The organism is Amycolatopsis sp. NPDC049253 (assembly GCF_040678995.1).
In the GTDB taxonomy this organism is placed as follows: Bacteria; Actinomycetota; Actinomycetes; order Mycobacteriales; family Pseudonocardiaceae; genus Amycolatopsis.
Genome location: NZ_JBFAQX010000030.1, coordinates 1 through 96,284 on the forward strand (window position 1 = coordinate 1; position 96,284 = coordinate 96,284).

Sequence of the window (96,284 nt, forward strand, 5' to 3'; positions counted from 1 at the left end):
ATCGCCGCCGGTACCGTGCGCCCGGGCGACGAGATCGTCGTGCTGCCCGCCGGGCTGCGCAGCACGGTCGAGCGCATCGACACCGCAGACGGACCTCTGGAAGAGGCGGGCGCCGGCACGTCCGTCACCCTGCTGCTGGCCGACGACCTCGACATCTCCCGCGGCGACGTGCTCGCCGCGGCCGACCGGCCGCCACAGCTCACCGACGTCCTGTCCGCCGCCCTCTGCTGGCTCTCCGCGAAACCCCTCGCACCCGCCGCGCGTGTCCTGGTCAAACACGGCACCCGCACGACCCCCGCGGTCGTCACGGCGATCACCGCGCGGTTCGACGAACAGTCCCTGCTGACCGTCGACGCCCCGGCCACCCTGGAGCTCAACGACATCGGCCACGCGTCCCTCCGCCTCGCCGAGCCGCTCGCCGTCGATCCCTACGCCGTCAGCCCGCGCACCGGCTCCTTCCTGGTCATCGACCCCCAGGACGGCGACACCCTCGCCGCGGGGGTGATCACCTGACGGCAGACGTCAGATACGCCAGCGTCATCTCCGCCGTCTCGGTCGCCCACTCGCTCCACGTCAAGTCGTCCGGCCAGAAGCGGCCCGAGGCGGCTCGGTGGACGCACGAGCCGATGATCGTTCGCGCGGCCATCCGGAGGGCGAGCGGGCGGTCCGGGCGGCGGATCTCGGCGAGGCAGGGTTCGGCGGCGTCGACGAACGTCCGCTGGATCGCGGCCATCGCCTGGAGGCCGCGGTCGCGGCCCTCGGTGCGCTGGGCGTCGAGCAGTTCGGGGAAGACGCGGCCGTGGCGGGTGAACGTCTGCGCCAGGGCCTCGGTGAACCCGGTGACGGTCGCGCGAAGCCCGGGCGCCGGCGAGCGCAGCGCGTCTCCGACGGCGGTCTCCAGGCGGCCGAGCAGCTCGTCCTTCACCGCGTAGAGCAGCTGGTCCTTGCCCGAGAACCGGCGGTAGATCGCCCCCACCGACAGCCCCGCCCGGTCGGCGACCGCGCCGACCGTGAACTCCTCGATGCCGCCGTCGGCCAGCACGTGCTCGGCCGCGGACAGCACCTTCTGCAGGGACTCCCTGCTGCGAGCTTGCTGGGGTGGGCGGAAGCCCGGCTCGACGGATCGCTGACTCACCGGCCGCACGTTACCTCGCACCTCGGGGCGCGCGGCCGGCACCCGAATGCGAATGATAACTTCCATTCGCATTCGAAACGAGGAGGAGCGGCGGAATGGTGAGCATCGAGGTGACGGCGGCCTCCGTCGACTTCCCGATCTTCGACGCCAAGACGCGCTCGCTGAAGAAGCAGGTGCCCGGCAAGGTCGGCGGCAAGATCGGCACCGGCGCGAAGGTTCCGGTCATCGAGGCGCTGCGCGACATCACGCTGTCGCTGCGCGACGGCGACCGCGTCGGCCTCGTCGGGCACAACGGCGCCGGCAAGTCGACCTTGCTGCGGCTGCTGTCGGGCATCTACGAGCCGACGCGCGGCAGCACACGTGTCGTCGGCCGGATCGCGCCGGTGTTCGACCTCGGCGTGGGCTTGGACCCCGAGGTCTCCGGCCGCGAGAACATCCTGATCCGCGGCCTGTTCCTCGGCATGAGCCGCAGGCAGATGGAGCGCCGGGTCGACGACATCGCGGAGTTCACCGAGCTCGGCGACTACCTCCACCTGCCGCTGCGCACCTACTCCGCCGGCATGCGCGTCCGGCTCGCCCTCGGCGTGGTGACCACCATCGACCCCGAGATCCTCATCCTCGACGAAGGCCTCGGCGCGATCGACGCGGCCTTCCTCGCCAAAGCCCGTGGCCGCCTGGTCGACCTCGCCCGCCGTTCCGGCGCGCTGGTGTTCGCCTCCCACGCCGACGACCTGCTGCGCGAGCTGTGCACCACGGCCCTCTGGCTGGACGAGGGCCGCATCCGCGCGCACGGCTCGCTGGACGAGGTCCTCGCCGAATACAAGCGCCGCGACGAAAACGGCGGGGCGGGCGCGTGACTCAGGCGGCCTCGAGAACGAAGAACAGGAAACACAGGAACGCGTGCTTGTCCCCGAACTCCTCGGGGAACCGCTCGCGCGCGCCCGGCGCCGGATACGGCTCGCTGATCACGGCCGTCCGGAAACCGGCCGCGGTGAAGGCGTCGGTCATCGCGTGCAGGGGCCGGTGCCAGTACGTGAGCGTGGCCTTCTGGCCGGCGAAGTCGTACTCCTCCGACCACCGGGTGATCGCGAAGTAGCTCGACTCGGGACGCAACAGCTTGAAGATGATCGGGTGGTTGACGGCCAGGATCAGGCGGCCACCGGGCTTCAGCACGCGCCGCAGCTCGGCCAGGGGTGCGGACCAGTCCTCCAGGTAGTGCAGCACCAGCGACACGATGACGTCGTCGAACTCCGCGTCGGGATACGGCAGCGGCTCGCTCAGGTCGGCGACCCGCAGGTCCGCGTCGGCGCCGAACCGGTGCCGGGCGAGCTCGACCATCTTGACGCTGGCGTCGAAGCCCCTCACCTCGGCACCGCGGTCGCGCAGTGCGGCGAGCACGGGACCGGATCCGCAGCCGGCGTCGAGGATCCGCCGGCCGGCCACGTCCCCGGCCAGGTCCAGGATCGCGGGCCGCGCGTAGTAGGCGTTGATGAGGCTGGTCTCGTTCTCGGCCGTGTACGCCTCGGCGAAACTGTCGTAGTCGTTGGTCACGTCGGCAGGCATGCGCCCCAGTCAACCCACCTCGTGGCCTTCACCCAACCGGCTCAGCGCGACGGACCGGTCATGCTCCCGCCGATGACGTCGGCCAGCCCCCGCAGCTGCGCGGTCAGCTGGCGCCGCTCCTGTGGCGAATAACGCGACAGCGCTTCGAACTGCCGGGCGCGCAGCTCGGTGCGCAGGGCCCGCAGGCGGTGCGCGCCCTCGGCGGTGAGGCGGATGAGGACCTTCCGCTCGTCGTCCGGGGAGCGGTGCCGGGTGATCAGGCCCTTGGCCTCGAGCTGCTGGAGCATGCGGGTCGCGGTCGGGACGCTGACCTCGGCGCCCGCGGCGAGCCGGCTGACCGGCAGCCCGGCGGCGTCGGTGTCCTCGGCCAGGGGATCGAGCAGGGCGAGCTGGGCCAGCGACAGGCCGCCGGCGGCGCGGTTGCCGATGGCCGTGCGGGAGCGGCGCATGGCGTAGAACAGCCGGTCGGCCGCCTGGGCCAGGGCCTCCACGTCGTCGATCACACGCTTGTCTGTCTGGGCCGAGGCGCTCGCCGGGCGCGGTCTCGACTCCGGCGGCTGGGCGATCCCCGGCTGGAGTGCCGGCGCCGCCGTCGCGATGATGGATCGCCAGGGCATCGCCACGGGCGTTCTGTCGGTCACGGCGCCCGGCACGCACTTCGGTGACGACGCCGAGGCGCGCACCCTTGCGCGCGCGGTGAACGAGTACTGCGCCGAGCTCGTCAAGGACCGCCCGGACCGCTTCGGGCACTTTGCCGGCATTCCGCTGCCCGACGTCGACGGAGCCGTCGCGGAAGCCGTCCACGCCTTGGACTCGCTGCACGCGGACGGGGTGGTCCTGATGTCCAATGTGGATGGCCGCTACCTCGGCGACCCCGATTTCGCGACGCTCTGGGCGGAACTGGACCGGCGGCGAGCCGTTGTGTTCGTCCACCCGGCGCAGCCGCCGATGCCGCTGCTGGCCGGCACTCCGGCGCCGTTGGCGGACTACGTCTTCGACACCACGCGAGCCGCGCTCAACCTGGTGCTCACGGGCATGCTCGGGCGCTACCCGGACGTCCGCGTGATCCTTTCGCACGGCGGCGGCTTCCTGCCCTACGCCGCCTACTGGTTCTCCGGGCTGACGTCGACCGTCGTGGACACCACACGCGACGCCGACGACATGATCCGCGAGCTCAAACGCTTCTACTTCGACACGGCTCTCTCGGCCAGTCCCAGCGCTTTGCCGGCGCTGCTGGAGTTCGCCGAACCGGAGCACGTCCTCTACGGCAGCGACTGGCCTTTCGCTCCGGAACAGGCCGGCGCGTACTACAACGACTACCTGTAGCAGTACCCGCGCTTCGCCGAAGGCGAGGCCGCCGCGATCGACCGCGGCAACGCGGAGGTGCTCTTCCCGCGCCTGGCCGGCTGATCCGGCGAGACGACGACGGCGGGTCCGCCGTTCACGCGAACCGCCAGGTCACCCCGCGGCGGTGAGGGTGGTCACCTCGAGCCACTTCCGGCGGTCGAGCAGCAGGTCGATGTCGGCCCAGACGGTCCGCTCGACCTCGGCCCGGCTCGCCGGGGGAGTGCGCTCGATTTCCTGGTACAGCAAGGTGATGTGCTGGTCGACCGCGGACAGGTCCGGGCACAGGTACGACGTGCCGTTGTGCCCGGTGACGGTGGTGAGGTCCTCAGGCTCTGAGCGCCGCGGGAACCGCTCGTTCGATTTCATGAAAACAAGCGTCGCAGCGGTGCCGCTTTCGCACATTGCCGCCAGCGGCCGTTGCGGGCCCGGTGCTGCCGGGAATACGTCGATACCGGCCAGCCGGTAACGTCCGTACCGGCTGGCCGGTAACGACCCGGTACGGCTGCCCGCCACCGTCACCGGTGCCGAGCGGCCGCCGAAGTCATTTCGCGGCCGCGGCGGATCGCCGGCCGGTGCGCCTGGTGGCCACCGCACGGGCGGGCTTGCCGGTCGACCACTTCAGCTCCACTTCCAGCTCCACCTCACGGCCGTCGATCTCGATCTCGACCTCGATCTCCACCTCGTCGGGCACGTGGACCTTCACGGTGCTGGCCCCCAGCGCGAGCTCCACCTTGCCCCCTTCCGCCAGCGCGGCGGCGAGCGCGGCGAGCCGCTGGGCGGCGTCCTCGCGCGAAAGCTTCTCCTCGCGCTTGACCTCGACGTCGGACATGGCTGACTCCTTCGCTCGCTGCCGTTGCCGCGAACAGCACCAGCCACCCGGCGCCGGCGCATCACCTGCCAGGCATGAAGGCGCGCCGGGGTCGTCCGCTCACGGTCAGGGGTGATCGAGGAGTCTCGACCGCATCACCCTGCCCTCGCTCGTCGACGAGGGACCACCCGTTCGCCCCCGGCCGATCCACCGCGCCCGGGCTCCCGCCACCGCCACCGCGCCGGGCAAGTCCCGACAGCAGCGCCAACGCCAGGAACAGCTGCGAAGGCATCCCGAGCACCCGGGGGTCCGTGGCCTCGAACTCGGGATCACTGGCCGCTCAGCGGGCCCATGTACTGCGCGTCCTGGAACTTCGCGTGCGGCGGCCAGTTCGGGTTGTGCAGATGCTGTTTTGCGCTGTGGGGCACGAGGAAATCGGCCGGCAAGGGTCCGGCCCCGATGACCACCAGCGCGGCACCGGCGATCGCGCGGGACAGTCTCGACACGGGTTTCCGGTCATGGTCAGGCACGCTCCTTCCCGCTCGTCCGTACGCCGGTTGGCGTTAATCGACAGGAACTGCTGCAGCGGATAACCGTGGGCGCCGTGCACTTCCACGCGCGCCGCGGCGGCGAAGTCCTCGACGGTGCGGCGGATCTCGTCACCGGTCAGCTCGCGTCGGTGACCTCGCGCCAGTCGGCCATTGGGTCTTGCTGTGACCGTTCGATGCCGTACGGAACTTCCAGGCAAGACTCGGGTCGCACTCGACGGCTCACGGGCATGACGAACCGCGGAGGGAGCCGTGGTGGTTACCGAGAGGCCGGGGGTGAGGTGAGCAGAGGCGGCAGCACGTGCTCGACCAGCTTTTCCCGGTCTGCGCGTTGGGCACCGCGCCGCCGAGCAGCGCGGAAAAAGCACCTGCGACAGCGCGAGCGTGCGGCAAGCGGGCACGTCGGCGTCGGGCCCGAGTTCGCCGCGGGCGATCGCGCGCCCGGCGCTCGTTTTCCCGGCGGTGTCGTGGGTTTGCTCGAGGTGCGCGCGGACCGTGTCGCGGAGACCGGCGTGATCCCGCACGGCCTCGACCAAGCTGACCAGCGACACGTCACCCTTGCCGTCCAACGCGACCGCCTGGGCGTCGACGGCCGCCGTGAGATCGCCGCTGAGACTGCTCAGGCGATCGAAACCGGCCTCGCCGACCAGCTCCAGCGCGACCGCGAGGCGTTCTCGCGGGTGCGCCCCCGCAGGGAGGACGTCGCCACCCGGGACGGGCCACGAGAATCGTCGTTCGGCGGAGTCACGGCTTCACCTTGAACGAGCGGTTGCGTCACACCGTGACGTCGACCGCGGCGAACAGGGTCCGCACGCAGATGTCGCGCAGCTCCTCGTGGGTGACCTTCGGCTGGTCGAGCCAGTCGAGGATCAGGGTGGAGACGAAGGCCAGCCAGCCGCGCACGGCCAGGCGGGTCGTTTCGGTGACCGGCCGCAGCAGGGTGAGCGCGGCCAGGATGCGTTCGGTGTTCGCGGCCATCCCGGCTTCGCGGATCTCCCGGATCTCCCGGTCGGCGTCGCCGGCGGAGCGGTGCACGATGCGGTAGCCGTCGGGGTGGGTGCGGGCGAACTCGAGGTAGACGTCGAGCCCGGCGCTGAGCTGCTCGGTCACCGGCAGCGCCGGGTCGGGCTCGCTCATCGCCAGCAGCTGGTCGCGCTGCCGGCGGACGATCTCGGCGAAGAAGTCCTTTTTCGTGGGGAAGTAGTGGTACAGCAGGCCGCGCGAGACCTGCGCGATCTCGGCGACCTCCTCGATCCACACGTCCTCGTACGGCCGGTTCGCGAACAGCCCGGCGCCGATGCCCAGGAGCTGCTCGCGCCGCTCCTGCGTGCTCAGCCGTGTCCGCATCACGCCAGCTTACTTGACACGGGTTCAGTAGCGGGGGATCGTGACGTTATTGGATCTGGGTTCAATAGGGGAGCGAACGTGGACACCACCGGGATACCGCACCGGCCGGGCCGGCTGCCGGTGATCGGCGACCTGCTCGGGTCGAACCCGCGCACGCCGCTGCAAGACACCCTGCGCGTCGGGCAGCAGGTCGGGCCCATCTTCACGCGCAAGATCTTCGGGTTCGAGATCGTGTTCGCCGGCGGCGTCGACGTGGTCACGCAGCTCAACGACGAGACGAAGTTCGGCAAGCACGTCGGCCTGGGCATCGAGAACCTGCGCGCGGTGGCGGGCGACGGGCTGTTCACCGCCCACACGCACGAGCCGAACTGGCGGCTGGCCCACGACATCCTGCAGCCGGCGTTCTCCGCCGACGCGATGCGCCGCTACCACCCGGTGATGCTGGAGGTCGCGCACGAGCTGACGGACGCGTGGGACCGCGCGAGTGGTCCGGTCGACGTCGCGGCCGACATGACCCGCCTGACCCTGGAGACGATCGGGCGAGCCGGCTTCGGCTACCGGTTCGGCTCGTTCGAACGCGCCGAGCCGCACCCGTTCGTCACGGCGATGATCCGCGCGCTGCGGTTCGCCCAGCTGCAGAACGTGAAGCTCCCGTTCGTGCGGCGCGCGTTCGCCGGGTCGCCCGCGCAGAACCAGGCCGACATCGCGACCATGAACAACCTCGTCGACGAGGTCATCGAGGCCCGCCGCCGCGAAGGGGGCGAGAGCCGCGACCTGCTCGGCCTGATGCTCACCGAGGGACACCCGATGACGGGGGAGCGGCTGGACCCGGTGAACATCCGCAACCAGGCCATCACGTTCGTCGTCGCGGGCCACGAGACGACGTCGGGCGCGTTGTCGTTCGCGCTGTACTACCTCACGCGCAACCCCGAGGTGCTGGCGAAGGCGCGCGCCGAGGTCGACGCGGTGTGGGGCGATCGCGAGCCGGGGTTCGGCGACGTCGCGAAGCTGCGTTACGTGCGCCGCGTGCTCGACGAGGCCATGCGCCTCTGGCCGACCGCGCCCGGCTACTCGCGCGAGGCCCGCGAAGACGTGCTGCTCGGCGGGAAGTACCGGATGCGCAAGGGCGACTGGGTGATCGTGCCCCTGCCACTGGTCCACCGCGACCCCGCGGTGTGGGGCCCGGACCCGGAGAAGTTCGACCCGGACCGCTTCGAGCCGGCCGCGGTGAAGAAACGCCCGGCGCAGTCCTACAAACCGTTCGGCACGGGGGAACGCGCGTGCATCGGCCGGCAGTTCGCGCTGCACGAAGCGGTGCTGGCGCTGGGAATGGTGGTGCAGCGCTACGACTTCGAGGCTGATCCGGCCTACGAGCTGAAGATCGCCGAGTCCCTGACGCTCAAGCCGAGCGGTTTCACGGTGCGCCCGCGGGCCCGGGCGCGTGCGGCGGTCCAGACGAGCTAGCCGGCCAGATCGGGGAAGTTCTCCGTGTAGCCGAGCAGCAGCAGGCGCCGTCCGGGCAGCAGCCCGGCGAGCTCGTCCCACGCGGTCACGCCGGGCGCGCCGTAGAGGTGCGTCAGATCGGCGACGACCGCCCGCGCCTCTTCGGGCGACGGGGCGGCGTCCCGATCGAACCCGAGCAGCGAGGCCCCGATCCCGAAGTGGCGGTAGCCGTGTGCCGCCATCCGCCGCACGATCGCGTGGTTCTGGGACACGTTCCAGTCGCTGGTGAAGTAGCCGTTCGGGATCCCCGCGATGGCCAGGTCGTCGCGGGCCACGGGCACCCGCTGCACGAGCACGACGTCGTCCAGGAACCCGTCCGGCGCCCGGTTCACCGCGACGAGCGCCGCGACGTCGGCCTCTCCGCCCGTGCGCTGCCCGGGCAGTTCGGCCCACTCCACCCTGGACGCGGGATCCTCGAGCACCGCGGCGACGTGCTCCACCCGGGCGTCGTCCACCTTCCGCCGCCGGGCCGGGTCCTCGTCGCCACCGTCGTCGTACCAGAGGCGGTCGTCTTCCGTCGCGTGCAGGTTCGTGTACAAGCACTGGTCGACGTCGTCGAGCGTGCACAGCACCCGCGCGGTCGGGTCTTCGCCACGCAGCCGCCCGAGCGCGTCGAGCACCTCGGCGAACCCCCCGACCTCGTCCAGCCGGGCCACGGTGTTCGTGTCCACCCGCCCGCGCCGAACCTCCTGGACCGCGTCGTAGCGGGTCACTCGCATGGCCCGCATCCTGCCACCCGCGAACGCCTGCCCCGGCGGCCCCGCCGGCAATGCGGCCGGCCGCAGCGGAAACCGTCGAATTCCACCGCCGAACGGGCAAATTTTTCTCCACAATTTCACGCGGGTGAGTGGACGTAGCCGAATCGACGCCGACCTGCGAAGATCGGAGGACGGGGGAGTGACCGACTGCCGGTCGACCCGAGCACTGACCTTTTCGGCCCTTCGGAAAGGAACGCCGGTACGATGTCGATCCTGATTTTCGCCGCGGGTGCGGCGCTGCTGATCTACAGCGCGGAGAAGCTGATCACCTACCTCGTCGGAGCGGCAGCCGGTCTGCGCGTTTCCGTGTTCCTGCTCGCGATCGTGTTCACCGGAATCGAATTCGACGACGTCGCGCTCGGGGTGGCATTGAATGTCGAAGATCTCGGCGACGTCGCGCTCGGGACGGTATTCGGCACGGCCATCTCGATGATCGGAGTCGTGCTCGCCCTCGCCGCGATCATTTCGCCGACGAAGGTGAACATTCCGCGCCCGTACCTCGCGCTGTTCGCCGCCGCGCCACTGGTGTTGATTCCCTTCATCGTCTTCGCGCCCCTCACGCCGATCTACGGCGTGGTGCTCGTACTGCTGTTCGTGCTCTTCATCGGGTACGTGGCCACCCGGGAGCTCAAGCGGAGCACGCCGGTCTTCCGCAATGCGGAGATCCTCGAGAAGCTGGAGGTCGGGGCGGGCTCCGGCGGAAGTGCAAGCGCGACCTCGGCGACGCGCGACCCCGCCGACGTGCCCACCGACAAGCCGCCGTTCGTCGTGACCATGCCGTTCAACAAGGAGCGCCCGATCCCCGGCTGGGCCGCGATCGCGCTGGCCGTGGTCGCGTTGGTGGGCCTCGTCGCCGGCGCGGCCATCACGAGCTACGGCACCCAGGGCATCCTGGAGGACTACCACATCCAGGGTGCCCTCTTCGGCGCGACGATCGCCACCCTCGTGCTCACGCTCGAGGACGTCTTCCTGACCGTCGAACCCACCCGCAAAGGCGCGCCGGAGCTCGGGGTGGGCAACGTCATCGGCAGCGTCGTCTTCGGCGTGACCGCGAAGCTCGGCATCGTCCTGCTCGCCGGCGGCAGCATCGACGTCGACGGGAACGTGCTCTCCTGGCACCTCCCGGTCCTCGTCGGCATGACCGCGCTCGCGGCGTACTTCCTCTACACGCGCCGGCTCAGGCGCTGGCACGGGTTCGTGCTGCTCGCGCTCTACATCGCCTACTGGGCCGTCAGCTTCGCCGTGTTCGGCGGAGCACCGATCGAAACGGACTGAGCGTCACACGCTGGAATGGCCTGCCCGGTGCGGCCGGGGGACCACCGGAAGATCGGTCCGGGTGTCCGTGTTGGCGGTCTCGACCACCCGGGCCACGAGGTCGTGGTCGGGCGACAGGTGGCACACCGGGTCGGTGCGGGCCGCATCGCCGGTGAGCTGGAACGCCTGGCAGCGGCAGCCCCCGAAGTCGATCTCCCGCCGATCGCAGCCGCGGCAGGGATCCGGCATCCAGTCCGTGCCCCGGAACGCGGTCATCACCGGGGCCTCGGCCCAGATCCGCGCCAGCGGGTCCTCCCGGACGTTCGCCCGCGGCAGCGGCAGCGACTGGGCGGCCGGGCAGGGCAGGACGTCGCCGTTCGGCGTCACGGTCAGCTGCCGGGACGCCCAGCCGCCCATGCACGGCTTGGGGTAGCGGCTGTAGTAGTCGGGCAGGACGTAGATGACGTCCATGCGATCCCTCAGCCGCTCGCGGGCGGCTCGCACGACCACCTCCGCCGTGTCGAGCTGGTCCCGGCTCGGCAGCAGCGCGGCCCGGTTGCGCAGCGCCCAGCCGTAGTACTGGGTGTTGGCCAGCTCCACCCGATCGGCGCCCACCTGCTCGGCCAGCGCGAGCACGTCGGCGACGCGGTCGATGTTCTGCCGGTGCAGCACCACGTTCACGGTGAGCGGCCACCCCAGTTCCTTGACCACGCCCATGGCCTCGATCTTGCGCGCGAACGACGGGGTTCCGGCGATGCGGTCGGACGCATGCGGTTCGTCGGCCTGGACGCTGATCTGCACGTGGTCCAGGCCGGCTGCCCGCAGCTGCTCCGCTTTCCGCCGCGAGAGCCCGAGGGCGCTGGTCACGAGGTTGGTGTAGAGGCCGAGGTCGTGGGCTTCCGCCACGATCTCCACCAGGTCGCGCCGCAGCAGCGGTTCCCCGCCGGACAGGTGGCACTGCAGAACCCCGAGGTCTCGGGCTTCGAGCAGCACCCGCCGCCACTCGGCGGTGGTCAGCTCGTCGGTGTAGTCGGCCAGGTTCAGCGGGTTGGAGCAGTACGAGCAGGCCAGCGGGCAGCGGTAGGTCAGCTCGGCCAGCAGTCCGAAGGGGCTATCCATCGGCCGGCTCCACGCAACGCCGGGCGGCGAGCCGGGTCAGGAACCGCCGCACCTCGTCGCCGGGCACGCTTTCGTACCGCTCGCCCAGCTCGGTCACGATCTCGGCCACCGTTCGCCGTCCGTCGCAGAGTTCGAGGATGGCCGCGCCGGTGCGGTTCAGCACCACCACGGTCTCGGGGAGCTGCAGGACGTGCTGCTGCCGGGCCGGGTTGAACGTCAACCGGACGTGCCGCGCCAGCCGTGGCCGGTCCGATGTGGACATTTCGGTGCGGGTCGTCGAGTCCATGGCGCTCACTCCGGGTGGGTTCGATCGATCGCGTCCATCAGGCTCCACAGGACATCGCACTTGAACGACAGCGCGTCGACGGCGCGGGCCTGGGACTCGGCGGACCGGCAGTGCGCGGTGACCACCTCGAGGGCGTGCTCGCAGTCGCGCGGAGCCTGCTCGAGGCGGGCGCGGAAGTAGGCGAGGCCCTCGGGCGCGATCCACGGGTACCACCGCTCGAACGCGGCCAGCCGCTCCGCCATCAGGTCGGGGGCGAACAGCTCGGTCAGCGACGACGCGACCGCCTCCACCCACGGGCGGGTCCGGGTGAAGTTCACGTAGGCGTCGACCGCGAACCGCACCCCCGGGACCAGGTGCCGGTGGTCGAGGATTTCCTCGCGGGTGAGCCCGGCGGCCTCGCCGAGGCGCAGCCACGCCTCGATGCCACCTTCGCCGGCGTGGCGGCCGTCGTGGTCGACGATGCGGCGGATCCAGCGGCGGCGAACCTCCAGGTCGGGACAGTTGGACAGGATCGCCGCGTCTTTGCGGGGGATGTTCTCCTGGTAGTAGAACCGGTTGGCCACCCAGCCGCGGAGCTGCCCCCGGCTCAGCAGGCCGGCGTTCATCCGGACGTGGAACGGGTGCTGGTCGTGGTAGCGGCGCGAATGGGCCCGCAACGTCTCGACGAACTCGTCGGTCGTCGCGGCGGTGGTCCCGGTTGTCGTTGTCATGCGTTACACCTCGACCTCGAGTCCGTCCACGGCCACCTCCATGCCGGCGGCCGCCACGAGGCGCCGCTCGGCCGTGTCTTCCAGCAGGATGGGGTTGGTGTTGTTCATGTGCACGAAGATCACCCGCCCGACGGGCAGCGACGGGAGCAGGGCCAGCGTGCCGTCCGGGCCGTCGATGGGCAGGTGGCCCATCTCGCGCGACGTCTTGCCGGCCAGGCCGAGCCGGACCAGCTCGTCGTCACGCCAGCAGGTCCCGTCGATCAGCAGGCAGTCGCAGCCCGCGATCTCCGCGCACAGCGCCGGCGTCAGCGCCTGGACCCCCGGCAGGTAGACCAGCCACCCTCCGCTGGTCTCGTCGGTCAGGCGGTAGCCCACCACGCGACCGTGGTCCGCCCCGGGACCGAACCGGTCCCGTTTGGTGGTGGGCACGTCGAACGCGCGGCACGACAGCCCGTCGGCCAGCGGCACGTCGGCGCCGGGGACCACCGCCCGCCATTCGACCGGGCAGTAGAGCTCGAGCGTGCGGAGCAGCCCCGAGCCGTCACGCAACGTCTTGTGCACCGCCGGCGTGGCGTGCAGCCGCAGGCCGCGGGCCTCGCGCAGCAGCAGCAAGCCCAGCGTGTGGTCCAGCTCGGCATCGGTGAGCAGCACCGCTTCCATCGGCGAAGTGCGGTCGCCGTCGTGCGGCCGCAGCCCGGGGAACGCCTCGATCTGGGCGCGCACGTCCGGCGAGGCGTTGATCAGGAACCAGGACCGGCGGTCGGCGCTCACCGCGACCGAGGACTGGGTGCGGGCGCGCCCGGTCCCGGACCGGACGGCGGTGCAGACCGGGCAGCCGCAGTTCCACTGCGGGGAACCGCCTCCCGCAGCCGAGCCCAGCACCCGCAGCCACATCCCGGCACCCCCGTCCGTGGTCGTCCCAGCCGGCGGAGGGCGCCGGGCCGGAGCCCGGCGCCACCCACGTCCTCTAGTCGTCCAGCTGAGCGATGTACATGGTCACCTCGGGCGCGACTCCGATCTCGTCGAACTCGGGCGTCTCCCACACATCGAGTCGAGACTCCATGGACTCACCTCCTCGGTCCGAATCGCGGCGGATGGTCTTCGAGCGTCACGCCGATTCCGGGAGGGCGAAGACGAACAGGGCGCTTCCGTGCCCCGCACCCAGCATCCCGGGGAGGAACCCTTCGGCCCACCCACCCCAGCCGACGGGCACGGCGATGTACTGCCGTCCGTCGACCGTGTACGTGGTCGGGCTGCTGTGGTGGCCGCTTCCGCACTGGAACTGCCAGAGCAGCTCCCCGGAACGCGCGTCGAGCGCGTTGAACTCGCCGGTGGCCTCGCCGGCGAACACCAGGTCGCCGCCGGTGGCGAGCGTCGAGGCGCACATCGGGAGTTCGTTGCGCCAGCGCCACTTCTCTTCGCCGTTGCCGTCGAACGCGCTGATCGATCCGGTCATGTCCTCGGCGTCCACCTGAACCCCGGCGCCCCAATAGGGGATGCTCTCCTTGAACTCCCGGCGGCGCCGGGTGGCCGTGGCCCCCGTGTCCTGGACCGGGACGTAGAAGAGCCCGGTCTTCGGGCTGTAGGACGCGTGCGTCCACTCCTTGGCGCCGGCCGGACCCGGGTAGAAGTGGACCGGCTCGCCCTCCTTCTCCGGGTACAGCTTCGCGGTCACCCGGCCGTCCCGCGTGACCGCGCCCCAGGTGATGCGGTCCACGAACGGGGTGGCCTGCACCAGGTCGCCGTTCGTGCGGTCGAGGACGTAGAAGTAGCCGTTCTTGTCGAAGTGCCCGAGGAGCTTGCGGCCGTCCTTCTCGAACAGGATGCACTCGGCGATGCTGTCGTAGTCCCACAGGTCGTGCGGCGTGCATTGGTAGTGCCAGCGGATCTGCCCGCTGTCCACATCGACGGCCACGATGCTGTCGGTGTAGAGGTTGTCGCCTTCCCGGACCTCGCCGTCGAAGTCGGGCGCCGGGTTGCCGGTGCCCACGTACAGCAAGTTGGTCTCCGGGTCGAACGTGCTGGTGACCCAGCAGTTAGCGCCGCCGCGCGCCCAGGCCTCGCCGTCGGCGGGCCAGGTCTCCGAGCCGGGTTCTCCGGGCTTCGGCACCATGTAGCAGCGCCACTGGTGCTCGCCGGACTCGAGGTCGAACGCGTCCAGGTGACCGCGCACGCCGAACTCGCCTCCGGAACTGCCCACGATGACCATGTTCTTCACGATCAGCGGAGCGACGGTGGCGCTCTCACCGGCCCGTACGTCGCCGTAGGTCTTGGCCCAGACCATTTTCCCGTTGGTCGCGTCGAGCGCGAGGAGGCGGGCGTTCGCCGTCACGAAGAAGACCTTGCCCTGCGCCACGGCGCACCCGCGGTTGACGTTGCCGCAGCACAGTGAAACGTCGAACGGCACGGCGTGCTTGTACCGCCAGATCTCCACGCCCGTCTTCGCGTCCAGGGCCCAGATCCAGCCGTCCCAGCCGGTCACGAACATGATCCCGTCGACGACGATCGGGGCGGCCTCGAACGAATAGGTCGACGCGCCCGCGATCAGGCCCGTCGTGCCGGCCTGGAACACCCAGGCGGGGGCGAGGCGCTTGACGTTCTCCGTGTTGATCTGGTCGAGGGGGCTGTAGCGCTGCCCGTCGTAGGCCCCGTAGTAAGTCAGCCAGTTGTGCGGTTCGTTGCGGGCGTTGAGGATGCGCTCGTAGTTCACACCGGCCGTGACCGGCGGAGCAAGGTCCCCGCCCGGCATCTTGTAGCTCAGGTTTCCCTGGTCGATGGCCTCACCGGCGTCGACGTAGTCTTCCGATGTCGTCATGCCCTCCTCCTTCCTATGGTTGCGGCTGCTCGGGTCGGTCCAGACGGGCCTCCGGCGGCGCGTCGCCCAGGACGACGATGGCTCCGGTCAGGCCCCGGCCCTCGTCGTTGCCGGTGGGCGAGCTGAACCAGTAGTAGCCCGGGCCGTCGAGGTTGAGCGTCGCCCGGCCACGCGAATGATTCACCAGCCAAATGAATTTCCGGTCGCCATTGCTCGGCAGGAGCGCGCAGTGGGTGTTCTTGTCGTCGTTGACGAGCTCGATGTCGATATCCCCTCCGTGGGGCATCACGAGAATGGAGGGATCCCACATTAGCTCGTCCTCGTTGATGCGAATGGTGGCCTTCATGCGGCCATCCGATCCTTCGCTGGCCTGCCCGATCTTTCCGGTGCCCAGCACGCGACCCAGCGTTGCGTGGTTCTGCACATCCAGCCCGAGCTCTTTGAGCAAGTCGGTCCGCTCCGGCGCTGTCGTCATCGGCCTTCACCTTCCTCATCCCGATCGTCGTGCCGACTTCGCATCGGTCGCATCGAAGGTGCTCGGGCGCGGCGATTCGCATTCCCGCACGGAAATTTTTCGAAATCCGATCAATTTTCCCGCGTTGTCCGACGTCCGACTCAAAATCGGTACTCAATAGGCACGCTACGCCGGAGAAAACACGCCGACAAGCGCGCGGGGCGGCTCACTCGGCGCGCGCCGTTCACGTCGGATCGACTACCGTTCGCACGCGCTTCGGCTCCGTTGGGCAGGGGCCGGGTCACCCGAAACCCGTCCCGGGTGCGGCCGGCGGCACCCGGTGAAAAACTCGGCCGGCCGCGTCCGCGTCCGGATCACGCCCGGAGGTCGTACCGGTCGAGGTTCATGACTTTGTCCCACGCCGCAACGAAGTCACGCACGAAATGTGCTTCCGCGTCGTCGCTCGCGTAGACCTCGGCGAGTGCTCGCAGTTCGGAGTTCGAACCGAACACGAGGTCGACGCGGCTGCCGGTCCACTTGACCTCACCGGTGGTCCGGTCACGGCCTTCGAAGATCTCCGCGGGTGAACCGGATCCCGGCTTCGGCTGCCACTCCACGCCCGTGTCGAGGAGGTTCACGAAGAAGTCGTTGGTCAGCAACCCGGGCCGGGTGGTGAAAACGCCCAGCGGCGACTGCCGGTGGTTCGCCCCGAGGACCCGCAGACCGCCCACGAGAACCGTCATCTCCGGCGCGCTCAGGCCGAGCAGGTTCGCCCGGTCGACCAGCTGCTGCTCCGGCGCGAGCCGGCCGCCCTTGCCCCGGTGGTTGCGGAATCCGTCCGCGGCCGGTTCGAGCGCGGCGAAAGACTCCACATCGGTCCACTCCTGGGTCGCGTCCATACGGCCCGGGGTGAACGGGACCTCGACGTCGTGGCCTGCGTCAGCGGCGGCCCGCTCGACGGCCGCGGCGCCGCCGAGCACGATGAGGTCGGCCAGCGAGATCTTCCTGCCCCCGGTTCGGGACTGCTGGATCTCCTCCAGGCAGCGCAGCACCCGCGCCAGCCGGTCGGGCTCGTTGACCGGCCAGCTCCGCTGCGGTTCGAGGCGGATGCGCGCCCCGTTCGCCCCGCCCCGCTTGTCGCTGCTGCGGAACGTCGAGGCCGACGCCCAGGCCGTGGCGACGAGCTCGGAGACCGACAGCCCGGAGGCGAGGATCTCGCGCTTGAGCGCGGCGATGTCCGCCGCGGAGACGAGTTCGTGGTCGACGGCGGGGACCGGGTCTTGCCAGAGCAGGGTCTCGCGCGGCACGAGCGGCCCGAGGTAGCGCTGGATCGGGCCCAGGTCGAGGTGCGTCAGCTTGAACCACGCCCGGGCGAACGCGTCCGCCAGCAGGCCCGGGTTTTCCAGGAAACGCCGGGCGATCGGCTCGTAGACCGGGTCCGTCCGCAGTGCCAGATCCGTCGTCAGGATCGTCGGGGCGTGCGTTTTCGCCGGGTCGTGGGCGTCGGGCACGGTTCCGGCGCCACCGCCGTCCCGCGGGATCCACTGCCACAGGCCGGCGGGGCTCAGCTCCAGGTCCCACTCGTAGCCGAACAGGGTCTCGAAGAAGCTGTTGTCCCAGCGGGTCGGGGTGGGGGTCCACGTGCCCTCGAGCCCGCTGGAGATGGTGTCCGCGCCCTTGCCGGTGCCGTAACCGCTCCGCCAGCCCAGCCCTTGCTCCTCCAAGGCGGCGCCTTCGGGTTCGGGGCCCAGGTGGGTGTCCGGCTCGGCGGCACCGTGGGTCTTGCCGAACGTGTGCCCGCCCGCGATCAGCGCGACGGTCTCCTCGTCGTTCATCGCCATGCGGCGGAACGTCTCGCGGATGTCGCGCGCCGCGGTGACCGGGTCCGGGACGGTGTGCGGCCCCTCCGGGTTGACGTAGATCAAGCCCATCTGGGCGGCCGCGAGCGGGCTCTCCAGCTCCCGGACGCCGCCGTGCCGCTCGTCGCCCAGCCAGACGTGCTCGGGACCCCAGTACACGTCGTCGTCGGACTCCCAGACGTCGGTGCGGCCGCCGGCGAACCCGAAGGTGGTGAAGCCCATGGTCTCCAGGGCGCGGTTGCCGGCGAAGACCATCAGGTCGGCCCAGGAGATCTTGCGCCCGTACTTCTTCTTCACCGGCCACAGCAGCCGGCGCGCCTTGTCGAGGTTGCGGTTGTCCGGCCAGCTGTTCTGCGGGGCGAAGCGCTGCATGCCCATCGCGGCGCCGCCCCGGCCGTCGTCGACGCGGTAGGTCCCGGCGCAGTGCCAGACCATCCGGATCACGAGCGGCCCGTAGTGGCCGAAATCGGCGGGCCACCACTCCTGCGAGGTCGTCAGGACCTCGTCGACGTCCCGCGCCAGGGAGTCGAGGTCGAGGGTCCGGAACTCGGCGGCGTAGTCGAGGTCCTGCCCGAAGGGGTCGGCCGAGGCGGGGTGCTTCCGGAGGATGTCCAGGCCGAGCCGGTTCGGCCACCAGTCGCGGTTGCTCGCGGCCGCGGCCGTGCGGTGGCCACGCGCGGCCGCGCCGGGGAGGCCGAGGCCGCCCGAGCTCCGGTCGTTCGTCTCGCCGGCCACGGCGTCGGGGCTGTCAGACACCGGTGAATCCTTCCGGGTGGTGCGGTGGTGCCGGGAACTCAGAGGTCCAGCGCACGGCGCACGGCCGGTGCGTTGCGGCGGGAGACCGGCACCATCGCGTTCGCCCCGTCGTCCATGACGAGCCGCAGCTCGCCCTTGTGCCCGCGTTCGATCTCGCGGATGCGGCTGAGGTTGACCACGTATCTGCGGTGCACCCGCAGGAAGCCGGCCTCCGCCAGCTCGGTGTCGAGCTTGTCCAGGCTCTGCGAAGCGGCTCGCAAGCGCCCCTGCGCGGTGGACAGCCAGACGTCGTTGCCTTCTGATTCCGCGAACGAGACTTCCGGCAGGTGCAGCAGCACCATCCGGCTGTCCCGCATCCCGACCACCCGCCGAGGGCGCAGGCGAGGGCTCGCGGACACTTCCGCCTGGGGCAGCTGGACCCCGTCGGAGACTCCGAACGAGACCAGGTGCCCGATCAGCTGGGCGGAGGAGAAGACGGGCCGGATGCTGATCGCGGCCGGCTCGTCGGCCAGGTGGGTGAAGATCTGCGTGGAGCCGACCCAGTCGGGGTTGTGGGCTGCCTGCTTGCTGGCGTGCCGAGCGGCCGCGATCAGTTCCGGGAGCCCAGGGTTCCAGCGCAGCGTCGAGTCGACCGCCGGGGTCGACGCCGGGACGCCCATGAGCACACTCGCCGTGTCGTCCGCGATCACGGCCTTGCCCGCCGTGTCGACCGCGGCCAGCGGGGTATGGGAGCGGGCGCTCGCCTGGGTGTAGGCGGCGACCAGCTCCGCACCGCTGTCGCGGGCACGCCGCTTCAGCGCGCTCTGGGTCTTGGCGACCGCGTTCGCCAGCCAGCCGCCCGCGCACGGGGGGAGCTGGCTGCGCCAGCACGAGAGGTTCAGGCCCCCGATCGGCTCGCCGGTCACCACGTCACGCACCGCGATGCCGGCGCCGACCCAGCTGTGGAACGCCTGGCACCAGTGCTCTGCGCCGCTGATCAGGACGGGGCCGTGCGCCTCGAGCGCCGTACCCATGCCGTTCGTGCCCGCCGCGCATTCCGACCAGCTGAACCACGGTGCCAGATTGAGGTCGGCGGCTCGGGCGAGCGTGCCCTGGTCGCCCCAGCTGCCCAGGATCCGGCCCGCCGCGTCGGTGACGGTGACGACGCCGGGCAGGCCGGCCATTTCCCGGGCCACGGAGGCGGCGCGAAAACCCAGCTCGGCGAAGACGACGTCGTGTTCGGGGGTGTGACTGCGCTCGGCGATGGCGACCGGAGCCTCGGTCATCTGCGGGTCCACCCGGTACCGCTCCCGGCACCGGTGCCAGGAGATCGCCACCACCGGCCGGACGCCGGGGACCTGGTCCTCGCCCTGGACGAACCGCTCCCACGCCGCGAACACGGCGTCGCCGCCGGGGCTCGCCGCCTTCCCTTCGAACCGATGCGCATCGCTCATGGCTGGGGAACCCCTCTGGTCCATCACCGACGCCCCGCCGCACGCGCACGGCCCGTACCGGCTCCCGTTCGTCCAGGCCTGGTCTGGCATGCAGCGGACTGGCCACCACTGCCTCACGCGTTCGTGGCGTCGTCATTCGTTCCAGGTTGTGTCACCGACCGGTACGGCCCAGTCTAGGTATCGTCGCCAGGCTGCGCACGTTTCTCGGCCAGGGGCACTCGTTCCGCCGATCGCCGCAGACCGGGAACGGGATTGTGGTTGCGGCGCCACGAAAAAACCTTTCGACTCCTCAGTGGAGTTCGTGACGAGTTCGCGGGCGGGCTTCACTCGGCTGCCCTGTCCGGGAGCCCCCGTTTCGCATGGGGTTCGGCCAGGCCTCCGGGAATGTCCACAGTGGCCGGTCGCGTCCTCGGAACCGGGCGCGCCGGATCACCCGGCCGGTGTGAACCGGCCGAGTTTGTCCGGGTTGGACATCCACTGGACTCCTGCGGCGAGGCTGCCGGCGATCTCGAACGAGCAGACGTGCCCGGTCGAGCCGAGCCGGAGGACCAGCGCGGCTTCGCCGTGGACCTCGGCGGTGCGGAACTCTACCTCGGAACACTTCCCGGCGTGCCTGGGGATGAACCGGCCGACCTTCGCGGCCCCGAACACCGGCCGTAGGGTCGCGCGGCCCCTGCCGCCGCCGTCGCCTCAGAGGGTGACGTCCCGGGCGAGCAGGCCTGCAGGGCGGCCCAGTCGCCGCTACGGGCGGCGGTCCACGATTGTGCGGTGCGCGTCCGGGTCGCAGGAGAAGCGGTCGCGGCCGGTCGCCGGGTGCGTGGCGCCACGCCGGTGTAGCTGCCGGGCGTGGGCGGTGCCTCGACAGTCGTGTCGTCGACCTCGGCCCACCGCAACCAGGCCTCCTGGACGACGTCCTCGGCGTCGTCGAGGCTGCCGAGGATCCGGTAGGCGGCGCCGAGCAGCATCGGCCGGTGCTCTTCGAAACCGCGCCGGCACTGCCGGTGCCCGTCTGCCCTGGCCCGGTGGGGGAATCAGCGCCTCCGGCGGCCCGCCCGGAGCGTCGTGGTGGCCGCGCTCACGGGTCCGGCGTCGGGGCCCGGCGGGTGCTGATCGCGATGTGGTTGAGAGCGTTGATCATGACGATCGCCATCACCAGGTCGGCGACCTCCTGCTCCGGCCAGATCTCCCGTGCCTCGCCCCGGATCTCGTCGGGCGCACCGTCTTCGCTGATCTTGGTGACCGCGGATCACCTACGTGCCGGTGTCCGTACAACCAGTCCACGTACCGGTAGTCGTCCGCGGCCCGGTCGCGCAGCAGGGCGTTGCGGGTGGCGCGGAAGAGGCCGGCGCAGTGCCAGAGATCGCCCCAGTCGCGCGCGGTGCGCTGGACGCGAGCCGTGCGCACGGTGCGGGCCGCGGCGTAGTCCCGCAAGGCCGGGTCCCAATCCGTGCCGGAACCGGTGTCGTGCTTTTCGGCTTGCTCGACGAGAACCGCGGCGTCCTCGAACGCCTGGCAGGCACCCTGGGCGAGGTACTGGAGCATGGGATGGGCGGCGTCGCCGGTGGGGGTGAGGCGGCCGTCGACCCAGGTGGGGATCGGTTCGCGGTCGGCCATGTGCCACCAGCGGTCCCGCCACAGGTGCGGCAGGCCGGCGCGGACCGGTTCGCACGTGGCGGCGAACGCCGCGTCGAGCTCGTCGGGCGTGCCCCACTCCTCCTCGCCGGCGAGGGCTCCGGGGGAGCGGAACACGGCGACGGTGTTGAGCATTTCGACGCGGCGCAAGGGATATTGGACGAGGTGGCATCCCGGTCCCACGTGGACGGTCACGTCCTCGAGGGCGAGGCCGCCGGTGTCCGGGAGGTCCGCGAGCGCGACGGCGCCGCGGTAGGCGACGTAGGCGGAGCCGACGGGTTCGTCGGAGCTGAGCCGGCGGCGCAGGCCGGACCGGAGGCCGTCGGCCGCGATCACGACGCGACCCGTGTCGCGGCGGTGGTCGCCGACGGCGGTCGCGGAGTCCGGGCCGTTCTCCACCTCGGTGACGGTCGCGCCGGTGACGAGGTCGGCGCCCGCGTCGCGGCAGGCCCGCACGAGGATGGCGTGCAGGTCGCTGCGGTGGATCACGACGTAGGGCGCGCCGTAGCGGCGTTCGGCGTCGGCGAGGTCGAGGTGGGTGAGCTCGCTGCCGTCGAGAGCGTCGCGCAGGACGAGCCGCCGCGGGCGGACGCCGTGTTCGACGACTTCGTCGAGCAGGTCCCAGCCTCGCAGGACGCGCGTCGCGTTCGGGGCCAGCTGCAGGCCGGCCCCGACCTCGCCGAACTCCGCCGCCTGCTCCAGGACCCGCACCGCGCGCCCCGAGCGGGCCGGCGCCAGCGCGGTGCCGAGCCCGCCGATACCGCCCCCGAGGACAACGGCGTCGACGTCGGGGGCGGCGGTCACGGTCGACTCGGTCATCGTCGGCTCCTCACGGCCAGCCGGGCGGGGTGGGCGAACGGGACCGGCGTGCCGCCGGTGATGTCGTCGCCCGGGTGCAGGGTGGGGATCGTCGAGACGTCGGCCGCGCCGGGCGGCTCGTCCGGGGAGAGCGGCCGGTGTTCCGCCTTCGCTGTCATGCGGGCAACGCTGGATAAGTTCTGCTGTGCGGTGCCTATAGTTCTGAGCTGAAGAACAAGCCGGCCTACGGGATCGACTCCGTCGACCACGCGCTGCACCTCGCCACGATCCTGCAGCAGGAGGGTCCCCTGCGGCTGACGGAGGCGGCCGAACGGCTCGGCGTCGCCCGCTCGACCGCGCACCGGTTGCTGGCCATGCTGGTCTACCGGGACTTCGCCGAGCAGGACGAGGATCGGCGTTACGTCGCGGGTCCCGTGCTGAGGCGGCCGACGGTGATCGAACCCGTCGACCACCTCCGCCGGATCGCGGTGCCGCACCTGCAGAACCTGACCGAGCGGACCCGGGAGAGCAGCAACCTGATCGTCGTGGTCGGCGACCAGGCGCGGTTCGTCGCGACGGCCGAGTGCAACCAGGTCCTGCGCGTCGGGGACCGGGCCGGGCGGATGCTCCCCGCCCACCTCGCGTCGGGTGGCCGGGTGGTGCTGGCGGCGCTCGACCCGGAGGACGTCCGCGCCCGGTACGCCGGGACGGACGTCGACGTCGAAACGCTGGTGCGGGACCTGAAGAAGGTGCGGCGCCAGGGCTTCGCGCTCAACGACCAGCTCACCGAGATCGGGCTGACGGCCCTCGGGTGCCCGGTCGCAGGTTTCCCGGGCTCGATCCCGGCGGCGATCTCGATCGCCATGCCCACCGCCCGGTACCGGCGCGAGCGCCGTCCCGAGTGGGTCGCGCACCTCACCGCCGCGGCCGCCGACATCGCACGGGAGCTCGCCGCCGGGCTGGGAGAAGGTTCGGCACGCCTGGACAGTGGACATCCTGGATTTATCGGATCCAGGTAGTGGTGACCCGGGACGCTGCATCCGTAGCCCTCGGCCGTGACGCGGATTTCCTGTGTGCAGAACGGATGCGCGCCGACCCGGTCCACCCGGACGGTGGGGAAGTGGACCAGGGGCGGGCACCGGAATCCGGCTAAGGGATGTCTCGTAACTGGTGTTGTGGTTGGTGGGGTTGGTGTTGTGGATTAGTCGGTGAGGATGATGTTGTGCAGGTGGGCGATTCCGGACACGGTGTCGTTGAGCGTGTTGGCGGCGCGGCGGTAGTCGCGCAGGATTTTCCAGCACTTCATCCGGGCCAGCGCGTGTTCGACGCGGGCGCGGATTTTGCGGTGGCCGGCGTTGAGGTTTTCTTGCCAGTCGGGCAGATCATGGCCATCGCGGGGTTTGCGGTAGGGCATGATCACGGTCGGGTTGCCTTGGTAGCCGCCGTCGGCCATCACCGGGCGCCCTTCCAGTTCCTGCTCGATTCCGGAGTCGCGGTAGACGGTGCAGTCGTTGCGGTTGCCGGGATGTGCGTCGCCGGTGGCGATCACCAGCCGGGTGTCGGCGTCGATCGCGATCTGCACGAACGCCCGAGTACCGGTAGTTCTTCGACGGTGCCGCCAGCCGGTGATCCCGCGTGGGCACCAGGGTGCCGTCCACGATCGCGACCGAGTCGATCCGGCGCGTGCGGACCGGGGCCAGCGCGAGCAGCGGTCCGATGGTGTCGATCACCCGGTGGGCTGCGGAATGCGACACCCCGAACAGCGGTCCGATCTGGCGCATCGTCAGGTTCGTCCGCCAGTACGTCGCGACCAGCAGCACCCGGTCTGCCAGCGGCAACGCCCACTGCCGACCAGGGCGGCCGTCCGCGATCTCGTCTCCGCCGCGCTTCGCGACCAGCCGCACCAGTTTGCGGAACTGACCCGGCTCCAACCCGGTGAACGGGGCGATCCACTCCGGCCGCGACGCTGTGATCACCTGCACCACAACAAACATGATCAACTATCGGACCAGCCAGCCCGACACCGGGTTACGAGACATCCCTTAGCGTGGCGGCAGGCGGCCGACGAACTCGTCGGGCAGCTCGAAAAGACGCGTAATGAGGTGTTTCCGTGCCCGCGATCAGCCAAGAAATGACCGACGTCATCGAAGAAGCGAAACTGATGTTCGTCGCGACCGTCCGTCCTGACGGGACTCCCAACGTCTCGCCCAAGGGTTCGGTGCGCGTGCTCGACCCCGACCACCTGATCTTCATGGACATCGCCTCGCTGCAGACCGTGGAGAACCTGCGCCACCAGCTGGCGATCGAGGTCAACGTGGTGGACTTCATCGCCCGCAAGGGTTTCCGCTTCCGCGGCACCGCCGAGGTCCTCGACGCGGGACATCCGGATTTCGAGTGGATCCGCGCGTGGCTGGTGTCGAAGCACAGTGACAGCCAGCCGACCAACCACGCCGTGAAGATCGCGGTCAGCGAGGCCGCCGAGCTCCTGTCGCCCGCGTACACGGTGGACCACGTGCCGGAGGCCGACGTCCGCAAGGGCTGGTTGCGCAACTACGGCCTCGCCGAAGCCCCGTCCGAAGCCGGCGTGTAGCCGCCCATTCCGCTGAAGGAGCCGGAGTGTCGGTTTTCGTTCTCGTGCACGGTTCGTGGCACGACGGGTCGGCCTGGGCCGATGTGGCCGAGCACCTCGCGGGGCTCGGGCACGAGGTGCACAGCCCGACCGTCGCCGGCCGCGGCGCCGGAGCGTCTCGGGAGGTGACCCATGACGACTGCGTGGCCTCGATCACCGACTACGTCGAGCGGCACGACCTCGCCGGCTTCGTCCTCGTCGGACACGGCTGGGGCGGGAGCGTCATCGCCCGCGTCGTCGAGCGCTGGCCCGATCGGGTGCGGCGGCTGGTGTTCCTGAACGCCTTCGTCCCCGCCAACGGGACGAGCGTGCTGGACAACGCCCCGCCCGTCTACCGAGAGCTGTTCCCGGTCCTGGCCGCGCGGTCGGGGGACAACACGGTGATGCTGCCGTTCGAGGTCTGGCGCGACGCGTTCATCGGCGACGCCGACCTGACGCGGGCCCGGGAGACCTACGGGATGCTCACCCGGAACCGCTCGGTCCGACGGTGGAGAAGCTGGACCTCACGAAGTTCTACGCGTTGACCGGCGTGCCCCGCAGCTATGTCTTGTGCGGCGAGGATTCGGCGCTCCCGCCGGGCGACCCCGAGCACGGCTACCTGGCCAACGCCCGCCGGCTCGGCACCTTCCGGCTGGTGACGCTCGAAGGTTCCCACGAGGTCATGTTCACCGGCCCGGCACTGCTGGCGAGCAAGCTCGCGCTCGCGGGCCGGGACTGATCGGGTTCGGCGGCTCGTCGCCGCGTCCGCGCCGGGCCGGGCCCCGCGGAGGCGGCGACGTCCCCACTCGGGCGCCGGGTGGGCTGGAAGAGCGAGGAGTGCAGGTCGATGGGCGAAGCCGAGCTGGTCTTCCGGAGCTGGGACCGGCCGACGATCCGCGGGTGACGGAGGACCTGCTGCCGCTGCTGCGGCCGGCGTTGTCCGGCGAGCTGTTCGAAGAACTGGTGACCGAAGGACACGACCAGGGCCTGCGGTACCTGATCGCCTGTTCACCGGCCGGGCAGCCGCCGGCCGCGGCCGGGTACCGCACGCTCGTCACCAGCCGGGGCTGCGTCCTGTTCATCGACGACCTGGTCACCGGCGAGGCCGCGCGGTCGCAGGGGGTCGGCGCCCGCTTGCTGGGCGAGCTGAAGGCATTGGCGCCGGGTGCGTCCGGCTGGAGCTCGACTCCGGCGTCGCGAACCCCCACGCGCACCGGTTCTACCTCCGCCACCGGCTGGACATCACGGCGGTCCACTTCGCCGGACCGGTGGAGCTCGAAAGCCGGTCTTGACCCGCGCCCCCTTCAGGAGGAGGAAACGTGCGTGCGGCCTACGTGGAACGGCTCGGTGGCGTGGTGGGGATCCGCTTCGGCGAGCTGCCCGGACCCGTCGCCGGCCCGGGTGAGGTCGCAGTGATGTCGTTGCGACGTCGGTGAATCCCGTCGACACCTTCGTCCGCTCCGGCTGTACGCGACGCAAGTCCCGCTGCCGCTGGTCCTCGGCCGGGACCTCGTCGGCCGCGTCGCCGCGGACGCCCACGGATTCCGGGCCGGGAGTGGGTCTGGTGCAACAGCCTCGGCCACGCCGGGCGCCAGGGCGCGGCCGCCGAACGCGCGGTGGTGCCCGCCGACCGGCTCTGCCGCGTGCCGGACGGCGCCGACCCGCTCGCCGTCGTCGCGATGGCGCACCCGGCCGCCACCGCGTACCTGGCTCTGGTCACCTTCGGCCGGGTGCTGCCCGGCGAGACGGTGCTGGTCGCGGGCGGTGGCGGGAACGTCGGCGGCGCGCTGATCGAACTTGCGGCCGCCGCGGGCGCCCGGGTGTTCCGCCGACCTCGGCCGCTGCCGTGACCTGGGCGCGGCCGAGGCGTTCGACTACCGCGACGAGCGCCTGCCCGCCGAGCTCGCGTGGGCCGGCCCGGGCGAGCTGATCGTCGACACCTCGGACCGCAACGACCTGGAGGCGGCGGTGCGCCTCCTGGCCCGGCGCGGCCGCGTCGTGCTGCTCGCCGGCGCCCGCAGCCGCCCCGTGCTGCCGGCCGGCGAGCTGTACACGCACGACCGCTCGGTCCTCGGCTTCGCCATCTCGACCGCGACGGCCGCGGAGCCGGCCGAGGCCGCCGCGGCCCTGAACCCGCGCTTCGCGGCCGGCGGTTTGCGCCCCCGCCGCGTGGAGCACCACACCCTCGCGGACGCCGCGGAGGCGCACCGCCGGCCGGAACACGGCGAGGTGCCCGGGCGCGTGGTGCTGCTGATTTCGCCGTCAAGTGTCCACGGCGGACACAACGGGTTCTCCGGGCGGACGGACGGACCTCGGGATCACATTCGTGCAACAGCGTGAATAGCGGGATTTCGGCGGGTTGGAGTATTTCGCCCCCCGTTTGTTCCTTGCGCAGACCCGCCGGTGACGGAAAGTGAAGATCAAATTCGCGACGGTGAATGATCGAATCGGCTTGACGACCTGAAAAACGAATCACGAATCGGCGTGGTGGCCCGGTCGGAAACGCTGCTCGGCCGGGCTGGTCATGATCTTGCACCCGACGCGACGACTTCGGCACAGTGTGCAAACTTATTGGTGGATCAAGGAAGTTGCCCGACGGATTGCCTGCGCCATCCGGTTGCCGCTGAAATCTTCGCTACCTCGGAAGACGTTCTCGGACGAAGTCGGAGCCAGGCGGCGTACTGTGCCCGTAAGGACCGTTTTGGGGTCGACGGCACGCGGAGGGGGATTACAGTGGGTGGCGAACGTCGCCGAGACGATGTCGGTACGTCCGGCCGGTCGGAGACGTGGAGGTGGGAGAATACAGGTGGGAAGAACCAAGCCCGGGGCCTGGGGAAATCTGACGAATTCCTGACGGGGGACTGGGCGAAATCTCGACGGGGGAGTGGCAGGCATGCCATCACTCCCGATCGCACCGAGCGTGTTTACGCCGAGGTGCTCGCGGACGTGGCGAAGGTCGACCAGGTGTCGGCCGAAAGTCACTTCTTCGACGACCTGGGCGTGAACTCGCTGGTGATGGCGCATTTCTGCGCGCGGGTCCGCAAGCGGGCGGACGTGCCGTCCGTGTCGATGAAGGACGTCTATGCCAACCCGACCGCGCGCGGCCTCGCGACGGCGCTCACCGACGACGAACCCGACGAGGCGGAGTCGGCGACCGAAGCACCGGACCGGGAACAGGACCCCGCGCCTGCCCCTGACCTGCCCCGCGCCGGCACCGGAGCGTACGTCCTCTGCGGACTGCTCCAGTTCGTGACTTTCCTGGGTTATTCCTATCTCGCCGCACTCCTGGTGGTACGTGGTGCTTCGTGGGTCTACGCCTCGGCGAACCTGCTGGAGGTCTACGTGCGGCTCGTGGTCTTCGGCGGTGCGAGCCTGATCGGGCTGTGCCTGCTGCCGATCGTGGCGAAGTGGGTGCTCATCGGCCGGTGGAAGCCGCAGCGCATTCGCGTGTGGACGCCTGCCTACTTCCGTTTCTGGCTCGTGAAGACGTTGGTGCAGCGGAATCCGGTGGCGCTGTTGTTCCTCGGCTCGCCGCTGTACGTGCTGTACCTGAAGGCGCTGGGCGCGAAGATCGGCCGGGGAGTCGCGATCTTCTCGCGCAACGTGCCCGTGTGCACCGACCTGCTCACGATCGGCGAAGGCTCGGTGATCCGGAAGGACTCGTTCTTCACCGGCTACCGGGCCGAAGCCGGCGTGCTCCAGACCGGTTCGGTGACGCTGGGCAAGGACGTGTTCGTGGGCGAGCTGTCGGTGCTCGACATCGGCACGTCGATGGGCGACGGCTCCCAGCTGGGGCACGTGTCGTCGCTGCATCCCGGGCAGGCGGTGCCGGCCGGTGAGCGCTGGCACGGGTCGCCGGCGTTGCGCGCGGAGGCGGACTACCGCGGGGTCGGGCCCGCGCGCTGCGGCCGGGCGCGCCGGTTCTCCTACGGCGTCACGCAGCTGCTGACCACGCTGCTCGTGTACCTCCCGCTGGCCGTCGGCGGTGTGGACCTGCTCATCGCGAAGGTCCCGCGGCTCGGCGCGGTGCTCGAGACCCCCACTGTCGCGTTCGGGAGCTGGGCGTTCTACGGCAACGCGCTGGTGGTCACGTTCGTGATCTTCTTCGGCGTCTCACTGCTCGGGCTGCTTCTCATCGCCGTCGTCCCGCGCGTGCTCAGCCTCGCGCTCAGACCGGACAAGGTCTACCGCCTGTACACCTTGCGTTACTCGATCCTGCGGGCGATCCGGCTGATCAGCAACCTCAAGTTCTTCATGACCGTCTTCGGCGACAGCTCCGCGATCGTGCACTACCTGCGTTACCTCGGCTACCGCATGCCCGACGTCGAGCAGACCGGCTCGAACTTCGGCACGGCGGTCAAGCACGAGACGCCGTTCCAGAGCTCCGTCGGCAGCGGCACGATGGTCGCGGACGGGCTTTCGATCGTCAACGCCGACTACTCCAGCACGTCCTTCAAGGTTTCCCGGGCGGCCATCGGCGCGCACAACTTCCTCGGCAACGTGATCGTCTACCCCTCCCAGGGGCGGACGGGGGAGAACTGCCTGCTCGCGACCAAGGTCTTGGTGCCCGTCGACGGGCCCGTCCGCGAGAACGTCGGGCTGCTGGGCTCGCCGAGCTTCGAGATCCCGCGCACGGTGGCCCGCGACCACCAGTTCGACCACCTGCGCACCGGCGACGAGTTCCGCCGGCGGCTGGCCGCGAAGAACCGGCACAACGCCGGCACCGCCGTGATGTTCCTGCTGGTGCGCTGGCTCTACTTCTTCGGGGTCATGCTGCTCGGCTGGGCCTCGGTGGAGCTCTACCCGCGGTTCGGGGTCTCGGCGGTGGCGCTGGCCTCGGTCGCCGCGCTGCTGTTCAGCGCCGTGTTCTTCACGCTGGTGGAACGCGCGTCCATCTTGATTCACCCGCTGCGGCCGCTGTACTGCTCGATCTACGACCGCCGCTTCTGGCGCCACGAGCGGTTCTGGAAGGCGGCGGCGTCCACGGTGTACGTCCAGGCCCTCAACGGCACCCCGTTCAAGAACCTCGCCTGGCGGATGCTCGGCGTCAAGGTCGGGCGGCGTGTGTTCGACGACGGCGCGGCGATGCCGGAGAAGACGCTGGTGACGTTCGGCGACGAGGCCACCCTCAACGTCGGCTCGCACGTGCAATGCCACTCCCAGGAGGACGGGGCCTTCAAGGCCGACCGCATCACCGTCGGCGCGCGCAGCACGGTCGGGGTCGGCGCGTGGGTGCACTACGGAGCCACGATGGGCGAGGGGTCGGTGCTCGCGGCCGACTCGTTCCTGATGAAGGGCGAGGACGTACCGCCGCACTCCCGGTGGGAAGGCAACCCGGCGCGGGAGATCGGGTCGGGCCATGACGGGGACGGACGGGTCGCGGCCGGCCGGCACCGGCGCCGGGAAGGGCACAACGGCAAGCCGATCGAGCAGTTCGCCGTCACCAACGGAAAGCGGCGGCCCGGCCCGCGGCGGCGCGCCCCGGACGGACACAACGGAAAGGCGATCATCGCCGACGGAACGTGGCGGCCGAGCCCGTGGCCACGGTGAGCGGAGGGGAACACATGGGAGAGCTACCGAGAGCGGACTTCCGGTTCTGGCGTGACGTGCTCGTGGCCGGCGGGGCCACGACGGTGCCGCGCTGGACGTCGGGTCCGGGCGCGGGGGTGGGGACGACGACCGTGCGGCTGCCCGCCCCGGTGGCGGCCGGGGTGCGCCGGCTCGCGCGGGAGCTGGGGATCCCGGGCAGCGCGGTGCTGCTCGCCGCGCACGCCAGGGTGCTGGCCGCGCTGACCGGTGAACGCGAGGTCGTGACCGGTTATGCGGCGTCGGCCGGCGCGCCCGTGCCGTGCCGCCTGACGACGGAGCCGGAGACGTGGCGGGAACTGGTGACGGAGACCTACCGGGCCGAGTCGCAGTTGCTGGCGCACCGGCATTTCCCGGTGGACGAGCTGCGGCGCGACCTGGATGTGCCCGGCCCGGTCACCGAGACCGTGTTCGACCCGGCCGGCGACGGTGAGCTCACCGGGACGGCGGTGCTGCGTGTCGGATTCGCGAACCGTCGCCGCCGCCTCGACGTGCGCTACCGCGCCGACGTGCTCGACGCGGCCGCCGCGGCCCGCATCGCCGGCTACCACGTCGCCGCGCTGGCGCGGCTGGTGGCGGCCCCGGACACCGAGCACGGGCCGCAGAGCCTGCTCGCACCCGACGAGCTGCGGTTCCAGCTCGACGGGCTCGCCGGGCCGAGGCGGCCCCTGCCCGACCTGCGGGCGCACGAGCTGTTCGAGCAACGGGTGCGCCGGCACCCGGACGCGCTCGCGGCCGTGCACGGCGAGCACGCGTGGACCTACCGCGAGCTCAACGAACGGGCCAACCGGCTGGCGCGAGCGCTGCTCGCCCGCGGCCTGCGCCGGGAAAGCGTGGTGGCGGTGGTGACCGAGCGGAACCTCGGCTGGCTCGCCGCGGTGCTCGCGGTGTTCAAGGCGGGCGGGGTGTACCTGCCGATCGAACCGCACTTCCCGCCCGAGCGGATCGCGAAGACGCTGCGGCGGGCCGCTTGCGAGCTGGTGCTGACCGAGCGCGGCAGCAGCGGGACGCTGGACCACGCGCTGGCGCTGCTGCCCGGCGCGGTGCGGCTGCACGTCGAAGCGGCCTGCGCTGAGCACCGGTCCGCCACCGACCTCGGGATCGACGTGACGCCGCGCCAGCTCGCCTACATCTACTTCACCTCGGGCTCCACCGGCGAGCCCAAGGGCGCGATGTGCGAGCACGCGGGGATGCTGAACCACTTGCACGCCAAGATCGACGATCTGGGGATCACCGAGGGACAGGTCGTGGCGCAGACCGCGCCCCAGTGCTTCGACATCTCGTTGTGGCAGCTGCTGGCGCCGCTGCTCGTCGGCGGGCGGACGCTGATCGTCGAGCAGGAGGTGATCCTCGACGCCGAGCGGTTCGTCGACCGGATCGCGCAGGGCCGGGTCGCGGTGGCACAGGTCGTCCCGTCCTATCTGGAAGCCTTGCTGTCCTTTGTGGAGAGTCACCCGCGCCCGCTGCCGGACCTGCGGTGTGTGTCGGCGACCGGCGAAGCGCTGAAGAAGGAGCTGGTGCAACGCTGGTTCGCCGCGTACCCGGACGTCAAGCTGGTCAACGCCTACGGCCTCACCGAGACCTCCGACGACACCAACCACGAGGTCATGGACCGGCCACCGGACACCGGCCTGGTCCCGCTCGGGCGGCCGGTGAACAACGTCCACGTCTACGTCGTCGACGAGCACCTGCAGCCGGTGCCGCTGGGCGCGCCCGGCGAGATCGTGTTCTCGGGCGTGTGCGTCGGCCGTGGGTACGTCAACGATCTCGCGCGCACCCGCGCGGCGTTCCTGCCGGATCCGCACCGGCTGGGCGAACGGCTCTACCGCAGCGGGGACCGCGGCCGCTGGCTGCCCGGGGGCCGGCTGGAGTTCCTGGGCCGCCGCGACAGCCAGGTGAAGATCTCCGGCTTCCGGATCGAGGTCGGCGAGGTCGAGAACGCGCTGCTGCGCGTGCCCGGGGTCGGCGACGGTGCCGTGGTGGTCGCCGAGCGCGACGGCCAGGGCAAGCACCTGGTGGCGTTCTACTCCGCCGCCGAGGCTCTGCCGGCCGACGCGTTGCACGGCAGGCTGGGCAGTTCGCTGCCCGGTTACATGGTCCCGTCGGCGTTTCACTGGCGGGAGCAGCTTCCCTTGACCGCCAACGGCAAGATCGACAAGAAAGCGCTGACCGCGCTGGCGGCGGAGCTCGAAGGTGCCGAGGAAGAGCACGACGCACCGGCGACACCCGCCGAGCAGCGGCTGGCGGCCGCGTGGGCCGGCGTGCTCGGTCTCGCGCTCGAGAAGATCGGCCGGCGCGACCACTTCTTCGACCGGGGCGGCACGTCGCTCTCGGCGGTGAAGCTGGCCGTCGCCCTGGACCGCGCGGTGTCGCTCGCCGAGATCACCCGGCACCCGGTGCTCGCCGACCAGGCCGCGCTGCTCGACGAACGAGCCGACGACGAGGCCGGGCGGCTGCTGCAGCCGCTCACCGAGCCGGCCGGAGAACCGGACGCGGTGCTCGTCTGCTTCCCGCACGCCGGGGGCAACTCGGTGAACTTCCGGCCGCTGGCCTCGGCGCTGCGGGGGAGCGGGCTCGCGGTGTACGCCGTGGAGCTGCCCGGGCACGACCTGTCCGCCGACCGCGAGGCGTTCGCGCCGATGATGCGGGTGGTCGACCAGGTCGTCGCGGAAATCGATCACCTCGCTCCGCGGCGCGTGCTGTTGTGGGGCCATTCCTCGGGTGCCGCGTTCGCCTTCGAGACGGCCCGGCGGCTCACCGGGCGCGGGGTGGACGTACGGCGGCTGTTCCTGGGCGCGCAGCTGCTGGGCGACGCCGACGAACGGCGCGCTTCGATCAGCGAGCTGGGCCGGCTGAGCAACGCCGCGATCGCCGAGGAGCTGGCCGCGGACAGCGGCGACCCCGCACTCGGCGAGCTCGACCCGGAGCGGGCCGAGCAGGTCGGCGCGGCGTTCCGGCACGACTGCGTGTCGGCGCACAGCTACCTCGCCTCCGCGCTGGCGAACCCGCCGGCGGCGAAGCTGACCACGCCCGTCACCGTCGTCGCCGCGGACGACGACCCGATCACCGTGGACTTCCGCGACCGCCACGGCGAATGGCGGCTGCTGGCCGAGCACGTCGACGTGCGGGCGATCGCCGGCGGCGGCCACTACTTCCCCCGCACCAACCCGGCCGAGACCGCGCGGGTCGTGCTGCACGCCGCCCAGCCGGTGCTCGTCACGTGAACTCGAACCGAAAGGACAGGACATGTTTTCCTCACCGTCGGCATTGCTCGCCGAAGTGCGGCCGAGCCCGGGCGGCGTTCCGCTGCTGCCGGCCGAACCGGGTGCCGGTGCGCCGGCCTGGGCGAGTGAACACCGCGACACGCTGCGCGCTGCCGTCGCCGAGCACGGCTGCGTGCTCGTCCGCGGCCTCGGGCTGAGCGACGCCGCCGACGTCGCCGCCGTGTTCGAGCGGCTCGCCGGCGAGCTCATGAAGGATCGCGAGGCCTTCGCGCCGCGCGAGGTCTACTCGGCCGAGGTGTATTCGTCGTCGGTGTGGCCGCAGAACCAGCCGATGTGCATGCACCACGAGCTGAGCTACCGGCTCGAGGTGCCCGGCCTGCTGCTGTTCGCCTGTCTCGGCGCGCCCACCGAAGGCGGCGCCACGGCGGTGTCGGACTCGCCGACCGTGCTCGACGCGTTGCCCGCGGACCTCGTCCGCCGGTTCGAGCAGGAGGGCTGGCTGCTCACCCGCAGCTACAACGACGAGATCGGCGCGACGGTCGCCGAGTCGTTCGGCACCGACGACCCGGCGGCGATCGAGAACTACTGCCGTGCCAACGCGATCGAGTTCGAATGGCAGCCCGACGGCGGGTTGCGCACCCGGCAGCGGCGCAGCGCCGTCGTGTCCCATCCGGTCACCGGCCGGCGTTGCTGGTTCAACCAGGTCGCGTTCCTCAACGAATGGACGATGGATCCCGAGGTCCATGAGTACCTGATCGAGGTGTACGGCGCCGACGCGCTGCCGTTCAACACCCGCTTCGGGGGCGGTGACCCGATCGGCGAGGACGTGGTGGCGCTGCTCAACCGCGTCTACGAGGCCAACACCGCGCGTGAGCCGTGGCAGGCCGGGGACCTGATGCTGGTGGACAACATCCGGACCGCGCACAGCCGGGAGCCCTTCGAGGGGCCCCGCGAAGTGCTCGTCGGGCTGGCCGACCCGGTGCGCCCGGCCGGTCTCGCGCCGGGTGCCGAAGCGGGTGCGAGATGACCGCGATCCGACCCAACCCGGCCCGCGCCGGAACCGGTGGGCCGAACGCGGTGCCCCCGTTCGCCGTGATCGGCGGCGGCCAGGTGCGGAGCACGCTCGTGGGGCGCGAGCGGGAGATCGTCGAGCTGGTGGAGGCCACCTACCGGCTGCACAGCGAGGGCGACACGGTGAACCCGCCGTCGTACTTCCTGCGGTTCCCCGACCGCCCGGCGTCGCGGATCATCGCTCTGCCGGCCTCGATCGGCGGACAGGTGCGAGTGGACGGCCTGAAGTGGATCTCGAGCTTCCCCGGGAACATCGAGTCCGGCATTCCCCGGGCGTCGGCGGTCCTGATCCTCAACGACCACGACACCGGATACCCGTTCGCGTGCCTGGAAAGCTCCATCATCAGCGCCACGCGGACCGCCGCGCTGGCCGCGTGCGCCGCGGCGGCACTGAGCCGGGGCCGGGCCCGGCCGGTGCGCGTCGGGTTCGTCGGGACGGGGCTCATCGCGCGCTACGTCCACACCTTCCTGGCCGGCACCGGCTGGGAGTTCGACGAGCTCGGGGTGTACGACCTGTCGACCGAGAGCGCCGCCGGGTTCCACGGGTACCTCACGCGGACGGGGACCGGCGGGCGGATCACGGTCCACGAGTCGGCGGAGTCGCTGATCCGTTCGAGCGACCTGATCGTGTTCGCCACCGTCGCGGGCCGGCCGCACGTGTCCGAGCGGTCGTGGTTCGACCACGATCCGGTGGTGCTGCACGTTTCCTTGCGTGATCTCGCGCCGGAGCTCCTGCTGAGCACGGCCAACTTCGTCGACGACGTCGAGCACTGCCTGAAGGCCGGTACGTCGCCGCACCTGGCCGAACAGCTCACGGGCGGGCGCGAGTTCCTCGACGGCACGCTGGACGACGTCCTCGCCGGACGGGTCTCGGTGCCGGCCGACCGGCCGGTGGTGTTCTCGCCGTTCGGGCTCGGGGTCCTCGACCTCGCGGTCGGCAAGTACGTCTACGACGAGATCGCCCGGGCCGGCGAACTGACCGTCATCCCGGACTTTTTCCACGAACTGCGCCGCTACGGCTGACGATCCACCAGGGAGGGGGTCATCGTGACCGTGATATCCGATCCGACGGACTTCAACGAGGAAGAGCTGTACGTCGACCTCGAGTCGATTTTCGGGCACTCGCTCTTCCTCAAGTGCGAGGGGTTCAACTTCGCCGGTTCGATCAAGCTCAAGGCCGCGACCGAGATGGTCGAGGCCGCCGAGTGGCAGGGGCTCCTGAGGCGTGGCTCGATCCTCGTCGAGTCCTCGTCGGGCAACCTCGGCGTGGCGCTCAGCATGGTCGCCGCCAGCAAGGGCTACCGGTTCCTGTGCGTCACCGACTCGCGCTGCAACCTGGCCAGCCGGCGCCTGATGGAGGCGCTGGGCAGCCGGGTGCACATCATCGCGGAACCGGCCGCCGACGGCGGTTTCCTGGGTGCGCGGCTCGCGCTGGTGCGTGAGCTGTGTGCCTCCGACGACCGCTACGTCTGGCTCAACCAGTACGCCAACCCGGGCAACTGGAAGGCGCACTACCGGACCACGGCGCCGGAGATCGCCCGCCAGTTCCCGAAACTCGACGTGCTGTTCGTCGGCGCGGGCACCACGGGCACGCTCATGGGCTGCGCCCGCTTCTTCCGCGAATGGCCCCGGCCGGTCCACATCGTCGCGGTGGACAGCGCCGGCTCGGTGACGTTCGGCGGCGCACCGGGCCGGCGGATGATCCCCGGCCTCGGCACGAGCGTCCGGCCGGCGCTGCTCGACGAGTCCTATGTGGACGAGGTGATCTCCGTCGAGGAGGCCGACACCATCCGCAGCTGCCATCGCCTGGCCCGCAGGGGGTTCCTCTTCGGTGGCTCCACCGGAACCGTCGTCAGCGGGGCCATGCGCTGGCTCCCCGAGCACGACGAGCGTGACCTCACCGCCGTCGCCATCGCGCCGGATCTCGGTGAGCGCTACCTCGACACGATCTACCAGACGAACTGGCTCCAGGACCTCTACGGCGACGACGTGCTCGCCGGCGACGAGCTGATCGCGGGCTTCCTGACGGACTGATCTCCTCGCGGAGCCGGGCTTCGGTGCGGGGGTGTGCGACAGTGACCGCATGCCCATCAGCGGAGCCCACGTGATCGTCTCCAGTCACGATGCCGAAGCGGACCGCGCCTTCCTCCGCGACGTCCTCGCCTTCCCCCACGTCGACGCGGGCGGCGGCTGGCTGATCTTCAAGCTCCCGCCCGCCGAACTCGCCGTTCACCCTGCCGGCGGCCCGCCTTCGCACGAGCTGTACCTCATGTGCGACGACCTGGACGCGACGCTGGCCGACCTGGCTGCCGCCGGCGTCACCTGCGCGCCGGTCGAAGACGAGCGGTGGGGGCGCTTGAGCGGCTTCCGGCTCCCCGGCGGCAGCCGGGTGGGAATCTACGAACCGCGTCATCCCCGCGCCACCGACCTCCAGGTTTGACCGGGCGCGCTTCTCCGCGTCCTGGGCGAGGATCACGTGCGAGCGCTCGTCAGTAGCTCGGCGGCGTCACGCTCACCATGAACTGCGCACTCGTCCGCCCGTCGTTGCGGAAGCGATGGGGGATGTTCGAGTCGAAGTGGCAACTGTCGCGAGTCTTCAGCTCGTGCACCTGGTCGCCGACCTCGACCGTCAGGCGACCGGAGAGCACGACGACGCACTCTTCCGAGCAACGGTTCCGCTTCGCTCGCGAATCACAGCCCCTCCGGCAGCCGAGCCGACGGCCACCGGCCACTGTGGACGGCCGTGCGCACCTGCTCCACCAGCTCGCGCGCCACCACCTCCGCCGCCGCCGACGTGCGTCCGCTGCGTGGCATCCCCAGCACGACCGACCGCCACACCTCCGGCCTGCACAAGGGCGCCGCGCTCAGCGTTCCCGCGTCGAGGTCGCCGGCGATGCCGACGGCGGGCAGGATCGTCCAGCCGTGCCCGGCTCGCACGAGCTGTTTCTGCACCGGCATCGAGTTCGTCTGGATCGCGACGTCGAGCTCGACCTCCGCCCTCGACGCGGTGGTGGTGATCAGCGTGTGCAGGCCGTGCCCGGGAGCCGGCATGACGAGCGGGTGCCCGGCCGCGACGGCGAGCGGCACCGGCTGGTCCGGGCGGAGCCCGGAAGCGGCCGGCGCCACGGCCCACAGCTGCTCGCGGGCCATCGGGGTGACGTTCAACGACGGCGTGCTGGTCAGGTTGTACAGCAGGCTCAGGTCGAGGTCACCGTCGTCGAGCCACTGCTGCAGATGGCCGGAGTAGGCGGCCAGCACCCGCAGCTCGATGCCCGGGTGCTCGCGCAGCACCGTCGACACCAAGGGCTCGGCCAGCAGCTCCGCGGCGCTCTCGAGCAGGCCCACGGTGACGATCCCGGTCACGCTGCCGCCCGGTGGTGTCAGTTCCGCGCGCGCCCGGTCGAGCTCGGTGAGCGCGCGCCGGGCCCGTTCGACGAGGCGCGCCCCCGCTTCCGTCGGCCGCATGCCCCGGCGCGTCCGCTCGAACAGCGCGGCGCCCAGCTCGTGTTCCAGCGTCCTGATCTGCCGGGTCACGGCGGGCTGCACCAGGTGCAACAGCTCGGCGGCGCGCGTCACGCTGCCGACCTCGGCCACGGTGACGAGCGCTTTGAGCTGCTTGAGATCCATGGCGCTCCCGAGGCATGCCGGCCACAGATGGTGGCATCACGAACTGTTATTTCCATCCTGTGGTCATTCTGTTTGATGATAGTCCGATGGAGGGGCTGACGGAGGACGAAGCGGCGATCGTCTCGGTGGTGGCGGAGTTCGTCGACAAACAGGTCCGGCCCGTCGCGCAGGAGCTGGAGCACGCCAACGCCTACCCCGAACGGCTCATCGAGCAGATGAAGGCGCTGGGCGTGTTCGGCCTCGCGATCCCGGAGCCCTGGGGCGAGGCGCAGGTCTCCGCCCGGTGCTACGCGGCGATCACCGAGGAGCTGGCCCGCGGCTGGATGAGCCTCGCGGGCGCGATGGGCGGCCACACCGTCGTTTCGAAGCTCCTCGTCGACTACGGGACACCCGAGCAACGAGACGCCTACCTGCCGAGAATGGCCACGGGTGAGCTGCGCGCCACCATGGCGCTCACCGAACCCGGCGGCGGCTCGGACCTGCAGGCCCTGCGCACGACCGCGCGCCGCGTCGGCGACGAGTACGTCGTCAACGGCTCGAAGACGTGGATCACCAACGCGCGCAAGTCCGGCCTCGTCGCGCTGCTGTGCAAAACCGACCCCGCCGCCGAGCCGGCGCACCGCGGAATCAGCATCCTGCTGGCCGAGCCGGGCCCCGGGTTCCACGTGTCGCGCGACCTGCCCAAGCTCGGCTACAAGGGCGTGGAGAGCTGCGAGCTGGCGTTCGACGACTTCCGCGTGCCGGCGTCCGGGCTGCTGGGCGGCACCGAGGGCGCCGGCTTCGCGCAGATGATGCGGGGGCTGGAGATCGGCCGCATCCAGGTCGCCTGCCGGGCGCTCGGCGTCGGCCGCGCGGCACTGGAGGATTCGCTGCGGTACGCGCAGGAGCGCGAATCCTTCGGCCGGCCGATCTGGCAGCACCAGTCCATCGGCAACCACCTCGCCGACATGGCCACCAAGCTGGAAGCCGCGCGCCAGCTCGTGCACTTCGCCGCCCGCCGCTACGACTCGGGCGAACGCGCCGATCTGGAAGCGGGGATGGCGAAGCTGTTCGCGTCGGAAACGGCCATGGAGGTCGCCCTCGACGCCGTGCGCATCCACGGCGGCTACGGCTACTCGACCGAGTTCGACGTCGAGCGCTACTTCCGCGACGCGCCGCTGATGATCGTCGGCGAGGGCACCAACGAGATCCAGCGGACGGTGATCGCGCGCCAGCTCGTCGCGCGGCACCGGATCCGGTCGAGGTGAGATGAGCGAGCGAACCGAACTCCTGGTGCCCGGGCCGGCCGAGGCTCTGGGCGCACTGCTGGACGTCCCCGTGCCCGACCTGGACGGCGGCGAGGGACTACCGCTGCTGTGGCACTGGCTCTACCTGCTAGACCGGCCGGCCCAGGCCGATCTGGGACCCGACGGGCACCCGGTCCGCAACACCGTCGTCGCCCCACCGGCCCCGGGGCGGCGGCGCATGTGGGCGGGTGGCCGGGTCCGCACGCGGGGCACCTTGCGCTGCGGCGAGCCCGCGACCCGGCATTCGACCGTGCTGTCCACACAGGACAAGCAGGGGCGCTCCGGGCTGTTGACCTTCGTCGTCGTGGGCCACCGGATCGAGCAGGGCGGCCAGGTCGTGGTCGAGGAGGAGCAGGACATCGTCTACCGGCCGCTCGGCGGTGCCACGACGTCCGAGGACGGTCCCGTGGTGCCGGCCGCGCCGGACGAGTGGTCGATCGCCGTCACCCCGGCCCTGCTGTTCCGCTTCTCGGCGTTGACGTTCAACGCCCACCGCATCCACTACGACCGCGACTACGCCCGTGACGTCGAGGGCTACCCGGGCCTGCTGACGCACGGGCCCCTGCAGGTGCTCGCCATGGCCGAGGCCGCTCGGGCCCGCGGCAGCCACGGCGGCGCCCACTTCGAGTACCGGCTGGTCGCCCCGCTGTTCGACCACCAGGGCCTCATCGTCCGGGCGGACTCCCAGACCACTTCCGTGCGCGACGTGTTCGGGCGGCAGACGGCGACCGGCACCCTGAGGAGCTCGCGGTGAACGAGCGCATCGCGACCGCGCGGTCCTTCCTGTTCGTGCCCGGGCACCGCCCGGACCGCTTCGCCAAGGCCGAGGCCGGTGGCGCCGACGTCGTGGTGCTGGACCTGGAGGACGCCGTCGGTGCCGGCCACAAGGACGCGGCCCGCGGTCACGTGCACGAGTGGCTGGCAGCGGGCCACCGGGCTGCCGTGCGGATCAACGCCCCGGGCACGCCGTGGTTCGAAGACGACCTCGCCACGGCCGGCGCGGCGGCGGCCGTGATGGTCCCCAAAGCCGAGGACGCCGCCGGGCTGGCCGAGGTCGCGCGGTCGCTCCCGGCGGGCGCCGCGCTGGTCCCGTTGCTCGAAACGGCGGCCGGGATCGCCGGCGCGGCCGCGGTCTGCGCCGTGCCCGGCGTGGTCCGGGCCGCTTTCGGCAGCGTCGATCTCGCCGCGCAGCTGGGCGTCGACCACACCTCGCACACCGCGCTGCGGTACGCCCGTTCCGCCGTGGTCCTCGCGGCCGCGGCCACCGGCCGCCCGGCCCCGATCGACGGGGTGACGACCGCGCTCGACGACAGCGCCGTCCTCGAGGCGGACCTGGCGGAGGCGGTCACCCTCGGGTTCTCCGCGAAACTGTGCCTGCACCCGCGTCAGATCGCCGCGGTGCACGAGGGTTTCTCCCCGTCCGAAGAGGACCTTCGCTGGGCCCGGGCGATCCTCGCCGCCGTGAGCGACGGCTCCGTGTCCGTCCACGAGGGACAGATGATCGACCGGCCGGTGGGCCTTCGCGCCCAGGGCATCCTCGCGCGGGCGGGGGAGCACCGGCAGGTCAGTGGCGGAGACTGAGCGGCGGCACCGTGGATCCGCGCAGGGTGTGCTCGTCGATCGTCTCCGGGCGGTAGGGCAGGCTCGCCCAGCGCCGCAGCATGGTCTCCACCGGCGCGTCGAGCTCCGTGCCGAAGAGGAACGCCCACTCGTGTTCGTCCGAGCCGAAGTAGACCGGCGCGGGGAATGTCTCCGTGAACCGCTGCCAGCACTTCACGAGCGTGGAGTTGCGCCACAGCGTCGGGCAGCCACCCTGGTACACCACCACTCCGCCGGGGGTGAGCAGGTTTCGGCACAGCCGCAGGAAATCCGTGCCGTACAGGCGGTTGTGCTGCGCGTCGGTGCCGTCCTGCTCGTCGGGCAGGTCGACCACCACGATGTCGTACTTCCCCGTGGCGGTGCGGATGAACTCCCAGCCGTCGGCGTAGTGCACGCGGATCGCGCCGTCACCGCGTTCGGCCGCGGCCAGCTCGGCCGCCGAGTAGCCGTAGGGCAGGTGCCGCGCGCACAGCCGCACCGCCTGGGCGTCGATGTCGACGTGGTCGACGACCGACGCGCCCGCCTGCACCGCGAGCCGGCACACCACACCTTCGCTCGACCCGACGACCAGCACGCGGTTCACCTCGGCGGCCAGCAGCAGCGCGGGTACGAGCAGGGCCTCGTGGTAGACGAGCTGGCTCAGTTCGGTGCTCTGCCGCTCGTCGTCGCAGAACAACGAGATGCCCTGGGCGGTCTTGCCGATCACCAGGTGCTGGTAGTCGGTGCGGGTGTCGACGAGCACGTCCGAGACCTGCCAGACCCGCGTCAGGCCGGCGCCGACCGATTCCGTGATGTTCACCGTGCGTCCTGTCCTCTGTGGATGGTGCTGGTCCTGGCCGCCGTCGCGCCGAGCGTGTCCTGCAACAGCTGCACGGCCAGTTCAGGGTCCGCGCGGCGCCCGCAGGTGAACACGTCGACGAACACCGACCCGCGCTCGGGGTAGGAGTGGATCGACGCGTGCGACTCCGACAGCAGCGCGACCACGGTCACTCCCTGTGGGTCGAACCGCGTGGACGTCACCTCGCGCACGGTCGCGCCGGCCTTGCGCAGCGCGCATTCCAAGCTCTCGCACAGGAATTCGACGTCGTCGAGCAGCTCGGCCGCCACGCCCGAGAACTCCGCGAGCACGTGCCGGCCGGCGAACTCGCCGATCTCCTCGGGTTCCCCGCCGACGAAGTACGTCTTCAGCGGCGGGAACCCGTTGAACGACACCGACGAGTAGCTCTGCGTGTAGGCGCCCGCGCTCAGGATGTCGACGTGGTCACCGGCCGTCAACCCGAGCGGCAGGCGGTACGGAGTGCGGAGGTAGAGCACGTCGTCGCCGTCGCACGTGGGGCCGGCGACGACGACCGGGCCGTCGGGAGTTCCGTCGTACGCGGTCTCCAGGCGGTAGGCGATGGCCTCGTTCTCGGTCTCGGCCAGCCCGCCGTAGCGGCCGATGTCCAGATACACCCAGCGCTTCTCGTCCGTCACGGACTTGCGCGACACCAGCACGACCTCGCTGCGGATCAGCCCGGCGTCGGCCACCACGGCCCGGCCGGGCTCGAACGCGAGGTCCGGCGCCGCGGGGAAGTGCCGCGCGATCGCCGCTCGGATGGCCGCCGTGTACTCGGCGAGCGGTGGGGGAGTGGTCGTGTACCGGCCCGGCAGCCCGCCGCCGATGTTCAGGCCGCGCAACGCGACACCGCGCGCCGCCGCGTCGCGCGTCACCCTCGCGGCGGTGGCGATCCCGGCCTCCCACGCCCGCGGGTCGAGGTGCTGGGAGCCGACGTGGAACGCGACGCCTTCCGGGTCGAGCCCGAGGGCGGCGGCGCGGGTGAGCAGGTCCACCGCCATCTCCGGTGCGCACCCGAACTTCTGCCCGAACGGGGTTTGCGAGCCGGAGCTGTCCACGAGCACGCGGCACGACACCGTCGACCCGGGTGCGTGCTCGGCGAGGTTGGCGAGGTCTTCGGCGCTGTCGAAGGTGAACCGGCGAACCCCGGCCCGGAACGCGAACGCGATGTCGCGCGCCTTCTTCACGGTGTTGCCGTACGAGATGAGCTCGGGCCGCGCGCCCTGGGCGAGGCACAGCTCGATCTCCTCGCGGCCGGCGACGTCGAAGCCCGCGCCGGCCCGGACGAGCAACCGCACGATCTCCGGAGCCGGGTTGGCCTTCACCGCGTAGTACATCCGCGCTTCGGGCAGCGCCTCACGCAGCCGGTCGTGGCTTTCCCGCACCGCGTCGAGATCGATCACGAGGCAGGGTGTCGGGGGTCTCCGGTCGTCCAGGAACGCCCGAGCTCGTTCCGGTGCCGGCGGTCGGACGTCGATCACAGCCGCCGAGTATAGGGCTGTTTCCGCTGGTGCCGGGCAGGATTCGGCACGTCTCACCCGCGCTCGGCCGGCGGATCGGGCTCGGTGGTCAGCACGGGGTCGGCGAACCCGGCGGCCAGGGCTTTCAGCGCGGCCTCCAGGTACACAGTGAGGTCGGCGTCGGCGCGCGCGGACCAGCGCTCGTAGGCGGCGCGGCAGGTGGCGAGCACCGAGCGGCCGACGGTGAGCGGGTAGAGCGAGTCCGTGGGCTGGCCCGTGCGCCGGGCGACGAAATCGGCGACGGCACGTTCCCCGGCGTCGTAGTGGATGGTGGCGCTGGCGGCGAGGTCGGGGACGGTGCTGATCAGGCTCGTGTGCGTCCCCGGCTCGATCGAGAGGATCGCGGGGGAGGTGGGCGCGCACCACCCGGCCAATGGTTCGCGTGCTCCGCTGCAACGACGTCCTGCCCTCGGCACTGAGACTGCGCACCGCCGGGCTCGACGAAACGGCATGGCGGCAGGTTGCCGGTGGCACCGCCGCGGCGTCACCGGCGGACCCGGCATGATCATCGGTGTCCACGGCCACGCCGGGTCGTGGTTCTCGAGCACGGAAGTGGGGAGTGTCGAGCTGAACCTCGCGTTGATGGACCGCTACAGCCTCGACCGGCACGTCGTCTCCGCCTCGGAGGCGGTGGCCTACGACATGGTGTCCGGCAACAGCCGGCCGGCGGAGGTCCTCGAAACGCAGCCGCGCCTGCTCGGCTACGTGGTGGTGAACCCCCACGACCTCGCCGCCACGGCGCGCGAACCGGAGAAATACCGGCTCGCGGACCGGTACGTCAAGGTGCACACCACCTACCCGAGCCGGCCGCTGACCTCGCCGGCGATCCGCGACGCGCGGGCGCCGGCCGCCGAGGCCGGGCTGCCGGCGCTGGTCCACACGGGGGACGAGACCGCGCTGGGCCTCGTGGACGTGCCGGAGCGGCACCCGGACCTGCGGGCGATCGCCGGGCACCTGGGCGGGCCGGCGTGGCGGACGGCCGTCGAGGCGGCCCGCCGCAGCGACCGGTTCTGCCTCGAACCGTGCTGCTCGATCACCGACCGCGGCCGGTTCCGCCACGCCCTAGACCGCGACCCGCTCGAGCAGATGCTGTTCGGCACCGGCAGCACCCCGGTCGACCCCGCCGTCGCGATGGGCGTCGTGCCGGAGTCCGACCTCACCGACGACGAGTACGACCACGTGATGGGGCGGAACGCGGCCCGCCTCCTCGGCCTCGAGGGCGAAGAGGACCCGACGGCATGAGACCCCCGAAAGCGGCGGCGGCGCTCCTGCTGACCGCCGCTTCCCTCGTGGCCTGCGGGACAGGCTCCCGCGACGACGTGGTGACCCTGTGGATGTACCCGGTCATCGAGGACCAGGCGCAGAGCCGGGCCTTCTGGCAGAAGGTCGAGACCGGCTTCGAACGCGAGTACGGCGCCGACCTCGACATCGAGCTGCAGCCCTGGGCGGGCCGGGAGGAGAAGCTCGGCGCCGCGCTCATGGCCGGTGACGGCCCCGACGTCGTCCTGCTGCAGTCGGACATGATTCCCCAGTATGTCGCCGAAAGGGCACTGCAACCGGTCGACGACGTCCTCGCCGGCGGCGCGCCCGCGTACTCGCCTCAGGTCCTTGACGCGCTGCGCGTGGACGGGCAGTCCTACGGCGTGCCGCTGTACCGGACCGTGACGACCACCGTGTACAACCGGAAGCTGTTCGCGGACGCCGGAATCACCCGGCTCCCGCGGACCTGGGCGGAGGTCGAGGCGGACGCGCCGAAGCTCGCCGCGCGGGGCGTCCCGATCGTCGACTACTCGGGGTCCACCGAGGAATCGCTGAACCTCACCTTCTACCCGCTGCTGTGGCAGGCCGGCGGCCACGTGTTCACCGCCGACGGCACGAAAAGCGCCTTCGCGGGGGCGGAAGGGGTGTCGGCGCTGCGATTTCTCGTCGGCCTCGAAGCCGCCAACGGCCTGCCGGAGGACGTGGCGACCAAAGGCAGCGGCCTGGCCGACGACGCCGTGGCGACGGGCCGGGCCGCGATGTCGCCGGCCATGACCGAGGCCGCGGCCCGTGACGTCATCGCCGCGATCGGCGCCCGGAACACCGTCATCGGGGCGCCGCTGCGGAACCGGAGCCAGGTGTCGTTCGGGACGCCGGGCGCGTTGTCGTTGCTCCGGGGCACGACGAAGCCGGCCGAGGCGCGGGAACTGCTCGCCTACTTGACGTCCCCGGCGCTGGTCGGTGAGCTCTGCGCCGACTCGGGCTTCGTCACGCCCTGGGCCGACTCGCCCCCGGCGGGCGACGACGTGCACAAGAGCTTCGCCCGGGCACTGCCGTTCACCTCGGCCGGCGATGCCCATCCCCAGGCCCGCAAGGTGATGGGCCTGCTGGCGCCCCACCTGCAGGCGGCGCTGCTCGGCGAGCAGACCCCGCAGGAGGCACTCGCGGACGCCGCCGGGGAAGTCGACGCGTTGCTCGGCAGCGGCTGATGGCGCGGTTGCGGGAGTCGTTGACGGTCCTCGTCTTCCTGCTCCCCGTGCTGGTGTTGTTCGCCCTGTTCCGGTTCCTGCCGATGCTGGGGGCGGTAGGGCTGAGCGTCTCCGACTACCGCCTCGACGGCGAATGGCGGTTCGTGGGCGCGGCGAACTACCGCAGCCTCGCCCACGACGAGATCTTCCTGAGCAGCCTGCGCACCACGCTCGGTTATGTCGCCGTGTACGTGCCGCTCACCGTCGCGGTGGCGCTGGGCACCGCGGTGCTGCTGCACGCCGTGCCGTGGGGCCGCGGCCTGTTCCGCGCGGCGTTGTTCGCGCCGTATGCCACCAGCCTGGTGCTGAGCGGCGTCGTCTGGCGGTGGGTGCTCGAACCCACCGGGTTCCTGCAGCACCCGTCGCTGGTGCTGCCCACGCTGGCCGTGGTCGGCGTCTGGAAGGGCTTCGGCTACGCGATGCTGGTGCTCTTCGCCGGCATCAGGAACGTCCCCGCCGACTGCCTGGAGGCGGCGAAGGTGGACGGCGCGAGCGCGTGGCAGCGGTTGCGCCATGTGCTGCTGCCCGCGCTGCGGCCGGCGGTGTTCTTCGTCGTCGTGGTGGAGACCATGGCCGCCTTCCAGGTGTTCGACACCGTGTACGTGATGACGGGCGGCGGTCCGATGCGGGCCAGCTACACGCTGGCCTACGCGGTGTACGACTACGGTTTCCGGTACTTCGATGTCGGGGGAGCCGCCGCGATCGGGGTGGCGCTGTGGGCCATCGTGCTGCTGGTGTCGCTCACCCAGCGCCGGGCTTTCGGGCGGAACCCGTGATGCGCCGCGGTGTCTGGCCGGCCGTCCTGCTGACCCTGTCCTCGCTGGTGGCGGTCGGCCCGTTCGTGGTCATGCTGGTCGTCGCCCTTTCGCCGGGCAACGCGCCCACGATCCCGTACCGGTTGCCCACCTCGTTCACCCTGGACAACCTCGCCGAGGTGCTCTCGACCGGGAGTTTCCTGCGCTGGACGGCCAACACGGTGGTCTACTCGGTGGTTTCCGTGGTGGCCGTGCTGCTCTCGTCGTCGATGGCCGCGTACGTGTTCGCCAGGAAGCGGTTCGGCGGCCGCGAAGTGCTGTTGTGGTCGATGCTGTCCACGACGATGGTGCCGTTCCAGGCACTGCTGATGCCGTCGCTGGTGGTGATCGCCCGGCTCGGCTGGTCGGACACCTACTGGGGCCTGATCGTCCCGACGCTGGCCAACGCCCAGGCCGTGCTGCTGCTGCGGCAGTTCATCCGCGCCCTGCCCGACGAGGTCTTCGACGCCGCGCGGGTCGACGGCGCGGGGGACTGGCGGGTGTACCTGAGCATCGTGCTGCCGTTGTGCCGCCCGGTGCTGGCCACGCTCGCGGTGTTCGTGTTCCTGTGGCACTGGAACGACTTCCTGTGGCCGCTGGTGATCGCGCGCTCCGACTCGATGCGCACCCTGACGGTGGGGCTGTCCACTTTGGAGTCCGGGAACCCGGCCGCCGGCGAGCTGATGTCCGCCGCCACGATCGCGGGCCTGCCGTGCCTGCTGGTCTTCGTGGTGCTGCAACGGCACCTGACGAAGACGATCAGCTTCACCGGACTGGGAGGCTGAGCCCGAGGTCGTTCAACGCGGACAGCGCCCGGGCGTTGTGCAGCGGCATGCTGAGCCGTTCGAACAGCCGCGACGCCTCGTCGAAACACGCGGCGGCCTCGTCGAGGCGCTGGTTGCGGTGGGCCACCCAGCCGAGGCTGTAGAGGGAGCAGGCCTTGCCGACGCTTTCGTCCTCGGGGGAGAAGACCGTGAGTGACTGGGACATGAGTTTCGACGCCCGGTCCGCATCGCCGTGCGCGGCGCAGGTGGCGGCCAGCACGTGCAGGGCCAGCGCTTCGTCGCGCGGACAGGAGGCCGCGCGGAACAGGTCCACGGCTTCGACCAGCGCCCGTTCGGTTGACTCGCGGTCGCCTCGAGCCTGGTGGTGCAGCCCGAGGCTGAACAGCGCACAGGCCTGGCCGTAGCGGCTGCCCAGACCGCGGAAGGTCGTCAGCGCGCGGTCGAGGCATTTCGCGGCTTGCTCCAGGTTTCCGCGGTTTCGGTGGACGATGCTCAACGCCTGCAGGGCGAAGGCCTCGCCGCTGGCGTCCGCACACCGGGCGAAGCCGGCCCGCGCCTGTCCCAGTTCGGCCGCGGCCTCGTCGTGCTTGCCGTGGTAGAGGTGCACACTGCCGAGGCCGAGGTTCGAGTAGGCGTGGCCCCGGATCTCGCCGATCTCGGCGAAGATCCCCTGCGCCTGCGCGAAGTGCTCGCTCGCCTCGCCGTAGCGATCGCGGTAGAACGCCAGCGCGCCGAGGCCCTGATGCAGGATCGCCCGGCTGCGCCGCGCCCCGGTGGCCACGGCCGCCGCCAGCGCGAGCTCGTGGGTGTGCCGCCACAGGTCGTAGTGGCTGCGCAGGTCGAACAAGGTGGTCAGCGCGCAGGCGAGGTCGCACGCCGGCGCGGTCATCTCCAGGGCGAGGGCCTGTTCGACCACGGCGACGAGCGCGTCCCGCTCGGCGTCCAGCCAGACGAGGGGATCCGCCGGGAGCTTCTCGGCCGTGGCCGGGGGCCCGGACGTGAGCCGCACCTTGAGAAAGCGGCACGGCAGGCCGGCCTCCGCGCGCACGGCCCGATCCAGCCAGGCGCCGAATGCCCGGCGCAGCGCCGCGGTCCGGTCGTCGGGCGAGTCAACGGCGTTCGCGCGTTCGCGGGCGAACACCCGCAGCAGATCGTGGAAGCGGTAGCGGCCCTGCCCGGCCGGGTCGGTGCCGGCGAGCTCCACCAGGTGCACGTCGGCCAGGCTGTCGACGATGTCTTCGGCCGCCGGCAGGTCCACCTCCAGCAGCGCGGCGACCACCCAGGCGGGGAAGTCGGGGACCTCCAGCAGGCCCAGCAAGCGGAACGCCCGCTGCTGCACCTCGTCCAGCCCTTCGTAGCTCCACGCCAGGCTGGTGCGCGCTTCGAGGTCGTCGATGCGCAGCTCGTTGAGCCGAGTGCCCTCGTCGGCCAGCCGGTCCGCCAGCCGTCCGACTGTCCACTGGCCGCGGCGCGCCAGCCGGGACGCGGCGATGCGCAGGGCCAGCGGGAGGTTGCCGCAGTAGCGGGCCACCGCGGCCGCGGCGGCCGGCTCCGCGGTCATCCGGGCCGGGCCGGCGATCGACGACAGCAGCCGCACCGAGTCCTCCGCGCCGAGCACGTCGAGGCGCACCGTACGCGCGCCCACCAGCTGCACGCGGCTGGTGACGAGCACGGCGGATCCGGCCGAACCCGGCAGCAGGGGGCGGACCTGCGCCATGCTCGTGACGTCGTCGAGCACGATCAGCACCTGCCGGGCGGCCAGCTGGGAGCGGTACAGCGCGGCGCGGGACTCGACGTCCTCCGGCACCGCGTGCGGGTGCACGCCGAACGCCACGAGCAGGTTCGTGAGCACGGTCGCCGGCTCCTGCGGCGACGATCCGGCGCCGCCCAGCCGGACGTAGACCTGACCACCGGCGAAGTGCTCGCCGACCTCGTGCGCCACCCGGATGGCCAGCGCCGTCTTGCCGACGCCCGCCTTGCCGGTGACGGCGGCCACCACCGACCTCGACGGCCGGGTCAGCAGGTCGCGCAGCTCGGCCGTTTCGGCCTCCCGTCCGGTGAAGTCGTCGATGTCGGGCGGCAGCTGCATCGGCCGCACTCCCTCGGCCTCGGGCGGCTCACCGCTGAGGATCACCTGGTGGAGCTCCTGCACCGGGCCGCACGGCTCGACGCCGAGCGCTTCGACGAGCACGCCGCACAGCGCGTGGTAAGTCTCCAGCGCTTCGGCGCGCCGGCCCGCACGGTGCTGGGCGAGCATCAACCGCTGCCACAGTCCCTCCCGCAACGGCAGCTGCCGCACCAGCGCCGCCAGCTCGGGGATGAGGGTGCTGTACTGGCCGGCCGCCAGGCGCGCGTCGGCGAAGTCCTCCCGGGCCGCGGCGGCCGTCTGCTCGAGCCGCACCTGCTCGGCTTCCAGCCACCCGGCGCAGGGGACGTCCTCCAGCGGGTCGCCGCGCCACGCCGTCCACGCGTCCTCCCAGACGGCCACCGCCTTCACGGAGTCGCCGGCGGCCAGCGCCGTGCGCGCTTCGTCGGCCGAGGTCTGGAACCGGTGGCTGTCCAGCTGATCCGGCTCGACGAGCAACCGGTAGCCGCCGTTGTCGGTGACGAGCAGGTCCCGAAGCCCGATCCCGGCGAGGTCGCGTCGCAGCCGGCTCACGTAGGTGTGCACGTTCGCGATGGCGGAGTTCGGCGGGCATTCGCCCCACATCGCCTCGACGAGGCCACTGAGCCCGACGGGTTGGTTGGTACGCACCAGCAGCGCGGCGAGCAGCGCCCGCTGCCGCGGTCCCGCGGACTTCACCGGCCGGCCGGCGTTCGTCACGCGCAGCGGGCCCAAGATCCCGAATCTCGCGGTGTCCCCCACAGCTCCCCGCCCAAAGCTGAGTAAACGACAACGCAGCGTAGCAGAGACTGTACCCGCAGCGCTCGTCATCGCGGGCCGTGCTGTAGGCGACGTGTAGGGGCTGTGTAGGGGCGGCTGCCTAGATTCTTCGGGCCTCACGAACGCGGTCGCCTCGCGTCCCCGTCGTGACGCAGTGGTTCCGGTGCGGGTGGTGGGCCGTCGACGAGGGGGACGGTCCGCCACCCGGCCGCGTCGAGCAACCGGGAAGGCCACGGCCTTGGCCTCGGAGGAACGCATGAACGACCGTGCACGGCGGGCCCGGTACGCCGCCGCTGTCCTGGCCGTGGCCCTGACCGGGCTCGGCGCCGCCCCGGCGGTCGCCGCTCCCGCCGCGACCAGCCAGGACTTCGGCCCGACCGTCATCGCCGGCGTGCCGCACGCGCCGAACCTACAGGCGAACCCGCCCGAGAAGCCGACCCAGAAGGTCGTGCCCCTGGCCACCATCAGCACGCAGATCGACGCCGGCGCGACCGCCTACGTCTACTCGGAGCTGCGCGCCTGGAACGCCGACCAGGCGAACCTCATCGACAACGAGATCCGCTGCTCCGGCGCGGGCGCGTCGAACGTGGTGATGGGGGAGAACGTCCTCCCGTCCACCAACCCCAACCCGGCGCTGCGCGACATCACGATCGTCAACCGGTTCCTCGTCACCGCGTCGAAGACCGGCGCGCTGAACTGCACGCTGTCCCTGCGGACCGCGTCGACCTCGCCGTCGGTGGCTCAGGAGACCGTCGCGGGAACCCTGCGGTTCGCCTCGACCGCGGTCGGCGGCGACGTCAACGGCACCGCGATGCAGCGGTCGCTGCCGGTCGGGAATCTGCCCGTCACCACGAGCACGGTCGCGCCGATCGTCAACGCGACGATGCCTTCGGGCTACAAGAACCTCGCCGTCATCGCGGACGTCGAGTACCACCGCGGCCATGAAACCGGCCCCGACAGCAAGATCCACTACTCCACCGCGCGCTTGACCCTCACCGTCACCACCTCCGGCGGCCCCAGCTGCGCGAATGCCCTCGTGGCCCAGACCGAGGAAACCGTGGTGCGGGGTGTCAACCACGCCGCCATCCCGCTCTACACCAAGGTGCCCGTGAACCCCGGCTGCACGCAGCTCAGCGCCAAGGTGACGACCACCCACCTCGGTGGCAACCCCGGCACCGTCGGCGGCGCGGCCGCGGGCCTCACGGACGAGACCGGTGTGAACGGATCGACGCCCAACCACACCTCGGCGATGACCCACCTGTTCGTGGTGCCGAGCTGACCCGAGCCGCCGACGGACAAGGCGAGGAAGTCTCCGACCCTGTGTCGGCCGGGGTTCTGGTGTTCTGCCCCTTCGGCACCGTCGAGACAGCCTCTCGTCGAGTGAAGCGCGAAATGGGCCTTTTCGCCCACCCGGCCGGATACTGTGTGGCCCATGACTGAGTCGAGACGGGCCGGCGAGACGTCCGAAGAGCTGGCCCGCACGCTGCGCGCCCGAGCCAGGAACGCCGCGGTCGCCGTGTTGCGCGAAGGCCTGGAAGAGGTCGACGAACGACACGGCCGGGGCGTCGCCGACGAGGTCGCCGGACTCATCGACGTCGCCGAGGTGTTCGCCGGTCTCGCCGACCGCGAGGTTCCGGCGCGGGGGAGCCGCGGAGGCCGGGGGAGGAGCGAAGACGACGACGAGCCGTGGGAGTTCAAGCCGCTGACGTCGTTGTGACCCCGCTGGGTCATTTTTTCCAGTCGTAGCTGAGCACGGGCGGGTGGTCGGACACCTTCGTGACGGTGAGGTTCTCTTCGGGGTGCGCGGCGGCGTATCGCGTCATCTCGTGGTAGATCCGGTCGCGCATGTCGGTGTCGCGCACCTCGATCGTGGCCCGCTGGCCCAGCTGCTCGGGGTGCACGCCCGGATCGGAGCGGATCGCCAGGTTCCAGAAGTGCCGCTTGTCGGTGCCGTCGGCGCCCTGGCCGTCGTTGGTGAAGTAGACCTTGCCGCTCTGCTTGTCGTAGATCTGCTGGGTCACCTTGATCTGGTCGTCGCCCTGCGCGGCGGAGAAGTAGCCGGACGGGTCCTGGGACTGGGCGTCGCGCGTGTAGAACCCGACCTCGCCGCCGAACGCGCCGCCGAACCCGTAGCTGCCCTTCCACAGTTCCAGCCGGTACTGCTTCCCGGTCTTGGGGTCGGTGAACTCCATGTTGTCGCCCTGGGCGCTGGTGCGGTCGAGGTCCGCGCCGATGAGCTTCTCCATCTTGTCGTAGATGTCGTGCCAGCCGAGGTAGCTCTGCACCGAGTGCTCGCCGGTGGTGTAGAAGTCGCCGCCCTCGACGTACTTGAAGCCGAAGTAGTCGTAGATCTTCTGCGCGACCTCGGGGTCGCGCATGATCGTGTCCCAATCGCCTTTCAGCAGCGCGAGATCGAGCTTCGGGTTCTTCGCGACGAGCGCGGCGATGCCGGGGATCTCGCGCAGGATGATCGCGGCGATCTCGGCCGGGTTCCGCTTCTCGGAGCCCGCGAGCTCCCACACCTGGCCGGTTCTGTTGCGGAGCTTCAGTCCCTCGGTGAGCAGGACCGCGTCGTAGGTGGTGACCACCCGCTGCAGATCGGCGAGCAGGACGAGGCCCTCGGCCTTGATGATCTTGTCCTGCGCCCAGGCGAACACCATGTTGCCCTTGCCGTTCGAGAGGTCTTTCCAGACGTTGTCGAGCTTCGCCTGCAGTTTCTCGGCGTCCTCGCGTTTGCTCCGGGCGTCGGACTGCGCCCTCGCCAGCGCGTCCCGCACGACTTCGAACGACTTCGCCGACTCCTCGAGATCCTCGGCCTGGTCCTCGCGGTTCTTCTTGAACGCATCCAGCGACGCCAGGGCCGACTCCCCGGCCCCTCCGTGCCACCCCTCACTCAACTGCGCGCGGACGCTTTCCAGCAGCGCCTTGGCGTCCTTCACCGATTCCTTGGCCGCTCTGCAGGCCCGGGCCCGATCATCCAGCTCGGTCGTGCTGCCGCTCTCCACTTTCCCGGCGAGCTCACGGATCTTGTCGAACACCGCCGTCACCGGTCGATCCGTCCGAACCCGCTGTCCAGCGCTTTCAGGAACACGCCGCGCGCCTCGGCGTCGCTGCCGTCATAACTCTTCGCGGCGCTGCCGATCGTTTCGACCAGGCTGTCCACCTGCTGCCGCGCCGCGTCCAGATCCTCCTGCCGGGTCAGCAACCACACCTCGTAGTCACCCGCGAAGCCACCGGCCCGATCCGTGCCCCCCACGTTCGGCGCCCCCTGCACGGACAGCACCGGCGGCGTCCCCCGCCCGAGCTTCGCCGCGGCGTTGCTGATGTTCTCCACATCGACCTCGAACCCCACAGAGCTTCCTTCCGCACAGTCCCCACTCGCCAGGCGGCGCCCGCCGACGAGCCGAGTGACATTCCGCGCCGGCAACGTAACACTCGACAGGTCTGAGACGTCCGGATTCCACCCTCGGTTCCCTTTCGAGCCTGAAGGTCCGCCTCACTCACCCAGTGGTCATCGCCTACCTCCGCGCGCACGGGCACCACCTCCACCTGCCGCACGCCCGACGCCGGCATTTCTCCAGCCTCACCGACACCCACAACCACGCGGCACGCCGCCGAATACGAAGGCAGACCACCCAGCCTCCGGCCGGCGCCCCCACCGAGCACCGCATCCGCCCCACCAAGGGTCTTCCCCGGCTTGACCTGCTAGAACGTCGAGCCGGCGAAGGGGTGCGAGGCTCGCGCGTGCAGGCAAGGCCGACAGCTGAGCCGACGTGGCCTCGACTGCCCCACCCCTGCCAACATCGGCTACTCCTGGTCGCAGAATCGCCTTGTCGCTCCCACTGGGACCAAACGCCTCCACCTGGCAACCGGCCTCACCCGGCAGCCGAACACCGGGACACCCGCAACCAATCGCGCTTCAACCAGAACGCCACAGCCACACAGCTCGTCTTCGCCCCCAACGCCCCCACGCCACCATCGACGGCCCACCCAGCCGGCGACACCGCCCTCAACCCACCAAAAGGCACCCTGACCTGCCAAAACACCTGGTGCTAAACGCCATGAGCAAAACACATGATCATCCCATCCACCCCTTGAACATCAGGTGACACCCCCCTGAAAACAGGCCTCCGGGGGTCGTATACTCTCTTCATCAGCAAGTCCGAGTGGCGGAATGGCAGACGCGCTAGCTTGAGGTGCTAGTGCCCTTAACGGGCGTGGGGGTTCAAGTCCCCCCTCGGACACACAGCTTGGTCTCTGGCCAGCGAATTCTCTTTCGGCCGCGAGTTCTTACGTGTGAACATGCTGGTCAGAGGCGTGGGGGTACAAGTCCCTCAGGGATACGCTCGCTAGCCGCACGCGCCTGGTGAGCGACCTGACAGAGTCGTTCGAGGCCACTGCAGCCAGTGGCGAATCCAGCTTCGGGCACGAGTTATGTGAAACCTGGGCGTCGCAGGCATATCGACCGACGCCGCCGTCGACTCCGCCGAGCTCACGGCAGTTGTCTTCAAGGACGTTACGGCTGGCTCTGGAGCAAGGGGACCATCTCCGCTTGGGCGTGGAGCGCATCGATTCAGGTGTTCCGCGCCCGGACGGCGGGCTCTCGTCGGTGAGTGGCAGCCGACTGAAAGCTCACCGACGACCCTCGTGAAAACGCGTGGGTCATGGGAACACCTGGAAGGTGAGCAGGCTACGTCAGCAGATCCAGCCGCCGCTCGGCCCGCGGTCTCACCGACTGGCGACCACGGGATTGATGAGGCAAGCAGACCGGCGGCGTGCATGGTCGGCTGGCTCTCCTCACAGTGGGAACGTGTCGACTCCCCAGTTCCCGAGGCTGGCACCACCACATGTGTGCAGGTGTGCCGAACACTGAGCCCGCGCCGCTCACTGGATCAGTCGAGATGGAGCGCGACTTCTTCGCGCCGTCTGAGCAGGAAGGCGCGTTCCACCTCGTTGTCGGTCATCGTCAGGGCCTCCTCGTATGACAGGGCTGATTCGGGCCACCGGCCGAGGCGGCGCAGGAAGTCGGCGCGGGCCGCGCTCAGGTAGGCGTGGGTGCCCAGCGCGGGTTCGTCCAGCAGGGGCGCGAGCGCGGCGAGGCCGGCCTCCGGACCGTCTCGGAATCCGATGGCGATGGCCCAGTTGAGGTCGACGACCGCGGACGGCCACAAACGGCGCAGCACCTCGTACAGCCCGACTATCTCCACCCAGTCGGTGTCCTCCCAGGTCGCCGCCTCCGCGTGCACCGCGGCGATCGCGGCCTGGACCGAGTACCTCGTCGGCCCCGTACGCCGCAACGACTGGGTCACCAGGGCGGTGCCCTCCTCGATCTGCTGCGCATCCCACCGTCGCCGGTCCTGGTCGGCGAGCAGGACCAGCGCCCCGTCCTCGGAGATCCGGGTGTCCCGGCGGGCGTCGGTGAGCAGCAGCAACGCCAGCAGGCCGCCGACATCGGTGTTGCCGGGCAGCAGCTGGTGCAGGGTGCGGGCGAGGTGGAGGGCACCGTCGACGAGGTCCCGCCGTACGAGCTGGTTGCCGACCGGCGTGACGTGGCCGGTGGTGAAGACGAGGTGCACGACGTCGAGAACGGAGTCCACACGTCGGGGAAGGTCAGCGGGGTCGGGCATCCGATACGGGATCCGAGCACCGCTGATCTTCCCCTTCGCCCGCGTGATCCGCGCCGCCATCGCTGTGTCCTGCACCAAGAAGGCCCGAGCCACTTCGGTCGTGGACAGCCCGCACACCAGTCGCAGGGTCAGTGCCACCTGGGCATCGCGAGACAGCGTCGGGTGACAGCAGGTGAAAATGAGCCGCAACCGGTCGTCGCCGACGGCTTGCGGGCCCGCCCTGTCCTCCGGCCCGGTCACGATGTCGTCCGTGACAAGCAACGGCAACGCCGAGCGCAGGACCGACTCCCGCCGCAGCAGGTCCTTCGCCCGGTTGCGCGCGACACTGGTCAACCACGCGCCCGGCCGGGCGGGCACTCCGCTCACCGTCCACTTCCGCAGAGCCTGGGTGTACGCGTCCTGGACGCACTCCTCGGCAAGGTCGAGATCGCGCACGACACGCACCGTCGCGGCGAGCACTCTGGCCCACTCGCGACGGTGCGCCTGCGCGACCGCCTCCGTGACGTCGACGTTCCCGGTCAAGGCGCGCCGATCCGGTCTAGTCCGGCTCGTTGATCGGCCGGATCTCGACCCCGCTGTGCGCGACCCTGAGCTCGGGCAGCCGCTCGGCGAGTTTGACCGCAGCGTCCAGGTCGGGTGCTTCCACCACGTAGTAGCCGCCGAGCACTTCCTTGGACTCGAGGAACGGTCCGTCGGTCGGCGTCGGTCGGCCACTCACGCTGCCGCGCAGGCTCGTCGCGGTCGCCGTCGGCAGAAGCTCGTGGCCGGAGATGACCGCGGCACCGGCTGCGGCGTTGAACGCGGCATGCCCGGCTTCGACCTCCGCCCTCTCCTGCGCGGAGCCCGCTTCCCAGATCTGCTCGTCCCCATAGATGAGGAGCAGGTACTTCGCCATCTCACGCATCCCATCGGTTCGGGGCCTCCGTTCGGCCCGTCTGTTTCTACGACGAACGAACCAGCCACGAATCGATGCTCCGCCGCTCTCCCGGTCGACTTTATCCGTGCGAGACCACGGCTCAGGTTCACGGCGCGCCCGGCGATCGCATCGCCAGTGTGTTCGTGTACCCGCACGCCCCTCGGCATCACCGCCGCGTCCCCCCACCCGAGGGCCTTCCACACCGCGTACCCGCAGCCCTCGTGCGACGTCAGGTGCGAGCACGCTGCGCACAGCAGCGCGCACATGGTGGTTTGCGCCATCCAGGTCGGCGTTCCCGCTGTCGGGCCCAACGGACTGCCAAATCCCTATCTGCGTGACCCACGCTCGCTCGACATCGTCAGTACAGCGGTGAACTGATCGCGGTAGAACGCCCGCTCGTACTCACCGACGACAACCGCGTCGAACTTGCGATCTGGGCGTCGAGCTTCAGCCAGCAACCCCGCCGCACAGGGTCGCTCGCACCACGGCAGCCGACGTAAACAGCCCTCGTCGAAGCACTCCGTCACGATCACGCCATGCCCTCGGATCGTCTCCTCGGACACTTCACTCTGCCAGCGCGGCGACGTGTCGTGATCTTAGAGCTCGGTCGTCGACATCCGGCCGTAGAAGGCGAAGCGCAGCCCGCGTACGCCGTCGCTTCGCGTTCGGCGTCTGGATCCCCACGGCGAGGAGTGGCCGCACCGATATTCGCAACCGAGTGGGCAACGGCAGTCATGCCGCTCCTCGCCGTCGATCGTCATCGGGAAAGGCTGAAACGCGACAGTCCGGCGTCTCGTGACGCAACAGGTCTGCACTCGAACGGCTGCACCCATGGCGGAGAGCGCAATCTTCTCAACGAGGCCGATGTCTCGGTGCCGGGAGTTTCAGCTTTGCCGGAGATTGCCGATCACGAATTCGGCCATTTTCGCGAGTCCGCCGCAGCGGTCGTTGTCCCAGTAGCTGCCGGGCAGGTCTTTGCCTTGGATGTCGAAGGTGAGCATCTGGTCTTGGGTGACTTGGACGGAGACGGAGCATTCGTAGGTGTGCCGGAAGACGTGGTAGACGACCGCGGGGAGGCCGGCGATCGACGTCTCGGTCCACGGGTCGAGTTCGCCGTCCTTCTTCAGAGGGGAGACTGACAGTTCGGCGAGGGTGCTCGGGCCCTGGACCGGCTTGAGGGCCTCGAAAAGTGCTCCGCCGTGGTTGGTCCACGAGCAGCCGAACGCGGGCAGCGTGGCTCGCCTGTTCGCGCGGATGTCGTTGGGCGGGTCAGCCACGACGGCCGCGGCCTGGTCCTTGGTGAGCAGGCTGCACGGGTCCGAGTCGAACTTGGCCAGGTCGACGGGCCGGTCAACCTGGGTGAACGGCAGCGGCGCACCGGTCTGCGCCGGAGCCGGAGGCTGCGAGAGCAGACGGTGCGGCTTGGCCGGACCACACCCGCTGAGCAGACCCGCGGCGAGCACCACAAGCCCGGCCAACGCCCACGCCCTCATGCCGGGGCCGCCGACGGCTCGACGCGCCACTGCTTCTCGTCATCTATTCCGGAGCTGCCGGGCAGGTCGGGAATATCCGGGAAATCGGTGTTGCCTTGCACCAGAGCGATGGCTTTCTGCTTGAACCCGCCCAACGTGTCTCGGGCTTGTGCGAACAAGCCGACGATCGACTCGACGAGGGTTGCGAACGCGTCCACCACCGCGTCGATCAGGTCCTTCGACGTGAAGATGTCCGCGATGGGAATCACCGAGGTCACGGCTGCAATAATCGTCTTGTAACCAAGCTTCCCCAGCTCGACAGCGCATGCACCGATGAACTCGATGGCCTTGCTGTAGGTCTCGATCACACAGCCGGCGATGTCGGTGAGGACACCGGACATGCCGGCGACGACGCTCTGCTGACCTTCGAGAGCTTTTCCGACCCTGCTCGCGTAGGTGGTGAACTGGTCAGCGGCGCGCCCACTCCAGGTACCGCTCACCGCCTGCACAGCTTCGTCGATGTTGTCGCCGGCATCGGCGAGGGTGTGGTTCTTCGCGAACTCCATGGCCAAGTTTTGGACTTGAACGGCGTTGCCCAGCAGGTTGTTGCGGACGTCTTCCAGCAGTTGCAGGATGTCGCCACGATCGAAAAGCTCGGCGATCTTACGGATCTTCCCGTCAGCTTCTTCCGGATACGGTTTCGGTTGTGCTGGCGGGCCTGGAGGGGCGGGTATCGATGTAGGCATGATCAGTTCATCCCCTCTTCTTTCGCGCGCAGTTGCTTGAAGTCCTCTTCGTCCTGGGTCTCGTAGTAGTCCGCCGCTTTGTCCAGCGCCTCCGCGAACCGTTCCAGCTGCACCGCGCCCCTGCCGGTCTTGTCTCGGATCCCTGCGATGGCATCGTTGAAGGCTGTGACCACGTCCGACTGGACACCCAGCAGCCCGACATCGTCGTCGCGCAGAACCATCGGCGACAGGTCGTTGATGCCGAACTTCACGACCTTCTCCCGCGCGGCGAAGACGTCGTCTGTCGCCGCCCGCAGGGCCTCGGGGTAGACCTCGAAACGCGAGCCGGCCGCCGCGTTGCCGAGCGGGTAGAAGTTACCGTTGCTCATCTGATCTCCCGTGCCGCGTCCTCGACCATGGTTTTGCGTCGCGTGGACGCCGCCGATTCGGCGTTGTTGATCGCACGCAGGACGTGCCCGGACAGGCTTGTTCCGGTCTGCCCGGCAACCGCGTCACGGTTGAGGTCCACCGAGACCAGTCCGCCCGAGCCGTCCACTGTCACCGTGCCGAGACCCGCGCCGATGTCGAGCACCAGCGGCAGACTCTCCCCAGCCTTCGCGGCCTGCTCGACCGCGGCCACGCGCGCGTCGATCTCTTTCGCGAGGTTGTAGAGCTGCTCTTCGCTGATCACCAGCGTCCACCTCCCGGCTCCGGCTCGTCGGTCAGGAAGTCGAGCTCCTCGAAGCTCTGGTCGTCGTCCGGTTCGGGCGGGTAGTGGGAAGGTTCCGGCGCGGTCGCGTGCCGCTGCGGTGCGGAGCCCGTGGCCGGTGGAGGCGGTGGTTGTTTGCCGAACAGCGCGTTCAGCTGTGGCAACGACGACGCCAGCGCCTCGTTGCGCGCGTTCCGGATGGCGTCGACGATGCCGACCCCTAGCTTCTGCGCGTGCGCGCCACGGAGCGCCCGGTCGTCGATCCGCAGGTCGACCAGCTTTCCCTGGCCCGTCACTATCGCGCTGACCAGCTGATCGGCCGACCTTGCGGTGTGTCTCGCGGCCGCGAGCTGCGCGTCCAGCTCGCCGGCCTGCTGCTGCATCAGCCGCAGATCGCGGCCCGGCGCGGTCATGACCGCAGCACGGTGTCGCGCATCCAACTCCTCCTACTTTAGGTTCCATCAAGTGACGGAACGTGCCCAGTGGATCTTACTGCGACTCACCGACAAGGCAGAACCGGAAGGGGGAACAGCCGGGCTGAGTGCTGGACGCCGCCCAACCGCCACCGGGCTGGACATATGTCGAACGGCGGAAGCGAGAGCTGATCATCGCCGTTGGCGACTTCGATCAACTATCGGTGGCCCCACATGTCGGCGTCGTCATGCGACCGACTTCCCCTTAGAAACGTTCGGTCCGCGAGCCGAGCGACAGGCGTGTGGTTAGCGCGCAACTCTCGGACACTCAATTACCCCATGGGCTCGGCGTGGCTTCGGGTTCAACTAGTGAGAACCTGCAGGTCAACCGGGGAGTTGCAGGCGTGTGGCTAACGTGCAAGATCGTCCTCGGACACATAGGCAGTTCCCTGACCAGGAGTTTTATCTGCAAGCTGTAGCTTGTGGTCAGAAGATGCGCTGCTCAGCGGCGTGGGGGTTCAAGACCCTTACGGACACGCGCACTAGCCACATAGCCGGAGTCGTCAACCTCGGGCGGGAAATGCGTGACCGCCTGCCAGCGGGTCTGGGCAGACTCGATGAGTTTGAGCGCGATTGCCAACCGTGCACCTGTGAACCCGGTCGCTTGGTGACGTTCGTGCGGGCCGCACCGTGGCGAAGGCCAGCTCGATTGGGGTGGCGGTGCGTAGATGGATCCAATGCTCGGCCGGATTATCGTAGAACGCCAGCTTGCCTTCGCCGACAGCCAGCCTCGCCACGGCAGGTCGCCAACGGTTCGGTGTTGGGCAGCGGCCCGTCATGCAGCCGCTTCCCGCCCGGGTCCAGGCCGACCGCGTGGTGGTCACCCTTGCCGACATCCAGGCCGAGGAACACCCCGAAGCTGCTGTTCATCCACCGTGCCGTTCGTTCGCCGCGACGTGGTCACCGGTCGAGCATCGATGGCCGGCACCCACGTTACGACTGTGATGATCACGGGGTGCCGTCCCGGGCTGTGGCCTGACCCGCGTTACGACTGACCGATGTGTCTTTGTCTCGATCTGTCGGCTTCGGTCCGGGGTGAGGTGTGTCAAGGATCTTGGACGGTCCTCGGTGGGTTTCCTCAGGCCGCGGTGGCGGTGAGGTGGTCTTCGAGTACCTCGGCGGGGGGTTCGGTAGCCGAGGCTGCTGTGGAGTCGTTTCCGGTTGTAGAAGACTTCGATGTAGTCGGCGACGGCGAAGCGGGCACGGGCGCGGGTGGGGAACGGTTCGCGGTGATACATCTCGTTTTTCAGTGAGGCGAAGAACGACTCGGCAGCGGCGTTGTCCCAACACACCCCGGTCCGCCCGACACTGGCGCGGACATGATTTTTCCTGCAGAACCGGGAAAACGTGGCGGACGTGTATTGCGTGCCGCGGTCGGAGTGAAACACCGCGCCCGGGTCGAGGCGTCCGTGGGTGATGGCCATGTCCAGGGCGTCGATGACCAGGCTCGTGCGCATATGATCGGCCAACTGCCAACCGACGACCATCCGTGTGGCCAGGTCGATCACGGTCGCAAGATACAGCCACCCTTCACCCGTTTTCAGGTAGGTGATGTCTCCGACCAGCCGTCGCCCCGGCGCCTGCGCGGTGAACGCGCGACCGATCAAGTCCGGGCTGTGCACCGGCTCTTCGCCGGGCACGGTGGTGCGTTTGTAGGCCCGTGGCTGACATCCAGCCAGCCCGAGTTCACGCATCACGTCGGCGACCAACCCGACGCTGCACGCGTGGCCCTCCCGGTTGAGCTGGGCGGCGACCCGGCGGCAGCCGTAGGTGCCCCGTCCCCGGGCGAACACCCGGGTCACGTGCGTGCTCAACTCGCGGCGGCGGGCCTGGGTGGCGGTCTCGGTGTCTACCCGTTGGCGCCAAGCATAAAACGACGAGCGTGGCACCCCGAGCAGCCGGCACATCCAGGTGACCCGATAGTGGGCCTTCTCCGCGTCGATCACGGCGCAGCGCTCGGCTACTGCGACGTCCGCGCGAAGAAGGCCGCGGCTTCTTCAGGAACTCGTTTTCCATCCGCAGCCGGCGGATCTCGTCTTCCATCTCCGCCACCCGAGCACGCTCGAACGGACTCACCGGCTGCTCAGGTCCACGGTTCTCTCGCCGCCACGCGTTGACCCAGTTGGCCAGCGTGCCCGCGTTGACTCCCAGATCACGCGCGACCTCAGCCACCGGCTTGCCGGTCTCGATCACCATCTGCACAGCCTCAGCCTTGAACTGCGCACTGAACCTCCGACGCTGCTCGGACATACACCCATCCTCTCAAACGAGAGACCCTGTCCAAGATCCTTGGTACACCCCAGGGCGGTGCTTGCTGCCGCCGGGCTGGTGGGGCGTGTCCCGATAGGGGCTTTGCCGCACTGCGCATCTTCACAGTCCTGACCGCCTGATCGGCCCGGCGTCGGCCAGCCACCGGCGTTTCGATCAGAGCAGGAGCCAGTAAACCGTGCCGAGCACCCTTCGCCCCTCCTTCCAGCACCACGTCTGCGACGGCCAGGAGGTGGTCGTGGGGGTCGACACCCACAAGGATTTTCACGTCGCCGCCGTGGTCACCGCGTTGGGCGTTTTGCTTGCCAGCAAAGCATTTCCGACCACTCGAGCTGGGTATCACGCTCTGGTGAAGTGGGCGCGCGGGTTCGACGTGGTGCGCAGGGCGGGCGTGGAGTGCACGGGCTCCTACGGAGCTGCGCTCGCCCGTCATCTGGCGGCCGCTGACGTCGACGTGTTTGAGGTCAACCAGCCTGACAAGGCCAACCGCCGGCGGCGAGGCAAGAACGACGCCATCGACGCCGAGTCCGCGGCCCGTTCCGTGCTGAACGGGCAGGCCAGCGCGCTGGCCAAGGGCGGCCAGGGGCCAGTGGCGATGCTGCGCATGTTCAAGGTGGCCAAGACCTCTGCCATCAAGTCTCGGACGCAGGCCATCAACCAACTCAAGGCCGTTGTGGTCTCGGCCGACCCGGTGCTGCGCGACGAACTGCGGGACCTCAGCACCGCCAAACTCGTGCAGCGATACAACGAATGGGCACCCGCCACGCCATCAGACACCGCGACGGCCGCCCGGTTCACGCTGCGCCTGCTCGCATGCCGGATCGACCGGCTCAGCCAGGAAATCGCCGACCTCAACGCCCAGACCGCCGCGGTCCTGGCCGGCCACAACCCCGCCATGCTCGGCACTTATGGAGTCGGACCCGACACCGCCGCCACCCTCCTCATCGCCGCTGGCGACAATCCCGAACGACTGCGCACCGAAGCATCGTTCGCCGCGCTGTGCGGCGTCAGCCCGGTGGACGCGTCCTCGGGCAGAACGCAACGCCACCGACTCAACCGCGGCGGCGACCGCCAAGCGAACTCCGCCCTGCGCAGCATCGTGCTGGTCCGCCTGCGCTGGGACAAGCGCACCCGCGACTACATCGACCGACGAGTCCGCGAGGGCAAGACCAAACGCGAAGCAGTCCGGTGCCTCAAACGGTACATCGCCCGCGAGCTCCACCGGGTCATCACCGCACCCGATCCACAGGCTGCGCCAGCACACCACGCTGCTTGACGAACAATAGGGGCATCGAGACCTACCGGTTGGTGGCCGTGTCCCTATCAGCGGTCCCTCGATGCCACCAGACCCGGTGACACCACCCCCCGGATCATGGAAGCGACTGGGGGCGTTAGTCATGCCGGGCCTGGTGACCACAGCTCCTTGATCAGGAGCCACGAAAAAGGCAACGGGGCGGTGGCAGCCGTCATGCACGACCAGGCGATGGCCGTGCTCGTCGCGCTAAGGGATGTCTCGTTACTGGTGTTGTGGTTGGTGGGGCTGGTGTTGCGATCAGACGTCGAGGATGATGTTGTGCAGGTTCGCGATTCCGGACACCGTGTGGGCGAGCGTGCTCGCGGCGCGGCGGTAGTCGCGAAGGATCTTGAAGTTCTTCATCCGGGACAGAACGTGCTCGACGCGGGCTCGGACCTTGCGGTGGGTGGCGTTGAGGTCTTCCTTCCAGCCCGGCAACTCGCTGCCGTCACGGGGTTTGCGATAAGGCATGACAACGTCGGGGTTGCCTTGGTAGCCGACATCAGCCATGACCGGCCAGTCGGCGAGTTGTTCGGCGATGCCGGAGTCGCGGTAGACGGTGCAGTCGTTGCGGCTGCCCGGTTGCGGATCGCCGGTGGCGATCACCAATCCGGTCTCGGCATCGATGGCGACCTGCACATTGCTCGAGTAGCGGTAGTTCTTCGACGGGGTGGCCAGCCGGTGATCCCGGGTCGGGACCAGAGTGCCGTCCACGATCGCGACTGCATCGATCCGTCGTGTGCGGACCGGCGCCAGAGCCAGCAGCGGGCCGATCGTGTCGCTTCCCCCGGTGCGCGGCGGAGTGCGATACCCCGAACAGCGGGCCGATCTGGCGCATCGTCAGGTTTTTCCGCCACTAGGTCGCGACCAGCAGAACCCGGTCTGCCAGGGGCAACGCCCACTGCCGGCCCGGCCGGCCATCCGCGATCTCGTCCCCGCCCCGCTTCGCGACCAGCCGCACCAGCTTGCGGAACTGCCCCGGCTCCAGCCCGGTGAACGGGACAATCCACTCCGGCCGCAACGCTGTGATCACCTGCACCACAACAACATGATCACCTACCGGCCCAGCGAGACCGAGACCGGGTTACGAGACATCCCTTAGGGGCGTGAACTCTTGGTCGGGGTCGTGCATCTTCAGGACTTCAATCTTCCTTGGCTGCAGACGGTCGCGTCAACGGTAGGGGTTAGTGCAGTTTGGTCCAGGCTTCGTCGATCATGGCCGCGCAGACGGTGGGGTCGCGGTATTCCTTGGTGTCGTCGCCGAGGGGTTTGAGCTGGATGGTGAAGCCGGGATCCGCGCGCTGGCACAGGAAGACCGAGGTCTTGTCGGGGGTGAGTTTCTCGTCGAGCGGGGTCAGGTTGTTGCGCAGGACGCAGGATACGTCGCCGACCTGGCGGAGTTCGTTGGTGGGTGCGGCCAAGCCGTTGTCTTTGTCCTCATAGGCGATCGCGAGCCCGGGAGCGTGGGTGCGGATCGCGGTGAGCGTGAACGAGTGCGAGAAGTTGACCGCGGTGTAGGTCTGCACCACCGCCGGCGCACCGTACGCGGCCGAAACGCGGGTGGTGTTCTCACGGTCGTTGGTGGCGTTGCGCTGGGCGAACTGGCGGTGCGCGAAGTCGTCCTTGAGCTTCACCGGTTGCACGTCGGCCCTGTCCACGCCGCCGAGCGTGTCAGGCGCTTTGAGCGGTGGGCCGCTGACGACTCCGGAGTCGTGCGCGGTCAACAGCCACGGGATGCCGACGCCCGCCGCACCGATGGCAAGACCGATCGCGGCGGCGATCACGAGGGAAACCGGGCGTGAACGACCCTGCGGCGTCGCGACGGCGGGTACTTCCGTGAGGACCGGTACTTCCTCGGTCACGGGTGATCCTTCGAGTCGATGGGGAGCGATGTCGATCACTGGATCGGCCAGCTGTCGATGTTCGTTACCGGTGCTTTGTAACGTCTTGTCGACGGTCTGGACCAAGCGGAGCAGCCGCTGGTCCGTTCGGCACACCCCGCGTTGCTGCAGGTCGGCGTCCTATCGTGACAAAGCAGACATAATGCGGGGTGTATGTCTCTTGTGGATCGTGATCACCCGGTCGGTGGCTTTGCGGTGCCTTGGTGATCGTGGATTGTTCTTTTTACTTTTGGGTCGCGCGGGTCGGGGGACGCGCGCAGACCAGGCCGAGGGGGCCGTCTTTCGTGGAGTATCGAAGACTTTCGCGTGGGTTCAAGCTGCGCGTGTTCGGGTTGGTTGTGCTCGTGCTGGCGGGTGTGCTCGTGGTGGTGACCTCGAGTACGCCGTCGCGACCAGGGGTGACTCCGGTGGCGTCCGCGCCTGATGCCGGGGCGGCGTTCGCCGCGGCGAGGCTGCAGGGGACGCCGGTGGAGGTGGCAGACCAGACGACGGAAACCAAGCGGGTTTTCGCCCAGCCCGATGGGCAGTTGAACGCCGAGTTGGCTTCGGCACCGGTTCGTGTGCGGCGCGGTGGCGGCTGGGTGCCGGTGAACACGACCTTGGCCAACTCCGCGGATGGAGCGGTGCGGCCTGGTGCCACCGTGGATGATCTGTCGTTCTCCGACGGCGGTCACGCACCGTTGGTGACCTTCGGCAGAGACGGTAAGAAGTTGTCGCTGTCGTGGCCGGCGAAGCTGCCCAAGCCGAAACTCGACGGGTCGACCGCGACGTACCCCGAGGTGTTCCCGGGCGTTGACTTGGTGATGCAGGCCACTGCGGACGGGTACAACGAGCGGCTCGTGATCAAGAGCGCCGCCGCCGCCGAGAACCCGGCCCTCAAGTCCATCCCGTTTAAGCTTTCGGCCGATGGCCTCACCGTGACCAGTGACCAGTCGGGTCGGATCAAGGCGGTCGACGCGGCCGGCAACCTGGTTTTCGCGGCTCCCGCATCGACGATGTGGGACGCGCGAGGCCCTGAGGTGTCCAGCGCGCCGGTCGAGGTGACGGTGCAGGATTCGACGCTCCTGTTGCACCCTGCGGTCGCGATGCTCACCGACCCGGGAACACGATTCCCGGTGGTGGTTGACCCCGACATGCGGTCATGGAACCAGTCGATGTGGGCGAAGGTGTTCGAGGGCAAGCCGACGAACTCTTACGTCAACGGGACGAACGACGCCGACGCGTGGGCCAAGGTGGGTTTCTGCGACTTTGCCGATTGCAACGGTATCGGTGTCGCGAGGACGTACTTCCAGTTCGACACGAGTTTCCTCTCGGGCAAGAGCATCAACGACGTCAAGTTCGACACCACCGTGGTGTACGGCCCTAAGTGCAACATCACCAGCGCCCACCAGTTGTTCCTGGCCGGGTGGGGCCTGTCCTTCGACACGAACTGGAACAACATGCCCGCCGGCCACCAGGTTGGTCAGGATGCGCAAGTTCCGACCAACTACCCGGGCTGCGATGGCTTCAAGGGCGTCGGCTTCCAGCTGACCCCGGCAGACATTCGGGCGGGCACGACGACCAACTACTTCCTCCGAGCCGCGAACGAGTCAGATTCTGACGCCTGGCGAAAGTACGAAGTTCCGACGACGTTCCTCCGGGTCAAGTACAACACGCGCCCGAACCCGCCGTACGAGCTGAAGACCGATCCGCCGCTGCCGACCCCGTGCAAGTGGTGTGACGGCATGCCCTACGTCGGCGATAGCTCGATCCGGCTGATGGGCCGCCTGTCGGACCCGGACGGCAACGACCAGCTGAAGGCGATCTGGGACATCTACGGCGGCCCGGCCGTCGACCACCGCGAGCCCGACATCTACCAGGCTTCCGGGGCCTTCTCCAGCACGACGGTCGACCTCTCGACCCGAAACGACCAGTCGATCACCTGGTCCCTCACCGGGTTCGACACCGCTGATCGGGGCAACTCAAGCTCAGGCCCAGGGTTCAAAGTCGACGAGGTCGGAGTCGACAAACAGCCTGTCGTGTCCGCGCCGGTGTATCGCGAAGACAACACCTGGCACGGCGGAGTCGGGGTATCGGACACGTTCACGTTCACCGCTAACGGCGTGCCGGACATCGACCACTACTTCTATGGCTGGAATGACGCGCCGTCGACGAAGGTCGACGCGGATGCGCTGGGCGGTAAAGCATCGGTAACGCTGACGCCGCCCGGGGACGGGCCGCGTGATCTGTTCGTGCAGAGCGTCGACCGAGCCGGCCACCGCAGCCCGATGAAGGTGTACCACTTCTATGTGAAAGCCGGGAACGGGCCTCTTGCCCAGTGGTCGTTCGACGGTTCCACTAAGGACTCCGCGACGCTCGGCTTCCGCGACGCCACGTTGCACGGCACACCGACCTACGTGCAGGGATCGATTGGTTCTGCCCTCAAGTTCAACGGCTCGAACGACTACGCGACGGCTCCGGTTTCAGCGAGCACGGCCGCCGGGTTCACGTTCGCGGGCTGGGTGAATCTCTCGGCGAAGACGCAGGGATGGGCGACGATGCTGAGCCAGAACGGTTCGGCGGCCACCATGGTCCGGCTCGGCTACACCGGTACCGGGACCGACAAGTGGGCGCTCGAGCTGCGGCCTTCGGACTCGGCATCAGCCGTGCCGACGACCGTGCTCTCGTCCGAGAAGGCGCAGACAGGAACGTGGACGCACCTCGCCGGGGTCTATGACGGCGCCGCGAAGAAGGTTCGGCTCTATGTCAACGGTGACCTCGTCGGGACAGCTGACTGGACGTCACCGTGGTCCGCCAATGGGGAGTTCGCCCTTGGCCGGAGCATCCCGGCGGGCGCCGGTGCTGACTATCTTCCGGGCGCCGTCGATGAGGTTCGCACCTATGACCGCGTTCTGTCCGACTCCGAGGTGAAGTCCATCGTCACGCTCGACAACGTGGCCGCGGGTTACTGGAACTTCGACGAGGCCGATGGCACTACGGCGCGCAACAGCGCGGCCGGTGGAGAGATGGCTGCGTTGCACACCGGAGCCGCGTTCACGCAGCAAGGTGCCGTCAACGGGGCACTCACTCTGAATGGCACGCAAGGCTACGCGTCGACCGCGGGTCCGGCGGTACGCACGGACCAGAGCTTCACCGTCAACGCGTGGGTGAAGCCGAACTCGACCGGTGACATGGCGGCGGTGTCTCAAGACGGAGTGAACGCCAGCGGCCTGTACCTGAAGCAGATCGGTGGTAGCTGGGTCTTCGGTATGAACGCCGGCGACGCAGCAGGTGGCACAGCCTCTGAAGCGCGGTCGGCCGCGAACACTGTCCAACCGGGAGTATGGACGCACCTGTCCGGTGTGTACAGCAGCGCCGCGAAGACGCTCACGTTGTACGTGAACGGCGTCCAGGCCGGGGCGGCGACGGCGCCGGCCACACCGTGGATGGCGAACGGGCCGTTCGTGGTCGGACGTGGGCAGTACGGCGGACCGACCGGCTTCTGGGCGGGCGCGGTCGACGAGGTCCGTGCCTACAGCCGGCCTCTCGGCGCTTCCGAGATCCAGGGCATCGTGGCGCAGAACAACGTCCCGGCGGCTGCGTGGACGCTTGACGGCGATGCGAAGGACAGCTCGAGCCGTGGCCTCAACGGCACGGTCAACGGCAAGGTCGACTGGGCTCCGGGCCAGAACATCAACCCGGATCCCAAGGACCTCGCGGCGAACTTCACCGGCGCGGACGGCGCGTTGAGCGCTCCACCGGCGGTCGACACGACGAAGAGTTTCTCCGTGACCAGCTGGGTGAAGCTGGGTACCAAGACAATCACAACGGGAACGGTGGCCAGCCAGAGCGGCTCCCGGGCCTCATCGTTCATCCTCGGCTACACCGGCAGCTCGATGGATCGGTGGATGTTCGCCATCAGCTCGGCCGACCAAGACGGGTCGTCCGCCGTGCTGGTCCAGTCCGACCAACCGGTGCAGACCGGGGTGTGGACGCACCTCGCGGCGAGCTACAACGCCGCGACCAAGGAGATGCTGCTCTACGTCAACGGGAGCCTTACGGGCTCGACCACGACGAACGCTGTGTGGAACGCCTCTGGAGAGTTCGACATCGGCCGAGGCAAGGACAGGGGAGCGTGGACGAGCCAGCTCACGGGGGCTGTCGATGACGTGAAGGTCTATCCCCGTGCCCTGTTCAGCGACGAGGTCCGCACTATGGCGGGCAGGGAGCTGAACCTGGTCCACAACTGGCAGCTCGACGAGTCCAGCGGCATGAACGTGGCGGACTCGACGGGAGCGCGGCCGGGCTCGCTCACTGCCGGTGCGCATCTGGTGCCGGGCCGGGTCGGCAACGCCGTGTCGTTCGACGGTGCGAGTGGCGCCGTCTCCACAAGCGGCGTCGAGCTGCGCAGCGATGACAGCTTCACCGTTTCGGCGTGGGTGTACCTCGATCGCAAGAGTGACATCACGTCGAAGTTCACCGCGGTGAGCCTGGATGGTGTCCACACGAGCAAGTTCCGTCTCGGGCACGTCGCCGATGACATGTCGGCGTTCTGCTTCGACGGGATGTCGGATGATCCGAACGCTTGCGGGAAGTGGGTGTTCGAAATGGCGGGCTCCGATGTGGACAGCCCCGTGATCGCCAAGGCGGCAGTGTCCACGTTGCCCGCGGAAATCAATACGTGGGCTTTCCTGACCGGTGTCTACGACAAGCAGACCGGCAAGACGTGGCTCTACGTCAACGGCAAACGCGTGGGCGACGGCACGCTCGACACGGCGTGGGAGGCGAGCGGAGGTGCCGCGCTCGGCCGGGGCAAGGTCGCCGGCGCGCCGGCGCAGTTCTGGCCCGGCCGCGTGGACGACGTGCGGTTGTATTCGGGCGCGCTGGACAAGGACCGGATTTTCTCCCTCTACGCGGCCTACCCTGCGCTGGATGAGACTGTTCCGGATCTGCCTGTGGCCGACACCGCCTACTGGAAGTTCGACGAGAACACCGGTACCGCGGTGTCCGACTCGAGCGGCGGTGGGCACAACGCCACGATGAAGGGTGGAGCGTCGTGGTTCGGCGGCCGCTCCGGTGCGGCCGAATGGCTCGACGGCACGTCGGGCTACGCCGAGTCCACGGGCGCGGTGCTGGACACGACCAAGAGTTTCTCGGCGACAGCTTGGGTGGTCCTCACCAAGACCGATACCGGCAACTACGTTGTCCTGGGTCAGGACGGCAGCCGCGCCAGCGCGTTCCAGCTGCGCTACAGCGGTGATACCGGCAAATGGAGTGTGGTGGTCCCGCAGGCGGACCAGGACAACGCTCTGGTCACCACGATTGCCTCGAACGTCAGTGTCACTCCCAGCGAATGGACTCACCTCGGAGTCGTGTACGACGCCGCAGCACATGAGGTGAAGCTCTACGTCAACGGCGCGCTGACGACAGTCGAGGTCGGTATCACGGTCGGCGCGTCGAACGGTCCGTTCACGATCGGCCGCGGTAAGTGGAACGGCCAGAACACCGGCTTCTTCGCCCAGGGCATCGACGACGTCCGTGTCTTCGGCAAGGCATTGAGTGACGGTGAAATCCGTCGAGTGGTCGCGGACGTCTCGGAGGCGGACGCGGGCCAGTGGCACTTCGACAACGGCACCGCCCGCGACTACTCCTGGCGCCACAACGACGCCACCTTGTCCGGCGGTGCGTCGATCGTGGCTGGCGGTGTCATGGGCAACGCGCTGCAGCTCGACGGCACGAGCGGAGTCGCGACCACATCGGACGGGGGAGTGCCGATGGCGCGCAGCTTCACCGTCTCCGCGTGGGCGAAGCTGGCGCGGCCGACAACGTCGCCACGGTCGTGAGCCAGGACGGCACCCGGATGAGCGGGTTCGTCCTGCAGTACCGGCCGCAGCTCAACCGCTGGGTCTTCGGTGCTGCGACTCAGGACAAGGACGCTGCGCCACTCAACTACACGGCGTCGTTCCAGGTACCCGAGGTGAACCGCTGGACCGCGCTGACCGGCGTTTACGACGCCGGCGCGGCTCAGTTCCGGCTGTATGTCGATGGGCAGCTCGGCGGCGTGCAGAACAACGTCGCCCCGTGGCCGGCGACTCACGGCCTCGCGATCGGGCGCGACCTGGTCAACGGTAGTCCGGCGGAGTTCTTCCCCGGCATGATCGACGAGGTCTCGACCCACTACGACGTGATGCCCGAGGACGCCATCCGGCGCAGGGCCGACTGGCCGGCTCCGGTGACCGGTCAGCTCGGGCGGTACGCCGATGGAGCAGGGCGCCGGGGGTCCTACGCGACGTCCGAGCCGGCTCCGGGCGGGTACCACTTCGACCAGAGCCTCGGCATGCTGGTCGACGGCAGCCAGCCGAACACCCGCACGTTGTACTCGTGCTACGCGGGGACCGACGCGTTCACCTCGCCTGACCCGGCATGCGAGGGTCAGACCGTGGGCGGGCCGATCGGGTCGGTGTACACGGTTCAGCCGACGAACATCGCGACGGTTGCGGTTTACCGCTGCAACACGGGTCCGGATCACTTCGAGTCACTCGACGCCGCGTGCGAAGGTGCCACGGGCGAGGGGATCCTCGGTTACACGCTCGCCTACGCGCCGCTAGTCCGTTACAACAGCAGCACGACGATCGACCACTTCACCACCGCGGAGGGCGTGCGGCCCGGGTACATCCTCGAGGGGCAACACGGGTTCGTGGCGTTGGATTCCCCGTCCAGCACCCAGGCGATCACCAGCTGCGTGACGGACACCGACCAGTTCGTGTCGACCAATGCTCTCTGCGAGGGCAAAACGGTGATCGGCACGACGGGCCGGTTGTGGACCACAGCCCCGGTCGGCGTTGCGGCGAATCCGGTCTACCGCTGCATCAGCCCGGTGGGGGAGTCGATGATCAGCACACTGGCCACCTGTGAGGGCTGGACCGTCGACAAGCTGCTCGGCTACGCGCTGGACAAGGTGCCCGACGATGCGCCTGTGTTCCCGGCCGGTGCTCGCTCGGCCGCTGCTCTGATCCTTCCGGACAAGTCCACCTCGACCCCGGCGAGGACTGCCGTTTCGCCCGGTTGATCCCTTCCGAACCGACAACGGCGATGGGTGGTGCCGGTCCACCCTCACCACCCATCGCCACCTTGCCCCGCGTTTCCAGGACCCCGTCCTGCCCAGCCTGGAGGAACCATGCGCACGTCGCCGACGCACCGCGGTCGTCGCGGTCTGATCACGGCGCTCGTCTGCTCGCTTGTCCTGACCGCCGTCAGCACCAACAGCGTCGCGAGCGCGGCCGGCGGTCCGAGCGTGCAGCTGCCGGACTACCCGTCGACACCGGTGACCCAGCAGACCATGACGCCGCGGGCTCCCGACGAGGCATCCACGAAGGCGCTCACCGGCAACCAGCCGACCGGCTCGACGGCACCGGACGGCGGCGGCGATACGAGGGCAACCTCGCTCAGCCCGTCCGCGACCTGGGACGTGACTGAGCAGACCGGCGACTTCAGCTGGTCGTACCCGCTCGACGTGCCGCCGGTACCCGGGGATCTGACTCCGAGCTTGGCGCTGTCGTATTCGTCGTCCTCGGTCGACGGTCACACCAGCGCCACCAACAACCAAGCTTCGTGGATCGGCGACGGCTGGGACCTCGCCCCGGGTTTCGTGGAGCGCACCTACGGCTCGTGCCAGGAAGACAAGGAAGGCGGCACCACCCCGCCCAAAGTCGGTGACCTGTGCTGGAAGTCCGACAACGCGACCGCCGCGTACAACGGCTCCGGCGGCATGCTGATCCACGACACCACCAAGAACGTCTGGCGGCAACGCAGTGACAGCGGGGCCCGCATCGAGCACGTGACCGGTTCGGGCAACGGCGCTCAGAATGGCGAGTCCTGGAAGATCACCACGGTCGACGGCACCCAGTACTTCTTCGGTTCGACTGCCTCGGCGAACTCCACCTGGACTGTTCCTGTTTACGGCGACGACGCGGGTGAACCGTGCCACGCGGCGACCAACGTCTTCGAAGACTCGTCGTGTGTTCAGGGTTACCGCTGGAACCTCGACAAGGTGATCGACCCGCACGGCAACGAAATCCTCTACAACTACGACGTCGAGACCAACAAGTACGGCCAGGACGGCAAGGACACCGCTGTGTCCTACGTCCGCGGCGGCACGCTCCGGGAGATCCAGTACGGCCTGAACACCCACGCCGCCGCCCCTGCCGTCGGCAAGGTCGTCTTCACACCGGCAGACCGGTGTGTGCCGGGCAGTCTGTGCACGTTCGACAAGCCCGAGAACTGGCCGGACGTACCGCTGACGGATCGATGCGACACGGCCAGCTGCAAGGACCACCCCAGCCCCACGTTCTGGTCCACGAAGCGTCTCGCCAAGATCACCGCGCAGGTCCGGTCCGGATCCGGCTACGCCGACGTGACCAGCTGGTCGCTGGACCAGAGTTTCCCCGACCCGGGAGACGGTGAGAAGGCGGCCCTGTGGCTCAAGAGCGTCACCCGTACCGGCCTTGTCGGTACCCCGATTTCCCTGCCGCCAGTCACCTTCGAAGGCAAAAAGCTCGCGAACCGGGTCGACAAGGCTGACGGCATCGGACCGCTCAACCGCTACCGGCTGTCGGCGATCGTCTCCGAGTCTGGTGGCGTGACCACGGTCAACTACGCCGATCCGGACTGCACCGCGACGTCGTTGCCGGCGAATCCCGAGACCAACACCAAGCGGTGTTTCCCGGTCACCTGGGCTCCGAAGAGCTTCGCCGAGCGCACCGACTACTTCCAGAAGTACGTCGTTTCCTCGATCGTGCAGTCGGATCGGATCAGCTCGAGCACCGAGCAGCTCACGAGCTACGAGTACCCCGAAGGCGCGGCGTGGCACTACAGCACCTCGGAGTTCACCCCGGACGACAAGAAGAGCTGGGACGAGTTCCGCGGCTTCGGGAAGGTGATCGTCAGAACCGGGCGGCCTGACGACCCGGACGGCCCGCAGACCTACACCGAAACTCGGTACTTCCGGGGCATGAACGGGGACAAGCTCCCCAACAACGGCAAGCGGTCGATCTCGGTGGCTGACGACGAGAACGGCAGCTACGTCGACGAAGACTGGTTGCAGGGCTTCACCCTCGAGAGCATCACGAAGAACGGCGCCAACGGGGCTGTCATCGGCAAGTCCATCACCGAACCCAGCTGGCAAGGTCCGACGGCAACACGCGCCGCGTACAACGCGTACATCGTGCATCCAGGCACTTCCCGGTCGTTCACCGCTCTTGCCGCTGGTCGCTGGCGAACCACCAAGACGACCACGACGTACGATGCGAACGGCCTGCCTACGCAGGTGAACGACCTCGGGGACGTCAACGACGCCACCGATGACCGCTGCACGACCACGACCTACGCGCAGAACTCCACGCTGTGGCTCCTGTCGTACCCATCACGAGTCGAGAACACAGCTGTCGCCTGCGGAACTCCTCCGGTCTACCCGCGCGACGTCATCTCCGACACCCGGTCCACTTACGACGCGCAGACTTTCGGCGCCGCTCCCATCACCGGCGACGTCACGATGGCGGAGGACCTGGACGCGTACGACGCCGGCGCGCCCGTGTACCGGACGGCGGCGAAGACCGAGCGCGACGTCTACGGTCGCACCACCAAGGTGATCGACGCAGCCGGCCACGAGGCCACCAGCACGTACACACCCGGCACCGGCGGACCTGTCACGCAGCTCGAAACGGCGAACACGCTCAAGCAGAAGACCACCACGGTGTTCGAGCCCGCGTGGGGCGCGGCCAAGACCACCACGGATGCCAACGCGCGCGTCACGGAGATCACCTACGACGCGCTGGGCCGCAACACCGAGGTGTGGCAGCCGAACCGCCTTCGCTCGGACAACCCGCAGGGCAACCTCCGCTACAGCTACGACATCCGGAACGACGCGCCGAGCTCCGTCTCCACAACCCAGTTGACCGCCAACGGCCGGTTCACGACGTCGACGACGATCTACGACAGCTTCTACCGGCCACGTCAGGTCCAGACACCGGCACCAGGCGGCGGTCGGCTGCTGGTGGATACCCGCTATGACTCGCAGAACCGCGCGTACAAGACGACTCAGCCGTTCTTCAATGACCAGAACGTCGACACGAAGCTCTGGGTCGCCAGCGACACCGACATCCCCGGCCTGACACTGAGCGAGTTCGACGGCGCGGGTCGCCCGAGCGCCTCGATCTACGAGGCTGATGGCACCGAGAAGTGGCGCACCACGACCACCTACGAAGGTGACCGGACCAACGTCACGCCGCCGGCCGGTGGCGTGGCCACGACCACGATTACGGACGCACGCGGTCACACCAGAGCATTGTGGCAGTATCACGGCCCGCAGCCCACCGGTGACTACGACGAAACCACCTACACCTACACGCCCGGCGACCAGCTGGCCTCGGTGACCGACTCCAGCGGAAACCACTGGGCTTACACCTATGACATCCACGGGCAGCTCAAACAGGCCGACGACCCCGACCGCGGCGCGACGACCTACACGTACAACCAGCTCGGTCAGCAAACCAGCACGACCGACGCCCGCAACGTCACCCTCGCCTACAGCTACGACGACCTGGGTCGGAAGACCGGCGAATACCAGGGCAGCACCACCGGCACGAAGCTCGCCGAATGGGCCTACGACACCGCGTTCAAGGGCGTCGGCCAGGTGGCCAGCTCCACCCGCTGGATCAACGGCAACGCCTACACCGAGAAGGTCAACGCGTACTCGCCGCTCTACCAGCCGGCAATCCAGACGGTGACCATTCCGGCCGTCGAGGGACCGAAGCTCGCCGGCTCCTACCAGACGTTCCTGTCCTACAACCCCGACGGCAGCCTCGGCGGATCAAGCTTCCCCGCCACCGCGGACGTGACCGCAGAGAGCATGCTCTACGTCTACGACGACCTCGGCGACCCGCTCACCACGACCGGCGACGACGACTACGTCACGTCCTCCGACTACAGCCCCTACGGCGAGGTTCAACGTCTGCAGCTCGGTGAAGAAGGCCACCGTGCCTGGCTGACGTACCTCTACGACGATCACACCCGCCGTCTCGACCGCACTGTCGTTGACGCTGAAGTCCCCCACCCGATGCAGGCGGATACTCATTACGCCTACAACCCGGCCGGCAACATCACGTCGATCTCCGACACACCGCTCGACCAGCCTGCCGACAACCAGTGCTTCCGCTACGACTACCTCCAGCGCCTGACCGATGCGTGGACTCCGTCTGCCGGCGCTTGTGACAACGACCCAAGTACGGCTTCTTTGTCGGGCCCGGCTCCGTACTGGCAGTCCTTCACTTACGACAAGTCCGGCAACCGGCTCACCGACACCCAGCACACGGGTGCCGGCGACGTCACCCGGAAGTACAACTACGCCGACCCGGGGGCCGCGAAGCCGCACCTGCTGAACTCGATCAACACTCCCGGCAAGCCGGACGCTTCGTACACCTATGACCAGGTCGGCAACACCAAGACCCGCCCAGGCACGTCGGCAACGCAGAATCTCGACTGGACAGTCGAAGGTCAGCTCGACTCCGTGACGGAGGGCACGACCAAGACCAGCTACACCTACGACGCCGACGGCAGCCGTCTGCTCCGTCACGACCCCACCGGCACCACCCTTTACATCGGTGGTCAAGAGATCCACGTCGACAACGCCGGCCAGGCCGTTACGACCCGCTACTACAGTCACGGCGGTGCGACGGTTGCCGTTCGCGCCGCGGGCACATTGACGTGGCTTGCTGGTGACCACCAGGGCACCAGCCAGGTCGCCATCAACTCGACCGACCTGAGTGTTACCCAGCGCCGCCAAACCCCGTTCGGCGCACCGCGCGGCCCCGCCACCGACCTCCCCGGCGACCGCGGCTTCGTCGGCGGTACCGAGGACAGTTCGACGGGCCTTACTCAGCTCGGCGCTCGTGCTTACGATGCCTCTACCGGGCGATTCGTATCGCTGGACTCCGTGCTCGACGTGACGAACCCACAGCAGATCAACGGATACAGCTACGTCAGCGACAGTCCGATTACCAAGAGTGACCCCACCGGGCTGAACGAGTGGAACGACGTCGGGCGATGTATCGGCCGGGTGGGCGACTGCGGCATCGACCCGATGGCGCCCGGTGGCAACGATATCAACGGTTACTACACGCACGACCAGCTAGCCAAGAAGGGTGTTCTAAGAGGGCAGCCGGCGTCAGAGAAGGCGCGAAAAGCGTCGTTTGTGAGGAGAAATTCACCTCCGACTTCCGACCCTTATGAGCTGCAGTACTGGTTTCAATCTGTCCGCGATATGGAGTCGAAGACTTTTTGGGACAACTCCTACTACCCTATTAATGAGACAACATCTGTAAATATCTGCGTCGGGAGGACGGGTTGTCTTAAGGCGCTGTACTACCTCAACACGCATATGAATGATGTCGAGGGCGCGAAGGTTATTGCCGCGACTTACTGTGTGGAAAATTTCGATGAGTGCTTGAGGGACTCTAAAATCACAGCTATTGGTCAAGGTCTATTGGAATCGGTGCCGGGCGCCGTCGCCGGCGGGATGGCAGGTGGTGCGGGTCGGGCCGGCATTGAAGCAGAGCTGAGTGGTCTGGGAACTGCTGCGCAGCGCGAGCAACAGCTGCTGCAGGAAGCTCGGGCCGCCAGAGATGGACGGGCGGCCGAGGTTGGAGCATCGAAGGCGACAGTTACAGGCGGGTACGACCCCGCAACTGGTCGTGTTGTAAGCGGGTGCAACCGGAACCCGACCGGTTGTGCGGAGCAGGACGTGGAGAGGCAGCTTGGGATCGACCCGAAGGATGTTAGGTTTACAGAGGCACTGCGTCCGCGGACCGGGCGTGAAGTCCGGATCTGTTGGAGTTGTCAGGCCAGGTATGATCGGTCACAGTTTCCCGACGGGGTGGGTTACGACCCCGACGGTCCGTGGGATCAGTAGGGATTGATTTCGTGATTGAGGATGCACTTATTGATTCGGTGCCGTGGCGCGAACTGCGATCTATGCGAGGCGACGTGGTGCACGTCCCGGAGGCTCTTCATGATCTGCTTAATGCCTCCTCGGAGGAGGATGCCGAGGAGGCGTATTGGCGTTTGGATAACAACGTCGTGGTGCAAGGGCAATTGTTCGATTCCGCGGTTCGGGTGATCGGTCCGTTGCTGTTGGGACTAGTGTCGCAGCGCCCAGGGTTCGTTCGGGAGCACATCGCCAACCTTCTAGTCGAGATCGCAGTTGGTGGACCGCACGAAAGTGTGTCTGTTGCTGACAAAGGGGAGATGCTGGACGCTCAATGTCATGCCGAACTGCGGCGCGGATTGTGGATCATCTACAAGATTATCGATGATCCAGTACCGATGGTTCGCCTTGGCGCGCTCGATTTGTTGGACGCTGTTGAGGATGACAGGGAGCGCATGGCCGTGGCTCTCGCTTGCCTTGAGGGCGATCCGGATGCCAGAGTTGCCCAGCGCGTGTCTGAGCTTTCGACGATTTGAGTAAGGCACCATCGAGCACTAGTTCTTCTGTCCGGTGAGATTCGTCGGACAGCATCTCAGCGCGGGCTAGCCTGCTGCGGTCGTCCATGGTTTTGTGCAGGTAAGCGCTGTTGTGGGCACGATGACTGGTGTTGCGGTGGCAGGCGGGGCGGCTGAGGGCCCGGTGGCCCCTGCGGGTGTTGCTGATGCCTTCGACTGTGTCGGCGACTCGGCCCAGCAACAACGCGTCGTCGCCGGTCCTGACCCCTCCGGTCTGTTTCGGGAACAGTGGAACACACGCCACTGGTCACGCAGGTCGGTCATGGCGCCCAGCTTGGCAGGCGGTGGCAGCGGTCGGCCCAGCTGGAGCACTGTGGGTAGCGTGGAGGATCACTTTGGCGGTTCGACCACCCTGTGGGGCGCCGGGTAGCGGCGGGTTCACCTAGCGAGAACCTCCAGGTCAACTGGGGAGTTGCAGGCGTGTAGATAGTGTGCAAGATCGTCTAGGACACTCAATTACCCCATGGATGCTCCTATGGTTTGACTTTCGGTGCTTCGGTGACCGACGCGGATGTTGATCTGTTCGATGAGATGGTCTTCGCGAACGTACAAGGTCTTCGGCCGGGGTTGGGTTGCGCCTTGAGCGCTGGTGTGGCCATGACGGCAACGGTAGGTCGGGCGCCCATGGTTCCAGTGAGAGTCCAGACGTCGGTGGCAAACGCCGCAGTGGATCATGCCGGCGAGTGCGAACTGGCGAGGCCGGTTGTCTCTGGTCGGTCGTGGTGCCCGGATCTGCTGCGCGGCGACGAAATCCTGCTCTGTGACGAGCGCCGGGTGCGCAGCCGCGGTCGACAGCGCCGGCGTTGATCTCGGATTGCCTGTTCCATTGGCGCGGCGGTTCCAGGTTTGGCGTCCGGTGTAGCGAGGGTTGGCGAGGATGACGGCGACGGTGCGTAGTGTCCAGGCGCTGCGGGTTCGGTGGCGGTTGCGTTCGGGGTCGGCGCTGGATGGGCAGGGGATCCCGCGTTCATTGAGATGCCGGGCGATGCTGGCGACACTGTGCCCGGCGAGGCGCTGCCGGAACATCCAGCTCACGTGTGGTGCTGTTCGAGGATCGGGTGCGAGGCGTTGGAGGCGCTGGCCCCAGCGGGCGTCGGCGGGGTTGGGGTGCGGTCCGGCGTCGAAGAGTTGGTAGCCGTAGGGTGGTCGTCCGCCGAGGTAGCGGCCTTGTTGGGTGGCTTGGTTGTGCATGGCGGCCAGGACGGGGTGGCGGGCGCGGAGGACTTCGCGTTGTGATTGGGTGGCTAGCAGCGCCATGAGCGCGCGGTGGTCACGGTTGCCGAGGTCGACTGGTCCGTCTGTTTCGGGTAGCCAGAGCTGGATGCCGTGCCGGGTGCACCAGGCGTAGATCGTGGCGAACTGGCCTTCGGTGAAGGCGCGTTCATACTCGCCAACCACGATCGCGTCGATCGCCGGCTCGGTGCTGGCGATCATGGTCATGAGCTGGGCGGCTTGGGGTCGTTGTGGCCAGGGGGTGCGGCGGGAGGTGCCGGCGTCGAAGTAGTCCGCGATGATTCGGCCGTGGCCGGTGATGAGGTGGTCGGCCATGTCGTGTTGCCAGCCGTGGGAGGACACGCGGTCTTGATGGCGCAGGGTTGAGGTGCGGCCGTAGAAGGCGAATCGCAACCCGTCGCTGGGCTGTGGCGGGGGAGACGGACGGGCAGACCTGCCGGCGGTCGTGGTCATCCATTGCGCGAGCAAGTCCGCCGTCTCTGGTGAGGAGGGCGCTGCCTCAGAGGGTGGTCGAGGTGGGATCACGATGAACGGATGCACCTATTCGGGCCCCATGACGTGAGCTAGGGAACGTTCGCCCGAACAGCGCAGTCGAGGTGTCGCGAGGCTAAGCCGTATAACGCTCTAGTCATCAACGCTCGTGGTAATGCGTCTCACAGTCTCGACTCCCTCACTGCTAGAAAGGTCCAGACGGGCCCTCTGACCTGGGTTTATTGAGAACCTGCTGGTCGTCGCCTGGGGTTGACGGCAGTTGGATTTAGTTCGATGCCTTCGATCGCCGTTGATCACGCACCGTTGCTCCGGAACTGCTCCAGAACACGGTAGCTGAGTTGGCGGGCCAGACGGGGCGCTCGTCTGTCGCGGCACCAGGACGTCGCATCGGATCTTGGGCGTGATGCGACGTCCTGGTCGAGTCGGCTCAGTTGATTTGCTGGGCGAGTGCCGTTACCTGGGTGGGCGTGAGGGTGTAGTTCCACGCTTGCAGGTGGCTGATGCTGCCGGGGAAGTAGAAGGTGCTGGTCCCGGTGTATTTGCCTCGGCCGATGGTGAACGGTCCGGTGGCGTTCCACCCGGTGACGCCGGTGACGGTTTGGGCGAGTGTTCCGTTGACGTAGAGGGACATGGTGTGGGTGGTGGCGTTGTAGGTGCCGACCAGGTGGGTCCAGACGCCCGTGGCGGCTGGGCCGGTGGAGCGGGCTTCGGTGCCGGGAGCGTTGGCGGTGTCGCTGTCGGAGAGGGTGTAGCACCAGGTGCCGGTGGCGGGGTCGTAGCCGAGGAGGAAGGCGGAGTTCTGGTCGCCGTCTTGTGCCGCGATGGCTGCGAGTTGGGTGGTGGAGTCGAGTTTTGCCCAGGCGGAGATGGAGTAGCTGCCGTTGGTGGCGAGGACGGGGCCGCTTGTTGCGGCGTATCCGGTGGTGCCGTCGGTGGTGAGGACGGATCCGCGGGTGGCATCTGATGTGTAGCTGGTGCCGGCGGTGACTGTTGCGGGGTTGGCGCCTGCGGCCGGGTTGGTGATCAGGTAGGGGTTGGTGGCGTTGTCGCCGCTGTCGGCGGCGGTGGTGTCGCCGTCGTCGAGGGTCCAGGTGTCCTGGGGGCCGAGGTAGGCGGTGGCCAGGGCTGCGTAGCCGGCGTTGGAGAGGTTGACGTGGTCGCCGACGTCGGCGTTGCTGTTGAGCTTGGTCTCGCCGGTGGTGGTGTCCGGGACGCCGACGGCTGCGTCGGAGTCGAGGTAGAACAACGAGGGCGTGGTCCACTGGCTCAGCAGGTCGGGGCCGCTGGAGAGCCAGGTGTTGGTGGTCGTGCGTTGCTGGTCGACCGTGGTGGTGCAGGGGTTGTTCGGTGTCGCGCCGTCGCCGGTGTATCCGGCGCACGGTGTGAGGCCGGCGACGATCACGTTGATGTTGTACGCCTTGAAGTAGTCGATCAGCTGGGTGTAGCCGTTGGAGGTGAGGTCGTCGGCGTTGCGTCCGCTGAGGACGTCTTCGAGTCCTTCGTAGACGACGACGGTGTTGATGCCCGGCTGGTCGAGGATGTCGCGGTCGATGCGGGAGAGGGCGGCGGGGCCGCCGACGGCTCCGCTCTTGTAGGTCTGGGGGTTGTCGGTCATGAGCTGGTTGGCTTCGATGCCTTCGGCGATGGTGCCGTAGCCGCTGGGGGTGGTGGGTTCGGCGGTGGTGAGGTCGTCGGGGAAGCCAATGGTGCCGTCGGGGTGGGTGTTGGGTTGCCAGGCGTCGATGAGCCCGTCGCCGAGGACGGCTTGGGTCGGGGTGCCGGTGGTGGCGACGTCGACTCCGATCAGGACGTCGGTGAACCAGCCCTGGTGGGTTCCGGTGCCGGTGAAGGCGGTGCCGCTGGTGTCGGCTGTGTGGTCACCGGAGCCGACGCTTGAGACGTATTCGTAGGCCGTGTTGGTCCAGAAGTGCTGCACCAGGTAGGGGACGGAGTTCACGAGCTGGAACGAGACGAGCAGGTACTGGCTGGGATCGACGGTCAACGGAAGTGGGTCGCTGTAGAGCATTCCGCCTTCGGGGATCGTGAGCGGTGCCGCCGCGGTGGGGCTGGTTCCGCCGAACGTCACGTGGCTGAAGGGGCCGGAGGGGGTCGCCGAGGGTGTGCTGCTTCCTGGGGTCACCACGATCGTGACGGGTCCGATTTTCAGCGGGCTGGTGCCGAGTGCGTCATCGAGCTTGATGCGGACGGTGTTGCCGGCGATGGACGGTTTGACCGCGACCCGGAAGGTCTGGTTGGCGTAGTTGGTGCCGCCTTCGAAGTTGTACTGACCCTCGGTGGCGTTGGCCCACGCACCGGTCCACGTCTTACCTTGCGGGGCGCCGGCGATGGTTGTGTTGCGGGTTGCCATGGAGAAGACGTGCAGGCCGGGGGTCGTCGGGAGCAGGTTGTTGCTGACGTCCGGCATCGTCACCGAGGCGATGGCCTTGCCCGCGGCGAGCGGTACCGAGAACGAGTAGAGCTTGACGTTCTTGGCGATCTGGCTGCCGGCCTGGTTTTCGTGGGGCAGGGTGACGGTGTCGATCGCCTCAGGCCCGGATGCCCAGTCCGGCACGGTGAGGTAGTAGGTCTGGCTGGTGCCGTCGCTGTAGGTGATGGTGCCGCGTGGTGCGCAGAAGGCTGCGGGGTTGGTGGAGTCGAAGCAGTACGTGCCGGCCACGGCGATGCCTGCGGGGACGTAGGGGGCGGTGTTGTCGCCGTTGATGGCGCCGGGGCTTGCGGTCATGGCCGAGGTGGCGGTGGTGAGGAAGGTCAGCGCACTGTTGCCGGTGGTTGGTGTGTTCTGGTTGTACGCGGAGAGCGCTGGGTCGGTGGCGGTGATGGTTTGGTTGGCGGCGAGCAGGTTGTCGGCCTGGCCCGACCCGAACTGGGGCAGCGCGAAGGTCGCGCCGTCAGCGGTCACATGGCCGCCGGAGCTCCAGCCTGCGTTGGTCAGGTCGGTGGCTGAGACGCTGTTGCCGGAGCCGTCGAGGTTGCCTGCGGCCCGGTTGGTGTCGGAGCTGATGCCGGTGTTGTTGTAGCACGCGGCCAGCGAGGTGCAGGTCGTGGCGGGGTTTCCGGCGGCGACGAACCGGTAGGACTGGTATCCCGACACATCACCTGCCGGGTCCGCGGCGTAGCTGTAGAGCGTGTGCGGGCCGGGGGAGAGCGGGGTGATCGCACCGGTGGACGAGGCGTACATTTGCTTGATCTCGGACGCGCTCAGAGCGCTCGGATATACCTGGACGTCGGTAATCGAGCCGTTGCTGTAGTTGTTGGCAGCGCCGTTGACGAATCCGCGGCCGATCACGAACGGTCCGGTTGCGTTCCACGGCGTGGTGTCCGTGGCAGTGCCTGCCGCGGTTCCGTTGACGTACAAGGTCATCGCGCCGCTGGTCGCGTCATAGGCACCGACGAGGTGTGTCCAGACCCCGGCCGCAGGTGTGACATTGCCCAGGGCTCTGATGACGACAGCCGACTGGTCAGCGGAGAAGCGAGCAAAGGCCCACTTGTTGACGTCGGATTCGTACTCGAGGTAGAAGCCACCTGAACTCGTGCCCTGCTGGGTGAGGAACGTTTGGAAGCCACCGGACAACGTCGCAGGGTTGACCCACACTGACGCGGTGAAGCTGTGTGAAGTGTCCACAACGGACTGCGTGGTGGCCGCATAGCCTGTCGTGCCGTTGAACTTCACTGCAGGCGTGGGCGTCGAGGTCCAGGTGTAGCCCCCGGCAAGAGTCGCGGCGTGGGCGCCTGAAGTGGCGTCCGTGACGGTGCCGCCGCTGCCGTCGAGCATCCGCCAGTGTCCCGCCGGCTGAACGACGCCGCCTTGCCTGACGACCTGGTTGAGTTCCTGGGCGCCCAACGCCGCTTGGTACAGCTGCACGTCGCTGATCGAGCCGTGGAGGTAGTTGTTCGCCGCGGAGTTGTAGAAGCCGTGGCCGATGGTGAGTGGCCCGGTGGCGTTCCAGGGCGTGCTGTCGACGGCGGTGCCGGCGGCGACTCCGTTGACGTAGATCGTCATCGTGCCGGTCGCGGCGTCGAACGTACCGGCGAGATGGGTCCAGGTGTTGAGCGCGGGGGTGACGGAGGCGCGGGCGCGGATGCCGGTCGCGGGCGAGTCGGTGGCGAACCGGGCGAAGGCCCATTGGTTCACGTCGGATTCGTACTCGAGGTAGAAGCCGCCGACCGCGGAGCCTTCCTGTGTGAGGAAGGTCTGGTAGCCGACGTTGCTCGTCAGGTCGACCCAGGCGGCCATGGTGAAGCTGCCGTCGCTCTTGACCACGGGGCCGGTCGTAGTAGCGCCACCGGTCGACCCGTCGAAGGTGAGCACGTTGCCCCGGCTGGGGTCAGCGACCCACGATGCGCCGCCGGACAGGGTCATCGCGTCGCTGCCGGCCGAGTCCTTGGCCGTGGTGCCGGTGCCGTCGGCGAGTGTCCAGCGTCCGGCCGGTGAGATCGCTCCACCGCCGGTGAACGGTGTGACATCAGCCGCGGGCGGGTTGGTGGTCGGGGGTGCCTGGTCGAGCGCTCGGACGAGTTTCGAGACGGTGCCGCCGGTGGATGCCTCGGTGAACTGGCCCGGCGAGTTCGCTGGCTTGCCGACGGTGAGGTCGTCGGGGAAGGCGCCGTCGGCCGAGCTGATCGACGGCTCGGAGGGGGCGGTGGGTTCGGCAATGAAGTGGCAGATCGGCGACCAGGCGCTCGAGTCCTGGCCGTCGGTCGATTGTGCCTGCCAGTCGACCACCTGGCCGTTCGTGAGGGAGGACGTGAACGACGCCGGCAGCGAGTAGTTCGCCGTGGTACCGGAGGCGATGTTGTCCGCGCTGGTGCCGGTGTGAGTCGTGGCCGTGCCGTCGACCCAGTACTTGAACGTCGCCTGCAGGTGATCGGCGTTCGGGTCGGTCACCGTTGCCTTCAGCACGGGGGTGTTCGTGGCGATGGTCTTGCCCAGGTACGGGTACGGCGCGGCGGTGGTGCAGCCGAGGTTGTCCGATCCGGCCGCGGCGGTGAGCGGGCCGGGTGTGTTGGGGACGAGGTTGTAGAAGATCTGCAGCGACGGGTTGTCGGAGAACCGGCTGAACTCGAGGCTGCCCCGCGTCTCGTTCCCCGTCAGCGACACCGTGAACTGACTGGAGTGATTGGCCGCCGCGGTGGCGATCTGGCTGCTGACGTTGAAGCCGAAGGGCACAGCCGAGTTGTTCACGCAGTTGTTGCCGGCGGCCGGACGAAGCGTCGCCGAGCCGATGACCGGCCCGGGGCTGGGCTGGTTGTTCCAGCTGGTACCTGAGCCGATGCCGCCGGTCAGGACCACGATCCCGCCGGCCGGGTCTCCGGCGACCACCACGCTGGCCGACGCCAGGGGAAACACGACCGACCTCTACCGCTACAACGCGGGCGCGCCGGCGGACCCCACCGACCCGCCGGGCGACTATTCTGCCACCCACTACACGTACTACCCGAACGGCAAGCAGCAGACCGTCAAGGACGCGGCCGGCAATACGTGGTCGTACCAGTACGACCTGCTCGGCAACCAGACCTCGGCCCAGGATCCCGACACCGGCACGACAACGAGCACCTACGACCACGCCGGGCAGCTGATCACGACGACCGACGCGCGGGCCAAGCAGACTACCCACGCCTACGACGCCGACGGTCGCAAGACGTTCGACTACGACACCACGGGGAACGCCGCGCCCTCGAGCGGCAACGAGATCGCGGGGTGGACTTACGACAGTCTCAAGAAGGGTTACCCGACGTCGCAGACGTCGCACTCGGGTGGCGACGTGTACACCCAGACGATCCGGGCATACAACGCGCAAGCGCAGGCGGAAGCGGTCACCACCACGCTGACCGGCGAGGGCACCAGCCTCATCCCCGCGGCCGGCTACACCGTGTCGTTCGGTTACAGCCTCACCGGATACTTCACCGGCCACAGCGAGCCTGCGCTGGACGGGCTGCCGTCGGAGAGCGTGTCGGTCGGCTATGACGCCTTCGGCGAACCCACCTCGCTCGCGAGCAACGTGACCACCTACGTGCAAGCGGTCGGGTACTCGGAGTTCGGCGAACCTCTCCAGTACACCCTGCCGGCTACCGGCGGCAACGTCTGGGCGACCAACACCTACGACCCGCAGACCCACGCGCTGACCGACATCCAGACCACCACGTCCAACAACAGCGTGGTCGTCGACGACACGAGCTACACCTACAGCGGGCCCGGCGTGTCCAAGGGCGCCGGCCTGGTCGTCTCGTCCACTGACCGCCAGAACGGCGGCGCCACGGTCGACACCGAGTGCTACGGCTACGACTCCGCCGACCGCCTCTCCCAGGCCTGGACCGCGACCGACAACTGCGCTTCGACGCCCGCGCCGGGCAACTCGGCGAGCGTCGGCGGACCGACGCCCTACTGGCAGTCGTGGACCTACGACGCCGCCGGAAGCCGCCGGACCCAAACCGACCACAACACCTCCGGCAACACCGCCGGGGACACCATGACCACCTACGACTACCCGGCGCAGGGCTCGGCGACCGACCAGCCGCACACCCTGACCGGTACGACCGCGACCGGGCCGAACGCCACCGCGAACACCGCCTCCTACACCTACGACACGGCCGGCAACACGACCTCGATCACCGGCGGCTCCACCGGCAACCAAACACTGACCTGGAACGACCAGGACAAGCCCAGCACCGACGTCACTGCCGCCGGCACCACCTCCTACGTCTACGACGGCGGCGGCAACCTGATCGTGCGCCGCGACCCCAGCCAGACCACCTTCTTCCTGGGGGACATGCAACTGGTGCTCGACCCCGTCTCCGAAACCACGACGGCCACGCGCTACTACTCCCTCGGCGGGACGACAGTCGCGGTCCGCAGCTCGTCGGGCGCGGTGCAGTACCTGGTGCCCGACCGGCAGGGGACCGATCAGCTCGCGATCAACCCGGCGACCCTCGCGACGACCCGTCGTCAGTACCTGCCCTTCGGGCAAGAACGAGGAACCGCGCCGAGTACCTGGCCCGGAGACAACGGCTACGTCGGGGGTACGCCCGACCCGACCACACAGCTGGAGAACCTGGGTGCCCGCGAGTACGACCCGGCGAACGGCCGGTTCCTGTCCGTCGACCCGGTGTTCGAGCAGACCGACCCGAACCAGATGGGCGGGTACGACTACGCGGGCAACGACCCCGTCACCGGCAGCGACCCGAGTGGGTTGTCCCTCTGGGAACCGGCAATCGCGGGCAGCTTTGTGCCGGGATGGGTGCCACCGCCTCCTTCGCCGCCAGCGCACACCGCATCCGGCCACCGGAGCGAGAACACCAGCGGCGGAAAGGCTGCAGGCGAGTTCCCACCGTCACACCAAGCGGCCTCGGCGCCGGTAGACCACTCATTCCACCTGCCGCACTGGCTGATCGTCGCCGGAGGCGTCGCCGCCGTCATCGGTGGGGTTGCCTGTGTATTGGCCACTGACGGCCTCTGCCTTGGCGCGATCGCAGCCGGCGCAACGGAAGGATCCTTGTTCGGTGCTGGAGGGGCCGTCGCCGGCGGTGCTGCGGGTGCGCTTACCGAGGTACCGGGTATCGTCGCTGGTGTCGGCAGCGCGACGGCTGGCGCCGGCGTTGCCGGCGAGGCACTCGGCGATGGCACCGGCGAGGCAGTCGGCGGTGAGGCCGGGGTTAATGCAGCTTCCGGAGAGGCGGTTGGCGAAGCTGGTTCGGCGCCTACGCCGGCGGATCCGCCGCCACCGCCGGCCCTGAAGCCCACTCCAGTGGAGGACGCGCCGGCGGAGCCTCCGGCCAAGGCTTCGTCTGGGTGTAACAGCTTCGCTGGTGCCACGGCCGTCCTGATGGCTGATGGCTCGAGCAAGCCGATCGACCAGGTCCACATCGGCGACACGATCACCAACGCCGAACCCGACAGCCACAACGCTGAGCAGCACGTGGTCACGGCGGTGCACGTCACCACCACGGACAAGTCCTTCGACGATCTGACCTTCAGCACGCCGGACGGGCCGGCGACCATCACCAGCACCGCCCAGCACCTGTTCTGGGATGTCACCCTCCACACCTGGCGCGAGGCCGACAACCTCCGCGTCGGCGACGAAGTCGACACCCCGGACAACGGCCACGTCACCGTCGCCGCCACCCGCCTCTACGCCGCGGCGATCATCACCTACAACCTCACCGTCGACGAGGTCCACACCTACTACGTCCTTGCCGGCACGACGGGCGTCCTCGTCCACAACTGCGGAGAGAAGGTATATCGCACCCCAAACAAGGGGAATAAGAACGCAGAGTCCCATGGGCTGAACCCTGCCCTGCACCAGACCGGCGACAAGAGCGCGTATCTTGGAGACAAGTCCGTGGTAACCGGTCACTACGCTGGGCAACCCGGCTACGAAGAGGGCTACTTTGAATACGAAATGGACCCGGCATTCACCGAGGAGTTCAGCAATCCCGGTTATAAGCGTCCGTATGATGGTGGTGACGGGTTCTAGTGGCAGATTCCGGTCGCGGAGATACCACGTTTCAATGATCTGATAGTCTCACAGAGATGGGTCAACTATTACGGAGGGTATGAGTGGTAGAAGGCGACCATGAACTGCAAGAACGAACCGGTCTGCACCGTGGGGATCGTGTGCGCGTTCTTCTGACTGGGCACAGGGATCGATTTGGTGTGGATGTCGAGATTATTTCTCGACCAGTTAGCTACCCGGCGTTTATTGATGCGGCACTTATCTCCGATGGGCCGATGCGCTTGCTGGAAAATGAATTTCCGCAGGTAGGAACGGAAATGGATGCTATAGTGGTCGCTTTCATGCCTAACGGTGAGCTGCGGTTGGATGCTCGACCGTCGATAATTTTGAAATGGGAAGGTAATAGAAAGGCTTTCTGACCGCGGTCGACAACAGCATTGACGTCGAATACGGCCAGGTCCTCCTGTCGAGGGCTTGGACCGTGGCCAGCATTCCGAACGCGGATCCTCGGAGTTCCTCCGGCGCGAGCGCGGCCACGGCGGCGTGCTCGGCGGTTTCGGCGCACCCGATCCCGATTCCGGCCAGCGCGAATGCCAGGGTCAGCACGACGAGCGTCGGCCCCGGCACCGCGAACACCCGATACGCCAACAGAAACGCGCCGGCTCCGCCCACGGTGATCACCAGTGGCCCGATGCGGTCGGACCAGCTTCCGGCTGGGAACGACACGACCGTCGCTTGCCACGCCGTAGATGACGTACAACGTGATCCCGAGCTGTGTTGAACCTTGGGTGCCGTGGGTGGGCGTGAGCGGATCCGTCACCCGCGGCCAAGCTCTTCAAGGCCCTCGCCGATCCCCTGCGGATCCGGCTGGTGTCCCTCATCCGTTACTCACCCGGCGGCGAAGCCTGCTTCTGTGACTTCGCCGAAGAGTTCGACATGCCCCAGCCCACGCTGAGCCACCATCTGCGCCTCCTCGTCTCCGCCGTCATCGTCACCCGTGAACGCCGCGGCACCTGGAGCTGGTACAGCCTCATGCCCGAGCCACTCGAATGCGCGCAGGCGCTACTGCAAGCCGGCGGCACGCTCGTTAACCGGATCGCCCTCGTCGATGACTCTGAGCGAGCCGGTCGCTGCTGACGCGGCTGGAGAAGATCGGCGGGCGCTCTTCGTCGAAGGTGTTCCGGGCTCGATGACGCGTAGCGCGTGCTGGGGCACTAGGACCTCCACTTCGCCGCTCAGCCCGTTGAGGTCGCGGTGGAGCATGAGCGCGGTCAACGGTGGTGTGGTGTCGAGCAGGGCCCGGGCGAGCACGATGCTCCTGACTACCTCGACGATCTGGGCTCGCACCCGCAGCGCGGGGCAGGAGAGGTGAACCCGCTCACCGATGAGGACTACCTCCGGTCGGAAAATCGCCGTTCCCGGCGTCGCGGCGTCGTAGCGGACCGCGGGGTTGATCGGCAGGTCGCAGACGCGCAGGCCGTCGAGGTCGCGGACTGTAGGGCCGAGTTTCAGCCCAGCCGAGCATGCGTGCGGTGACCGTGTCGGGTGCTGTGCAGTACCTGGTGCCTGATCGGCAGGGGACCGATCAGCTCGCAGTGAACTCCTCCAGCCTCGCGACGACGCGTCGCCAGTACCTGCCTTTCGGCCAGGAACGGGGGTCTGCGCCGAGCACTTGGCCCGGCGACAAGGGCTACGTCGGCGGCACGCCCGACCCGACCACACAGCTGGAGAACTTGGGCGCCCGGGAGTACGACCCGGCTGGCAGGCGGCCGCCTGGCAGCCGGGCCAAGGCTTCGTCTGGGTGTAACAGCTTCGCTGGTGCCACGGCCGTCCTGATGGCTGATGGCTCGAGCAAGCCGATCGACCAGGTCCACATCGGCGACACGATCACCAACGCCGAACCCGACAGCCACAACGCTGAGCAGCACGTGGTCACGGCGGTGCACGTCACCACCACGGACAAGTCCTTCGACGATCTGACCTTCAGCACGCCGGACGGGCCGGCGACCATCACCAGCACCGCCCAGCACCTGTTCTGGGATGTCACCCTCCACACCTGGCGCGAGGCCGACAACCTCCGCGTCGGCGACGAAGTCGACACCCCGGACAACGGCCACGTCACCGTCGCCGCCACCCGCCTCTACGCCGCGGCGATCATCACCTACAACCTCACCGTCGACGAGGTCCACACCTACTACGTCCTTGCCGGCACGACGGGCGTCCTCGTCCACAACTGTGGGCCTGAGGCTAGAGCGGCAGCGCAGTCGGCACCCGCGGACGCCACGATGAGCGCAGCAGCCCGGTTCAAGGGTACCGATATGGTTTCAACCGGTCACTCTGGCCATTCGTCCCGCCCGGCCTATTTCGAGCCCGAGATTGATTCCGCTCTCGCCGATGGTGGGCAGGTCACCGGCCGCGGAGCTGATAACTGTGCCGAGATCCGGGCCTGCAATGCTCTGATCGCCGAACATGGAGCCGATTTCGAGGATCAAGTCGGACGCTCGCTGCGGTTAAGTGACATCGAATTTCTGACCGTTCGCGTTGCCACGGGCGACCCGGAACCCGCTTGTCTATCCTGTCAGAGTGTTCTTGTTCGGCGTGGAGTGACGGACCTATCGAGGTGAGAAGGATGCACGAAGCAGAGCTGGAGGAATTTCTTAGCTCGTTTGGCTGGGAGGCGGGTGGGGCGCGCCGTGAGGCGGACGCTATCGTGGTAGGTCTGGAGAGTGTCGGCTTCGCCTGTCACGAGGAGGCGAAGAACTTTCTGAGTGAATACTTCGGTCTCAAGATCGACCACCCCCCAGCCCTCTTTATCGTGCGGGAGTGGATCACAAGTTGGACGCGTTTCGATCCGTCTGCCGTGTGTACCACCCGTGATGCGGACGTGGCTCGCCGATGCGAAGGGGTGGCTGGCACCGTTCTGTGCCCGATTGGAGTGGATAGCTTCCATTTGACCGTATACTCGGGAAGTGATGGAAGATTTTATGCAGGGGTCGATTCATCGGTCTATCAATATGGAGAAGATCGCAATTCTATGTTCTCGATGATGAAAGATGGAATTCGACCAATCCTGTTAGGCGAGTGGACGCTTGAGTGAGAAGGGCGCGCAGGCGCCTTGGTGAAGTTGCTCGTCAGTGGGGCGGGTGCATTGCGCACCGTCTGCCGCGATGGGAGTCAGTCAGCGGGGCGGGGCCGCTAGGCAGCTTCGACCGCGGTCCTTTCGCCGTCGATCCGACGGCTGAATAGCACAGCGGAAGGTTGACGTCGCGACGGGCGGGATTCGGTGCTGGCCAAGGGGAAGGAGCACGGGGGCCGCGCCAGCTTCGCGTGTGAGGCATCTGGTTGCGCCGGTTGGTCGAGCTCGTCCAAGCCGCTCAGGTCGTGACGCAGCAACCACGCGCAGTGCGGAAACGTGATCAATCGCCGGCGACATCGAGAATCGGGGCGCCGGGTGAGTGCGTACATCCAATGCGCGTCAGTTGCTCTGGTGAAATGAATTCGCGGAGTCGGGTCGAATCTTCTTTGGGTGTATCTCGCAGCATCTTCGCGGATACTGGAAGTCGAAGGAAGACTTCCTCTTGGTCAGATTCCACTCGATCAAGAAGGGGCTACTGGTCGATGATTTGCTGCGATTGATCGACGAACTCTTGGCGCTGCCCTCGTAGAAACTGTCGCAGGGAGATCGCGAAAGGTGAGTCCCCGTCGGATGATTTTCATGGAGTAAAGTTGTGTCGGGATTGGGCTTATGGTGCTGCCCCCGCTGATGCATATCACCTCGATGACCGGCGCGTCGCGGCCAACAACGCTGCCGCCGCGGAGAAGCAACGTAAGGCATCTTGGGTGAAGGCGCGCACACCTAAGACTTCCGAGCGTGCCGACCTTATGTCCTGGTTTGAGTCCGTTATGCAGCAGTCTGGGGGAAACTGGTGGAGAAACGACATATCTGATCAAGAGGGTATTTGTTTTGGGCGCACTGCTTGCGAAAAGGCGCGGGGCTACCTGATCACCCATGAGAACGACGTCGAAGGCGCAAAAGTTATTGCAGCGACATTCTGCATTGATCACTATCAGGAATGCGTACACGACTCGCGAATTTCTGAGTTCGGTCAAATGCTGATCATCTCGATTCCGTTCCTATTTGGAGGCAGGGTTCCCGATGTGGAAGCGGGCCTTCCTGCTCGCTCTGAAGCTGTGGGGCGGGCTGCCGCTGCGTCGACTGCTCGAGTTCTTAGCGCGGAGAGTATGTCGGTCGGTCAGCTGAGCGATTTGGCAAAGTCTGGAAGAATAAACTTCTCCGAAAAGGAACTCCCTAGGCCGGGAAGTGGGGTTCCTTTGATGGACAACGAAACGCTCCTTCGGCAATCTCGCGATCCGAGTAACCCGGAGGATATGATCAAGGTGAACCGGCTAAAGAATGGTAATATGACTATCATTGATGGCAATAATCGATTGGCCGAACTTATTAGGCGCGGAGAGGCCGGCAGCATCGGCCTCGACGAAGAGGTGCCAATCTGGAGTTTTGGTGGGTAATGTCGCGCTCATTAGGGGTGAAGGAACCGGGGTTTTGATGATGGTATAATTTGAGGAGGTATTACCTGCGCAAGAGGGAACGCATAAATGCAAGGATTAGGTCCTTTCTGGAGAGCCTTGGGCTCGATGTGGCGAGATCCACTAACTTCGAAAGTGGTCACTGGGATCGGTTCTGATATTCGAGTAATCGATCCATCAATTTATGGATGGTTAAAAACTGTTGAAGTTGAACAAGGGAGATCAACAAGCGAGCCCACAATTTCATTTGAATCATTTGTTAACGACAGTTCATTAATATTCATTTATGCGCGGCTGGAAGTTTCGCAGGGGTATTTGGTGTGTGACGCCGTGGCTGTACAATTCAATAAAGAAAATCGATCCGATCCGAATTGGTCGACACGGAATCTTGCGAAACGTCGAGTAATTCACCTTAAACGAGCCCAATTTAAAGAGCTTCCTTCCGCATCTATCAAAGATTTAAAGACTATAATTAGTTATTTAATTGACATCGTGCCCCTTCCGATTGAGTAGCTTGAATACTGTTGATGTTCGTGTCTTGTACAGAGTCATTCGACGCTAGTCGTTGGTAATCACACCCGTTCGACCCGTGCCGGCCGTTTGGAACCGGCCGGGTTGCCTTAGAAGCGTTCCATCCGCGACCCGAGTGATAGGCGCGTGGATAGCGTGCAAGTCGCTCGGACACAGTATTATCCCACGGATCGCGAACGTGACCTTGGTGGTTGTACCTGGGGTGTGGCTCAGGTAGAGTTGATCCATTCCAGACGGCAGCCGGTGCTGTCGCAGACGACGAAGCTCCCCGAGGCGCGTAGTGCTGCCGCGATGTGGTTGCGTCGTGTCCGGTGACGGCTGGCTTCGTTGTGGCTGTTGGTGGTCTGGTCTTTGAGCCGGATGCTGATCTGGTCGATGAGATGGTCTTCGCGGACGTAGAGCGTTTTCGGCCGGTCTTGGTTCGTGCTTTCGGTGCGGCAGCGACGGCTGCGGTAGGTGGGCGTCCGTGGTTCCAGTGCGAGTCCAGTCGTCGGTTGCAGATGCCGCAGCGGATCAGGCCGGCGAGTGCGAACCTCTACAGAAGGCCGTCGTTGGTAGGTCGCGGTGCACGGATCTGTTGTGTGGTGACGAAGTCCAGTTCGGTGACGAGGGCTGGATGCGCAGCCCTCGTCGACAGCGCCGGCGTTGATCTCGGGTTGCCTGTTCCGTTGGCGCGGCGGTTCCAGGTTTGCCGGCCGGTGTAGCGCGGGTTGGCGAGGATGACGGCGACGGTGCGCCGTGTCCAGGTGCCGCGGGTTCGGTGGCGGTTGCGGTCGGGGTCGGTGCTGGAGGGGCAGGGGATGCCTCGTTCGTTGAGGTTGCGGGCGATGCTGGCGATGCTGTGGCCGGCGAGGCGTTGTTGGAACGTCCAGGTCACGTGGGTTGCGGTGTGTGGGTTGGGTGCGAGGCGTTGGAGTCGTCGGCCCCAGCGGGCGTCGGCGGGGTTGGGGTGCGGTCCGGCGTCGACGAGTTGGTAGCCGTAGGGTGGTCGTCCGCCGAGGTGGCGGCCTTGTTGGGTGGCTTGGTTGTGCATGGCGGCCAGCACGCGGTGGCGGGCGCGGATTACTTCGCGTTGCGCCTGGGTTGCCAGCCGCGCGAGGAGCGCGCGGTGATCACTGTTGCCGAGGGCCCGCGCCATCCTCAACAGCGACGATGGACGTGCTTGCGCAGTGGATGACTGCCGGCAGACCGCGTGTCCTCCCACGGCTGACAACGCGACATGGCCGACCACCTCATCGCCGGCCACGGCCAGATCATCGCGGACTACTTCGATGCCGGCACCTCACGCCGCACCCCGTGGCCACAACGACCCCAAGCCGCCCAGCTCATGGCCACAATCACCGACTCGGACCCCGCGCTCGACGCGATCGTGATCGGCAGCGGCGGGTGATGCACCTGCTGGGTCAAGTTGGTAGCTGCAGACGTGTGGTTAACGTGCAAGATCGTCGGGTCTGCCCAGACTTCGGTTGACACCGGAGCTGACTGTTTCTCAGGCCGCTGCTGCGGTGTTGTAGATGGTCTCAAACTCGACCGGGGTGAGCTTGGCCAGGGCGCGTTGGCGGCGTTTGCGGTGGTACTTCGTCTCGATCCAGGACACGATCGCTAGCCTCAGCTCCTCGCGGGTGCGCCACCGTCTTGTG

78 protein-coding genes, 1 tRNA gene and 8 pseudogenes are annotated in these 96,284 nt (G+C 68.5%); 40 read left to right on the forward strand and 47 right to left on the reverse strand.

From position 1 onward, the window contains the following. Nucleotides 1-513, forward strand: a pseudogene (locus AB0K15_RS39335) (sulfate adenylyltransferase); the annotation flags it as partial. Here AB0K15_RS39335 and AB0K15_RS39340 read toward each other — a convergent pair. Beyond that, nucleotides 506-1,135 (reverse strand): TetR/AcrR family transcriptional regulator, encoded by a 630-nt coding sequence (locus tag AB0K15_RS39340; protein ID WP_364062890.1) that lies wholly within the window; start codon nucleotides 1,133-1,135, stop codon nucleotides 506-508. The pseudogene AB0K15_RS39335 and the gene AB0K15_RS39340 overlap by 8 nt on opposite strands. 95 nt (nucleotides 1,136-1,230) lie before the next feature. On the opposite strand from AB0K15_RS39340, the gene AB0K15_RS39345 reads away from it, so the two are divergent. Then, nucleotides 1,231-1,992, forward strand: a complete 762-nt coding sequence (locus tag AB0K15_RS39345; RefSeq protein WP_364062893.1) for an ABC transporter ATP-binding protein — start codon at nucleotides 1,231-1,233, stop codon at nucleotides 1,990-1,992. 1 nt (nucleotide 1,993) lies between these two features. Here AB0K15_RS39345 and AB0K15_RS39350 read toward each other — a convergent pair whose 3' ends face one another. Together AB0K15_RS39350 and AB0K15_RS39355 are read right to left on the reverse strand one after the other, a co-directional pair. Then, nucleotides 1,994-2,698 (reverse strand): class I SAM-dependent methyltransferase, encoded by a 705-nt coding sequence (locus AB0K15_RS39350; protein ID WP_364062897.1) that lies wholly within the window; start codon nucleotides 2,696-2,698, stop codon nucleotides 1,994-1,996. Between the two features lie 41 nt (nucleotides 2,699-2,739). Continuing rightward, nucleotides 2,740-3,201, reverse strand: a complete 462-nt coding sequence (locus AB0K15_RS39355; RefSeq protein ID WP_364062900.1) for a MarR family transcriptional regulator — start codon at nucleotides 3,199-3,201, stop codon at nucleotides 2,740-2,742. A 4-nt stretch (nucleotides 3,202-3,205) separates the two neighbouring features. On the opposite strand from AB0K15_RS39355, the gene AB0K15_RS39360 reads away from it, so the two are divergent. Beyond that, complete coding sequence (locus AB0K15_RS39360; RefSeq protein WP_364062903.1) at nucleotides 3,206-4,024, forward strand: amidohydrolase family protein; 819 nt, start codon at nucleotides 3,206-3,208, stop codon at nucleotides 4,022-4,024. Between the two features lie 132 nt (nucleotides 4,025-4,156). On the opposite strand, the gene AB0K15_RS39365 is transcribed toward AB0K15_RS39360, so the two are convergent. The 4 genes and pseudogenes from AB0K15_RS39365 to AB0K15_RS39380 all read right to left on the reverse strand — a co-directional run. Beyond that, nucleotides 4,157-4,411: a hypothetical protein gene (locus AB0K15_RS39365; RefSeq protein WP_364062906.1), complete on the reverse strand. Its 255-nt coding sequence runs from the start codon at nucleotides 4,409-4,411 to the stop codon at nucleotides 4,157-4,159. A gap of 175 nt (nucleotides 4,412-4,586) precedes the next feature. Beyond that, complete coding sequence (locus AB0K15_RS39370) at nucleotides 4,587-4,874, reverse strand: amphi-Trp domain-containing protein (RefSeq protein ID WP_364062909.1); 288 nt, start codon at nucleotides 4,872-4,874, stop codon at nucleotides 4,587-4,589. Nucleotides 4,875-5,182: 308 nt separating this feature from the next. After that, nucleotides 5,183-5,383, reverse strand: coding sequence for a DUF6640 family protein (locus AB0K15_RS39375; protein ID WP_364062912.1), 201 nt, complete (start codon nucleotides 5,381-5,383; stop codon nucleotides 5,183-5,185). Nucleotides 5,384-5,397: 14 nt separating this feature from the next. Further along, nucleotides 5,398-5,970, reverse strand: a pseudogene (locus AB0K15_RS39380) (hypothetical protein); the annotation flags it as partial. Here AB0K15_RS39380 and AB0K15_RS39385 point away from each other — a divergent pair. Continuing rightward, nucleotides 5,869-6,162: a hypothetical protein gene (locus AB0K15_RS39385; RefSeq protein WP_364062915.1), complete on the forward strand. Its 294-nt coding sequence runs from the start codon at nucleotides 5,869-5,871 to the stop codon at nucleotides 6,160-6,162. The pseudogene AB0K15_RS39380 and the gene AB0K15_RS39385 overlap by 102 nt on opposite strands. A 13-nt stretch (nucleotides 6,163-6,175) precedes the next feature. Here AB0K15_RS39385 and AB0K15_RS39390 read toward each other — a convergent pair whose 3' ends face one another. Continuing rightward, nucleotides 6,176-6,748 (reverse strand): TetR/AcrR family transcriptional regulator, encoded by a 573-nt coding sequence (locus AB0K15_RS39390; RefSeq protein ID WP_364062918.1) that lies wholly within the window; start codon nucleotides 6,746-6,748, stop codon nucleotides 6,176-6,178. A 78-nt stretch (nucleotides 6,749-6,826) separates the two neighbouring features. On the opposite strand from AB0K15_RS39390, the gene AB0K15_RS39395 reads away from it, so the two are divergent. Further along, nucleotides 6,827-8,212 (forward strand): cytochrome P450, encoded by a 1,386-nt coding sequence (locus AB0K15_RS39395; protein ID WP_364062921.1) that lies wholly within the window; start codon nucleotides 6,827-6,829, stop codon nucleotides 8,210-8,212. On the opposite strand, the gene AB0K15_RS39400 is transcribed toward AB0K15_RS39395, so the two are convergent. Further along, nucleotides 8,209-8,970 (reverse strand): hypothetical protein, encoded by a 762-nt coding sequence (locus AB0K15_RS39400; RefSeq protein WP_364062924.1) that lies wholly within the window; start codon nucleotides 8,968-8,970, stop codon nucleotides 8,209-8,211. The two genes, AB0K15_RS39395 and AB0K15_RS39400, sit on opposite strands and share 4 nt — an antisense overlap. A gap of 243 nt (nucleotides 8,971-9,213) precedes the next feature. On the opposite strand from AB0K15_RS39400, the gene AB0K15_RS39405 reads away from it, so the two are divergent. Continuing rightward, nucleotides 9,214-10,284 (forward strand): sodium:proton exchanger, encoded by a 1,071-nt coding sequence (locus AB0K15_RS39405; RefSeq protein WP_364062927.1) that lies wholly within the window; start codon nucleotides 9,214-9,216, stop codon nucleotides 10,282-10,284. A 3-nt stretch (nucleotides 10,285-10,287) separates the two neighbouring features. On the opposite strand, the gene pqqE is transcribed toward AB0K15_RS39405, so the two are convergent. The 13 genes and pseudogenes from pqqE to AB0K15_RS39470 form a co-directional block, all read right to left on the reverse strand. Then, on the reverse strand, nucleotides 10,288-11,382 hold the full coding sequence (gene pqqE / locus AB0K15_RS39410) for a pyrroloquinoline quinone biosynthesis protein PqqE (RefSeq protein ID WP_364062930.1): 1,095 nt from the start codon (nucleotides 11,380-11,382) through the stop codon (nucleotides 10,288-10,290). Next, on the reverse strand, nucleotides 11,375-11,668 hold the full coding sequence (gene pqqD / locus AB0K15_RS39415) for a pyrroloquinoline quinone biosynthesis peptide chaperone PqqD (RefSeq protein ID WP_364062933.1): 294 nt from the start codon (nucleotides 11,666-11,668) through the stop codon (nucleotides 11,375-11,377). Before pqqD ends, pqqE begins: the two co-directional genes overlap by 8 nt. Before the next feature lie 5 nt (nucleotides 11,669-11,673). Then, nucleotides 11,674-12,378 (reverse strand): pyrroloquinoline-quinone synthase PqqC, encoded by a 705-nt coding sequence (pqqC, locus tag AB0K15_RS39420; RefSeq protein ID WP_364062936.1) that lies wholly within the window; start codon nucleotides 12,376-12,378, stop codon nucleotides 11,674-11,676. Nucleotides 12,379-12,381: 3 nt separating this feature from the next. After that, nucleotides 12,382-13,272, reverse strand: a complete 891-nt coding sequence (gene pqqB / locus AB0K15_RS39425; protein ID WP_364062939.1) for a pyrroloquinoline quinone biosynthesis protein PqqB — start codon at nucleotides 13,270-13,272, stop codon at nucleotides 12,382-12,384. Nucleotides 13,273-13,345: 73 nt separating this feature from the next. Beyond that, nucleotides 13,346-13,441 (reverse strand): pyrroloquinoline quinone precursor peptide PqqA, encoded by a 96-nt coding sequence (gene pqqA / locus AB0K15_RS39430; protein WP_220239625.1) that lies wholly within the window; start codon nucleotides 13,439-13,441, stop codon nucleotides 13,346-13,348. A 45-nt stretch (nucleotides 13,442-13,486) separates the two neighbouring features. Beyond that, a complete protein-coding gene (locus AB0K15_RS39435) occupies nucleotides 13,487-15,193 on the reverse strand; it encodes a PQQ-dependent dehydrogenase, methanol/ethanol family (RefSeq protein ID WP_364062942.1) in 1,707 nt (568 codons plus the stop codon). A 13-nt stretch (nucleotides 15,194-15,206) separates the two neighbouring features. Then, nucleotides 15,207-15,668, reverse strand: coding sequence for an MSMEG_3727 family PQQ-associated protein (locus tag AB0K15_RS39440; protein ID WP_364062945.1), 462 nt, complete (start codon nucleotides 15,666-15,668; stop codon nucleotides 15,207-15,209). Nucleotides 15,669-16,021: 353 nt separating this feature from the next. Further along, the gene (gene katG / locus AB0K15_RS39445; protein ID WP_364062948.1) at nucleotides 16,022-18,262 is read right to left on the reverse strand and encodes a catalase/peroxidase HPI; all 2,241 of its coding nucleotides are present in this window, start codon (nucleotides 18,260-18,262) and stop codon (nucleotides 16,022-16,024) included. 38 nt (nucleotides 18,263-18,300) lie between these two features. Continuing rightward, on the reverse strand, nucleotides 18,301-19,695 hold the full coding sequence (locus tag AB0K15_RS39450; protein WP_364062951.1) for a LytTR family transcriptional regulator DNA-binding domain-containing protein: 1,395 nt from the start codon (nucleotides 19,693-19,695) through the stop codon (nucleotides 18,301-18,303). A 429-nt stretch (nucleotides 19,696-20,124) separates the two neighbouring features. Further along, nucleotides 20,125-20,346 carry a hypothetical protein gene (locus AB0K15_RS39455; RefSeq protein ID WP_364062954.1) on the reverse strand — a complete coding sequence of 74 codons (222 nt, stop codon included), beginning with the start codon at nucleotides 20,344-20,346 and terminating at the stop codon, nucleotides 20,125-20,127. Further along, nucleotides 20,283-20,666 (reverse strand): annotated as a pseudogene (locus tag AB0K15_RS39460) (sigma factor); the annotation flags it as partial. The pseudogene AB0K15_RS39460 and the gene AB0K15_RS39455, both read right to left, overlap by 64 nt. 178 nt (nucleotides 20,667-20,844) lie before the next feature. Continuing rightward, nucleotides 20,845-22,146, reverse strand: a complete 1,302-nt coding sequence (locus AB0K15_RS39465; RefSeq protein WP_364062957.1) for an FAD-dependent monooxygenase — start codon at nucleotides 22,144-22,146, stop codon at nucleotides 20,845-20,847. Then, the gene (locus AB0K15_RS39470) at nucleotides 22,143-22,304 is read right to left on the reverse strand and encodes a hypothetical protein (protein ID WP_364062960.1); all 162 of its coding nucleotides are present in this window, start codon (nucleotides 22,302-22,304) and stop codon (nucleotides 22,143-22,145) included. The genes AB0K15_RS39465 and AB0K15_RS39470 overlap by 4 nt, the downstream gene beginning before the upstream one ends. A 108-nt stretch (nucleotides 22,305-22,412) precedes the next feature. Between AB0K15_RS39470 and AB0K15_RS39475 the strand changes: the two genes are divergently transcribed. Next, nucleotides 22,413-23,144: an IclR family transcriptional regulator gene (locus tag AB0K15_RS39475; RefSeq protein WP_364063106.1), complete on the forward strand. Its 732-nt coding sequence runs from the start codon at nucleotides 22,413-22,415 to the stop codon at nucleotides 23,142-23,144. Nucleotides 23,145-23,326: 182 nt separating this feature from the next. On the opposite strand, the pseudogene AB0K15_RS39480 reads toward AB0K15_RS39475, so the two are convergent. Next, a pseudogene (locus AB0K15_RS39480) lies at nucleotides 23,327-24,107 on the reverse strand (transposase family protein). Between the two features lie 128 nt (nucleotides 24,108-24,235). On the opposite strand from AB0K15_RS39480, the gene AB0K15_RS39485 reads away from it, so the two are divergent. The 12 genes from AB0K15_RS39485 to AB0K15_RS39540 all read left to right on the forward strand — a co-directional run bounded on the left by AB0K15_RS39485 (nucleotide 24,236) and on the right by AB0K15_RS39540 (nucleotide 37,054). Next, entirely contained in the window at nucleotides 24,236-24,715 is a 480-nt protein-coding gene (locus AB0K15_RS39485) for a pyridoxamine 5'-phosphate oxidase family protein (protein ID WP_364062963.1), read from the forward strand. Between the two features lie 26 nt (nucleotides 24,716-24,741). Next, nucleotides 24,742-25,278, forward strand: a complete 537-nt coding sequence (locus tag AB0K15_RS39490; protein ID WP_364062966.1) for an alpha/beta fold hydrolase — start codon at nucleotides 24,742-24,744, stop codon at nucleotides 25,276-25,278. Beyond that, on the forward strand, nucleotides 25,242-25,472 hold the full coding sequence (locus tag AB0K15_RS39495) for a hypothetical protein (RefSeq protein ID WP_364062969.1): 231 nt from the start codon (nucleotides 25,242-25,244) through the stop codon (nucleotides 25,470-25,472). Before AB0K15_RS39490 ends, AB0K15_RS39495 begins: the two co-directional genes overlap by 37 nt. A gap of 161 nt (nucleotides 25,473-25,633) precedes the next feature. Next, the gene (locus AB0K15_RS39500) at nucleotides 25,634-26,149 is read left to right on the forward strand and encodes a hypothetical protein (RefSeq protein ID WP_364062972.1); all 516 of its coding nucleotides are present in this window, start codon (nucleotides 25,634-25,636) and stop codon (nucleotides 26,147-26,149) included. Nucleotides 26,150-26,352: 203 nt separating this feature from the next. Further along, nucleotides 26,353-26,583 carry a hypothetical protein gene (locus AB0K15_RS39505; RefSeq protein WP_364062975.1) on the forward strand — a complete coding sequence of 77 codons (231 nt, stop codon included), beginning with the start codon at nucleotides 26,353-26,355 and terminating at the stop codon, nucleotides 26,581-26,583. Next, the gene (locus tag AB0K15_RS39510) at nucleotides 26,531-27,073 is read left to right on the forward strand and encodes a zinc-binding dehydrogenase (RefSeq protein WP_364062978.1); all 543 of its coding nucleotides are present in this window, start codon (nucleotides 26,531-26,533) and stop codon (nucleotides 27,071-27,073) included. Before AB0K15_RS39505 ends, AB0K15_RS39510 begins: the two co-directional genes overlap by 53 nt. 558 nt (nucleotides 27,074-27,631) lie before the next feature. Further along, nucleotides 27,632-30,283 carry a Pls/PosA family non-ribosomal peptide synthetase gene (locus AB0K15_RS39515; protein WP_364063109.1) on the forward strand — a complete coding sequence of 884 codons (2,652 nt, stop codon included), beginning with the start codon at nucleotides 27,632-27,634 and terminating at the stop codon, nucleotides 30,281-30,283. Nucleotides 30,284-30,297: 14 nt separating this feature from the next. Then, complete coding sequence (locus AB0K15_RS39520) at nucleotides 30,298-33,543, forward strand: amino acid adenylation domain-containing protein (RefSeq protein WP_364062981.1); 3,246 nt, start codon at nucleotides 30,298-30,300, stop codon at nucleotides 33,541-33,543. A 22-nt stretch (nucleotides 33,544-33,565) separates the two neighbouring features. Next, nucleotides 33,566-34,570 (forward strand): TauD/TfdA family dioxygenase, encoded by a 1,005-nt coding sequence (locus AB0K15_RS39525; RefSeq protein WP_364062984.1) that lies wholly within the window; start codon nucleotides 33,566-33,568, stop codon nucleotides 34,568-34,570. Further along, nucleotides 34,567-35,637, forward strand: a complete 1,071-nt coding sequence (gene sbnB, locus AB0K15_RS39530; RefSeq protein WP_364062987.1) for a 2,3-diaminopropionate biosynthesis protein SbnB — start codon at nucleotides 34,567-34,569, stop codon at nucleotides 35,635-35,637. The genes AB0K15_RS39525 and sbnB overlap by 4 nt, the downstream gene beginning before the upstream one ends. Nucleotides 35,638-35,661: 24 nt before the next feature. After that, nucleotides 35,662-36,648, forward strand: coding sequence for a 2,3-diaminopropionate biosynthesis protein SbnA (gene sbnA, locus AB0K15_RS39535; RefSeq protein ID WP_364062990.1), 987 nt, complete (start codon nucleotides 35,662-35,664; stop codon nucleotides 36,646-36,648). A gap of 49 nt (nucleotides 36,649-36,697) precedes the next feature. Continuing rightward, nucleotides 36,698-37,054, forward strand: coding sequence for an extradiol dioxygenase (locus AB0K15_RS39540; RefSeq protein WP_364062993.1), 357 nt, complete (start codon nucleotides 36,698-36,700; stop codon nucleotides 37,052-37,054). Nucleotides 37,055-37,103: 49 nt separating this feature from the next. Here AB0K15_RS39540 and AB0K15_RS39545 read toward each other — a convergent pair whose 3' ends face one another. Both AB0K15_RS39545 and AB0K15_RS39550 read right to left on the reverse strand, forming a co-directional pair. Continuing rightward, the gene (locus tag AB0K15_RS39545; RefSeq protein ID WP_364062996.1) at nucleotides 37,104-37,346 is read right to left on the reverse strand and encodes a cupin domain-containing protein; all 243 of its coding nucleotides are present in this window, start codon (nucleotides 37,344-37,346) and stop codon (nucleotides 37,104-37,106) included. Beyond that, nucleotides 37,306-38,241: a LysR family transcriptional regulator gene (locus tag AB0K15_RS39550; protein WP_364062998.1), complete on the reverse strand. Its 936-nt coding sequence runs from the start codon at nucleotides 38,239-38,241 to the stop codon at nucleotides 37,306-37,308. Before AB0K15_RS39550 ends, AB0K15_RS39545 begins: the two co-directional genes overlap by 41 nt. Nucleotides 38,242-38,327: 86 nt before the next feature. Between AB0K15_RS39550 and AB0K15_RS39555 the strand changes: the two genes are divergently transcribed. The 3 genes from AB0K15_RS39555 to AB0K15_RS39565 are packed head-to-tail and all read left to right on the forward strand — an operon-like array spanning nucleotide 38,328 to nucleotide 41,108. Further along, nucleotides 38,328-39,488, forward strand: a complete 1,161-nt coding sequence (locus AB0K15_RS39555) for an acyl-CoA dehydrogenase family protein (RefSeq protein ID WP_364063001.1) — start codon at nucleotides 38,328-38,330, stop codon at nucleotides 39,486-39,488. 1 nt (nucleotide 39,489) lies between these two features. Next, on the forward strand, nucleotides 39,490-40,281 hold the full coding sequence (locus tag AB0K15_RS39560; RefSeq protein WP_364063004.1) for a MaoC family dehydratase N-terminal domain-containing protein: 792 nt from the start codon (nucleotides 39,490-39,492) through the stop codon (nucleotides 40,279-40,281). Then, nucleotides 40,278-41,108, forward strand: a complete 831-nt coding sequence (locus tag AB0K15_RS39565; protein WP_364063007.1) for a CoA ester lyase — start codon at nucleotides 40,278-40,280, stop codon at nucleotides 41,106-41,108. Before AB0K15_RS39560 ends, AB0K15_RS39565 begins: the two co-directional genes overlap by 4 nt. On the opposite strand, the gene AB0K15_RS39570 is transcribed toward AB0K15_RS39565, so the two are convergent. The 4 genes and pseudogenes from AB0K15_RS39570 to AB0K15_RS39585 form a co-directional block, all read right to left on the reverse strand. Continuing rightward, complete coding sequence (locus AB0K15_RS39570; RefSeq protein WP_364063010.1) at nucleotides 41,092-41,925, reverse strand: spermidine synthase; 834 nt, start codon at nucleotides 41,923-41,925, stop codon at nucleotides 41,092-41,094. The genes AB0K15_RS39565 and AB0K15_RS39570 overlap by 17 nt on opposite strands. Further along, the gene (gene speD, locus AB0K15_RS39575; RefSeq protein ID WP_364063112.1) at nucleotides 41,922-42,314 is read right to left on the reverse strand and encodes an adenosylmethionine decarboxylase; all 393 of its coding nucleotides are present in this window, start codon (nucleotides 42,312-42,314) and stop codon (nucleotides 41,922-41,924) included. Before speD ends, AB0K15_RS39570 begins: the two co-directional genes overlap by 4 nt. A 60-nt stretch (nucleotides 42,315-42,374) precedes the next feature. Further along, nucleotides 42,375-43,499: pseudogene (locus tag AB0K15_RS39580) on the reverse strand (type III PLP-dependent enzyme); the annotation flags it as partial. Continuing rightward, nucleotides 43,496-43,855: a hypothetical protein gene (locus tag AB0K15_RS39585; protein WP_364063013.1), complete on the reverse strand. Its 360-nt coding sequence runs from the start codon at nucleotides 43,853-43,855 to the stop codon at nucleotides 43,496-43,498. The gene AB0K15_RS39585 and the pseudogene AB0K15_RS39580, both read right to left, overlap by 4 nt. 127 nt (nucleotides 43,856-43,982) lie before the next feature. On the opposite strand from AB0K15_RS39585, the gene AB0K15_RS39590 reads away from it, so the two are divergent. The 4 genes from AB0K15_RS39590 to AB0K15_RS39605 are packed head-to-tail and all read left to right on the forward strand — an operon-like array spanning nucleotide 43,983 to nucleotide 47,567. Beyond that, complete coding sequence (locus tag AB0K15_RS39590; protein WP_364063016.1) at nucleotides 43,983-44,723, forward strand: amidohydrolase family protein; 741 nt, start codon at nucleotides 43,983-43,985, stop codon at nucleotides 44,721-44,723. Continuing rightward, entirely contained in the window at nucleotides 44,720-45,949 is a 1,230-nt protein-coding gene (locus tag AB0K15_RS39595; protein WP_364063019.1) for an extracellular solute-binding protein, read from the forward strand. The genes AB0K15_RS39590 and AB0K15_RS39595 overlap by 4 nt, the downstream gene beginning before the upstream one ends. Next, entirely contained in the window at nucleotides 45,949-46,764 is an 816-nt protein-coding gene (locus AB0K15_RS39600; RefSeq protein WP_364063022.1) for a sugar ABC transporter permease, read from the forward strand. Before AB0K15_RS39595 ends, AB0K15_RS39600 begins: the two co-directional genes overlap by 1 nt. Further along, on the forward strand, nucleotides 46,764-47,567 hold the full coding sequence (locus AB0K15_RS39605) for a carbohydrate ABC transporter permease (protein ID WP_364063025.1): 804 nt from the start codon (nucleotides 46,764-46,766) through the stop codon (nucleotides 47,565-47,567). Before AB0K15_RS39600 ends, AB0K15_RS39605 begins: the two co-directional genes overlap by 1 nt. Here AB0K15_RS39605 and AB0K15_RS39610 read toward each other — a convergent pair. Next, the gene (locus AB0K15_RS39610; protein ID WP_364063028.1) at nucleotides 47,548-50,406 is read right to left on the reverse strand and encodes a BTAD domain-containing putative transcriptional regulator; all 2,859 of its coding nucleotides are present in this window, start codon (nucleotides 50,404-50,406) and stop codon (nucleotides 47,548-47,550) included. The two genes, AB0K15_RS39605 and AB0K15_RS39610, sit on opposite strands and share 20 nt — an antisense overlap. Nucleotides 50,407-50,707: 301 nt before the next feature. On the opposite strand from AB0K15_RS39610, the gene AB0K15_RS39615 reads away from it, so the two are divergent. After that, on the forward strand, nucleotides 50,708-51,730 hold the full coding sequence (locus AB0K15_RS39615) for a hypothetical protein (RefSeq protein WP_364063031.1): 1,023 nt from the start codon (nucleotides 50,708-50,710) through the stop codon (nucleotides 51,728-51,730). 153 nt (nucleotides 51,731-51,883) lie between these two features. Next, a complete protein-coding gene (locus tag AB0K15_RS39620) occupies nucleotides 51,884-52,168 on the forward strand; it encodes a hypothetical protein (protein ID WP_364063034.1) in 285 nt (94 codons plus the stop codon). 10 nt (nucleotides 52,169-52,178) lie between these two features. On the opposite strand, the gene AB0K15_RS39625 is transcribed toward AB0K15_RS39620, so the two are convergent. After that, a complete protein-coding gene (locus AB0K15_RS39625; RefSeq protein WP_364063037.1) occupies nucleotides 52,179-53,498 on the reverse strand; it encodes a DUF4474 domain-containing protein in 1,320 nt (439 codons plus the stop codon). Continuing rightward, entirely contained in the window at nucleotides 53,495-53,803 is a 309-nt protein-coding gene (locus tag AB0K15_RS39630; RefSeq protein WP_364063040.1) for a hypothetical protein, read from the reverse strand. The genes AB0K15_RS39625 and AB0K15_RS39630 overlap by 4 nt, the downstream gene beginning before the upstream one ends. An 808-nt stretch (nucleotides 53,804-54,611) precedes the next feature. Here AB0K15_RS39630 and AB0K15_RS39635 point away from each other — a divergent pair. After that, a tRNA-Leu gene (locus AB0K15_RS39635) sits at nucleotides 54,612-54,695 on the forward strand. Between the two features lie 648 nt (nucleotides 54,696-55,343). Here the strand turns inward: AB0K15_RS39635 and AB0K15_RS39640 are convergent. From AB0K15_RS39640 to AB0K15_RS39675, 8 genes and pseudogenes are all read right to left on the reverse strand, one after another. Next, entirely contained in the window at nucleotides 55,344-56,600 is a 1,257-nt protein-coding gene (locus AB0K15_RS39640) for a DUF6596 domain-containing protein (protein WP_364063043.1), read from the reverse strand. 16 nt (nucleotides 56,601-56,616) lie between these two features. Beyond that, on the reverse strand, nucleotides 56,617-56,973 hold the full coding sequence (locus tag AB0K15_RS39645) for a YciI family protein (protein WP_364063046.1): 357 nt from the start codon (nucleotides 56,971-56,973) through the stop codon (nucleotides 56,617-56,619). 905 nt (nucleotides 56,974-57,878) lie between these two features. Continuing rightward, a complete protein-coding gene (locus AB0K15_RS39650; protein WP_364063049.1) occupies nucleotides 57,879-58,517 on the reverse strand; it encodes a DUF3558 domain-containing protein in 639 nt (212 codons plus the stop codon). Beyond that, complete coding sequence (locus AB0K15_RS39655) at nucleotides 58,484-59,212, reverse strand: hypothetical protein (RefSeq protein WP_364063052.1); 729 nt, start codon at nucleotides 59,210-59,212, stop codon at nucleotides 58,484-58,486. The genes AB0K15_RS39650 and AB0K15_RS39655 overlap by 34 nt, the downstream gene beginning before the upstream one ends. 2 nt (nucleotides 59,213-59,214) lie before the next feature. Beyond that, nucleotides 59,215-59,580, reverse strand: a complete 366-nt coding sequence (locus tag AB0K15_RS39660) for a hypothetical protein (RefSeq protein WP_364063055.1) — start codon at nucleotides 59,578-59,580, stop codon at nucleotides 59,215-59,217. Beyond that, nucleotides 59,577-59,882: a hypothetical protein gene (locus tag AB0K15_RS39665; protein WP_364063058.1), complete on the reverse strand. Its 306-nt coding sequence runs from the start codon at nucleotides 59,880-59,882 to the stop codon at nucleotides 59,577-59,579. The genes AB0K15_RS39660 and AB0K15_RS39665 overlap by 4 nt, the downstream gene beginning before the upstream one ends. Further along, nucleotides 59,879-60,313 carry a YbaB/EbfC family nucleoid-associated protein gene (locus tag AB0K15_RS39670; RefSeq protein ID WP_364063061.1) on the reverse strand — a complete coding sequence of 145 codons (435 nt, stop codon included), beginning with the start codon at nucleotides 60,311-60,313 and terminating at the stop codon, nucleotides 59,879-59,881. The genes AB0K15_RS39665 and AB0K15_RS39670 overlap by 4 nt, the downstream gene beginning before the upstream one ends. Nucleotides 60,314-61,494: 1,181 nt before the next feature. Beyond that, a pseudogene (locus AB0K15_RS39675) lies at nucleotides 61,495-62,623 on the reverse strand (IS3 family transposase); the annotation flags it as partial. A gap of 256 nt (nucleotides 62,624-62,879) precedes the next feature. Between AB0K15_RS39675 and AB0K15_RS39680 the strand changes: the two are divergent. After that, nucleotides 62,880-63,917, forward strand: coding sequence for an IS110 family transposase (locus AB0K15_RS39680; RefSeq protein WP_364063064.1), 1,038 nt, complete (start codon nucleotides 62,880-62,882; stop codon nucleotides 63,915-63,917). 276 nt (nucleotides 63,918-64,193) lie between these two features. Here the strand turns inward: AB0K15_RS39680 and AB0K15_RS39685 are convergent. Then, nucleotides 64,194-64,974 (reverse strand): annotated as a pseudogene (locus AB0K15_RS39685) (transposase family protein). Between the two features lie 145 nt (nucleotides 64,975-65,119). Beyond that, the gene (locus AB0K15_RS39690; RefSeq protein ID WP_364063067.1) at nucleotides 65,120-65,902 is read right to left on the reverse strand and encodes a hypothetical protein; all 783 of its coding nucleotides are present in this window, start codon (nucleotides 65,900-65,902) and stop codon (nucleotides 65,120-65,122) included. 218 nt (nucleotides 65,903-66,120) lie between these two features. On the opposite strand from AB0K15_RS39690, the gene AB0K15_RS39695 reads away from it, so the two are divergent. From AB0K15_RS39695 to AB0K15_RS39710, 4 genes are all read left to right on the forward strand, one after another. Then, nucleotides 66,121-71,658 (forward strand): LamG domain-containing protein, encoded by a 5,538-nt coding sequence (locus tag AB0K15_RS39695; RefSeq protein ID WP_364063070.1) that lies wholly within the window; start codon nucleotides 66,121-66,123, stop codon nucleotides 71,656-71,658. Continuing rightward, nucleotides 71,616-72,884, forward strand: a complete 1,269-nt coding sequence (locus AB0K15_RS39700; protein ID WP_364063073.1) for a LamG-like jellyroll fold domain-containing protein — start codon at nucleotides 71,616-71,618, stop codon at nucleotides 72,882-72,884. The genes AB0K15_RS39695 and AB0K15_RS39700 overlap by 43 nt, the downstream gene beginning before the upstream one ends. A 108-nt stretch (nucleotides 72,885-72,992) precedes the next feature. Continuing rightward, nucleotides 72,993-78,779 (forward strand): RHS repeat-associated core domain-containing protein, encoded by a 5,787-nt coding sequence (locus AB0K15_RS39705; RefSeq protein ID WP_364063076.1) that lies wholly within the window; start codon nucleotides 72,993-72,995, stop codon nucleotides 78,777-78,779. An 11-nt stretch (nucleotides 78,780-78,790) separates the two neighbouring features. Next, nucleotides 78,791-79,330 (forward strand): hypothetical protein, encoded by a 540-nt coding sequence (locus AB0K15_RS39710; RefSeq protein ID WP_364063079.1) that lies wholly within the window; start codon nucleotides 78,791-78,793, stop codon nucleotides 79,328-79,330. A gap of 495 nt (nucleotides 79,331-79,825) precedes the next feature. Here AB0K15_RS39710 and AB0K15_RS39715 read toward each other — a convergent pair whose 3' ends face one another. Further along, nucleotides 79,826-81,055 carry a recombinase family protein gene (locus tag AB0K15_RS39715; RefSeq protein ID WP_364063082.1) on the reverse strand — a complete coding sequence of 410 codons (1,230 nt, stop codon included), beginning with the start codon at nucleotides 81,053-81,055 and terminating at the stop codon, nucleotides 79,826-79,828. A 466-nt stretch (nucleotides 81,056-81,521) separates the two neighbouring features. Further along, nucleotides 81,522-86,462, reverse strand: a complete 4,941-nt coding sequence (locus AB0K15_RS39720) for a LamG-like jellyroll fold domain-containing protein (protein ID WP_364063085.1) — start codon at nucleotides 86,460-86,462, stop codon at nucleotides 81,522-81,524. On the opposite strand from AB0K15_RS39720, the gene AB0K15_RS39725 reads away from it, so the two are divergent. Then, nucleotides 86,386-89,586, forward strand: a complete 3,201-nt coding sequence (locus AB0K15_RS39725; protein ID WP_364063088.1) for an RHS repeat-associated core domain-containing protein — start codon at nucleotides 86,386-86,388, stop codon at nucleotides 89,584-89,586. The genes AB0K15_RS39720 and AB0K15_RS39725 overlap by 77 nt on opposite strands. A gap of 324 nt (nucleotides 89,587-89,910) precedes the next feature. On the opposite strand, the gene AB0K15_RS39730 is transcribed toward AB0K15_RS39725, so the two are convergent. Further along, complete coding sequence (locus AB0K15_RS39730; protein ID WP_364063115.1) at nucleotides 89,911-90,378, reverse strand: MFS transporter; 468 nt, start codon at nucleotides 90,376-90,378, stop codon at nucleotides 89,911-89,913. Nucleotides 90,379-90,399: 21 nt separating this feature from the next. On the opposite strand from AB0K15_RS39730, the pseudogene AB0K15_RS39735 reads away from it, so the two are divergent. From AB0K15_RS39735 to AB0K15_RS39750, 4 genes and pseudogenes are all read left to right on the forward strand, one after another. Continuing rightward, nucleotides 90,400-90,702: pseudogene (locus AB0K15_RS39735) on the forward strand (metalloregulator ArsR/SmtB family transcription factor); the annotation flags it as partial. A 395-nt stretch (nucleotides 90,703-91,097) separates the two neighbouring features. Further along, complete coding sequence (locus tag AB0K15_RS39740; protein ID WP_364063091.1) at nucleotides 91,098-92,189, forward strand: polymorphic toxin-type HINT domain-containing protein; 1,092 nt, start codon at nucleotides 91,098-91,100, stop codon at nucleotides 92,187-92,189. A gap of 5 nt (nucleotides 92,190-92,194) precedes the next feature. Then, nucleotides 92,195-92,662, forward strand: a complete 468-nt coding sequence (locus AB0K15_RS39745) for an SUKH-3 domain-containing protein (protein ID WP_364063094.1) — start codon at nucleotides 92,195-92,197, stop codon at nucleotides 92,660-92,662. Between the two features lie 743 nt (nucleotides 92,663-93,405). After that, complete coding sequence (locus AB0K15_RS39750; protein ID WP_364063097.1) at nucleotides 93,406-94,095, forward strand: hypothetical protein; 690 nt, start codon at nucleotides 93,406-93,408, stop codon at nucleotides 94,093-94,095. 1,084 nt (nucleotides 94,096-95,179) lie between these two features. Here the strand turns inward: AB0K15_RS39750 and AB0K15_RS39755 are convergent. Further along, nucleotides 95,180-95,782: a recombinase family protein gene (locus AB0K15_RS39755; RefSeq protein ID WP_364063100.1), complete on the reverse strand. Its 603-nt coding sequence runs from the start codon at nucleotides 95,780-95,782 to the stop codon at nucleotides 95,180-95,182. A gap of 81 nt (nucleotides 95,783-95,863) precedes the next feature. Here AB0K15_RS39755 and AB0K15_RS39760 point away from each other — a divergent pair, with 81 nt between their 5' ends. Next, nucleotides 95,864-96,034 carry a hypothetical protein gene (locus AB0K15_RS39760; protein WP_364063103.1) on the forward strand — a complete coding sequence of 57 codons (171 nt, stop codon included), beginning with the start codon at nucleotides 95,864-95,866 and terminating at the stop codon, nucleotides 96,032-96,034. Nucleotides 96,035-96,133: 99 nt separating this feature from the next. Here the strand turns inward: AB0K15_RS39760 and AB0K15_RS39765 are convergent. Beyond that, the coding region (locus AB0K15_RS39765) for an IS3 family transposase (protein ID WP_364063118.1) at nucleotides 96,134-96,284 on the reverse strand (151 nt) is incomplete at its 5' end.

Coding starts and splice junctions, on each gene's coding strand:
- AB0K15_RS39440 (WP_364062945.1), bottom strand. CDS start 15,668: ATGACGACAGCGCCGGAGCGGACCGACTTGCTCAAAGAGCTCGGGCTG.
- AB0K15_RS39670 (WP_364063061.1), bottom strand. CDS start 60,313: ATGACCGCGCCGGGCCGCGATCTGCGGCTGATGCAGCAGCAGGCCGGC.
- AB0K15_RS39465 (WP_364062957.1), bottom strand. CDS start 22,146: ATGACCGAGTCGACCGTGACCGCCGCCCCCGACGTCGACGCCGTTGTC.
- AB0K15_RS39755 (WP_364063100.1), bottom strand. CDS start 95,782: ATGGCGCGGGCCCTCGGCAACAGTGATCACCGCGCGCTCCTCGCGCGG.
- AB0K15_RS39450 (WP_364062951.1), bottom strand. CDS start 19,695: ATGAGCGATGCGCATCGGTTCGAAGGGAAGGCGGCGAGCCCCGGCGGC.
- AB0K15_RS39370 (WP_364062909.1), bottom strand. CDS start 4,874: ATGTCCGACGTCGAGGTCAAGCGCGAGGAGAAGCTTTCGCGCGAGGAC.
- AB0K15_RS39555 (WP_364063001.1), top strand. CDS start 38,328: ATGGAGGGGCTGACGGAGGACGAAGCGGCGATCGTCTCGGTGGTGGCG.
- AB0K15_RS39560 (WP_364063004.1), top strand. CDS start 39,490: ATGAGCGAGCGAACCGAACTCCTGGTGCCCGGGCCGGCCGAGGCTCTG.
- AB0K15_RS39365 (WP_364062906.1), bottom strand. CDS start 4,411: ATGAAATCGAACGAGCGGTTCCCGCGGCGCTCAGAGCCTGAGGACCTC.
- AB0K15_RS39715 (WP_364063082.1), bottom strand. CDS start 81,055: ATGACCACGACCGCCGGCAGGTCTGCCCGTCCGTCTCCCCCGCCACAG.
- AB0K15_RS39620 (WP_364063034.1), top strand. CDS start 51,884: ATGACTGAGTCGAGACGGGCCGGCGAGACGTCCGAAGAGCTGGCCCGC.
- AB0K15_RS39400 (WP_364062924.1), bottom strand. CDS start 8,970: ATGCGAGTGACCCGCTACGACGCGGTCCAGGAGGTTCGGCGCGGGCGG.
- AB0K15_RS39595 (WP_364063019.1), top strand. CDS start 44,720: ATGAGACCCCCGAAAGCGGCGGCGGCGCTCCTGCTGACCGCCGCTTCC.
- pqqE (WP_364062930.1), bottom strand. CDS start 11,382: ATGGATAGCCCCTTCGGACTGCTGGCCGAGCTGACCTACCGCTGCCCG.
- AB0K15_RS39655 (WP_364063052.1), bottom strand. CDS start 59,212: ATGCCTACATCGATACCCGCCCCTCCAGGCCCGCCAGCACAACCGAAA.
- AB0K15_RS39645 (WP_364063046.1), bottom strand. CDS start 56,973: ATGGCGAAGTACCTGCTCCTCATCTATGGGGACGAGCAGATCTGGGAA.
- AB0K15_RS39520 (WP_364062981.1), top strand. CDS start 30,298: ATGGGAGAGCTACCGAGAGCGGACTTCCGGTTCTGGCGTGACGTGCTC.
- sbnB (WP_364062987.1), top strand. CDS start 34,567: ATGACCGCGATCCGACCCAACCCGGCCCGCGCCGGAACCGGTGGGCCG.
- AB0K15_RS39760 (WP_364063103.1), top strand. CDS start 95,864: ATGGCCGACCACCTCATCGCCGGCCACGGCCAGATCATCGCGGACTAC.
- AB0K15_RS39525 (WP_364062984.1), top strand. CDS start 33,566: ATGTTTTCCTCACCGTCGGCATTGCTCGCCGAAGTGCGGCCGAGCCCG.
- AB0K15_RS39660 (WP_364063055.1), bottom strand. CDS start 59,580: ATGAGCAACGGTAACTTCTACCCGCTCGGCAACGCGGCGGCCGGCTCG.
- AB0K15_RS39550 (WP_364062998.1), bottom strand. CDS start 38,241: ATGGATCTCAAGCAGCTCAAAGCGCTCGTCACCGTGGCCGAGGTCGGC.
- AB0K15_RS39590 (WP_364063016.1), top strand. CDS start 43,983: ATGATCATCGGTGTCCACGGCCACGCCGGGTCGTGGTTCTCGAGCACG.
- AB0K15_RS39405 (WP_364062927.1), top strand. CDS start 9,214: ATGTCGATCCTGATTTTCGCCGCGGGTGCGGCGCTGCTGATCTACAGC.
- AB0K15_RS39390 (WP_364062918.1), bottom strand. CDS start 6,748: ATGCGGACACGGCTGAGCACGCAGGAGCGGCGCGAGCAGCTCCTGGGC.
- AB0K15_RS39350 (WP_364062897.1), bottom strand. CDS start 2,698: ATGCCTGCCGACGTGACCAACGACTACGACAGTTTCGCCGAGGCGTAC.
- AB0K15_RS39435 (WP_364062942.1), bottom strand. CDS start 15,193: ATGACGACATCGGAAGACTACGTCGACGCCGGTGAGGCCATCGACCAG.
- pqqA (WP_220239625.1), bottom strand. CDS start 13,441: ATGGAGTCTCGACTCGATGTGTGGGAGACGCCCGAGTTCGACGAGATC.
- AB0K15_RS39725 (WP_364063088.1), top strand. CDS start 86,386: ATGCCGCCGGTCAGGACCACGATCCCGCCGGCCGGGTCTCCGGCGACC.
- AB0K15_RS39615 (WP_364063031.1), top strand. CDS start 50,708: ATGAACGACCGTGCACGGCGGGCCCGGTACGCCGCCGCTGTCCTGGCC.
- pqqC (WP_364062936.1), bottom strand. CDS start 12,378: ATGACAACGACAACCGGGACCACCGCCGCGACGACCGACGAGTTCGTC.
- AB0K15_RS39345 (WP_364062893.1), top strand. CDS start 1,231: ATGGTGAGCATCGAGGTGACGGCGGCCTCCGTCGACTTCCCGATCTTC.
- AB0K15_RS39540 (WP_364062993.1), top strand. CDS start 36,698: ATGCCCATCAGCGGAGCCCACGTGATCGTCTCCAGTCACGATGCCGAA.
- AB0K15_RS39605 (WP_364063025.1), top strand. CDS start 46,764: ATGCGCCGCGGTGTCTGGCCGGCCGTCCTGCTGACCCTGTCCTCGCTG.
- AB0K15_RS39600 (WP_364063022.1), top strand. CDS start 45,949: ATGGCGCGGTTGCGGGAGTCGTTGACGGTCCTCGTCTTCCTGCTCCCC.
- AB0K15_RS39470 (WP_364062960.1), bottom strand. CDS start 22,304: ATGACAGCGAAGGCGGAACACCGGCCGCTCTCCCCGGACGAGCCGCCC.
- AB0K15_RS39705 (WP_364063076.1), top strand. CDS start 72,993: ATGCGCACGTCGCCGACGCACCGCGGTCGTCGCGGTCTGATCACGGCG.
- pqqB (WP_364062939.1), bottom strand. CDS start 13,272: ATGTGGCTGCGGGTGCTGGGCTCGGCTGCGGGAGGCGGTTCCCCGCAG.
- AB0K15_RS39745 (WP_364063094.1), top strand. CDS start 92,195: ATGCACGAAGCAGAGCTGGAGGAATTTCTTAGCTCGTTTGGCTGGGAG.
- pqqD (WP_364062933.1), bottom strand. CDS start 11,668: ATGGACTCGACGACCCGCACCGAAATGTCCACATCGGACCGGCCACGG.